Source organism: Joostella sp. CR20 (genome assembly GCF_038433465.1).
Lineage (GTDB): Bacteria > Bacteroidota > Bacteroidia > Flavobacteriales > Flavobacteriaceae > Galbibacter.
Genome location: NZ_JAESVF010000001.1, coordinates 114,878 through 230,220, shown reverse-complemented (window position 1 = coordinate 230,220; position 115,343 = coordinate 114,878). Strand labels below are relative to the sequence as shown.

The following is a 115,343-nucleotide window of genomic DNA, read 5'->3' as shown; positions in this document are numbered from 1 at the left end:
AGAGGGCAGAAAGAACTTCGCGGTCCTTTTCATACTTTTTGTAGTGGCGATACTGTTGCTTTTTTTGAAGAACGCGGTGTTGCCCTAAAAATAGAGGAAGACGGACGAATGTTTCCCGAAAGCAATTCTTCTCAAACTATTATTGATTGTTTTTTAGCTGAAACAGAAAAGTTAGGTGTAAAAGTAAATACCAGTTGTGGGGTTAAATATATCAGAGCTTCAACTGAAAATGAATCTCTTTGGGAAGTAGAAACTTCGCAAGGGATGCTTCATTCAAAAAAGGTAGTGATAACCACGGGGAGTAACCCTAAAATTTGGCAACAATTGGCGCAGTTGGGGCATACTATTATTCCGCTGGTAGCTTCATTGTTTACCTTCAATATAAAAGACTCTAGAATAGATGGTTTGATGGGAGTTTCAACACCCGCTTCGGTAATGTTGTTTGACAATAAAGGAAACCCAATAAAACTGGAAAACGGACAAAAAGCATCGGCGCAAGGTCCGCTTTTAATAACCCATTGGGGAGTAAGTGGTCCTGCCATTTTAAAATTATCAGCGTGGGGCGCACGGGCCTTAGCGACATTAAATTATCAGTTTAAAATTCAAATTAACTGGTTGCCTGCCTACCATCAAGAAGAAGTTTTATCAGAATTAAAAGAGTTAAAAACTTCCGAAGCAAAAAAGGTAGTATTCAATTCAAGGCCTTTCGATATTCCAAAACGATTGTGGTTTAAACTATTGGAAGTTTCAGAAATTTCACAGCAACAACATTGGGCAGAATTGAGCAATACACATTTGCAAAAACTCTCGGAGGCACTTACAAAAGCAACTTTTCAAGTAAACGGAAAAAGTACTTTTAAAGAGGAATTTGTAACTGCTGGCGGTGTTGATTTAAAAGAGATAAACTTTAAAACCTACGAAAGTAAACTTTGCAAAAACCTTTATTTTGCTGGAGAAGTTATGAATATTGACGCTGTAACAGGAGGGTTTAATTTTCAAAATGCATGGACGGGCGGTTACATTGTTGCGCAAGCTATTGCTGAATAAATTCTTGAATAATGTGAGTTTGAGAAAGAATGATAAAATTGACCTATTTTAAAAAGTGTTGAAAATCAAGGAAGCAGTTTTAAAAACACTAACCCCTTTTTCCTAGAACCTTCTTCCTATTCACTAGTACTTAATTCAATTGCCAAATACTAAAATTTAAAATGGTAGCAAAACAAACCCAAAAAAGGTATGGGAACAACAAATAAGCTGCAGTTTTATTAACCACTTTAAACCATTTAATGGTGAGTAAAATGAGTACAAGCAATGTGAGAATTACTAACAGCGCCCAGAAAGGTTTGTGGAATCCGAAGAAGACAATACTCCACATTGCATTAAAAAGTAACTGAAATCCGAAATGATAAAGCGCTGTTTGCACCCATAAATGGTAGAACCCTTTTGCCCAAACAATCCCTGCCGAAACCCCCATCATGATGTATAAAATGGTCCAAACAGGGGCGAAAATCCAATTAGGCGGATTAAAAATAGGTTTGTTAAGTGTGGTGTACCATGTGTCGACAGAGCTTTGCGTTGCAAAACCCGATAAAAAGCCAATAGCCAAACAGGCCACAACGGCAATTATAATTTTGGTTAACTTTTTGTTCATAGCACTTTTAACTAGCACTAAAATAACAATTTATTTTTTTGTGAAAGACTAAAATCTTTCAATTTCGATTTAAATAAAAAGTAGACGTTACTTTAATTTTTCTTTTAAAAAGAATTTTTTGAAATCACGACTTTATCTTTCCGTACAAGATTAGAAAGCGATAAAATTAGACAAGGATGTATCTTTAAGTTATATTTGCCTAAACTTTTTAAAAATGACGGTTAGTAGCTATATTCCTTCTGCATATAAAAACACATTACAATCGGGTAGCGTTACTTGGCAATCGCCTAGTAATATTGCTTTGGTGAAATATTGGGGAAAACTGGAACATCAAATTCCAGCAAATCCATCTTTGAGTTTTACGCTAAATAACTGTCATACAAAAACAACTTTATCGTATTCGGAAAGAGAAGAAAACTCAGTTGATACTTTTAGTTTTGAGGTGTATTTAGATGGCGTTTTAAAACCCGATTTTGCTCCTAAGATTGAAGTTTTTTTTAAGCGAATTTTACCGTATGTACCTTTTTTAACCGATTATCATTTTAAAATTGAAACACAAAATTCGTTTCCACATAGTAGCGGAATTGCTTCTTCAGCTAGTGGAATGAGTGCTTTGGCGTTGTGTTTAATGAGTGTTGAAAAGCAATTTTCTTCGGAAATGACATCGACTTATTTTAACGAAAAAGCCTCTTTTTTGGCGCGTTTAGGTTCGGGAAGTGCTTGTAGAAGTATCGAAGGCCCTTTGGTAAGCTGGGGAAAGCATCAGCAAATAAAAAACAGCAGCGATTTACTTGGTGTAAAATATGAAGCCGAGGTAGCCGATGTTTTTAAAAATTACCAAGACACGATTTTGTTGGTTGATGTTGGAGAGAAAAAAGTGAGTAGCACAGTGGGACATAGTTTAATGAACGGTCACCCCTTTGCGGAACGTCGGTTTCAACAGGCACATGAGAATATTTCTAAACTGATTGAAATATTTAAAACAGGAAATCTCGACGCTTTTATCGAAGTTGTAGAAAGTGAGGCGTTAACGTTGCACGCGATGATGATGACTTCTATTCCGTATTATATCTTGATGAAACCAAATACCTTGGCCGTAATCGATAAAATATGGGAGTTTAGAAAAGCAACAGGCCTACATGTATGTTTCACCCTCGATGCTGGTGCTAACGTACATATTTTATATCCAGAATCAGAAAAGGCTGAGGTTCTGGAGTTTATTAAAACCGAACTCGTTGCATATTGCAAAAATCAGCAGTATATTTGCGATCAAATTGGTTTAGGTGCTCGTGAGATTGATAGTTAAATAAAAGTGTTTAAAACAGCACTTTGTTATGGTATCAGATTTGTTTATCTTTATTGTTAAGTTGAATAGGTAAATTCTCAAATAAAATATATTTTTTCATTATTAAGTAAACTATGAAAGGCCCATTATTTTACTCAAAAATATTACTCTTCGGAGAATATGGAATTATCAAAGATTCCAAAGGTTTATCAATACCCTATAATTTTTATAATGGTGCTCTTAAAGTTGAAGAAAACTTGGTAGACGATGCCAAGAAGTCAAATGAGAGTCTGCAGCGTTTTGCAACACATTTAGCTGAATTAGAAAATGAGCAACCACAATTGGTAACCTTCGATTTAGAAAAGCTAAATACTGATATTGCTAGTGGAATGTATTTTGATAGTAGTATTCCGCAGGGGTATGGCGTAGGGAGTAGTGGTGCTTTAGTTGCAGCTATTTACGATAAATATGCAACCGATAAGATTACTGTTTTAGAGAACTTAACTCGTGAAAAGTTATTAAAACTGAAAGAGATATTTGGAGCGATGGAATCTTTTTTCCACGGAAAATCTTCAGGCTTAGACCCTTTAAATAGTTACTTAAGTTTACCAATTTTAATCAATTCAAAAGACAATATTGAGCCTACAGGAATCCCTTCACAAGCAGTTGATGGGAAAGGTGCTGTGTTTTTATTAGATAGTGGTATTATAGGAGAAACTGCTCCGATGGTACAAATCTTTATGGAAAACATGAAGCAAGAAGGGTTTAGGAACATGCTCAAAAATCAGTTTATCAAACAAACCGATGCGTGTATTGAAGACTTTTTAAAAGGCGATGTAAAGTCGCTTTTTGGGAATTTAAAACACCTTTCTAATACTGTTTTAAATAATTTCAAACCGATGATTCCTGCTCAGTTTCATAAACTTTGGAAACAAGGAATCGATACCAATGATTATTACCTTAAGCTTTGTGGTTCTGGTGGCGGAGGCTATATTTTAGGATTTACCCAAGATATCGAAAAAGCCAAAAAAGCACTTGCAGGACACAAGTTAGAAGTAGTGTATAACTTCTAAAATTGCCATATGTTTAATAGGGGGCAAAAGCTATTGTTGTTAAAGTTGTTAAGCCTCTTTTCGGTGGTGCGTGGTTATAACGTACTCATGATTGCTATTGCGCAATATTTAACTTCCATTTACATTTTAGCACCCAATATTCCTGTTCGGAAAGTTTTATTCGATCCATATTTGTTTGCTATTGTTGTGGCTTCAGCAATTGCTATTGCGGCAGGGTACATTATTAATAGTTTTTATGACGCCGAGAAAGATTTAATAAACCGACCTACCAAATCAATGCTTGACAGATTGGTAAGTCAGCGGTTTAAGCTTTCCACTTATTTTATACTGAATTTTATATCGGTTATTTTTGCGAGTTATGTTTCGTTTAGAGCTGTTGTGTTTTTCTCACTTTACATTTTCGGGATATGGTTGTATTCGCATAAACTGAAAAAGATTCCGTTTGTAGGAAATTTTGTATCGGCTACACTAGCCATTACACCTTTTTTTGCAGTGTTTGTGTATTACAAAAATTTTCAACCCGTCATATTTGTTCATGCCATTTTTCTGTTTCTCATCATTTTAATGCGCGAAATGGTTAAAGATTTAGAAAACATAAAAGGCGATATTGCCCATAATTATCAAACAATACCGGTAGTTTATGGCGAGAAAACTTCAAAAATATTTATAACTGTTTTAGGCGGACTTACCCTTATCCCATCCTATTTTTTGGTGAGTTATTTTAGCGTTGGCTATATGTATATTTTCTTTTACGCCTGTATGTTGTTAATGCTTGTTTTTATATTTTTCTTGTGGAGATCTTCTACCAAAGTTCATTATTTGGTGCTTCACAATATCCTTAAATTTATTATTATCTCTGGAGTTTTAAGTATTCTGCTAATCGATATTGATTTACTTTTAAATAGAATTTTATAGGTTGAATTTCAACTGTTTTTGACGGATTTGTTCTTAATAATTTCAGTAGCAATTATCTTTTACAAACTTTTCGATGGTTTGCTATTGATATCCTATCTTTGCAAAAAAATAATTTATGAGTAGAGAGGACAAATCTAGAAAAGGAAAAAGTTCTAGTAGACAAGGTGGTGGAAGTAAAAAATTCTCCGGACGACAAGGTGGACATGCAAAAGGTAAGAGTTTTGCTAGAGGGAATGCACCTGTAAAAAATACTCCTACGCAAAAGAAAAATCAATTAGCTCCAGACGAAATTCGTCTTAATAAATTTATTGCCAATAGCGGTGTTTGTTCGCGTCGCGATGCTGATATTTATATAGCCTCAGGGAATGTTACCGTAAATGGTGAGATTGTTACTGAAATGGGTTATAAGGTAAAAGTGTCTGACGAGGTAAAATTCGACGGACGCAATATTACTCCAGAAAAAAAGGCGTATGTTTTACTGAACAAACCTAAAGGTTTTGTAAGTGGAAATTCCGAAGAAAGAGGAAAACGCACCGTTATGGATTTGGTTAAAAATGCTACCAAAAGTCGTATTGCTCCTGTAGGAACTCTCGAGCGAAACTCAACAGGATTGTTACTTTTTACTAACGATGTAGAGCTTTCTGCACGTTTAACAAAAGGGCAAGGGTTTAGAAAAATTTACCATGTTACGCTGAATAAAACTTTCCGTCATGAAGACTTACACAAAGTGAGGGAAGGTTTGGTAATTGATGAGAAAGAAATAAAAGTTGAAGAGATTACTTTTATTGAAGGTGGAAATAAAAACGAAATCGGAATCAAAATTTTCAGTAATCGTAAAAAGATTGTGACTCGTATTTTCAAACATTTAGAATATGAGATTTTGAGTATCGATAGGGTAGCTTACGGCGGACTAACAAAAAAGGATATTCCGAGAGGAACTTGGCGCCATCTTACCAATCAAGAAATAATCAATTTAAAGATGCTTTAATAAGCGCTTCTCGAAGAGGAGTTCGTAGGTAAAGCACGCATAAATTATTAAATATTCGAGCGCAACAATCCATAGGTTTTCTTTAAAATCTGGTAGCGCGTAGGCATGGTAACTTAACACAATTGCCATCGACCAAACCACAGGATATTTATAAGTTGTAAACACACACAATAACAGTGGTGTTGCAATGTACCAAGGATGTACAGTAGTGCTCATAAATAGGTAAAAGCTAACAGCCAAAAGCATGGAAATAAACAGTGTTTTTGGCTGATTGTTTTTTCTGAAGAACGCTAAAAATAGCACAAAAACAAATACGCCAATAGCCATTCGCGTCCCTGCAAGTTCGATAATATTATACCCTTTTCTGTAAAACCCGATAGCTCTCACTAGGTAGTAGAAACTTGCATTGAACTCAAATTTTTGAAACCAAAGTCCGATACTTTCGCTGTAATTTGCAATTAATTCTGATGATAAATACGGCAAGAAACTAGCTAAAACACCAATTATAACAAGGCTGTAAAACCCAATAAGCTGGAAGAAGTTTAGTTTTAAATGGGCAGTATCTTTTAAAAACCAGCGTAAAAATAAAGGTAAAAACAACAAGGGGAGTAATTTTGTCGAGACCGAAAACGATAGTAGCAACGCTCCTAAAATCCATTTTTGCTGAAGGATACAATACATAGCCACTATAAAAAAGAAAAGCATCACACTTTCAAAGTGTAAATTTCCTGTGAGTTCGATAATGATAAACGGATTTAAAAAGTACCAAAATATCTGATGCTTTGGTAACTGTAAAAGTCTAAGGATTTTTCTGCCGAAATATAAAATTCCGATATCGGCAAGGATGATAAAACTTCTTAAAACAATAATGTTTCCAAGTATTGTTTTTCCGCCAAGTAAGGCGCTCAAATAAAAAAACAATTGATTAATTGGTGGGTAATTACTGTAATGCGAAGCGTTTAAGTCTCCCATGCCAGCTCTTAATCCTAAGTAATTTTCAGCAGTAAAAAAATCAGCAGACAATAATTGTTCAACAGTATATTGATATGGATTTATTCCGTCGAGGAGTAATTTTCCGTCCCAAATAAACCGATAGAAATCTTGTGATAAATTGGGGATGGAAACAATAAATAGAAGTCTGAATACAATTCCGCAGTAAAAAAGAAATTTAAAATGAGACTTGCTTGTTTGCACTAATTTATAAAAAACAAAAAACAGCGCACCATATAAAAAGGTGAGTTTTATAAAGTCAGTTCGTTGCAAATTGTAAGCAAAGCTAAAATAAAATAATAGCGTTGCGAGTGAAAGAATTAAAGCGAGTTTGTGTTTTTGCCAGTTTGTAAACATTTATACTTTCGACCTAATTGAATGGAAAAATACAAAACCAAACCCAATAACGAGCATGAGGTGGAACGGAAATAAACTAAAATCGTTTAAGGCGAAGGCGCTGTACATCCCGAAGGCAAAATAAATAGCGAGCAAAGCTTCTAAAATTACGTTGCTAGAAATAGAAGTGGCGAGGTATTTATTGCCTTTCCAAGAGTCGGAAATGTTTTTGATATTGAATTTTGGCGTACGAACAAATTCACTTCGTTTCCCTCGATGACCTTCTAATACTGCAAAACTATTATGCAGTGTAAACCCTAATACAACGGTGAAAAATGTAACAAAAGTTTGGGTGTAGCTAACAATGTTTTTCCAACTTTTACCCTGAATATTTTTGTACGTAAACCAATAGCAAACGTATAAAATGAGGGTGCTTACAATGAAAATTCCTGTAACATCAAATAGCCAATTTGGAATAAGTTGGTAGTGTTTTATAAAGAGTACGGGTACACTGAGCACGGCAATTAAAAACGTGCACAAAAACATAGAACTGTTTAGCAGATGAATAAACCCGTGGAATTTCGTTTTGAACGGAATGTTTTTAGCGTTTATTAAATTGCGTACTGTTTTCCTGAAATTTTCAGCACCACCTTTGTTCCATCTAAATTGTTGGGTGCGCGCCGCACTTATAATTACAGGAAGCTCGGCAGGGGTTTCTACTTCTTCTAAATACTTAAATTTCCATTGCTTTATTTGCGCTCTGTAACTAAGGTCTAAATCTTCTGTAAGGGTATCGCCCTCCCAATTTCCTGCATCGATAATACAGGTTTTACGCCATATTCCAGCTGTTCCGTTAAAATTGATAAAATGGCCTTTTGCGTTTCTCCCTACTTGCTCTATGGTAAAATGTGCATCGAGTGCGAAGGCTTGAATTTTTGTAAGTAAAGAGTAATTTCGGTTGAGGTGCCCCCAACGTGTTTGCACGACTCCAATTTCTGGATTTTTAAAATAGGGAACTGTTTTTTGAAGCCAATCGGGGGCTGGAAGAAAATCGGCATCAAAAATAGCAATAAACTCACCAGATGCTTTTGCGAGTCCTTCTTTTAAAGCACCTGCTTTAAACCCTGTTCGGTTTTTTCTGGTAATATGTTTAATATCGATTCCTTGTTGCTGAAGGGTTTTTATGGTTTCCGCAGTTTTTAAAATAGATTCATCGGTAGAATCATCTAAAACCTGAATTTCTAATTTATTAGACGGATACTTGATTTTGGCGATATTTTCTAAAAGTCTGTCCACCACGTAGGCTTCGTTGTAGATAGGAAGTTGTATGGTAACTTCTGGAATTTCATCAGGATTGGAAAGGTCGAACTTTGGTTCGTTTACCAATTGTTTTCGAGCTTTTAAATAGTTTATGAGTAAATTCAGTTGCGTTAAACTATAAAAGAAAATAAGCACTAAAGCGATAATGTAAACTGTAAGAATGAGGTATGATGTTATTTCTAAAATCATTTAAAACTGTATTTAAAAATCCAACCTAATATTTTTACGCCTGCCATGATACTTCCTTTTACAGTTCCAGAAACTTTTGAAACTCCAATTCGGTTTTTGTAACGCACAGGAACTTCGATGTATGTGTAGTTTTTCTTAATTGCTTTGAGTTGCATTTCTACGGTCCATCCATAGGTTTTGTCTTCCATATTCAATGCCAAAAGTTTGTCGTATTTAATAGCTCTAAACGGACCTAAATCTGTAAAATTCGCATTAAAAAATAGTTTCATAAGCGTAGTTGCTAGCCAATTTCCAAAAACTTGTTGAGGTGTCATTGAGTTTTTAGCACGTAATTCCTTTACACGAGTACCAATAACCAAATCGATATTCTGCTCTAAAATTGGAGCGATTACTTTGGTAAGTTCTTCAGGATAATCAGAATAATCGCCATCGAGAAAAACAATAATATCGGGTTTTGTTGTTTGTTTAGCAATGTAATCCATTCCTTTTAAACACGCATATCCGTAGCCCTTTTGCGGTTCGGTAAGTACCGTAGCACCTGCTTTTGTAGCAACGGTAACCGTATTGTCGGTAGAATTATTGTTCACTACAATAACTTCATCTACTAGTGTCGGAATGTCTTTTATGACATGCGCAATTGAGCCTTCTTCGTTATACGCAGGAATTATTACTTTGATGAGCTTCATTTACAGGCAACTAAATTTAGTGTGCAAAAATACTATCTAATCTGGAGTTGAAAAGCGATTAAAGGTATTATTTGTTTTGTTTAATTAAGTCGAGTAAATCTACATCGTTTCCAAGTAAAACAGCATCGCTATTAATACGTCCTTTTGGCGTTTTATTTTCTAGTTTTAGAACGCCTCTTGGGCAAACCGCAGAGCAAATTCCGCAACCCACACACGAAGCTCTTACAATGTTTTCACCTTTTTGAGCGTATGCACGCACATCGATTCCCATTTCGCAATAGGTAGAACAATTTCCGCAGGAAATACATTGTCCGCCATTGGTGGTAATTCTAAATTTTGAAAATAAGCGTTGTTGTAAACCTAAAATTGCGGCCATCGGGCATCCAAATCGGCACCAAACACGGCTTCCTAAAATAGGATAGAACCCTGTTCCGATGACTCCAGAAAAAATAGAGCCGATTAAAAATGAATATGTTTTTCGAAGTGTTTCTGGATTGAAAATAAAAATATTACTTCCGCTGAAATAATGAATCCCGATGAGTCCGATAATCATCGAGATAAAGCCGATAGCACCATAGCGTGCATCTTTTTGTAATTCGTCTTTTTTGAAAATCCAAATCACCGCAAATAATGCACTTAAAAATACAGCAACACTCAGCAGAAAAACATCTTTGTTAAGCCAATATTTACTTGCGTCGTAGTTGAGGTAACTGTGAACTACGGCAACTGTCATCAATACAGAAAACACCAACACAGTGTGTACGAGCCAGCGTTCGATTTTCCATGCTTTTAAACTTTTGTCTGATAATTGTCTGAAGGCATCACCAGAAGTTTCAGCCAATCCGCCACAGCCACATACCCAAGAACAGTACCAACGTTTTCCGTAGAAATATGTTAAAATTGGGGTGATAACAAGGATGGAAGCAATTCCGAATAAAAGTAAAGCAATACCTATGTCGCCAGAACTTATAAAGCCATCAACTCGGTATTGGTCGAAGTTGTAATAGCTTAATGGCCAGATGTTTTTTAAATCGTAATACGGAATATTATATGCTTCGGAATTGTTTAAACGCGCCATCAGTTCTGGAATGATAAAAGCAAATGCCAACTGAAAAAACATTACGCTACAGGTGCGCAATACTTCGTAGCGGTTGTGACGATATTTCCAAAGAAATTTTATTCCGAAAGCCAAAATAGCAATGGTGTAAAGTGTTCCGTACACAAACCATTGACTCGCAGGATTTCCGCTTAAAAGTTCACTTAAAGGGTCGAACAACCCGATAAGACCAACATTTCCACCTTCACTTCTTAAGCCAAGAAATTGCGGGTAAAAGTACAAGACAATGTAAAAACCAGTCAATATAATTCCTAAGAGCCATGCTAAAAATCCTCTAGAGGAAATCGATTTAAACCAAACGGCGTCATTTTTAATACCGCTGTGTTTGTGTTGGTAAGCACCATAAGAAAACAAGGAGACACCAAAAATCATGGAAGTTAGCGAGATGGAAAGCCAAAGTGTTTTGTTGGGGAAGTTGACATTGAAAATGGCAAGTGTTAAAATACCCAATCCGAACATCCCGATTATAACCGATAACTTCTGAATAAAATTAAGCGCTACGGGCGGTTCTCCCGATAAGGACATGTTTCGTTGTACTGTATTCATATGTGTTTTTTAAGCAAGTTGTAATTGATGTTGAAATGCCTTTTTGATGGCTTTGAAATGAGAGCGGAAAAACTCTGGATCGAAATTAGCTTCTTCTAAATTCGAGACTACAAAATCGATATTTTTTTCTTCGGAAATCCATTTGTCAAAGGTTTGATGATCCAACCTAATTCCGAAAGTATTCACGCCTAAAATAGCATTGGTAGTTTTGTGGTATGCAAAAGTGATGCGTTTTTCTCCGTTTGGATGTTCCCACGAAAAATGTGCTTCGTACTCCTTTGGTTTTGCCCAAACCCATCCGTAAGTTTGATATTCAATATCAAAAAACTTAGCCGAATTAAACCAAATCCCTGGGTTGTAGGCAGTTTTATTTCCGCAGATAGTCTGTGCAACAACTTCGCCCATCATGCGCCCTGTGTACCAAACGGCTTCCACAGGTTTGCGGAGTCCAGTAGGTTCCAGTTGTTCGGCACAATCGCCAATGGCATAAATGTTTGGGATGTTGGTTTCGAGGTATTTATTGACTTTTACACCTTTTCCAGTATCAATTTCGCTATTTTTTATAAAATCGATAGCAGGAGAAACCCCAGCGGTAAGTCCAACCATATCGCACAAAATCTCTTCGCCACTCGATGTTATAACCGATTTTACACGTCCGTTTTCATCTCCAATAATTTCTTTTAGTTCGGTTTCCAAGCGTAAATCTACGTGGTGCGATTTTACGTGCCGACTTATCAAATTCGCATCGCCAGTTGGGAGTACACTTCCCCAAAAATCTTTATCGCGTACTAAAAATGTAACTGGAATTTTTCGGGTGTGTAACATTTCTGCTAGTTCGACTCCAATAAGTCCGCCACCAACAATAACTGCTCTTTTACAAACTTTGTTGTTGGGCGCATTCACTTCTAAAAGTTCTAAATCTTGTTTAGAATAGAGTCCTTGAACACCTTCTAAATCTTGTCCTGGCCATCCAAACTTGTTAGGTTTTGAGCCAGTAGCAATTATCAAATCGTCGTATGTAAGGGTAGATTCATCAGCAAAAATAAGTTTCTTTTCAGCAGTATTTATTGTAGTTACAAATCCTTCTTTTAAATCGATGTTGTTTTTCTCCCAAAACCAATTTTCGTAGGGTTGCGTATGTTCAAACTTCATATGCCCCATGTAAACATACATCAAGGCTGTTCTCGAAAAAAAGTATTTACTTTCCGCAGAAATCACGGTAATTTTATAATCACTTAATTTTCTAATATGCCTTGCCGTTGTAATTCCAGCAATACCATTCCCGATAATTGCAATATGTTTCATATATTTTCTTGGTATAAAATCTAGGTCGTATTACAAGATAAGAACTTAATTGCTGAATTTAATTTAGAAAGATTTTAAATTGAATAATGACTATTTTTCAGTAGCCAAAACCTTTAATTCGATATGAGAATTTTACCCTTTTTATTGTTTTTTTTATTGCTGAATAGTTGCAAAGAAGAAACACCAAAACAGCGAAAAATAAATGGAGTTAGCTTCGTTGCCACTCGAGATGCTATTACCCAACGACAAGCTTTGGCAGTAAAGCAAATTAACACAAACAGTGTTGCCTTGATGCCTTTTGGATTTATCAAGGAGCTCGACCACCCTGAAATAATGTTTAATAGTGAAAGGCAATGGTTTGGTGAGCGTAAAGAAGGGATTGCCCAAAATAAAAAGGTGTTCGATTCTTTGGGGATTGAAGTAATGCTGAAGCCTCAACTTTGGGTGAGTCATGGTGTTTTTACGGGTGATATCGCAATGACAACCGAGGAAAACTGGCAAGCTTTTGAAACTTCGTATAAAGCCTTTGTTTTATATTTTGCTGAAGTGGCATCGGAATTAAATATTCCTATATTTTGTTTGGGAACCGAGCTGAACAATTTTGCTGTAAATCGCCCAGATTTTTTTAAAAAATTAATTGCTGAAGTTCGAAAAGTGTATGCTGGGAAATTAACGTATGCTGAAAATTGGGATGTTTATCAAACGATTCCGTTTTGGAAAGATTTAGATTTTATAGGAATTGACGCTTATTTTCCACTTTCAGAAGAAAAAACACCAAGTGCGTCTACTTTAAAAAAGAGTTGGAAACCTTTTAAAGAAGAAATGGAACAACTGTCTGAACAAGTAAATAAACCAATTTTATTTACAGAATACGGCTACCGAAGTATAGACTACGTTGCCAAGGCACCTTGGGAGCATCATCGTACAGATGAGCAGGCAAATTTAAAAGCACAGCAAATTGCATTAACGGCTTTGTACGAAACCTTTTGGGACGAGCCTTGGTTTGCAGGCGGATTTTTGTGGAAATGGTTTCCCAATGAAAATGCAGGAGGCGAAAAAGATAACCGGTTTACTGTTCAAAATAAACCGGCTTTGGATGTTGTAAAAAAGTATTATACTGAATAAGGATTGTTATTTTGTTCCTTTCTCTAAGTATTTATCGATATAACGTTGGTCTAGCGCAGCAGAATCTTTATATTTTATACGTAAGTTTTCGAGTTTTATTTTAAGCTCGGCTACAATATTTTGGTACGCTGGGTCATTGTAAACATTGTTTAATTCTTTTGGATCTTTAATTCTGTCGTAAAGTTCCCATTCATCTATATCGTAATAAAAGTGTATAAGTTTGTAGGCTTGCGTTACAATGCCGTAATGTCTTTTCACCATGTGCACCGATGGGTATTCGTAATAGTGGTAGTAAGCAGCCTCACGCGTCCATTTACTATTTTCACCTTTTAGAAGTGGCAACATACTTTCGCCTTGCATATCTTTTGGAATTTTAATACCAGCAGCATCTAAAAAAGTAGGAGCAAAGTCTAAATTTTGAACCATATTATTGTTTTCAGTTCCTGGTTTAATAACTCCTGGCCAACTTATCATCAGTGGAGTTTTAAACGATTCGTCGTAGATAAACCTTTTGTCAAACCAACCGTGTTCACCCAAATAAAAACCTTGATCGGAAGTGTAAACAATAATTGTATTTTCAGTAAGGTTATTGGCTTCTAAATAATCTAGTAACCGGCCAACATTATCGTCTACAGAAGAGATGGTTCCTAAATAATCTTGCATATAGCGTTGGTACTTCCACTTCATTTTTTCTTCATCTGTCATATTTTGCCAATGCTGTTTGAAATCAGCGTTGATAGCATCAATAGTTGGGTCATATAGTGCTTTTTGTTCGGTATTCATTCGGCTATAAGGATAGGTGAAACCACCAGGTACATTTTCGATTTCGGGCAGTACATTCCCCATTTCGGCTAATGTTTCTGGACGTATTTTACTATCGTGCCCGTAACGTAAATGGTAAAGTAAATTCATTTCTGCAGTTTTTGCTGCTGTCCCTCGATTTTCATAATCGTCAAAAAGTGTTTCAGGTTCAGGGAAAGTTTTTTTAGAAAATTCAGCAAACTTTTCAGGACTTGGCCACCATGGTCTGTGTGGAGCTTTATGTAAATACATCAGCATAAAAGGCTTTTCTTTATCACGTTTTTTATCCAACCAATTTACAGTGTAATCGGTAATAATATCGGTCACATAGCCCGTAATGGTAGTGTCTCCTTTTTTGGTGATGAAATCTGGATTGATATAGCTGCCTTGTCCAGGAAGAATTGCAAAATCGTCCACTCCTTTTGGGTTGTTTCCGAAGTGTAGCTTGCCGAACATGGCAGTTTGATAACCTGCTTTTTGAAATATTTGCGGAAACGTAACATTGGTTGTATCGAAAGGAAAATGATTGTCGACTTTTCCGTTGATATGGCTATGTTTTCCTGTTAAAATAACCGCCCGTGAAGGTGCGCAAATAGAATTGGTAACCGAAGCATTTTTAAACAGCATTCCGTTTTTAGCAATTCGGTCGATATTGGGAGTTTCGATAAGTTTGTTTGAATAAGCGCTAATTGCTTGGTAAGCGTGGTCGTCGGACATTATAAAAATAATATTCGGACGTTTTTGTTGGATTGCTGAAGGATTTTTTGTTGCTTCATTTTTACATGAAAAAAACATTAAAATACACGTACAGCATAGGAGATTTTTTAAAAACATGGTGTTTATTGAATGATTAAAGCAACAAGATATGAAAACTAAAATAATTCGAATACTTGTGAAGTTAAAAGTTATTTTGTGTATTTTTAGAGTGAGTTAAAGTTTTGTATATGACAAAGAAAGATTTACTTACCCTAATTATTGTAATAATAACTTCATTTATGATAGCGTTTTTAATTTTTTCAGATTGGGAGCATTTTAAAAATGGACTTTTTGGTTAGTACATAAGTGTGCATAATTGATCCTTATAAATTTTAAATGTTATGCTCGAGAAGGATTACTTAATTAGATATTTGAATGCTTTATTTGAAGCTTTACAAAAACTTAAAAATAATGTAGAAACTTCTACATCATCAGGTGATGAAGAATTGAAATATGCATATGCGCTTCTTGGAGGAGATTTTGATTTTTTTAAAGAGATGACATTAGAAGATGTTATTAAATTTTTTGAAAGAAAAAATGGAGAGCATCTAGAGTCAATACACACCTTGTCTAGAATTTTGTATTATGACGCTTTGGAACAAAATGAAGAAGATTTAAAATTACAAATCTTATTAAAGTCTAAAGAATTAAATGATTTTTATAGCCAACACACAGATGCTTTTAATTTTGTTGATGTTGGTTTTGGAAATAAAGTTAATGTTGCAATAGCGGAATTCAAAAATACAGAATAAAAAAAGCCGACTTCTGTAAAAGTCGGCTTACGAATAATTTATGTGAAAGGAAATCTATTCTAAAATCCCATCAACAATTCCGTATGTTAAAGATTCTTGGGCATCCATCCAATAATCACGGTTAAAATCTTTCATGATTTTGTCGAAAGGTTGTCCGCAGTTATCAGCCAAAATTTGTGCGCCAATTTCTTTAGTTTTAATAATTTCTTTTGCCTGAATTTCAATATTCGAAGCTTGCCCTCTAGCACCACCACTAGGCTGATGAATCATCACGCGGGCGTAGGGATAAACAAAACGTCTTCCTTTTTCTCCAGCTGAAAGTAAAATAGACCCCATAGAAGCCGCCAAACCAGTACAAATAGTTGAAACCGGACTTTTTAACGATTTCATCGTGTCGTGAATAGCAAAACCAGAAGTAACATAACCTCCAGGGCTGTTAATAATCAGTTTAATTTCTTCATTGCTAATTGCGTCTAAATACAATAATCTATCAATAACATGTTTCGCCGATTTATCATCAACTTGCCCCCAAAGAAACACTTTTCTTTCTTCTAAAAGAGCGGCATCTATTTTATCTTGAATTTTATTACTAGCCATAATTTTATTGTTTATAGTTCAAATATACTTATTTCGATTTACTCACCAAGTGAGATTTATATGTGTTATTTTGTTAATACAGTCTCAGTTCAAATTAAAATGAAGCATCTTAATTGTATAACTGATAGGTGTCAATGATATTAAATATTTTTTCATTTTTGTCTTGACACAAAAACGAAACAAAAAAGTCAAGACTGATTAAAAAAGTATCAGAAAATCTACGGAACCATCCTCCACAGATAAAAAGAACTCACTTCGTTCAAACAGCTTTTTATCTTTTATCCTTTTCTGCTTCCTTGATTTTCAAAACTTTTTCAATAGGTCAGTTTTAGGTTTCATATTAAAAATATCTTTTTCAAGTTAAGATAATTCTTTTTTGTTTTCTGAATTTTCTTTGGAACTCCAAGGGTATAATTCCTGATTTATAAATTTCTTCGGAAAAGTATCTTCATCATCAAACCCTAATTCAATGTCTCTACCGCTGTACGGAATGTAATTGGTTTTAAAAAGATAATCCCATACACTGAGTGTAATTCCGAAGTTAACCCCATATTTGTTTGGCATTTCTTTACTATGATGCCAAATGTGCATTTTAGGATTGTTCAAGATGTATTTAAAAGGACCATAATCCCAACCAATATTAGCATGATTAAGGTGCCCAATGGTAATATTAAAAAAATGAACAATAGCAACTGCTTCAATCTCAAAGCCACCAATAATAGCAATAGGGATGTACAATATCGATTTGTACACAACGGGCTCCATCCAGTGGTAGCGAAAGTGTGCTGCAAACCCCATTTCTTTTACTGAATGATGTGTTTTATGAAAGTTCCAAAGGAATGGCACACGGTGCAATAAAATATGTGTTCCCCACTGAATAAAATCGGCTACAACAAAAAAGATGAATAACCCCACATACCAAGGAAGTTGCGATGCATCAAAAAGTTGAAAGCTTGAAAGTGAAAGTCCAAATACACTTAATAAATCGTTGAAAATTGTTGCTGCTGTATTAGAAAGTGCAATGAGCGCAATTAAATTCAGCAAGAAAAAATTAAAGAATAGATAAAAGGTATCTAGCCAAAAATCTTTTCGAAATATTTTCTGATTTTTTCGCCACGGAAATAAAATTTCAAGTCCCCAAACGGTTAAAGAAATAATAAGTAGCCCATAAAAATAATTCTCCCAATGGAAATTGGTGATTTCGTAGACGAGGTAATTAAAATACCCTGAATACGAATTTTTTATGATGTCTAAATATTTTTCCAATTCTACTTATTTATTTTTCATGCGATTTCTGACTGTTCGACTCCTGTATAGACCTACAAGGTTTCAAAAACCTTGTAGGTCTAAATCCTAGACAACGTAAAATGTCGTAATTTATTCGTTATGTGATTTCTCACTGCGTTCGAAATGACTTTTCGCGTAACAAACTACTTTTTCAAACAGCTTTTGTTTTTTCTGTGATAGTTTATTTATCTTAACAATTAACCACTTCAACAATTAAACAATTCAATAGGATGTGATTTCTCGCTGCGTTCGAAATGACTTTTCGAATAACAAACTACTTTGTATAAACAGCTTTTGTTTTTTCTATGACAGTTTATTTATTTTAACAATTAACCGCTTCAACAATTAAACAATTTAATAGCGTGTGATTTCTCACTTTGTTCGAAATGACTTTCAGTACAACTATAATTCCTTATTTTTTAGCAGCATCCGCCACCGTCGTAATGCCACGTAGATTCAGAAATAAAAATATCACTTCTATTTAAATTTTTCAAGGCATTCGCAGTTTTGTCACATACAGCTAAAGGTTGGTTTTGCAGTAACACATGTCCGTTTTTATCGTCAAAATAATCTTCTTCTCCGAAATAAATAGCAGCTTTTCCTGTAAAAACACAAGGTCCGTCTTTTGGCATTGGGTCTTTTATGGCTGCTACTTCAATCGATTCAATATAAATTAACTCGTTTGTGTTATAATGCACAGGGTCCAAAATTCGGTATGGTTTGCGGGCTCTAATTTCGATAGTTCCAAAACCTGCGTCGGTAAGCATTTTTACATATTCCTTTATCGGAAGGCTTCCACTTAGGCAAAGTGCTCTCAGTTTATCGTCGTTTCGAAGCTCGTCGCTCATTGGTTGTTCACAAGTAGGGTCGCTCATTACAAGGCGACCGTGTGGCTTCAATACGCGATACATTTCAGAAATAGCCTTTTTTAATTCTTCAGTTTTAAAAATATTAAAGAGACAATTTTGCGCAGCTACATCGATGCTGTTATCTTCCACAGGAAGGTGTAATGCGTCGCCTTTTTTTAAATCGACAAAATTGCTTTGGAACCAACTGTTTTGCGTTTCGGCTTCTTTGAAATTTTTACGAGAAGCTTCCAACATTTCATCTACAACATCAACTCCAATAACACCATTTTCTTGACGAGAAAAATAGGCAAATTGCAAAAGTTCCATCCCGCCACCAACACCAACATAAAGTATTTTAGGGTTGTTTACCAAATCTCGAGGATGCACAGTGCTTCCGCAACCGTAGTTCATTTCTTGCATTATTTTCGGGATTTTAAGCCCTGGCAATTCCCAAATAGGATTGGTGGTGCAACACAAACCAACATCTGGGGTGAGCGCTGCATCTTTGTACACGTTTTTGGTAGTTTCTAGGTAACTCATATGGTTTTGATAAGTTCTTTAAATAGCGTAATCATTTTTGGCTCGGCTTCACCAGCAATTCTTATGATTTCTTGGATGTCTACAGGCTCTAAATTATCTGGGTCTCCTTCATCTGTAATTACCGAAATTGCTGCTACAGGTAAATTTAAATGGTTAGCAACGATAACTTCAGGAACGGTACTCATTCCAACAGCATCGGCACCGATAAGTTTTAAGTAACGATATTCTGCTTTTGTTTCGAGTTGAGGTCCAACCACTGAAACATAAACTCCTTTTTGAAGTGGAATATTTTTTTGGTCTGCAACCTCAGTAATCGTTTTTCGCATTTCTAAATCGTACGGCTCGCTCATATCTACAAAACGCTCACCAAATTGACCAACATCTTTAAACGCAAGTGGAGAACCTCCTTGAAGGTTGATATGGTCTTCAATAAGCATTAAGTCACCTTTTTTAAGATCTAAATTGATAGAGCCCGCAGCGTTAGAAATAAGTAATTTTTTTATGCCGAGTTCTCTCATCGCGCGGATAGGGTAGGTAACATCCACTAAATCGTAACCTTCGTATAAATGAAAACGACCTTGCATTACGACTACTTTTTTTCCTTCGATTTCACCATAAATAAGCTTTCCTGAATGAAACTCAACTGTTGCCAGTGGAAAAAAGGGAATATGGTTGTAATGTGCTACAATTGGATTCTTTATTTCGTCTACTAATTTTCCTAATCCAGTACCTAAAACAATACCTACTTCAGGGTTCTCAAATCCCTTACTTTTTAGGTATTCGGCGGTTTCTTGTAATTCTTTTTTAGTCATAATTTTTTATTTTAAAAATTTTTGAAACGCAGGATGTGTTTTAATATCTTCGAATACATCTACATCGTTTAGAGGGGTTAACAAAGCTACGTCAAGGTTTTTTAAATTCTCTAAAGTATCTCTTAAAACCGTATCTGTTCCCCAATTTTTTTGCTGAAAAATTTCGGGATCTACCTTTTTAAGTCCGAGTAAGTAATAGCCTCCATCTTCGGCAGGGCCAATTACTACATCGTGTTTTTCGAGTTTTGAAAAAGCTTTTTCTATATGTTTTTCGGTAAGGTCGTACAAATCGCTCCCGATGATGATAACATTGCATGCTCCCGATGCAAAACTTTCTTCGAAGGCGTGTTGCATCCGTTCGCCTAAGTCGTTCCCTTGCTGTAATTTTTTTTCAAAATGGGCAGGATTCCAATTGTCGTCCGCAGTAATATTTTCAGAATAATATACTACTTTTTTAGCGCTACTTTTTTGAGTGACATTTGCGGTATGCGTCAAAAGAAATTTATAAATCGAGAGTGCTTTTTCATCTCCTATTGTTTTTGCGAGTCTTGTTTTTACCTTACCCAGTTCTGGGTTTCGTGTAAAAATGAGTAAAACATTTGTGTTGTTCATTCATCAAAAATTAAGCAACGGTTCCTTGGCAACTACTTCCTGCACCAGCAGTGCAACCGTAGCAATGTTGTGATACTACAATGTCTCTGTGAGTTAATTCTTGTTCGTTATATTGGCTAATGTGTTTTGCCTTGCTGTTGACTTTTAGATTGAGCATTTGGTTGAAATCACAGTCGTAAAGCCAACCGTCCCAACTTACCGAAATGGTGTTGGTACACATTACATTTGCTACTGCGGAAGGGTTAAAAGCTTCGACCAAACTGTACATATAATCTTCGTAGTTTTCGGATGCAATGAGGTATTCCAAAAAGCGAGAAATTGGAAGATTGGTAATAGCAAATAAATGGTGAAACTGAATGCCAAAATCATTCAACAATGCCTTTTTAAAGTCTTTCTCCATGGCTGCTTGGTCGGATGGAAGGAAAGCCCCCGAAGGATTGTAAACAAGGTCTAGTTTTAAATCGCTATCGGGCATACCGTAGCCCACAGCATTTAACTTTTTAAGGGCTTCGATAGACTTGCTAAAAACACCATCGCCACGTTGTTTATCGGTTTTACCTTGTGTCCAATGTGGCATAGACGACACTACATGAACATTGTGTTTTTTAAAAAATTCGGGTAAATCGTGGTATTTTTTATTTGCTTCAATGATAGTGAGGTTACTACGTACAATAAAATCTTTGATACCAACTTTTGAAGCCTCCTCAACAAACCATCTAAAATTCGGATTCATTTCTGGGGCTCCACCAGTAAGGTCGAGCGTGTGCGCTCCGGTAGTTTTTATAACATCCAAACACTGTTGCATAGTTTCTCGCGTCATAATTTCCTTTCGGTCTGGACCAGCGTCAACATGGCAATGCGAGCATACTTGGTTACACATATAGCCAACATTTATTTGTAAAATTTCAAGGGGTTTGGATTTTAATTGTGGCAATCCGCTTTGCGAAAGTTTACTTTTAAAGGTTGGGAGTTCTCCATTGGCAAAAATCCCGTTGGAGAGTATTTCTAATTGTTTGTTGGTTTGCGCAAGTTCATTTGCACGTTTGTGTAACGACTGTATGGCCATAAATTAATTATTTTCACGCTTATTTTTTCATATTCAAAGCAATAGTGTTTTGTTCGAAAAATTAAGGTTTACTTACATAGAAAGTTTTTCGTACTTGTTCATCATTTGTACGCCGTGTACCAATGTAGCACCACTTTCGATAGCAGCGCCAGCATGTACAGCTTCCATCATTTCTTCTTTTGTAATGCCTCGTTGTAAACCGTCTTTTGTGTAAGCATCTATACAATAAGGGCATTTTAAAACATGTGCTACTGCCAAAGCGATAAGCGATTTTTCTCTGGCGGTGAGCGCTCCTTCTTCGAAAACCTTTCCGTAGTAATCAAAAAATTTAGTACCTAGTTCTTCACTCCATTCCGTAATCTTTGAGAACTTTTTTAAATCTGCTGGGTTGTAATATGTTTTTTCCATTTTTGTTAAAGTTTATACTGTATTATTATGTTTTATGTGATAATTGACGTTTTTGTAGTTATTTCTTACAGAAAAAATTTTTATATCGTAATTTAGTTGCATCGAGCAAATGAGTAGAGCAATTTTAAATGCTCGCTTAATAAGTAAAAGTATAAGAAATAAATAGAACGATTACATGAAAAAAGGATTTTTAATCGATATGGACGGTGTTATCTACGGAAACGACACATTAATTCCTGGAGCAGATAAGTTTATAAAAACCTTGCAAAAAGAAGGAATTCCGTTTTTGTTTATGACCAATAACAGCCAACGTACACCTCTCGATACGGTAAACAAAGTGGCTCGAATGGGTATCAAAATAAAAGAAGAAAATGTGTACACAAGTGCTATGGCAACTGCCTATTTTTTATCTTTTATGAATCCAACTGGAACGGCTTATGTTTTGGGTGAAGGTGGTTTGATTACCAGTTTGCATCAACATGGCTATACTTTGGTAAATCAAAATCCAGATTTTGTAGTTGTAGGAGAAGGAAGAAATTTTACTTTAGAAATGGTAAACAATGCGGTAGATATGATTCTTTCTGGAGCAAAACTTATTGCTACGAACTTAGACCCGTCGCCTATGAAAAAGGGATGGTCTAACTTAGGAATCAAAGCTATTGTTGCCATGATAGAAGAAGCAACTGGAAAGAAAGCTTTTTCAGTAGGAAAGCCGAGCCCTGTAATGATGCGTTCTGCAAGAAAATATTTAGGTTTGGAAGCTAGAGAAACCATTATTATTGGCGATACTATGGATACCGATATTCTTGGTGGCGTGCAATTGGGATACACCACAATTTTAACACTTTCGGGAGTTTCGAAAGAAGCAGACTTGGTTAATTATGCCTTCAAACCAGACATGATTATCAATTCACTAGCCGAATTAGACTTGGAAAAAGCCTTGGCGCTTCAGTAAAAATTCCATTTTTTGCGATTTCAAAGCTGTTAAATTGAGTTTATACATGCTGTAAGTTGTATGTTTTTGCTTACCTTGACGTAATGTTTTCCGAAGAAAATTAAAACGAATGAATGTATTACTTTTTGGTATCACAAGAGAGATTGTTGGGAGCGATACTTTGTATATTGCTACGGATGAAAAAATACAGACGGTAGCGCAGTTGAAAAGTTTTTTAGCTGAAAAATATCCGCAGTTAAACAAGCTTTCTTCTTTGGCAATTGCTGTAAATAGCAAGTATGCAAAACCAGAAGATAAAATTACGATAGACGACGAAATTGCGTTAATTCCGCCTGTGAGTGGAGGTTAACAACTGTTTTTATGCTGATAGACAACCATCATAGAGTTATAAATTATTTGAGATTGGCGGTAACCGACCGTTGCAATTTGCGTTGCAATTATTGTATGCCCGAGGAGGGAATCGATTTTGCAAAGCGCACCGATTTGTTTTCTATGGTAGAGTTATGCCGTTTGAGTAGAATTATGGTTGCGCAAGGAATTTCTAAAATACGATTAACGGGAGGAGAGCCTTTTGTGCGAAAAGATATCATGACGTTAATTCGGCATTTAGCCATATTAGAAGGATTGGAAGATATTTCGGTAACTACAAACGCAACCCTTATCGGGCCGTTTATTCCTGAGTTAAAAGCACTCGGCGTTAAAAATATCAATGTGAGTTTGGATGCAATTCATAAAGATACTTTTGAAAAAATTACAAGACGAAATCAGTATGAAACAGTTTACAATAATCTTATACAATTAATTGCTGAAGGGTTTAATGTTCGGATAAATTGTATTGTGCTTGATGGGCAAAATGTACAAGAAATACTTCCGTTACTCGAGTTTACCAAACATTATGAAGTTTCGGTTCGCTTTTTAGAAGAAATGCCTTTTAATGGCGGAACAAAAAGTTTTCAAACCATTCAATGGAACTACAAAGCCATTTACAATTACATTGCAGAGCATTATCAAAATATTGAAAAATTAAATTCCGAAGCAACTTCGACTTCTATTAACTATAAAATTGAAGGATATAAAGGAACTTTTGGATTGATTCCTTCTTTTTCACGTACGTTTTGTGGAAGTTGTAACCGCTTGCGAATTTCTGCAACGGGCGATGTAATAACCTGTTTGTACGGAAAACCACGAATGAATATCAGAACTTTATTGCGAACAGCACAAACAGAAACAGAAATACAACAACATATTCAAGCAGTTATCGGAACGCGCTCTAAAACTGGTTTTGAAGAGCAAGAAAAATACAAAGGTGTTTTTAATAATTCGATGACTTCTATTGGAGGGTAAGCTTAAGTTAGAAGTACGATTTTAGGATTGAAAGATTTAAAGATTGAATGATTGAAGACTAGAAGTAGATGATGTAATGCTGTCAAACCGAGCGGAGTCGAGGTTTTGCAGAGTCGCTTCGAGCATAGCGAGAAGTCACATTTTTTAGTAAAAGAGATTTAAAGATTAAATAATTGAAAGATTTAAGGATTTAAAACTAGAAGTAGATGATGTAATGCTGTCAAACCGAGCGGAGTCGAGGTTTTGCAGAGTCACTTCGAGCACAGCGAGAAGTCTCATTACTAACTTCTCTATACTAGCTACTTAATAAAAAAACGAATGAGTAAATTATCACATATAGATGAAAACGGAGAAGCTTCCATGGTCGATGTGTCTGCAAAGGCAGTAACCGAGCGTGTGGCAATAGCTTCAGGAGATGTTATTTTTCCGACGGAAGTTTTTTCAGTATTAAAAGAAAGTCAGTTTTCAAATAAAAAAGGAAGTGTCATCCATACGGCAGTAATTGCTGGAATTCAAGCAGTCAAAAAAACAGCCGATTTGATTCCGCTGTGCCATCAATTGGCGCTTTCAAAAATAAGTATCGATATTCAGCCAAAAGAAAACAGTTTACAAATTAAGTGTACGGTAAAATGTACCGAACGAACTGGGGTTGAGATGGAGGCGCTAACAGGAGTTTCGGTAAGCGCTTTAACCATTTACGATATGTGTAAAGCCTTATCGCACGATATAAAAATTAGCAATATTCAGTTAGAAAATAAGTCGGGAGGAAAAAGTGATTTTAGCAGATAAATTATACGGTTTAGTTTTGGCAGGCGGACAAAGTTTGCGAATGGGAATCGATAAGGGTTTGCTAGCATATCATGAGCTTCCACAGCGAGAATATGTGTTTAAAATGTTGTTGGAAATTTGCGATTCGGCATATATTAGTATTCGGGAAAATCAGCAAAAAGAGTTTACTACAACCTCCAGTTTAATTGTTGATGAAGATACTTACAAAGGACCTATAAACGGAATTTTAAGTGCACATCATTACAATAAAAACGTAGCGTGGTTGGTTGTTGCGTGCGATTTACCTTTGTTAAATGTTTCAACGCTTGCATATTTAAAAAGTAAGCGGAATAAAGAAAAAGTAGCAACGGTATTTCTTTCCGAAGAAAAAAATATCGAACCACTTTGTGCTATTTGGGAGCCACATGGTTTGGAAAAAGTGAAGACTTTTATTGCTGAAAACAATACCTATTCGCCAAGTAAATTTCTGCAAAATGAAGATGTAGAAAAAGTTTTGCTGCCAAATTGTGAAGATTTATGGAATGTAAATGAGCAAAGTGAAGTTGTCGTAGCAAGACAGAAAATTAAAGAAAGAGAGTAAATTGAATACAAAAAGATACATACGCCAAACGATATTGAAAAGTTTTGGAGCTGAAGCTCAGCAAAAACTGAAAACAGCAAAGGTGCTTGTGGTTGGTGCAGGTGGTTTGGGTGTGCCCGTTTTGCAATATTTAAATGCCATGGGAGTTGGCGTACTCGGAATTGTAGAGAACGACACCATAGATTTATCCAACTTACAGCGTCAAGTTTTGTACAGCGAAGCTGAGGTTGGCTTACCAAAATTGGAAGTTGCAAGACAGAAGTTAGTCGCTCAAAATTCGGAGACAGTACTGCACACGTATGCAACATTTTTAACACCAGGAAATGCACTAGAAATTATCGAGAAATACGACCTTGTAGTTGATGCAACAGACAATTTCCCGACACGCTATTTAATAAACGATGCTTGTGTGATGCTACAAAAACCTTTTGTTTACGGTGCTTTGCATGAGTTTGAAGGGCAGGTGAGTGTGTTTAATTACAAAGGCGGACCAACGTATAGATGTTTATTTCCCACAATGCCAGGCAAAGGAGAAATGCCCGATTGTAATGAAAATGGAGTATTGGGAGTGATACCTGGAATTATCGGGAATTTACAAGCTTTGGAAGCAGTAAAAGTACTCACAGGAATTGGAAAACCGCTTGCTGGAACCTTGCTTATTTTTGACGGGTTGTCTCAACAATATCAAAAAATAAACTTTGAGGCAGTTAAAGAAAATCTAAAAAGAACAGCTTTAGAAACTAGTTATGAAACTATTTCTTGCGATACAGATTTTAGTATTTCTGCGGATGTATTTTCGAGTTTACTTCAGCAAAAGAACATACAAATTATCGATGTGCGTACGCCTTTAGAATTTTCAGATTTTCATTTTGAAGAAGCAAAAAACATTCCTTTACAAGAACTCACAACCAGAATTTCGGAAATCGATAGTTCGCAACCAGTGTATTTAGTTTGTCAGTCGGGCGTTCGTAGTACAAAGGCGTATCATCAATTAAAAGATACAATAAACACCACTTTTTACGAGTTGGAAGGTGGTATAAATAATTACTTAAAATATGCAGTTAGCCATTGAGTCGCTTGGTGTTTTAGCGCTTAGTTTTTTTATCATCGCATTGTTATATTCGTCGGTAGGTTTTGGTGGCGGAAGTAGCTATTTGGCGTTATTGACCTTGTTTTTTGCAAGCTTTTTTGTCATCCGTTCGGTGGCGTTGGTTTGTAATTTGGTGGTCGTTTCTGGAAGTACGTATTTGTATTATAAAAACGGACATTTCGATGTGAAAAAGTTTATTCCGTTTGTTGCGACAAGTATTCCGTTAGCATTTATTGGAGCGTCTTTTCGGCTTAAAGAATATGTGTTTTTTATCATTTTAGGAGTCGCTTTAATGATTTCTGCTATTCTTTTAGTCACACAAAGTTTAAAAGAACAAAAGCAAAAAACTCGACTCACCCCAAAAAAATATCCTATTTGGGTTACTTATTTGTTAGGCGCAAGTATCGGGTTTTTATCGGGTTTGGTAGGTATTGGAGGAGGTATTTTTCTGGCACCAATTTTAAATCATATGCGATGGGATTCGTCTATTAAAATTGCCGCTTTGGCAAGTTTCTTTATTTTGGTGAATTCGATTTCTGGCGTTACAGGTTTAGTTTCCAATCAAATGTTTGAGTTTCCGTGGAAAGAAGGATTGGTGCTTTTATTGGCTGTTTTTATTGGCGGACAAATAGGAATTCGTATCAGTTTAAATAAATTAAGCGGAAAAAGTATAAAGTTGCTTACCGCTTTACTAGTTTTTATTGTTGGGTTTCGAGTGCTTTTAAAAAACGGACTCGGAATCTCAATATTTTAATTTTAGAAATTGATGAATGTTTAAATGAATACAATGATAGCATTTGAAGAAGCATATAAAAAAGTATTGGAGCATACGCTTTCCTTCGGAAATGAAACCGTGCTTTTTACCAAAAGTTTAGGTCGTGTTTTAGCTGAAGATATTTATGCTGACAGAGATTTTCCGCCTTTCGACAGAGCTACTAAAGACGGAATTGCGATAAATTCGGAAGGGCTGTCGCAAACAAATTCATTTAAAATTGAAGGAATTGTGTCGGCAGGAACTCCGCAAGCAGTTTTACAAGAAAAAAGTAATTGTGTAGAAATCATGACGGGTGCTGTGCTTCCAAAAAATGCAGATACCGTAGTGATGTATGAGGAGATTGTTGTGGAAAATGGCATTGCAAAAATCACGAACACTGCCAAAAAAGGACAAAACATTCATTATAAAGGAAGCGACGTTAAAAAAGGTGCGGTGGTTGTGAAAAAAGACACTTTGATTACGGCTTCTGAAGTTGGGATTTTAGCAGCTGTAGGAAAAGTTGAGGTACTCGTAAAGAAGTTGCCAAAAGTAACTTTGATTTCTACAGGGGACGAATTGGTGGCGCCACACGAAACACCAGCACCACACCAAATTCGAAATTCAAATATGCATTCGTTGCATGCGCTTTTGCTGAATGAACAAATTCATCCGCAACATGTACATTTAAACGATAATTTAGAAGAAATTGAAAGTTCGCTTAAAGATTTGCTCCATACCAACGATGTATTAATTCTTAGTGGTGGCGTTTCTAAAGGGAAGTTTGATTTTATTCCGCAGGCTTTTGAAAATTTGGAAGTAGAAAAAGTGTTTCATCGGGTGAAACAACGTCCTGGAAAACCTTTTTGGTTTGGCGTTCATCACGAAACCAAAACCACTATTTTTTCATTTCCTGGAAATCCAGTTTCAACTTTTGTGAGTTATCATCTGTATTTTAAAAATTGGTTACAACAGTCTTTAAATATTTCAGCAAAAAAAGAACATGTAAAACTGGGAGAAGCATTTTCCAATACCACTTCGTTAACACTATTTGTACGTGTGAAAGTTGAAAATATCGATGGGGAATTAATAGCGTTTCCTGTAAAAGAGAACGGCTCTGGAGATTTAATGAGTTTAGCATTTACAGATGGATTTGTGATAATTGCTCCAACAAAAGAAACATTTCAAAAAGGCGAAACAGTACCATTTATAGCAACAAGATAATGACGCACGAGTTTAAACAAATTGTAGAAAGCCATATAAAAGCAACCCAAAAAGGACAAAAAACTGTTTTGGCTACGGTGGTTGCCCTCGATGGCTCGTCGTACAGAAAACCAGGCGTTCGGATGTTAATTCGAGAAGATGGAAAAATGACGGGCGCCGTAAGTGGTGGATGTGTAGAGAAGGAAGTATTACGGCAAAGTGAAACCGTGTTTAAAACGCAAATTCCAAAAGTGATGACCTACGATGGTCGCTACCGATTGGGTTGCGAAGGAATTTTACATATTTTAATTGAACCACTGCAACTTAGCGCGAATTTTATCAAATCTTTTGAGCAAACAATTGCCGAGAGAGTGGTTTTTTCGATTACTTCTGCGTTTAAAAAAGAGGTTGTGGAAGATGCGTCTTTTGGTTCGCAAGTAGCATTTTTGGATGGCACTAGTTTTTCTTTAGCTGAAAATAAAAAAGTAACAACTTCTACGGAAGTAGAAACCTTTACACAGCAATTAAAACCCTCTTTAAAATTAATTCTAATTGGTGCCGAACACGATGCCGTACAATTATGTGCACTAGCTTCTTTGAATGGTTGGGAGGTTGTGATTGTTGCTCCTGAAGACGATCCAAAAACATTGACGAATTTTCCAGGTGCCAAGCAATTAGAAAATGTTAGTCCGTATACGTTTAACCCAGAACTTATCGATAAAGAAACAGCGGTAGTATTAATGACGCATAGCTTCTCAAAAGACTTACAGTTTTTATTGAAAATAGCACATTTACCATTAAAATATCTTGGAATTTTGGGCCCAGCCCGTCGTCGGGAAAAGTTGTTTCAGCAGTTGTTAGAGTACATGCCAACCTTAGACGATGCTTTTTTTGAACGTGTGTTTGCACCCGCAGGAATTCATATCGGTGCTGAAACTCCACAGGAAATTGCAGTTTCGATTATTGCTGAAATTCTTGCGGTAGAACATGGTGCTGAGGTGATGCATTTAAAAAATAAAGAAGGACGAATACACGCAGATGAATAATATTGCAATTTTAATATTGAGCGCTGGCGCATCTTCAAGAATGGGAACTCCCAAGCAACTTTTACCTTGGGGAGATTTAACCTTGTTGGAGCATGCTATTGCCACGGCAAACGCTTCTACTTCCGTAGAGACTTTTGTAGTTTTAGGAGCGCATGCCGATGAAATTCAGCAACAAATTGCAATAAATGCTACGGTGCTTTTTCATAAAAATTGGAAATTGGGAATTGGGAGTTCTCTTGCTTTTGGAATCTCTCAATTAGCAAACAAAAGTTTTGATGCGGTGTTGATAATGCTTGCCGACCAACCTTTTGTTTCTACTGAATACATAAACGAATTGTTGTTGTGTTTTCAAACTTCAGCAGAAAAAATAATTGCGTCAAAGTTTCATGAAAATATAGGCGTTCCAGCTGTTTTTTCTTCGGAATATTTTAATGATTTAAAAAATTTAAAAGGAGATGTTGGGGCTAAAAAAATAATAAAATCTAACCTTGAAGATGTTAAAACAGTTGATGGAAACGCTGTTGTTATGGACGTAGATACGGTAGAAATGTATAAAAAAGCCTATAAATTGAAGTTTGATGATTACAGATAATTAATATAGGTTGCATTCTTTACAATTAAATTATTATATCTTTGCTTTTGAAATTCTTCCCCTCGAGAAACCTATCTAACTTAAAAAAATAACTTTTTATGAAATCTAGATTTAAATTTGGTTTCATGGTAGCGTTTTTATTAATGGCTACTGTGGTAACGGCGCAAGATCAAACATTATCTCAAGAAGATGAACTTGCAAAGAAACTTCAAAACCCTGTAGCGGATTTAATTAGTTTGCCATTTCAGTTTAATTTTGACTTTGGTGTTGGTCCTGCAGACGGGAGTAAAATGACATTAAACATTCAGCCAGTAATTCCTGTTAGTATCAGCGATGATTGGAATTTAATTACAAGAACGATTATTCCTGTAATATCTCAAAATGACATTGCTGGAAATTCTGGAAGTCAGTTTGGTTTGGGAGATGTTGTGGCTACTGGTTTTTTCTCGCCAAAAGCACCTACCGCTAGTGGAATTATCTGGGGGGTTGGACCTGCAGTTTTAATTCCAACTTCAACACATGAGTTGTTGGGAGTAGGAGAGTTTGGAGCTGGTCCGTCGGCAGTTGCACTTACTCAAAAAGGATCATTAACCGTTGGTGCTTTAGTAAACCATATTTGGGCAGACAACTTCAGTAATACTTTTATAAATCCATTTATATCTCAAAATTTCACAGGTGGATATGCAATTGTATTGAATACTGAAATGAATGTTAATTGGGAGAATGATAACAATCCTTATGGAGGGGTGTTGATGATTCAAGGTTCTAAAGTTTTTAATATAGGAACGCAACCATGCTCATTTGTTGTTGGGCCACGTATTCACTACGGAGGGGCAAGAACAGCCGATTGGGGAATTAAAGCCCAGTTAACATTAATGTTCCCTAAAGGGTAATTGATTTATTACACATGAAGATTTTTAATAAATCTACCAATGCTATAATTTTAGGAGGAATTTTCTTCTTAATTCCGCTGTTGTTATTCATAGTGTTAATTACACATGCAATACAATTGGCAATGCCGTTAGGGCGTAAATTGGTAGAAGTTTTTCATATTCATTCGGTATTTGGGGCCGCAACGGTAACAATTTTTACGATAGCAATTTTAGTTTTTATTTGCTATTTAAGTGGTTATTTGGTTCAAAAAGGATTAGTGAACGATTGGGGACAAAAAGTAGAAGACAAGCTGTTTTTGTTCTTTCCGAGTTTACAAATTTTAAAATATCGTTTGTTGGGCGATAAGCCAGTGCAAGAAAGCGATGATAATTGGAAATCGATTCTTTTAAAAGAAGATAATTTTTACCGAATAGCGTTTATAACAAGCTTCGAAAAAGGTTTTTATAGCATTTTTGTACCCGATGCACCACGTATGGATGCTGGAGAAATTCGTTTTATTGCTGAAACAGAAATAACGTTTATCCCGATTTCAATGAAAGATGCCATGAACTCATTAAACAGTTTTGGTCGCGATGGGGCGCTAGAAAAATACATGGTAAAATAGGGTTTAAGAACTAACATTCATCATAGATGAAATTATAATTAAGAAGGGCAAGTAACGTATGTTTTTGCCTTTCTTTGTGTAAAATAGAAGTATGTTTAATTTGAAAAAAATTTCTTTCTTAAAGTTTTTAATTGGAGCAATAGTATTTGTAATGTTCATAAATACTGGCTATGCTCAAAATTTAACTATCAGAAAAATAGATAAAGCGTATAGAGATAGTTTGATGCGCACAGAGTATCCATACATTTTACCCATTTATGGAGACCGAGTGCAACAAACAGGGCACGATTTACCTTTGCCGTTTGGTGTGATGGTAAATTACATTGGGCAAGATACGAAGCTGAATATCGACAACATTGCTTTGCGTTTAAACAATTCGGACTTTGTTGATATGGATTTTCTAGAATTCGAAACTTTTGAAAATACAGCAAACTTGGTAAATGTGCGTTTAGAGGCTTGGTTGTTTCCGTTTTTAAATGTTTACGGTTTGTATGCACATTCCGAAAGTAACAATGCTATTAAGTTAATTCATCCTTTTGAGCTTGAAATTCCTACCAATCCTTCCGCAGATACCTTCGGACTCGGAACAGTCTTGGCCTACGGAACAGGAAATTATTTTGCGGTATTCAATTTTAACGCCACTTGGTCGGATGTGAGTTCGCTCGATGAAAATGTATTTGGTACGGTAACATCTTTTAGGATTGGTCGAAGTTTTGGTTTTCATAAACGTTTTCATAATATCAATTTTAGTATCGGAGTTCAACATCAATATCTCGCCAGAAATTCATCAGGAGCACTTAAAATAAGCGATATCTTCTCGAAGATGGACAAAGGAAAACTACAAGAAGTGAAAGATGCAATTTCAGATACTGCCAATAATTGGTATGATGGATTAGGGCCAGCTCAGAAAATTATTGTAAACCAATTGGTAAATGAAATTGACAATTGGTTGGAGGGAAGAACTCCTGGAGATAGTGAGCTTGGTTACCGATTTGATAAAGATCCTTTAGGGCATACTTCGTTACAATTAGGGGTACAATATAACCATGGAAAACGTTGGTGGTACCGATTGGAAACGGGTGTAGGAAGAGGAAGAAATCAAATATTACTTTCTGCAAACTATCGCTTCGGAATAAAGAAAAAAGGAATAAACTAAACTATTTAAAATGAAAAAACACATTTACTTAATATTGTTTGTATTAGTGTCGGGAGTAGTTCAGGCGCAAGATATGTATGTTAATTTTTACGGAAGCTACGCCTTTGATGATAGCTTCGACTCGTATTACGATTATGATGCTTATTACGACGGAAAAATAAAAGGAGGATTTCAATGGGGAGCAGGTTTAGAGTATAAGCCAAGTCCGTATATGGGGTTTGAGTTTGTGTACCTGCGTCAAGATACCAATGCGCCAACATGGTATCGAACGTATAATAATGTTCGGGAGCAGTATGCAGATTTTGACTTAGGAATTAATTATTTGCTTTTAGGGGCCAATCGCTATTTTTCAAGACCAGGAAATCAGTTTCAAGGATTTGGAGGTTTAATGGCTGGAATGGTTATAGCCGATTTAGAAAATACAACCGAAGGAAGTAGATGGAGCTCAAATACAACAAAGTTTAGTTGGGGAGCAAAATTGGGAGGTATTTATTGGATGAACGACTATTTTGGTTTAAAGCTTCAAGCGCAATTACTTTCTGTGGTGCAAGGAGCTGGTGGTGGTTTTTACTTTGATGGATACGGTCCGCAAACAAGCGTGTACACCTATTCTACAATTTATCAATTTAGTTTGGGTGGTGGCTTAGTGTTTAGCATCAACTAAAAAAATAAGGAATATTTTGTAAAAGAAGCGCTGAGAATTTCTCAGAGCTTCTTTTTTTTGGTAGTTGTAAAAACCAAAAAACCCGATTTTCAAATAAATGAAATCGGGCTTTTAGTGGTGGTGCCTCCAGGAATCGAACCAGGGACACAAGGATTTTCAGTCCTTTGCTCTACCAACTGAGCTAAGGCACCAGTTGCTTGATTGCGGGTGCAAATATAGATGCAAATTTAATATCTGCAAAATATTTTTCAAAAAAAATGGTTTTGTAACTTTACAACTTTAACCTTTTATGATGAATTTAATTGTAGATGTAGGAAATTCGTTTATCAAAGTTGCTGTATTCAAAGAAGATACCGTTTTGGAAGTTTATAAAGCCGACCAAGAAAATTTTTTAAAAAAAATTTCAAAAATCTTTGAACAGTACCCTTCGATACGTGCTATTATGGTTTCTTCCGTAGGGAAATTATCAGAAAAGCAAATAAAGGCGCTTGCTGTTTTTGCACCAACTTATACGTTGAGTGCGAATTCTAAATTGCCTTTTAAAAACGATTATGCTACGCCAACCACGCTTGGAGTAGATCGAATAGCACTTGTTGCTGCTGCCTATTATAAGTATCCGATGAAAAATTGTTTAGTAATCGATGCAGGAACTTGTATAACTTATGACTTTTTAACTGAAAGCGGAGTTTATAAAGGCGGTGCAATTTCTCCAGGCGTTCGAATGCGTTTTAGAGCGATGCATGAGTTTACCGCAAAACTCCCGATGATTGAAACCTATGAGTTAGATGATTTTATCGGAACCACAACTCAAGAGTGTATGATTGCCGGTGTTTTGTTCGGAATTGTTAACGAAATTGAAGCTACAATCCTACAATATCAAAGAAAATTTAAAGATTTAACAGTAATTTTTACAGGTGGCGACAGTCATTTTTTGTCTAAAAGATTAAAAAGTAGCATATTTGCGCATCCGAATTTCCTCTTGGAGGGAGTTAATTATATTTTAGAACTCAACAAACACTAATGATTAAAAAGATTTTTATTGTAGCTATCTTGTTTATTTGTAGCTACGGTTTAGCGCAGGAAGGAAGTGTATCACCATATTCATTTTTCGGAACGGGAGACCAACGTTTTAAAGGATCGGCAGAAAATAGAATGATGGGGGGAATTAGTGTTTATACAGATAGTATTCACATCAATTTTAATAATCCAGCATCTTTAGGGAAGCTTGGCTTAACAACTTTTGCCGTTGGTGGAGGTTACCATTCTCTACGTCTTGAAACCAATGAAAGCAATGAAAAGGCATCCGACGCTACATTCGATTATATCGGAGTAGGGATTCCGTTGGGAAATAGAATGGGAATTAGTTTTGGGTTAACACCTTTTACTTCTGTTGGATACCGCGTACAGTCGTTGAATGAAGATGTCGATCCTGTTCAGCTAGATAAATATGCAGGAACAGGTGGAATTAATAAAGTTTTTCTTGCCTACGGAATTAACTTTCTGAAAAATTTCAGTCTTGGAGCGAAGGCGAATTTTAATTTTGGAGATGTAGAAAATGAAGCAATACGCTACGTAGAAGGTATTCAATACGGAACAAGAATTACAAATCATTCAGAATATAGTGGATTCGATTTTAATTTTTCCTTAAATTACGAAGCCGATTTAACTGATAAATTGCATTTGCAATCATCGGTATTGTATACGCCAGCAACAAAGATTACATCGAGTAACTCAAGATCAATTTCAACACTTATAACCAATGCGGCAGGTGTAGAAGTTCCACGAGTTACCGAAGAAATAGATTTGGGAGCATTAGGACTTAATTCAACTTATTTGCATTTGCCAGAATCGTATGCAGTAGGTTTAGGAGTTGGTAAAAAATATACTTGGTTTATTGGTGGTGAATACGAAATAACCAAGAGTAGCGAATTTGTAAACGATTTTGTAACTCCAGTAAACGGAGCGTACGAGGACGGAGAAAGATTTTCTGCGGGTGCTTTTTGGACGCCAGATTATGATTCGTTTACAAGTTACTGGAAGCGTGTTACTTACAGGGTTGGATTGAAGAATGAGCGTACTGGATTACTAGTTAATAACGTTCCTGTTCACGACTTTGGCATGTCTTTTGGTTTAGGTTTACCAATAAGTGGTTTTTCAAATGCCAATGTTGGATTTGAATTTGGAAAAAGAGGAAGTACTTATTTAGGTAGAATAGAAGAGAATTATTTTAATGTTTTTATAGGTTTGTCGTTAAACGACAAATGGTTTAGAAAGAATTTAATTAGATAGAAATATACGTTAACCATAAAATTAAATAAATGAAAAAGAAGATTTCTATGATGGTTGGTGTTTTGGGGGTTGCTTTCGTGACATTGGGGCAAGCACAAAACCCAGAGTGTCCACAAAACTTGTCGGTATATGCAGAGCATGCAAAGGTGAAAAATTATGATGCTGCATACGAGCCATGGAAAATGGTGTATGAAAATTGTCCTGGATTGCATTGGGCAAACTTTCATTACGGAGAACTAATCTTAAAAGATAAGATTAAAAAAGATCCAGCAAATAAAGATCAGTATGTAAAGATGCTTACAGATGTATATCAAAAGGGACCTCAGTATTTTCCAGACAGATATACGAAAACAGGGGCGGATATCGATGCTGCTTTGTTGATGAATGATCAAAAATTAGGTTCGGACGAAGAGGTTTTTAATCTTTTAGACAAAGCGTTTAATGAAGACAAAGATGGCTTTAAAAATCCTAAGGCATTATACTTATACTTCTCTACGTTGGTAGATTTACACTCGGCTGGTAAAAAAGACTTACAAGATGTTTTTGATACCTATGATGATGTAACAGAAAAAATTGCTGAAGAAAACCAAGAACTTGGAGAGACAATTGTAAAGTATGTTCCTAAAGAAGATGCAGGAACGCTTACAAGTAAAGAAGAGAAAATCTTAGCTGCAGCAAGACAAAACGGAGAAAACTACGAAAAAATTAGTAGTAGTGTTGATGCTAAGTTAGGTAAGTTAGCAGACTGTGATAACTTGATTCCTCTTTATCAGAAAAACTTTGAAGCTCATAAAACTGATGTTGCTTGGTTGAAAAGTGCAGCAGGAAGAATGGATGCTAAAGATTGTACTGGAGATCCAATGTTTGTGAAGTTGGTTGAGGCATTAGATCAATTAGAGCCATCAGCGAGTTCAAAATACTACTTAGGGTCTTTATATGAAGAGCAAGGAAACAGCTCGAAAGCTAATGATTACTTCAAGCAGTCAATAGACTTAGAGACAGATCCTGTTAGAAAAGCTAATAAGTTAACTAAAATGGCAAGTAAAGCTTCTAAGAGAGGTCAAAAATCTACTGCTAGAACGTATGCGCAACAAGCTTTAGATTTAAACCCAGCAAACGGAACGCCTTACTTAATCATTGCAAATTTATATGCAAACAGTGCTAACGATTGTGGAGGTACAGCCTTTGAAAAAAGAGCAATGTACTGGAAAGCTGCTGATATCGCTAGAAAAGCAGGACAAGTAGATCCTTCTTTAAAAAGTAGAGCGGCGCAAACTGCAGCAAGTTATGCTGGTAGAGCACCAAGTAAACAAGATATTTTTAGTTCTGGAATGGCAGGAAAAACAATTCAATTTAACTGTTGGGTTGGTGGAAGCGTAACAGTTCCAAGCCTATAATATGAAATTCAGTTTAAAATATATTTTTATAAACATTGTCACAGTATTTGCTGTGACAATGTTTTTTTCATGTGAAGGGAATTTAAAAGAAGTTCAGAAAATGAATGCCTTCACTAAAACACCAATTGGAATCGCGGAAAATTTTGTTCTAAAATATACCGATTCCTTGAGGTTAACTGCTGTTGTTAGCGGTCCTGTGTACGAAGATTTCAGCAATCAAACATTTCCGTATAGAGAATTCCCAAAAGGAGTACATGTTGATTTTTATGATAAGGATAATCAAAAAAGTACGGTTTCTGCCAACTACGGAATTATATATTTGAATACAAAACTGATTGATATGCAGGGAAATGTTGTGCTTGAAACGCATGACGGAAAACGATTAAATGCACCTCAATTGTATTGGGATCAAAACAACCAATGGATTTTTACTGAAGGCGACTATACTTTTACGAGTCCAGATTTAAATATGAAAGGTGTAGGTATCGATTTCAATAAAGAATTTACAGTGGTGAGTTCTCACGGAAACTCAGGAACCGCTGTAGTGAAAGACTCCGAAGAAAGCGAGGAATAACCTAACTTCATTTTTTACTCTTCAATCAAAATGGTCTTACAATCCATTAATAATTAGATTATTTTTTTCAGAATTAAATTCTATCAAGCGAGAAAATTTATATCATAAATAAAAAATTCGCTTATTTATAACTTTTCTTTACATTTGATTCATAGAATTTTTACGGTTTCTACATGTTGTGTAGTTGTGAAAGAGCGAAGTAAAATCGTTCTTCCGTAGAAAAATCATAAAAGTAAACACATGAAATACTTTAAAATATTTGAAATTTTATACCTTGTTGTAGCTGTTTTAGCCATTATAGAAACTGTGCGCATGTGGTCTGTAGATAGGTCGAGAGCGTATATCATGTTGGTTTTTGCAGTAGTTTCTATTGGGATGTTTTTCTTTAGAAGATTTTACCGAAAGAAATTTTCAGATAGGCAAAATAATCAGTAAATGACTGGTGTAATTATCATAATTATCTCTTTATTGCTCTCTGCTTTTTTCTCGGGGATGGAAATTGCATACGTTTCTTCCAATAAAATTCATATAGAAATAGAGAAAAAGCAAGAAGGTTTTTTGGCGAAGATTTTAACTAAGCTCACCAAAAAACCATCAAAATTTATCGCCACCATGCTTGTTGGAAACAATATTGCCTTGGTAGTGTATGGTATTTTTATGGGAGATTTAATTATCGATAAAATTTACCCAGCATACGCCAATGTTGACAGTCCGCCTTTTGATGTTATTTTGGTGCAAACCATTATTTCTACATTGGTTATTTTGGTAACGGCCGAGTTTTTGCCGAAAGTATTTTTTCAAATCTATGCCAATACACTTTTAAAGTTTTTTGCCATTCCGGCATATCTTTTTTACGTGTTGTTTTCATTTATATCTTCGTTTATTATTTGGATTTCAGACCTAGTTTTAAAAGTATTTTTTAAGACTGAAGGCGATGAAGTGCAGTTGGCTTTCAGTAAAGTTGAGTTAGGCGATTATATTTCTGAACAAATGGAAGCTGCCGATGAGGAAGACGATTTAGATTCAGAAATACAACTTTTTCAAAATGCTTTAGAGTTTGCTGAAGTCAAAGCTCGTGAAGTGATGATTCCGCGTACCGAAATTACAGCAGTAGAAGTGGATGAACTTCCGAAGGGAATAAGCAAAATATTTACTGATACAGGATACTCAAAAATATTGGTTTACAAAGATACAATCGACGATATTATTGGCTATGTACACTCGTTCGATTTATTTAAAAAACCCGCCAATATCAAGTCGGTTATGATGCCGGTGGAATATGTTCCAGAAACAATGCTTATTAGCGATGTGCTTGAAGTGTTGACTAAAAAAAGGAAGAGTATTGCGGTGGTTTTGGATGAATACGGAGGAACTTCTGGAATTATGACTGTTGAAGATATTGTTGAAGAGTTGTTTGGAGAAATTGAAGACGAGCATGATAGTGTGGCGCTTATTGAAGAGCAAATTAGTGAGTCTGAATATAAATTTTCGGCACGTTTAGAAGTCGATTATATAAATGAAGAATACAAATTAGATTTGCCAGAAGGGGAGAACTACGAAACCCTTGGTGGACTCATTGTGAGTAATATTGGCGAAATTCCTTCTAAAGATGAAATTGTGGTGGTAGGCGACTATCAGTTTACAATTTTAGAAGTGAGTAACACAAAAATAGACCTTGTATATTTAAAGGTTATTGAAGAGGAATAACTGCAAAGCTTCTCTAATTTTCTTTTTATTTTTTCAGAATTATTAAATTTCAATAAAGTATCCGTATAAAAATACCTGAAATTGAAGGCTATTTAATTTTTTAAGAAACATAATTCATAAAATCAACAATAATTGCATCTTCAGGTTTTTATTATTCTAAAAAAGTGGTATTTTCGCCCACATTAATTTAATAAATTGTATTGATAAATGGCAATTCTAGAAAAAATTAGAAGTCGATCGCTAATCTTAATCTTAGTAATAGGTTTGGCTTTATTTGCATTTGTTATTTCTGGTATCTTCACTAAAGATTCTGGTACAGGAAAAACAACCGTAGGAGAAGTAAATGGAGAAAGTATTTCGCGACAAGAGTTTGCGTACAAAGTTGAAAATGCTTCCAGAAGATATGGTGCTAATGCAACCACAGTTCAAGTGGTAAATCAAGTATGGAATCAAGAGGTTAGAAATATTATATTAGAGCAACAATACGATGCGCTAGGAATTAATATTGAAAAAGACCAAATTTTAGAAGTTGTAAAAGCAAACCCTGCTTTTGCTCAAGATCCTACTTTTCAAAATGAAGCTGGTGTTTTTGACGAAGGAAAATTTATCGAGTTTATTGCCGATTTAAAAGCTAATAATCCTGCTGGATACCAACAATGGCAATTGCAAGAAGCGGCTTTAATTAACGCTTCAAAAGAGCAATCGTATTTCAACTTGGTAAAAGCTGGTGTTGGAACAACGCTTAAAGAAGGAGAGTTGGTTTATCATTTAGAAAATGATAAAGTAGATGTAAAGTATGCAAAAGTTCCTTATAGTTCTATTCCAGACAGTACAGTAAGTGTTTCAGATAGTGAAATCGAAGCGTATGTAAAAGAGCATAAAAACGAATTTACGCAAGATGCTTCAAGAGATGTTCGTTATGTTTTCTTCGAAGAAAAAGCATCAGAAGAAGATATTCAAGAAGTGAAAACTTCACTTTCTAAACTTTTAGAAAACTCAGTAGTATATAACGAAACTACTAAAGCAGACGAAACTGTTGCTGGATTTAGAACAACTACAAATCTTCAAGATTTTGTAAACAAAAATTCAGATATCAAATACGATACTACTTACGTTGCTAAAAAAGATTTACCAACGGCTGTTGCAGATACACTTTACAACTTGCCAGTTGGTGGAGTTTACGGTCCGTATCAAGATGGAAACTATTACAAAATCACAAGAATGGTTGCTAAAAAGCAAGGTGGTTCTGTAAAAGCAAGTCATATTTTAATTTCTTACGATGGTTCTCAAGCTCAGCCAACAGAGCCAAGAACTAAAGAAGCTGCAAAAGCAAAAGCTGAAGAGATTTTAGCAAAAGTAAAAGCTAACCCAGATGAGTTTGCTACCTTGGCTAGAGAAAACTCTGAAGATCCAGGTTCTGCAACTCGTGGAGGTACTTATGATAATATTCCAGAAGGGCAAATGGTGCCTCAGTTTAACGATTATATCTTCGGGAACTCAATTGGTTCTATCGGTTTAGTTGAAACAGATTTTGGTTACCACATTATCAAAGTAGACGATAAATATGATGTTGTTCAATTGGCAACTGTTGCAAGAGAAATTGAACCATCAGAAAAAACAATTAGCGATTTATATACTGAAACAACTAAGTTTGAAATGGCTGCTGCAGATGGAGATTTCCAAGAAGTAGCAAAAGCATCAAACTACAGTGTACGTCCAGTAAATAAAATTTTAGCATTAGACGAAAACATCCCTGGAATTGGAAACCAGCGTAGCGTTGTGCAATGGGCTTTTAACGCCGATACGGAAGTAGGAGACGTAAAACGTTTCAACACACCAAACGGATATGCAATTGTTCAGTTAACAGGAAGAAGAAAAGAAGGTTTAGCTACCGCGAAAGATGCTGCTGCAACTGTATTGCCTATTCTTAGAAAAGAGAAAAAGGCAGCTATCATTATGAAGAATAATGAAGGGAAATCTATCGATGATTTTGCAAAAGCTAACAATGTAACGGTAACTGGAGCAACTGGTTTAAACATGAAAACTCCTACAATTGCAGGAGCTGGAAGAGAGCCAAAAGTTGTTGGTGTTGCAATGGCTTTATCGGAAGGTGAAACTTCTAATATGATTGATGGTGAAAACGGTGTGTTTATGGTTTCTGTAACTAAAAAATCTATTGCACCTTCATTAGACAATTATGCAACTTATGCAAACACACAGAAAACGCTTAACAGAGGAAGAGCTTCTTTGAGCGCATACAATGCATTAAAAGATGCTGCAGAAATTGAAGACGAAAGAGCTGAAATTTACTAAGCAGTAATATTATAGATTAAAAAAAAGCTTCCAATTTGGAAGCTTTTTTTATGCAATCATTTCTTGATATGGGATAATTGTTTGGTATCCTTTTTCGATAAAATACGACTTGACATAAGAAGCCTCTCCGGTTGCTAATACAAAGTCGCCTCCCCATGCGCCTAAACTTTTAATACTTCCTTTAAAGTCGCTAAAAAGAGCTTGTTTAACAGTAGGAAGTTTTAGAATTGAGGAAATCGTATTTTCATGTGTATTTAATATAGCTTCAAAGGTTTTTAATGTCGAAGCGTTTAAAATTTCTTTAGTGAGTTGGGTAGTAGCTTCAATAGCGATTTGCTTATCTTTTTCTGAAGTAACTTCTCGATAGCGTTGAATACCTTCCCTGCTGTTTTGTTTTTTATTTAGATGAATAAAAAAGAGGTGTTCTGTAAATGAAGGAGTAAAAGTAACTGTTTCGATTTGCGGATTTTTATTGATTACCCGATACGTAATTGGAGTGCTGTTTTGTGCGCAAGCAATGTCGTAGCCGCTTCCGGAAAAGCTATTCCATAACAATTGAAACGCATCTACTTTTGCCCAAGATGCAATGTTGTTAATCAATGTTGAAGAAGAACCTAAGCCCCAATTTTCTGGAAATTCTAAATGTGTTTTTACTTTTATTCCTCTTGTGTTTTTTAGAAAACTCGGATTTAAAACGTTCGCTTCTTTTAATATTTTCAATAAAGTTTCTGCTACCAAAACGGTGTTGGTTGTGTCAATTTCAAGCTTAAAATTTTCAGCATTAAAATTGAAAGTAGCAGTAAACCAACATTTGTTTTCGTAGTTGTAAGCCTCCCAATAAATTTTATGTTCGTCAATTTCTTCAATAGATAATGACTGTCCGAGTTTGGTTGGAATTGCCAAGCAAGTTGCGCCATCCAACACTGTGTATTCCGAAGTAATTAATAATTTTCCGTGGCTATAAAACTCAGACATTTTTTGCTTTTAACGCATTAAACTGATTGATAACATCGCTGTGCGTAATGGTTTTATTTTTATAATAGTCAATAAAATACGCTTTTTCTTCTGCAGTTGCACCAAGCTGATTTAAGATATTCATAAGGTGCATTTTCATATGTCCTTTTTGAATTCCATCGGTAATTAAAGAGCGAACCGCAGCAAAGTTTTGCGCAAGTCCAGCAACTGCGATAATTTGCATTAATTCTTTTGCCGATGGGCGGTTTAAAATTTCCAACGACAGTTTTACTAAAGGATGCAAGCTTGTGAGTCCGCCAACAGTACCAAGTGCCAACGGGATTTCAATCCAAAATTTAAAGATGCCATCTTCAACCTTGGCGTGTGTTAAACTTTTATAGCTTCCCGATTTTGCTGCATAGGCATGTGCACCAGCTTCAATAGCTCTAAAGTCGTTTCCTGTTGCTAAAACTACCGCATCGATACCGTTCATAATTCCTTTGTTGTGAGTTACCGCACGGTGAGGTTCTGCGTTTGCAATAGCAACAGCTCTCACAAATTTATCGGCAAATTCCTGCGGACTCAAATTTTTATCTTCATTTAAAGCATCAACTGGGCAACTAACTTCTGCTTTTACCACACAATTTGGTACGTAGTTGGACAAAATGCTCATTACAATTTCGATGTCCTTTTCTTCAGCAGAAAGCATATCACACGTTTGTGCTTCACTCTTAAACGTTTTTGCAATGGTCTCTAAACACGAATTGATAAAATTTGCACCCATGGCGTCTAGCGTTTCAAAAGTGCAATGCAATTGAAAGTAATTTGCCAGTTCGTTGCTTTTATCTCTTAATTCTATGTTTGTAATTCCGCCACCACGCTTACGCATATTTGCGGTAATCGATTCGGTTGCTTGGAGTAAAGTTGGTTTTACTTCAGCAAAAAAACGGTTTAAATTTTCGGTATTTCCATAAAACATAAAATGTACTTGCCCAATTTTTTCGGTCCCTAAAATTTCAGCCTTAAATCCACCACGCTGTTGCCAATATTTGGCTGCTTTTCCTGCGGCCGCTACCACCGAACTTTCTTCGATAACCATCGGGATGGTGTGGTATTTGTCGTTGATAAGGAAGTTGGGCGCAATACCAAGTGGAAGGTAAAAGTTAGAAATGGTGTTCTCGATAAATTCATCGTGCAACGATTGTAGCTTCGCATCGCTGTTTACATATTGCTGTAAAATATCGATGCCTTCTTCTTGATTTATAAAATGATTTTTAGCTAACCAAGCTATTTTTTCTTGCTTAGTAAGTTTCGAAAATCCGTTTACGGGTATTGCCATTTTGTGTAAATTATAAGTGGCAAAGATAAACATTCTCTTTGTAGTTGGACGTTGGTTTGCAAACTACCGAAGCGGTTTGTATAGCGATGTTCGGTTAATTGTGTGAAAAATTGTAAGAAAGGCTTTTTCTAAGGAATGTTTAACGTGAAAAGTTACGGTATATGTGAAATTTTTAGTAAACTTGACGGTTTTTTAATCAATACCTAACAATTAATGAAGAAATATTCTTTGATGTTCCTACTTTTTGTAGGACTGGTTTCCCTCGCAACCGCTCAAAATCAAAAAATCACTTTAGAAGAAATATGGGGTGGCGCTTTCCGAACTGAAGGAATGGACGTGCTTCACTCTATGAAGAACGGACAACAATATACCGTTTTAAACTTCGATAGAAATACCAGAACGACTTCGGTAGATAAGTACAATTACGAGACTTTAGAGAAAGTTGAAACCATTGTTTCCTCTCAAAACCTTAGTGAAATTGCCAATTTTTCGTCTTATACTTTTAGTGCAGACGAGTCAAAATTAATTTTGGCAACCAATGTAGAAGCTGTTTTTAGACGTTCGCGTTTAGGGACATACTATGTGTACGATATCGCTTCAAAGAAATTAGATTTAATTGCTGATGACAAAATTCAAGAGCCAACTTTTTCTCCAGACGGTTCGAAAGTGGCGTATGTTTTAAACAACAACATTTTTATTAAAAACTTAGCTTCAGGAGAAACTATCCAAGTAACTACCGATGGAGAGAAGAATAAAATTATCAACGGGGTTACCGATTGGGTGTACGAAGAAGAGTTTGCTTTTGTACGTGCTTTCGATTGGAATAGTACAGGTGAATATCTTGCTTATATTCGTTTTGACGAAAGTGAAGTTCCAGAATTTTCTATGGATGTTTATGGTGAAACACTTTATCCAACACAGCAGGTTTTTAAATATCCAAAGGCTGGTGAGAACAACTCGAATGTAAGTTTACACACTTTTGAAGTTGCATCAAAAACCACGAAGAATGTAGATTTGGAAGATGCGTATTACATCCCTAGAATTCAATGGACAAATGATGCAGATGTATTAAGTGTACAGGTGATGAATCGTCATCAAAATGATATGAAATTGTATTTTTACAATGTAAATAAAGGTGCCGAAGTTGTGCTTCACGAAACTGATAAAGCATATATTGATGTAACCGATAATTTAACTTTTTTAGCAGACAATAGTTTTATTTGGACCAGTGAAAAAGATGGATACAATCACATTTATCATTATTCAAAAAGCGGAAAGTTACTAAACCAAATTACAAAAGGAGCTTGGGAAGTAACAAGTTATTATGGATATGACGATAAGACCGACCGTATTTTTTACCAATCGGTAGAAAATGGTTCAATCAACCGAGATGTTTATGCTATTAAACTAAACGGAAAAGACAAAAAAAGACTTTCAAGTGAAGAAGGTACCAACAGCGCAACTTTTAGTGCCGATTTTAGCTACTACATCAATTCTTTTTCGAGTGCTTCTATGCCAACTCGCTACACGCTAAACGACAGTAAAACTGGTAAAGAATTAAAAGAGATTGTGAATAACAATCAGCTTTTAAAGAAAATGTCTTCTTATGAAATTTCACCTAAAGAATTTTCAACGATAAACGTTAACGGAAACGATTTAAATATGTGGATGATAAAGCCTAAAAACTTCGATCCAAATAAAAAGTATCCGTTGTTTATGTATCAATATTCTGGTCCAGGTTCGCAACAAGTAGCCAACAGATGGATGGCGTCTAACGATTATTGGTACGAAATGCTCGCAGAAAAAGGTTATATTGTTGCCTGTGTTGATGGCCGTGGAACTGGTTTTAAAGGAGCCGAATTTAAAAAGGTAACCTATAAAGAATTAGGGAAATACGAAGTAGAAGACCAAATTGCAGCAGCTAAAAAATTAGGTGAGCTACCTTATATCGATCAAGATCGAATTGGAATTTGGGGATGGAGCTACGGCGGATTTATGAGTACTAATTGTATTTTAAAAGGGAATGATGTGTTTAGTATGGCTATTGCTGTAGCGCCTGTTACAAGCTGGCGTTTTTACGATTCAATTTATACAGAAAGATACATGCAAACGCCACAAGAAAATGCAAGTGGTTACGATGAGAATTCTCCGTTGAGTTACCCAGAATTATTACAAGGAGATTATTTACTGATTCACGGAACTGGCGATGATAATGTACACGTGCAAAACACTATGCGTATGGCAGAAGCGCTTATCCAGGCTAATAAGCAATTTGATTGGGCAATTTATCCTGATAAAAACCACGGGATTTACGGTGGAAACACACGTTTGCAATTATATATAAAAATGACAAACTTTATCGATGCGCATCTTGGTGATGCTTCAGGAGAAATAAACGTATCAAAAAAGATAAATAATTAAATAGTAATTAAAACACACTTAAATGGAGTTTAAATTTGGAGGTTCAGAAGTAAATCAAAGAACCGTATTAGGGCATCCTTCGGGACTTTTTGTACTATTTTTTACAGAAATGTGGGAGCGCTTTTCGTATTACGGAATGCGTGCCTTATTAGTTTTATTTTTAACCGCTTCACTTTTAGAAGAAGGTTGGGGTTGGGAAAGAAGTGATGCGCTTTTATTATATGGTTGGTATACAAGTTTGGTATATGTTACCCCAATAATAGGTGGTTTTATTGCTGATAAGTTTTTAGGATATAGAAATGCTGTAGTTCTAGGTGCACTTATTATGACTCTTGGTCACGCCTCAATGGCGTTGGAAGGGTTCTCTAATTATTTCTTTTATATTGGATTGTTAGGTCTAATTTTAGGAAATGGGTTGTTTAAACCGAATATTTCTTCAATGGTAGGGCAGCTGTATAAAAACCAAGGGAAAGAAAAAGATGCTGGATATACCATTTTTTACATGGGGATTAATGCGGGGTCTTTCTTAGGAATTTTACTTTGTGGTTATATTGGAGAAAAAGTTGGATGGCATTACGGATTTGGACTTGCAGGAATTTTTATGTTCTTAGGGATGTTACAATTCTATTTTGCTCAAAAGATTTTTGGAAATATTGGATTGTCTTCGGAACAAGTTGAAGAAGCTAAAGATAGTTTAATAGCAAATATTGATAAAACTGACGAAGCTAAAGTAGAGGAAGAGTCTCCTAAAGTAGTTAGAGATAGAATTATTGTAATTTCTATTTTTGCACTATTTACGGTTTTCTTTTGGTGGGCTTTCGAGCAAGCAGGAGGTTCTATGACTATCTTCGCTGCCGATTATACCGACAGAGCTTTAGTTGGAAGTGCAGCGACTACTTTTAAGATCATTAACAGTATTATTGTTGTAGTCCCAATGTTAGTTGTTACATGGGTTTTGTTACAATTATTTAAACAGACTTTTAGTAAATTCCCTTTATCAAATGTCTGGTTAGGCTTGAGTTTCGCTATTATCTGGGCGATCGTTTTATGGATGTTGAATAAGGAATTTTCTGATAATGCAACTGAAGTGCCTGCTTCTTGGTTCTCGGTATTAAATTCACTGTTTATTATTTTGTTTGCGCCATTGTTTTCTAAAATTTGGGAAAGTAAACTAAATCCATCTGGGCCTGTTAAATTTGCAATAGGTTTAATTTTATTGGGAGTAGGTTTTGCAGTATTATCGTACGGGGCTTCTGGAATTCCAGAGGGTGCTAAAACTGCTTCGGTAAGTTTGATGTTTTTAGTGTTTGCTTATTTCTTCCATACTTTAGGAGAGCTTTGTGTGTCGCCTGTAGGATTGTCATATGTTAGTAAATTGTCTCCTGTTAAGTTAGTCGGGATGATGTTCGGGATATGGTTTGGAGCTAACTCAATAGCTAATCTTTTAGGTGGGGTTACAGGGAGTTATATCGATACAATTTCAGAAGAATATGGATTGTCTACTTTCTTCTTAATTTTTACAATCATTCCGATTACTGCAGCTTTAATTTTATTATTGTTAAACCCAATGATGAAACGAAAAATGCACGGAATCAATTAATAAAATATTAATTAGTTAATACAAAAGCTCCCTTTTCGCCTGTGTAGTGAAAAGGGATTTTTTGTTGCGTACAACTCCGTTTCCAAAGTTGCACTAGCGATTTGTAATTACTTCCGTCAGCAATAACTTTGGTGGGTTTTAATTCTAATAAAACCTTTTCTAGATTTATTTTTGGTGAATTTATTAGGAGTAAAATAGATAGCGAGTCTTCCTTTTTATAGGCTAAAGTTGAATCGATAAACACTATTTTTTGTTGCTGAAAATTAATTGGATTTGAAAACTTAATACGCTCCAATTGATTAATGTTTGCTCCAGTTTTATAATTTTTTAAAATGTAATTTTCTTCTGATGCAGTATCGTTCACTTGTAGTAATCTGCCTTTTTGTATTCCGATAAGTGTTTTTCTATTCTGATGAAAAACTATAAAACGCTGTTTGTTTTCCGTTTTTTTATACTGAAAGAAAATCGTTCCGAAGCAAAATAAAATAATTCCGAAGAAAATATAACTGATGTTTTTACTGCGTTTTTTCAGCAGAAGAATTGTTAAAACAATTAAAATTGAAGTCGATATAAAATTCAATGCAGTAAAATGAATTGTTGTAAATATGAAAGCTTCCTTTTGAGCAATCCACGCGGTAAAAACATTCATGTAATGGATGCATGTTAAATATACTTCAGCATATATTGTTGGAAGTATATTGAAGAATGCAAGGATGATGAGGATAAATCCAGCACCGAGTAAAATTCCAATAAAGGGAATCAAGACTAAATTTGACACAAAAAACAGTCCTGGGAATTGATGGAAATAATATAAAGTGATGGGTAAAACACTCAACTGCGCCGCCAAACTAACAGTGAATAAGCTCCATAAATAGCTTGTTATTTTATAGTTGGGAGTCCACAAAGCAACAAGTGTAGGTTGTATCCATAAAATTCCGAAGACGGCTGCGTAACTCAATTGAAAGCCAACATCAAACAAAAAGTTGGGTTCGAACAAGAGTAACACCAACATCGAACTGATGAGCGCGTAATAACTGTTTCTTTGCCGATTTAAGGTTTTCGCATATGCCAAAAAACTAAACATAGTTACTGCTCTAACTACCGAGGCGCTTAAGCCTGCAATTGTAGCGAAAGCCCAAAGTGTGATTACAATGAGTAATAGTTTAATCTTTTTGCCGTGTTTGATACGTTCTATAGGTTTTAAAAGTAGGTGTAAAAACAAAAATAAAATCCCGATATGTAAGCCCGAAATTGCCAATAAATGAATTGCACCAGCCATTGCGTAAGCGTTGTAAGTTTCTTTTGATACATCTTGCCGTTGTCCGAGTAGTAAGGCGTTTACGACTGCTATTTCTTCTTTGTTTGGGTATGTTGACAGACTTTCATTAATGCGTTCTCTGAATAAGGAGGCAAACCCAAAAATCGATTTTACTTCCGTAGAAATTAATTGAACATCAGTTTTTTTTAATTGTAGCTGATGGTAAATTTCACGATGCGATAAATAACGGCTATAATCAAATTCGTACGGATTTAAGGGCTTGTTTATTGGTTTCTGTAGGTTTTGTGTAGTGTATACGTAGTCTATTTTTGGAGTTTGGAGGCTATCTTTGTTAAACACTACGAGTATTTTTCCGTTAACCGATTTGGAGTTTGTTTTTAAAACTTCGGCTTCATATAGATATTGATGGGTGTTTTGTTTTAATTCTTTTGAAATTTTAAATGTAATAGTGTCTTTTGCTTGATAGCTATATTGGTAATGTTTCGGGTTCCTTTCAGAATGTATTGCGATATTCAATGCGCCGATAACTACAAAAGTGAGGTACGTACAAATTCCAAAAGCTAAAGTGTTCGATTTACGTACTTTAAAATAGAACAGTAAAGCGATGCAAAGGATTGTTGCGGAAACTAAATAGACGGTTTTAAATTGAAAAAAATAACCAAAAAGTATCCCTGCAATAAAGCATATTAGAAGTTTTAATATGGGATAATTTAGTAATTTCACATAGAAAATATACTAAATTTATTTGAGAGTAGCTATAAAATTCTGCGCGCGTGATGGAAGGCGTAATTCCAATATCCTTCGCTTAACGAAGAAACAAGTACACCTCTTGAAGTTGTTGAATGGATAAATTTAATATCATCTTCTTTGATATCTACTACGAGCCCAACATGGTTAATTTTTTTCTTACTTCTGCCTGTTGTAAAAAATAACAAATCGCCTTTTTCAACTTCTTTAAGTTTAATTTCTTTGCCTTGTGTAGCCATCATGTAAGAAGCACGTTGGAGGTCTATTTCATGTTCTTTAAACGAAACATAAATGAGTCCGGAGCAATCCATACCATGTTTGGTAGTGCCACCATATTTGTATGGAGTACCGCTGTAATTAAGTGCGGTTTTAATAATGGCATTGGCTTCATTGCTGGCAGTGCTAGTTGTTGTTCTGTTGTTTTTTCTTGAAGAATTTTCGTTTGCCTTTACGGTAACTTTGTATGGATTCTCGGTTACTGATTCGTTTCTTTCAACAGCAGCTTCAGTTGTGGTGGAAATAGCTTTTTTTTTGCTTCCGCAGGAAAACATAAAAAGAGAAATAATGGTAAGCGTATAAATGTTTTTTACGGGTAGCTTGTACGTCATTAGTTTGATAGTTTTTTGAAAATAAGTTCCGCAGCTTTTTTGCTAGCGCCTTTTCCTCCTAATTTTTTTTCTAACTCAAAATAATCTAAAAAAATACGTTCCCTTACTTCTGGATTCAGAATTTTTTGGAGTTCGGCTTTTAGATTTTTTGTGTTTAATTCGTTTTGGATAAGTTCTTTTACAACTTCCTTATCCATTATTAAATTTACTAATGAGATGTACTTTAGGGTGATAATTCGTTTGGCAATTTGGTAACTTATCCAATTTCCTTTGTAGCAAACTACTTCTGGAACTTTAAAAAGTGCAGTTTCTAACGTGGCGGTACCGCTGGTTACCAGTGCAGCTGTAGAAACGCTTAATAAATCGTAGGTTTTTCCAGTTACAAAATGAACGTTTGCTTTGCCAATAAATTGTTCGTAAAAGCTGTATTCTTGACTCGGTGCTCCAGCAATTACAAATTGGTAGGTTTTAAAATCGTCTACAATGCTAAGCATGATAGAGAGCATATTGGTAATTTCTTGCTTTCTACTTCCAGGAAGAAGTGCAATAATTTCGCGCTCGTCTAATTGGTGTTGCTTTCTAAACTCGTTTGGTGTTATTTGATTGCGATTGGCAATGGCATCTAATAATGGGTGCCCCACAAAATTAACAGGATAGTTATGTTTGTTTTCGTAGAAATCTTTTTCAAACGGAAGTATCACAAACATTTCATCTATATCTCTTTTGATAACTTCGATTCTGCCTTCTCTCGAAGCCCAAATTTGTGGAGAAACATAATAGAAAGTTCGATAATTTAACGCTTTTGCCCATTTGGCAATACGAAGGTTGAAACCTGAATAATCGATAAAAATAAGTACGTCGGGATTGAATTTTTCAATGTCTTCTTTGCAGAATGAAATATTGGAGAAGATTTTTCGCAAGTTAGTAACCACCTCAAAAAAACCCATAAACGATTGTTCTTTGTAGTGTTTTACCAATTCCACTCCAGCAGCTTGCATTAAATCGCCTCCCCATCCTCTAAAAGATGCGTTTGTGTCAATTTTTGCAAGTTCTTTTACGAGATTCGAAGCGTGTAAATCGCCCGATGCTTCTCCAGAAATAATGTAATACTTCACCCGTTACGCTTTATTCTTAAAAAATTTTCAGTAGCAAGATAATAAAAGCGGTTAGAAAAGTAGCAATAAGTACACCTCTAGCGCGTAAGTCTCTTTTCAGTTTTATAAAACCAAAAAAAGCGGCTAAATTGAGCAGTGCACCTAAGGCGATTAAACTTCCTAAATGGCCTTGTTCTCTTGCAATGATAATACTTTCTGAGATACTTAAATCAGAAAATATTAAAATATATAAAAGGGTTCCTAGAATGTTTGCTATAATTCCAACGGCAAAACCTATAAGAATTTCTTTTTTATTCATTTAAATTCCAAGTATTTAAATCTTGAATGGCGTGGTGAGCTGTGAGGTCAAACTGCACAGGTACAAGCGAAACGTAACCGTTTGCAAGTGCCCATTCATCGGTATCTTCGCCTTTATCTTGGTTTACAAATTTCCCGGTAAGCCAATAATATTCTCTTCCCATTGGATTGGTGCGTTTGTCAAATTCTTCCACCCAACGCGCATTGGCTTGTCGGCAAACTTTTATCCCTTTTATTTCGTTTTCTTTTAGCTTCGGGAAATTAACATTTAAGACAACTCCTTTCGGCATTCCGTTTTTTAGGACACCTTCGGTAATTGTTTTTACATATTTTTTTACTGAATCAAAATCGGCTTCCCAAGAATAGTCGCATAATGAAAACCCAATAGCAGGAATTCCTTCGACGCCAGCTTCAACGGCCGCGCTCATCGTGCCGGAGTAAATTACATTTATAGACGAGTTAGAACCGTGATTAATTCCGCTCACGCAGATGTCTGGTTTTTTGTTTAGAATTTCGTTTACGGCCAATTTTACACAATCGGCAGGCGTACCACTACAGCTATATTCTAGTTGTACATCATCATGATTTATGGTAATCGGACTACAATATAATGTTGAGTTTACGGTAATTGCATGTCCCATGCCACTTTGCGGACTGTCGGGAGCAACAACAATTACATCTCCAATTTCATTCATTACCGATATTAAGGCGCGAATACCTGGGGCGGTAATTCCGTCGTCATTCGTAACTAATATTAAGGGTTTTTTCTTCATTATTACAACTGATTATTTTTCAGGAAACTATCGAAATAAATGTGTGTTTCGATACGTTAGTGATACAAATTTCATTGCTAAAATAAGCAAATTATAATTTTGATATTGCTTTAAAGAACGAAGTTAATGATACTTTAACGCTTTCAAAGAAGTTGCTTTTTTGCTTATTTCTTAAAATAGTATCAAAATATTTCAGTTTAACAAAATATTAGAGTAGATGTAGTGTTGTGGCATGATTTTTTCCTTACTTTAGTCAATCCGTTACAGATTTTCTGTTGTGGGAAAAAGTTTAATAAAATGATTTTTTTATGTATCTTAATACTTTTTAGCAGTGGTACATTTCTGCTGAATTGATAAAGAGCCTCATAAAAGTAAAAATATTTAAAATCTAGAATAAAGAAGTTATAAATGAAAAGGAAATTAGTGTATCTGTTGGCTGTGCTTTTAGTATCGGCGGCATCGTGTAGTTTTACCAATAAAACATTTGATAATCCAGACAAAGACAAGATGCTCCTTGACTTGATTTCATATGTGTTGGAAAACGCCCATTTTGATCCAAAAGACGTAGATGATAATTTTTCTGAGCATGTGTTTGATAATTACATAGATGCTTTAGATCCATTAAAACGTTATTTTTTACAAAGCGATATAGATGAGTTTAAGAAGTATCGTTCTGCTATTGATGATCAAATAAAGACTTCTGATTTAACATTTTTCAATTTGACATACGACCGATTAATGCAACGTATGGATGAAGCGTCTGTAATGTATAAAGACGTTTTAGAAAAGCCGTTTAATTACAATGAAGATGAAGTGATTAATGTAGATTATGAGGCGATTCCGTATGCAAAAAATAAAGAAGAACTTTGGGCGCGTTGGAGAAACCAAATGAAGTTTTCTACTATTGAGCGCTATGTAAGTGCGATGGAAGCCAAAAATGACACCATAGCAGATGCTGAAAATGCACTAGATGATGAATATTCTGATGATCCTGTTGAGTTGGAAAAACAAACTCGTGAGGCTACAATTAAAACACTAGAAGAATATTTTGAGTTTATGGAAGATTTGCAGCGCAAAGATTGGTTTGCGGTGTACTTGAACTCAATTGTTGAAGAATTTGATCCGCATACATTTTATTTTGCACCAGACGATAAAGATCGTTTTGATGTGAGTATGTCTGGAAAATTTGAAGGAATTGGAGCTAGGTTACAAAAAAAGAGCGACCATATAAAAATTATAGAAATCATCTCGGGAGGACCAGCATGGCGTGCTAACACTTTGGAAGTTGGCGACGTGATTATGAAAGTTGGTCAAGAAAACGAAACACCAGTTAGTGTAGTTGGAATGCGTTTGGAAGATGCCGTTAAATTGATAAAAGGTCCAAAAGGGTCGAAAGTAATTTTAACCGTAAAACGTGTTGACGGGACTGTTGATGATGTTGCGCTAGAACGTGATGTGGTTGAGTTGGAAGAATCGTATGCAAAATCATCTATTGTAAAGAAAGACAACAGGACTTTTGGTGTTATAAACCTTCCTAAATTCTATATTGATTTTGATGATTATAATAATAGAAATGCAGCTACAGATGTTGCAAAAGAAATAGAAGAACTTAAGAAAGCAGGGGCAGAAGGTCTAATTGTAGATTTAAGAAGTAACGGAGGAGGGTCTTTAAAAACAGTAGTTGATATTGCTGGATTATTCATTAAAGATGGTCCTGTAGTGCAAGTAAAAACTACTGGAAGAAAAAAAGAAGTTTTAGAAGATACCGATGAGCGTATTCAATGGGATGGTCCATTGGTTATTCTTGTAAATGAATTGTCGGCTTCAGCTTCAGAAATTTTAGCAGCAGCAATGCAGGATTACAAAAGAGCTATTATCTTAGGAAGTAAGCAAACTTATGGAAAAGGAACAGTTCAGAATGTAATCGACTTAAACCAATTTATTCGTGGGAATAACGATTATGGAGATGTTGGAGCAATTAAAGTTACCACACAAAAGTTTTACCGTATTAATGGTGGCTCAACACAATTAGAAGGCGTGAAGAGCGATGTTGTAGTTCCAGATAAGTATAGCTACAGAGATATGGGAGAAAAGGATCAAGAAAATCCGTTGCCTTGGGATAAAATTGAAGCTGTACAGTATAAAGATTGGGCTGGATATATTGATTATGACGAAACTATTGAAAGAAGCAAAGAGCGCATGGCAAACAACGAGCAATTAAAGTTAATTGACGAAAATGCCAAATGGGTAAAAGAGCAACAAGAAGATAAAGAGTATCCGTTAAATATTGATAAGTATAAAGCTGAAATCGAAAAGGATGAAGAGATACTGAAACGTTTCAAAAAAATTGCCGATTATAAAACAAATCTTACTTTCGAGTCGTTACCATACGAAATGAAAAAAATGGAGGCTGACACCATTTTAAAAGAAAAGCGAGTACGTTGGCATGAGAGTCTTTCTAAAGATGTTTATATTGAAGAAGCTATTAACGTGTTAGAAGATTTAAAAATAAATACAATTAAGAAGAATAAGGTAGTCGATGTAAAAGGCTAGTTTGTTTTAAAAACTAATATCAAAGAAAAGGTCATCAATTTGATGGCCTTTTTTCTGTCAGCAAAAAAATAAAAAAAACCTCTAAAATCAAAAGATTCCAGAGGTTTTAAGTACTCGAGGTGGGAATCGAACCCACACTCCCGAAAGAACTGGATTTTGAATCCAGCGCGTCTACCAATTCCGCCACTCGAGCGTGTAGCCATTAAAATTAATACAAATGATTAATTTCGGAATGCAAAACTATAAAATATTTTTAATCTTCAAACTAAAAATAGTAACAAAATGCTTTTAGTGTTAGAATAAATTTCTAAATTTGCACCTCATTTTGCACAACACAACGATAATTAACTATTAAACAAGATATTACAATGCCTTATTCGGTGCCAGATCCAAAGATTTTTTCTTGTACTCAGAGTCAAGATTTAGCAGAAAGAATTGCAAAAGCATTTGGAACAGATCTGGGGAGTGTGTCTTTTACAAGGTATAGTGATGGTGAGTTTCAACCGTCATTTGAAGAATCTATCCGCGGAATGCGTGTTTTTATTATAGGTTCTACAAACCCGAGTTCAGAAAATTTAATGGAAATGCTACTTATGTTAGATGCTGCTAAAAGAGCATCAGCAAGACATATTACAGCAGTAATGCCATACTTTGGATGGGCTAGACAAGACAGAAAAGACAAGCCAAGAGTGCCGATAGGAGCAAAGTTAGTAGCTAAATTATTAGAGTCTGCAGGAGCAACCAGAATTATTACTATGGATCTCCATGCCGACCAAATTCAAGGATTTTTCGAGAAGCCAGTAGATCATTTATTTGCATCTACGATCTTCTTACCGTATTTAAAAAGTCTTGAATTGGATAATTTAACCATCGCCTCTCCAGATATGGGAGGTTCTAAAAGAGCGTATGCCTACTCTAAGTTTTTAGGTTCGGACGTGGTAATTTGTTACAAACAGCGTAAAAAAGCCAATGTAATAGACCACATGGAGCTTATTGGAGATGTAACAGGTAAGAACGTTGTTTTGGTTGATGATATGGTTGATACCGCTGGTACACTTACAAAAGCAGCCGATTTGATGATGGAGCGTGGCGCTAAAAGTGTAAGAGCAATATGTACACATGCATTACTTTCGGGCAATGCATACGAAAGAATTGAAAACTCTCAGCTTACAGAATTAATCGTTACCGATTCAATTCCGCCAAAGCAAAAGAGTGATAAAGTGAGAGTGTTAAGCTGTGCCGATCTTTTTGCAGATGTAATGCATCGCGTACACCACAACACTTCCATCAGTTCTAAATTTTTAATGTAAATTATTTTAATTTTTTTATAATGAAGTCAATTACAATTAAAGGATCTCAAAGAGAAAGCGTGGGTAAGTCGTCGACTAAAGCCTTACGTAATGCTGGACAGGTACCTTGCGTAGTATACGGAGGGGAAAATCCATTACACTTTTCAGCTGATGAAAAAGCGTTTAAAGATTTGGTTTACACTCCAAATGCGCACACAGTAGTTATTTCATTAGATAACGGAAAGACGTATAATGCAATTTTACAGGACATTCAATTTCACCCTGTAACAGATGCTATTTTACACATCGATTTCTATCAGTTATTTGATGATAAAGAAGTAACTATGGAAATCCCTGTACGTAAAGTAGGAAACTCTCCAGGGGTTATTGCCGGTGGGGTTTTACGTATCAATCAGCGTAAATTAAAGGTAAAAGCAATTCCTGCTAACTTACCAGATTATATCGATGCTGATGTTTCTAAATTAGAAATTGGTAACAAATTATACGTTACTGCTTTAGCAAATGATGATTACAAGATTATGCACCCAGACAACACGGTTGTATGTCAAGTTAGAATCTCTCGTGCTGCGATGAAAGCTGCTCAAGAGGCTGCTAAAGAAGAAAAAGCTGCAGCAAAAGGTAAATAATTGAAGTAAATTATTCAATTTTATCATACAGAAGCACCTCCTTTCGAGGTGCTTTTTTATTTTTGCAACAAGTTGAATACACAAGCTATGTTGCAATTAATAAAGCATTTTTTTGTTAAAATCCCCACTCAAGATACACAGTCTATGAAGAAGTTTTTAATAGTAGGATTAGGAAATATTGGTCAAGAATACGACGAAACACGACACAATATTGGATTTAAAATTCTCGATTTTTTTGCTTCGGAAGAAGATGTAACTTTTGAAAGTAATAAGCTCGGAGCAACAGCAACCTACAAATTTAAAGGACGTACTTTTATTTTTTTAAAGCCTAGTACGTATATGAATTTAAGCGGTAAAGCAGTAAAATATTGGATGACTAAAGAAAAGATTTCAGTAGAAAATATTTTAATTATTACTGATGATATCAACTTGCCGTTCGGGAAAATAAGAGTAAAAGCTAAAGGAAGCGATGGCGGACATAACGGCTTAAAAGATATTCAGCAACAATTAGGAACCACAAATTACCCAAGATTTAGATTTGGAGTAGGAGCAGAATTTTCAAAAGGTCGCCAAGTAGATTACGTACTTGGGAAATGGAACGACGAAGAAAATGCGCAAATGAAAGATCGCTTGCTACGCTCAAAAGAATTGATAAAATCTTTTGGAACAGCTGGTCTAAACAATACTATGAATACCTTTAATAATACTTAATCTTCGATACTCTTAGTTTTAATCAATCAAATCAGTTTACTCTACCTTAAATTGCGAAACTTGTGAGTTAGAAACATTTCCTTCCGCATCTGTAGTTTTTACAAACCAAAAATAAGTGCCAGCTCCTGGAGTTGCGTAAGTGTAATTGGTGTTGATAATGCTGTTTGCAATACTTGTACTTGGAGGGTTAGAATCACCTAGAAACAATTCATAACTCGAAATGTCATTATCAATATCCGAAGCACTCCATGTAAAGGTAATATTGGCATTTGTGGTGTAAACCGTACTTCCTGAAATCGGCTCATTTAAGTCGGCAGGAAAAGGCGGATACGTAGTTCTACCTTCACCAGCGTTGTAAAACTTCCAAACGGCACTTTGAGTTTCAGCTAAAGTTTCAGCATTGATAGAAGTGATATACCAAGAATAGGGAACACCTCTGTTTAAAGTGGCATCTCTAAAAGTAGTTTCGCTAGTCAAAGTTTCAGTCGCATTGGTGTTCAGGTTTCTTATGGTAAGTCGGTATGTGTCTGTATTTTCCGACGGTTGCCATTCAAAAGTAATTGTACTAGTACTGTTATTTGCGTCTGTGATAACGCCTTCTGTACACTCCGAATTTTCTAACGGAAATACAAGCTGAGCTACAGTTGGAGGTAATGGCGTAGGAGGCGGACTGTCATCTCCACCGCCACCGCATCGTATAAAAAGGAGCGCACATAAAATATATAAAATAGAATGCTTTGTGTACATGCTTTATTTTTTTAACAGTTTAAAAGTTTTGGTGGTGTTTTCATTTTGAATATTCATCATATACAAACCGCTGGTTAAGCTCGAAAGGTAAAGTTTTATGTGTCCGTTTTCATCGCTTATTTGCGTTTGCGAGTTTACCATTTCACCTGTAATATTAAAAATACTGATGCTGTTTTTTATACTTGGCGTATCCGTATAAATTGTAAGTTCATCTATAAAAGGATTTGGAAAAATAGCCATTTCGCCACTGCTAATAATGAGCTCCTGATAAATACCCTGACAATCTTTTTCAGTATAAACTTTTAAAGCGTTTATTCCTTTTTTAAGGTTGAGTTCTACAAAATCGCGATTGGTTTTTTGGAGAATTCCATTTAGTTCGATAAGGTAAACATCGCTCCCAGATAAGTTTAAAGAAACTGAATTTTTATTGCTTTTATTAGCGATTACATTTAGTGGTTCAGGTTCGTTTATTTGAACATCAAAACACTGCTGATACGTGCTACTCGCATCGGTGGTGAAGCAGAGTTGGTAACTGCCAGCACTCAAGTTGGTAAACTCTGTGGAGGCTTTGAAGTCTTGCGTTGTGAAAGTGCCGTTTCCTGTAAGGGTAGCTGTATAGTTGTAGTTTTCTGAAGCGTCAATCGTTATGCTTCCGTTATTACTGCTGATACAACTTTCGTCTGTTAATTTAATTCTGTAATTGTTGGTTGGCAAACTGAAAATTTCACATCCGTAGATATCAACTTTAGCGCCAATTGGCGTATTCGGACAAAGGTCGTCTTCGTCTAAAACTCCGTCTTTGTCGGTGTCGGTGCTCAAATCGCCATTCACACAAAGATTTATTCTAAATGAATTAATGCTTCCGCCATCGTCATTATTTGCATCATCGACTTTTAATTTCCAAGTACCTTTTATCGGTTCCCCGCTCAAAATACTCAGTGTTTGCTGTGGTTTAATAATTCCAGAAAGTGTAGGGGTTGTGGTAGCGCATGAGATGTTGTTTCCGTCGTCACTAAAAGTCGCAACAATATTATCTCTATCACCACATTGTTCAGCAATTAAAGGAACAACCGTACCTGAAGGAGAAATTAAACTAATTGATAAATCTTCAAGCCAAGAATGGGTAATATCAACACCAACGGTAATGCTACTTAAAGAACCGTTGTCGGTAATTGTAAGGTTGGATGTGGTTGTTGAAGTGCCCACACTCGAGATGTATAAAGTTGCGTTGCTTACATAACTTTCACAAGAAATATTAATTGTAGTGAACGAAGATGTGCTTGTGAAATTTCCTTCACCACAAGTGTTTATGGGTTTTATACGCCAATAATAAGTTGTGGTTTCTTCTAAATTGGTGGGTTGGTATTGCGTGAGCGTTGTAGTTTCGTCAACAATAATATTACTAAAGTTAGACGATTTTGAAATTTGAATAGCGTAACTATTTGCATTGGTGTACTCGTCCCAAGTAAGAATGGTTTGCAATGGTTGCTCGGTGGCTCCATTGGTTGGCGAAGTTATATTTATCGCCTCAAAAGTGTTCGAGAAAATCGATAATTCAATAGGGTATTCTTTTATTTGTCCACCTTCGGAAGTCGCTACAATGGTAAAGTCGTTGATACCAACGGTTAAATTTTCGGTATTGTCGATAGTTACATTTACAGCAGTGTCGTTGGAAGTAACGGTAGTTTCACTAAAGTTTACAACCAATCCAGGTGGAATGTTTGTTGCTGAAAAAGTTACGGGTTCAGAAAAAGTACCATAACTATGATATGTAAACGGAATGGTAAGCGTGTTTGGTTGACAAATATTGTATTCTAAGGTATCAAAAAGTAAAGCGTAATCGGATGCTTCGATACTTAAAGTTGCTTGGTTTAAAGCAAAGAAAATATTATCGGAAGCTTTTACCATAATTCGTGCATTCGAAGTGGTAATATCTCCAGGAATAACAACCTGTTTTGAACCGTCATTTTTAGTTTTTTCTGAAAGAATAATCGGGTTTTCAAAGTCGTTATTTAGTATCAAACATACATCAACAAAACTTGTGCTAATCGGAATTTTATTGGTTTCCCCCACATCCCAAGTTACTTTGTAAACCGAGCCTCCTTGTAGCGTTTCATTCGCTGTTTGCGACGTTACTGCAAAAGGAGTATTAGTTTTTACCGTGGTTACCGATAAGTCGCCTCGTGCAATTTGTCCGCCTTCAGCATTATTATCTCTTACCAATAATGAGAAATTCAGTGTTCTTGAAACTGTTGGAATAACTTCCCATGTTGGCGCTAAGTTGTTGTTTAAAATATCACTTTCCCTTGGGAAAAATCTCTTTGAAGATAAAGACGGAGGGTAAGACCTAAAAGATGGTCCGTTAGTGGCATTTGCAACAGGCGGTTGCACCGAAACTTCATTGTTTTGTTGCTCCCAAGTATACGTAAGCGTATCATCGTTACTGTCGGTTACAGTTGCATTTAACACAAATGGAGTTCCTGCAGGAATGGTATAATCTGTAAGTTCGGTAATTACAGGAGCCGTATTATTAATTGCAGATGTGGTGCCACAGGTGCTACTTCCTTCGGTAATATTATCCCAAATTTGAGAAATACTAATGGCGTGAAAATAAGCATCGCTATTTCCTTGAACGTTACTCGGACAAATCCCAGCGTACGCCATAATAGTTGACCCGCTTCCTGGTTCTACAGAGGTAGCGCCACTTCGGTTTGAGCTACACGAATTGTTAAACGTGTGCGTAGCTCCAAATTGGTGACCAATTTCGTGGGCTACAAAATCAATATCATACACATCGCCAATTGGGTTGATGTAGCCTGTTACCCCGCGTGCTTTGTTGGATGTACAAACAGATGCAAGTTGCGCAATTCCATCACCACCGCTTGTGCTTGTGCTAAACACATGTCCGATGTCGTAGTTAGAAAAACCTACAGCAGCATCAATTACATCTTGAATTTCATTAATTAAGGTTTGTCCGTTTCCATTGGTAAGTCCGTCGGTATCGGCATCCAAAAATATCAAATCGTCGTTATTGGCAATAAGTTGTAAACTAATAGCAAGGTCGTTTTCGTACACGCTATTTATTCGAGTAATCGAAGTGTTCATGGCGGCAAGAACCGCTGCCTTTTTTTGTTGTTCAGTACCGTCAGAAACTTCTGCGCGGTCGGTGTGGTATTTTGCATATTCGGCAGTACAAGCCAACGCCATACGGTATGTTCTCAGCATTCCGTCGTCAACAGGGCGTAGCGCATAGCTATTTTTTGAAATTGTTTCTTTGCTAGCTTCTTCTACTTTACATTCAAATTCAGTAGTAGTAAAAGCAGATTTTTCAGCTAGGTAATAAGTGTTTTTTTCTTCGGAAGGATTAATGTAATGGGTGTTTTTGGAAGTTCGGATGAGTCCGTGAAATCCGCTCGGGTCTACCGAAAAATAAATCTTCTCGCTTGGGTTTTCAGTAGAAACACCCATATACGATTTTATCGAAGGATATTTTTTTGCCAAATCTGGAGCGAATACATTGGTTTCGGTAATCTTGAAATTGGTAATTGTATTTTCTTCCGTAGGAAAACCAATGGTTACAGCAGAACTTTTAGATGAAAAGTTTCCTCTTTTTGGAGTGTTTTTTAACTGATTTTGTAAATGTTCGAAATCTAGAGTATAGGTCGAAATGCTTTTTTCTTTTTGTAATGAAATAGGTTTGTTGGTTTGAGACGCAACAGTCCACACTGCTTCGCTTTGCGAAAAAACTGAAACAGAGAAAAATAGGAGGAGGAAAAGTGGGATTAGCTTAATGCTCGTTCTCATTGATTGGTAATGTATTGCCATAAAAATAGACAATTTTACGGTTGTTTTTTAAAAAAATTAAGAAATACGATATTTAATTTAATGAATTATTCGCTTTTTAATTCGTTATTTTGTGGTGAATGATGTTTAATTTAAATGCTTTTAAGTGATTTTAAAGCGTAATCTTTTTGATAAAGAAGAAAGTTACTATACGGTAGTAACTGTAGGAACTTTTGATGGTGTGCATGTAGGACACAAAAAAATTATCGATAAAATTGTTGCCAATGCAAAAGCAAACGATTTGAAATCGACAATTTTGACGTTTTTCCCGCATCCTCGAATGGTACTTCAGCAAGCATCAGACTTAAAATTATTAAATACCCTCGACGAGAAAATATCTATTCTAGAAAAAACTGGTTTAGACCAATTAATTATCCATCCGTTTACCAAAGAATTTTCAAGACTTACTGCGGAAGAATATGTAAAAGATGTGTTGGTAGACAGCATAAAAGCGAAAAAAGTAATTATTGGATACGATCATCGTTTTGGAAGAAACCGTACCGCAACGATTGATAATTTAATTGCCTTTGGCGAAAAGTATGATTTTGAAGTTGAACAAATTTCAGTAGAAGAAATAAACGAAGTTTCGGTAAGTTCAACAAAAATTAGAAAAGCCCTAGAAGCGGGCGATATTCATACGGCAAATACTTTTTTAGGATACAATTATATGCTTACAGGAACTATTGCAACTGGTAAAGGTTTAGGGAAGCAAATAGATTTTCCAACTGCAAATATTAGAATTGAAGAGAGCTATAAATTGGTTCCAAAAATTGGAGTGTACGTTGTGAAAAGTGTTTACAACGGAAAAGAGATTTATGGTATGATGAATATTGGATTTAATCCTACCGTAAACGGAAGTAAGAAATCAATCGAAGTGCATTTCCTTGATTTTTCTGAAGATGTTTACGGAAAAGAAATCCGAGTGGAATTGTTACATCGATTACGAGACGAAAAACGTTTTGACTCTATCGAAGATTTGCAGAAGCAACTTGTAAAAGATAAAGAAGCAACACAAGCTTTGATTGCAACGTATGATGCTGAATAAATTTCTTTTTACTCGAATTGATAACGCCGGACTTGTAGTTTTTAGAGCGATTTTTGGGTTTTTAATTGCTGCAGAAGCCTTTGGAGCAATCGCCACAGGTTGGGTAAGGCGTGCACTTGTTGAACCTAAGTTTACGTTTAATTTTATCGGTCTCGATTTTTTACAGCCACTACCTGGAAATGGTATGTATTTTTACTTTGCCATTATGGGTGTTTTTGGTTTGTTGGTTATGCTTGGCTACAAATATAAGTGGAGCATGGCAGGTTTTACAATACTGTGGGCAGGGGTATATTTTATGCAAAAAAGCTCTTACAACAATCATTATTACTTATTGCTTTTGTTGTGCTTGTTAATGTTGGTGTTGCCTGCAAACAGGTATTTTTCACTCGATGCCAAATGCAATCCTTCATTTAAAAAAATATACATGCCACAATGGTGTAAGTGGTTAATAATTCTTCAAGTTTGGATAGTTTACACCTATGCTTCAATTGCTAAGTTGTATCCAGATTGGCTCGACTTAACCGTTGTGAAAAATTTAATGCAACCACGTGCAAACTATTTTTTAATTGGTGGTTTGCTTCAAAAAGAATGGGTTCATTTCTTTATTGCCTATTCTGGGATAGCGTTTGATTTGTTAATTGTTCCGCTATTACTTTGGAAACGCACCCGAAAGTGGGCATTTTTCGCATCTATATTTTTTCATTTATTCAACTCGGTAGTGTTTCAAATTGGGATTTTTCCGTATATGTCGTTGGCTTTTAGTTTGTTCTTTTTTCAGCCAAAAACTATCAGAAATATCTTTTTGAAAAAGAAACCTTTATATACTGAAGATGAAGTTGAAATGCCTTCGTATAGAAATGCACTTTTGTGGGTAGGAGGAATTTATTTTTTAATTCAGATAGCTTTGCCACTTCGCCATTGGGTGATAAAAGACAATGTACTTTGGACAGAAGAAGGACACCGTTTAAGTTGGCGAATGATGCTAAGAGGAAAGTCGGGAATAATTACTTTTAAAGTTGTAAACCACACTACAGGAAAGCAACATTTTGTAAAACTCAGTAATTATTTAACGTCAAAACAACAGCGAATTGTAGCCACCAAACCCGATGTGATTTGGCAATTTGCACAGCGCTTAAAAAAGGAATATCAAGAAAAAGGCGAACAAATAAGTGTGTATGCAATGTCGAGTAAAGTGCGTGTAAATGGAGGCGAATACAAAGCTTTTATCAAACCAGAAGTAGACCTTGCAAACGAGCCTTGGCATTATTTTTCGCATGAAGAATGGATTTATCCTTATGAAGAAAAAACAGCGTTAAATTCAACTTCGAGAAATAAGTCGTAAACAAAGAAATAACGCTAAATAAAATAGCGAAATACATTTCTAAATCATCCGTAAACGTTTAAATTTGTCATTCGATTTTGCAGAAGCAATATCAATTTATAATCATTTTTTAATTTAATTCGAAGAATCATGCTTCAAGTACAGTTTATTAGAGACCACAAGGAAGAAGTAATTAAGCGCCTACAGATAAGAAATGTAGAAGCTTCAGTTATTGAAGAAGTACTTTCCTTGGATGAAGAGCGAAGAGCGCTTCAGGCACAATTAGATAACACATTGGCCGAGTCAAATAAATTGTCCAAAGAAATAGGAGGCTATTATAAAAGTGGAGAAGTAGATAAGGCTAACGAGTTAAAAGCAAAAACAGGTGAGTTAAAAGAAGAGTCTAAAACACTTTCTGAGCAATTAAACGCCAAGTCTGATGCCTTAACAAGTTTGTTGTATAGCATTCCGAATATTCCAAATGCAATCGTTCCAGCTGGTAATTCAGAAGACGATAACGAAGAAGTTTTTAAAGAAGGAGAAGTGCCACAATTAGCTGGTGATGCTTTACCGCATTGGGAACTCGCTAAGAAATACGATATTATCGATTTCGATTTAGGAGCTAAAATTACAGGCGCTGGATTTCCAGTGTACAAAGGTAAAGGAGCTCGTTTACAACGCGCTTTGATAGCTTACTTTTTAGATAAAAATACAGATGCTGGTTATACCGAATACCAAGTGCCGCATTTGGTGAACGAAGCTTCTGGTTACGGTACAGGGCAATTGCCAGATAAAGAGGGGCAAATGTACCATGTTACTGCAGACGATTTGTATTTAATTCCAACTGCTGAAGTACCAGTTACCAACATTTTTAGAGATGAAATTGTTTCTGAAAACGATTTGCCAATTAAAATTACAGGATACACGCCTTGTTTTAGACGCGAAGCTGGAAGTTATGGTGCTCATGTAAGAGGATTAAACCGTTTGCATCAGTTTGATAAAGTTGAACTTGTGCGTGTTGAGCATCCAGAGAAATCGTATGAGGCTTTGGATAGTATGGTGGCACATATAAAAGAAATTTTACGCGAACTAAAATTACCATATCGAATTTTAAGATTGTGTGGTGGCGATTTAGGATTTACTTCTGCGCTTACCTACGATTTTGAAGTGTATTCAACAGCGCAAGAACGTTGGTTGGAGATTAGTTCGGTTTCTAATTTTGAAACCTACCAAGCAAATCGTTTAAAGCTACGTTTTAAAGACGAAAACGGGAAAAGCGTTTTGGCGCACACATTGAACGGAAGTTCATTAGCGCTACCAAGAGTATTGGCAGGAATTTTGGAAAATTACCAAACGCCAGACGGAATTAAAATTCCAGATGTATTAGTGCCATACACTGGTTTTGATATGATTTCATAAGTAAAACACTATATTTTTTTATATAAAGAGGCTGTCTTAAAAGTTTAATTTTTCGTCAAACTGAGCTTGACTCAGTTTCTCATCTAGCTAAAACTAATTTGATGAGATTCTGAAATAAATTCAGAATGACGTTTTTAAAATACTTTTTAGACAGCCTCTTTGTTTTTTTTACAACTTTCATAAATGCGGTCATTCCGAACGAGGTACGAGGAGGAATCTCACCTTCTTGATAAAATACTTATTTCTCGCATTTTCATTTAATTCGAGTATCTTTATGCTGAAGTGTATAAAGTAGCATTAAAACAACAATCAATTTTCGTGAGAGTTTTTCTTCTGATAATATTTTTTCTAATAGGAATTTTTAAAATTTCAGCTCAAGATGAAGCCATTGCGCAACAGTATTTTGAAAAGGGAGATTTTGAAAAGGCAGTAGTTTATTATCAGAAATTATATAATAAAAATCCTAACAACCGTACGTTTGTTTTGGCGGTGGTTAATTGTTATCAGCAGTTAAATCAGCTTGAAAAATCAGAAGCGATATTGCTTAAAAAGGCTTTAGAAAAAAATGCAAATCCAACGTATGTTATCGAGGCAGGATACAATTATCAGTTGAAAAATGAAGCTGATAAAGCTACTTTGTATTACGATAAGGCACTCGAAATGTTGAACGAAAATCCGAATTACGTATATGTAATTGGAGGAACTTTTCGGCAAAAAACAATTTTAGATTACGCCATGAAAGCCTATAAAACGGCAATGGAATTAGAGCCTAAATTTAATTTTAATTACGAGTTGGCTTTAATTTATGGCGAACAAGGCGATATTGAAAACATGTACCAAATGTATTTGGATTTAATGTTGGAGCGCGAAACATTAAAAGGGCAAATAAAAAGGAATTTAAGCGGATTTATTTCTGAAGATGGCAGTGCTGAAAACAATGTGCTTTTTAAGAAAATAGTTTTAAAGCGTTCGCAAACCAATCCCAACGTTTTGTGGAACGAACTTTTGAGTTGGCTTTTTATTCAGCAACACGATTACAAAAGTGCATTTACGCAGGAAAAAGCGATTTATAAGCGCTCGGAAGTTACTTCTTTAAACACTATTATTGAGTTGGGAGTTATTGCGTACGACAATGAAGATGCGGAAACCGCACGTCAAATATTCCAATTTGTTGTAGAACAAACTCAAGACCAAGAGTTGTTGATGTATGCAAAGCTTCAGTTAATTACGATTGATTTACATTCAGAAAAAAATATCGATAAAATTGAAAAGGAGTATCAAGCGTTGTTAAACGAATACGGCATTACTCCGCAAACCATAGAAGTTCAAGTGGCTTACGCTAAATTTTTGGCCTTTGTAAAAAATGATTCGGCAACAGCTTTATCGGTTTTAAAAGAAGCGATTGCATTACCCTTAAATAAATTTTCTGAAGCACAAGTACGAATGGCAACTGCCGATGTTTTGGTGTTCGACGAACAATTTAACCAAGCGCTAATTTATTATTCGCAAGTACAAAAGGCTTTAAAAAATGATGTTTTAGGGCAAGAAGCTCGGTTTAAAGTAGCGCAAACAAGTTTTTATAAAGGCGATTTTGATTGGGCAGAAACACAGCTAAAAGTTTTAAAGTCGTCTACTTCGCAACTTATCGCCAACGATGCTTTGCAGTTGAAACTTTTAATTTCTGATAATAAGTTAGCCGATTCAACGCAAACAGCATTGAAACTTTATGCCAAAGCCGATTTACTTGCGTTTCAGGAGAACGAAGCACAAGCAATAAACTTACTCGATATTATTCTGAAAGACCACAAGGGCGAACCTATTGAAGACGAGGCGTTGTTGTTACAAGCGAGTTTGTTGGAGAAAAATAATAGCTACGAAAAGGCAGTAACAAACTATCAAAAAATTATAGAGTTTTTCCCAGAAGATATTTTAATGGACGACGCTTTGTATAACTTGGCACAGCTTTATATTAAAAAACTATCCAAACCCGAACTTGCAAAAAAGCTTTTAGAGCGTATAATTTTTGAGCATCAAGACAGCATTTATTTTATCGATGCTCGAAAAGAATACCGAACCCTACGTGGCGACGCCATTAATTAAAAGCACTTAAAAAAGGGAAATTCCTCTTAAGATGCTTAATTTTGAACATTCAACACGGAACACATGTATATTTATAACGTAACTACAAATATTGAAGAAACAGCCGAGGCGAATTGGTTGCTTTGGATGAAGGAGGAGCACATTCCAGAAATGCTTGCCACAGGAAAATTTTCCAATGCTATAATGACTAAAGTGTTGGTAGAAGAAGAAATGGGAGGAACCACGTATTCGGTGCAATATTTTACCAAAGATAAAGATACTCTAAAGCGTTATTACGCTGAAGATGCAGATGCATTAAGAAGTAAAGCTCTTAAAAAATTTGCTAATAAAATGGTATCTTTTAGAACAGAATTAGAAATTGTAAGCGAGCATTAAAGCTTTCTTAGCATTTAAAGTGCTATGAGTAAAAAGAAAAAAAAGTTTGATTACAAACCTTATAAAAAGGCAGTAAGTCAGCAAGATTCTCCTGTAAAGGCAAAAAAGCATTTAGGGCAACATTTTTTAACCGATGAAAGTGTAGCCGAACGTATTGGTGATACACTTACCTTGAATAATTACAGCAAGGTTTTGGAAATTGGTCCTGGAACAGGGGTGCTAACCAAATATTTATTGCAAAAAGATATTGATTTAGTTGCGATGGATTTGGATAGTGAATCGATTGTGTATTTGCGTCAGAATTTTTTGCTGGAGCATCCAAGGCCTGCTACAATTAAAAGAGATTTTGAGGTTGTTGAAGCTGACTTTTTAAAGTACAACACCCAATTGCTTTTTGGGGAAGAGCCTTTTGCAATTACAGGAAATTTTCCGTACAATATATCTTCGCAAATTGTGTTTAAGATGTTGGATTTACGAGCGCAAATTCCAGAATTTACTGGGATGTTTCAGAAGGAAGTAGCCCAACGTATTTGCGAGAAAGAGGGAAATAAAACCTATGGAATTTTATCGGTTTTGGTGCAAGCGTTTTACGATGCTGAGTATTTATTTACCGTACCACCAACAGTTTTTAATCCGCCACCAAAGGTTGATTCTGGTGTGTTGCGACTTATTCGTAAAGCCGATTTTTCGCTTCCGTGCGACGAGCGTTTGTTTTTTAAAGTGGTAAAAGCAGCCTTTGGAATGCGAAGAAAAACATTGCGAAATAGCTTAAAAGTTTTTGAGTTGAGCGATAACTTAAAAGAAGATGCTATATTTGATAGAAGACCTGAACAGATGAGTGTGGACGATTTTATACATCTAACCACTCGAATTGAAAAAGATATTGTGTAAGCTGCACAAAGGATAGGAGCGGGATCCCCAAACAAAACGAAGTGCGTTTGGGATATAGCGGATAGCCTGGCGACCATTGAAAAATGGGCGTGTGCCCAAAAAATAATAGAAATATGACTCCATTTAAACTTAGCGAAGCGCTTATTGAGGAAATAGAAAACCTTATTGAAAGTAGGGGCGATGCGACCTTGCTTGATATGATGGAAGATTTCCATTATGCCGATGTTGCTGAAATTATACACGAGCTGAACCTCGAAGAGGCGACTTATATTATTAAGTTGTTGGATAGTGAGAAGACTTCGGATGTGCTTACCGAGCTTGATGAAGATATTAGGGAGCAGATTTTAGGGAATTTATCGGCGAAGGAAATTGCGGAGGAAATTAGCGAACTTGATACGGATGATGCTGCCGATATTATTGCGGAGCTTCCAGATGAACGTGTGAATGAAATTATTGCGCAGATTGACGATAAGGAGCACGCTCGTGATATTGTGGAGTTATTGCGGTACGATGAAAATTCGGCTGGGGGTTTGATGGCGAAAGAGCTGGTAAAGGTTAATGAAAATTGGAATGTACTTGCATCGGTTAAAGAAATGCGTAGGCAGGCGGAAAATGTAACGCGTGTACACTCGATTTATGTTGTTGATAACGATGATAAATTAAAAGGACGTTTGTCGTTAAAAGACCTGTTGACGACTTCGACAAAAGCAGAAATAAAAGATATTTATATCCCAAAAGTGGATTATGTAACGGTGCACGACAAAGGCGAAGATGTAGCAAGATTGATGTCGAAATACGATTTGGAAGCCGTTCCTGTAATTGATGAATTGGGAAGATTGGTTGGCCGTATTACCATTGATGATATTGTGGATGTAATTCGCGAGGAAGCCGAAAAAGATTATCAGTTAGCGGCGGGTATTACACAAGATGTAGAAGCCGATGATAGTATTTGGGAACTTACGCGCGCGCGATTACCTTGGTTGCTTATTGGAATGTTTGGTGGTTTGGGAGCTGCTAGTATTATTGGAAGTTTTCAAGGTGCTTTAAAAGAACCAATCCTGCTTAGTTTTGTGCCATTAATACAAGCTACGGCTGGGAATATGGGCGTACAGTCATCTGCAATTGTAGTGCAAGGTCTTGCCAACGACACCATAAAAGGAGAGATGTTGAAACGTCTCGGGAAAGAGTTTTTATTAGGACTTACCAACGGAAGTGCTATTGCTTTTGTAGTATTAATAATTAGTCACTTTTTATTTCATACTTCGTATTTAGTATCGGCTACTATTGGAGCTGCGCTTATTACAGTAATTATTATTGCTGCAATTATCGGGACTTTTATTCCAATTTTTCTAGACAAAAAAGGAATCGACCCTGCGGTTGCTACAGGACCCTTTATTACCACAAGTAACGATGTTTTTGGGATTTTGATATATTTCTCAATTGCCAAGTTTATTTTGGGCTTTTAGTGGTAATTCATATAGAAAATTTTGTTTTTTAACGAAAAAGAATGTTAAATAGCTATATAAATTTTCTCACATAAGTATACTTATATTAATTTTACTAAATTATAATCCCTAAGCTTCACCAACCTTAGGGAATTTTTTTATGAAAGAATTCAAGCGATATAGTAAATCAACCAAACGTTCACTTATAAAATTGTACGTCCTTAATTGTAAATTAAAGGAAACATACAATGAGTGTCAATATTACATATCGCCAAGTGAACTTAAAATTTTTTACGAAGAGAGTTTCTTCAATAAAAGCAATTTTTGTTCAACAATGAATGATGCTTTTATGAACGAGCATAAACTTCAACTTTTTAAGTCGCAAATTGAGGTGTCGTTCTACATAACAATGCTTACTTTTAAGTTGTATTTACAGGGCGATAAAAGTGCATACCTGTTTAAAAAGGCTTTAAAGTTGGAAGAAAAAAGCACTTTTGTGGTAGCTTCCTTGATTAAAGAAGATGTTTCTCCTACGTTGCACAAAGAATTGACTCACCATTTTCATATGCAGGAGAAACGGATAATAGCACTAAAAAACATCATAAAAAACCATTACGACGCACTTCCGCAGGAGTCGTAACGAAGTGTTATAATCTGCTTTATTTTTCCGTTTCCTGTTTTTATAAATTACCTTTGTAGTAAGAAATACACTGCTGTTTTACAAGTTGTAAACTTGAAAATATGCATTAAAAATAATAAGAATGAAGATACTTCATTTAGATACAAATCACCCGCTCATGATTGAGCAATTGGCCGAATTAGGTTTTCAAAACGATACAGATTATACTTCGAGTTACGAAACTGTTGTTGCAAAAATTAAAGATTACGACGGAATTATCATCCGCAGTAGAATAAAAATAGATGCTCATTTTTTAAGGAGTGCTACGCAATTGAAATTTATAGGACGCGTAGGTGCAGGATTAGAAAATATCGACACAGAAGTTGCAAAAGAGTTGAGAATACAGCTTTTTAATGCTCCAGAAGGAAATAGAAATGCCGTTGGAGAGCAAGCTTTAGGAATGTTACTTTCATTGTTTAATAAACTTTTAATTGCTGATAAAGAAGTTCGAAACGGACTTTGGAGAAGGGAAGAAAATAGAGGTTTAGAACTTGATGGTAAAACCGTAGGAATTATAGGTTACGGAAATATGGGAAAAGCATTTGCAAAAAAACTGAAAGGTTTTGATGTGGATGTACTTTGCTACGATATTGTTGGAGGAGTAGGCGATGAAAATGCACGTCAAGTTGGAATTTTAGAATTCACCAAGAAAGTAGATGTGGTGAGTTTACACACGCCACAAACGCCACAAACTTTGGGAATGATTAATGAAGAATTTATCAATTCGTTTCATAAGTCGTTTTGGTTTATAAACACTGCTCGTGGTAAAAGTGTAGTAACTGCAGACTTAGTATCAGCACTAAAATCGGGGAAAGTATTAGGAGCAGGGTTAGATGTCTTGGAATACGAAAAAGCATCTTTCGAGAATTTATTTTCTGAAGAAATGCCTGATGCACTTCAGTATTTAATACAATCGGATAAAGTGTTGTTAACACCTCATATTGCAGGTTGGACGGTAGAAAGCAAAGTGAAGCTTGCACAAACCATTGTCGACAAAATAAAGGCGACTTTTATAGAAAAGAATTAAGTTTTGAGCGAGGAAATACATACCGTAACTGAATATTTGACTGCTGTTCCAAACGAGCGGAGAGAAGTTTTTATGTCGCTTCGCAACGTTATTTTAAAGAACTTGCCCGAGGGTTTTGAAGAAACTTTAAATTACGGAATGATTGGTTATGTAGTTCCTCATAGTTTATACCCAGCGGGCTATCACTGCAACCCCGATTTGCCACTTCCTTTTATCAATATTGCTTCGCAGAAAAATTATATTGCGTTGTATCATATGGGGTTGTATGCCGATGAGGTTTTGAATAATTGGTTTGTTTCAGAATATCCAAAACATTCAAAATTAAAATTAGACATGGGTAAAAGTTGTATTCGGTTTAAAAAAATTGATACTATTCCACTTGATTTAATAGGCGGGTTGGTTTCGAAAATGAGTGTGGAAAATTGGATTGCACTTTACCAAGCGAATATTAAGAAAAAGTAAAGTATCGAAAAAATGCCGTAATTCTACGATTACGGTAGTTATTTCTGATGTTTATTTGTTAATTTAGCTTACTAACTAATTTTAAAAAAATGAGCAACGAAAAAGAATTTGAGGAAAAGGCAAAAGAATTTGCCCATGAAGCAAAAGAATCAGCACAAGAATTTGCAGATAACGCACAAGAGGCATTAAACAGTCAGGATAATAAGAAGATTGTAGCTGGACTTTTAGCGATCCTTTTGGGAACGTTTGGAATTCATAAATTTATTTTAGGATACCAAAAAGAAGGTATTATTATGCTTTTGTGTTCTGTGTTATCATGCGGAATCTTAGCACCAATCATTTATATTATTGGTATTATTGAAGGTATTATTTACCTTACAAAATCTGACGCTGAGTTTTATAATACGTACCAAGTTGGTAGAAAACCTTGGTTCTAATATAGAGTTAAAGACGGTCTGAAATGTGTAAAGCAAAGATTTAGTTTTTCTTTTCAGACCTTCTTTTTTTATTTCCCCCATTTCTTTTTCAGCATAAATAAAATATTATGGGGTTTACAAAAATGTTAGCGCATACATTAGAGCAGAACGAACTCTCAAAGACATTTAAAGCTTTGGGGCATCCTGCTAGAATTGCAATTCTTCAATACATAAGCAATAATCCAGAGTGTATCTGTAACGATATGGTGAAAGATATAGATTTGGCTCAAGCTACTATTTCTCAGCATTTAGTAGAACTTAAAAAAGTAGATTTAATTATTGGGAAACACGTAGGTAAAAAAACGTGTTACAGTATTAATATTGATAAGTTATATGAAGTAAAGCAGTCTGTTGGTTCCTTTTTCAACGAAACGCAACAGGGCGCACAATAAAGTAAAAAGGCTGTTTTAAATTTTTTAAACAGCCTTTTTTATTTCGAATAATGGGGAAAACTATTGTTCTCCGTCTTCCATTAGTTTTCTTTCTAATTCTGCTTGGAATTCTTCCATTACAGGTTTTACAGTACTTTCGGGTAAGTCTGCAATTTTAATGTACATAAGTCCGTCTACCGAATTATTAAAAAGCGGATCGACATTAAAGGCAACTACTTTTGCATTTTGTTTGATGTACTTTTTGATTAATACAGGAAGTCTTAAATTTCCTGGTTCTACTTCATCAATTAAACGATCAAATTTGTTTAGATCGGCTTCTGTTTCATCAAAAACAAACTCTTTGTCGGCATCTTTAAGTTTTACTTTAAACTCTTTCTTCGGACTAATATATTGTGCTACGTACGGATCCCAATAATGCGATTTCATAAACTCAATCATCAGTGATTTTGAGAAGTTTGAAAACTGATTACTGATGCTCACACCACCAATTAAATATTTATGCTCGGGGTGTCGAAGTGTTGTATGCACAATTCCTTTCCACAGTAAAAAGAGTGGCATAGGTTTTTGCTGATAATCGCTCACAATAAATGCGCGTCCCATTTCGATGGATTCGCTCATCATTTTGTATAATTCGGGTTCAAATTTAAAAAGATCTTGAAGGTAAAATCCATCAATTCCTTTAGCTTTAAAAATTTCAGAACCCATTCCCATTCTGTAGGCACCAACAATAGCGCGCGCTTCATTATCCCATAAAAAGAGATGGTGGTAGTATTCGTCAAACTCATCGGTGTCGATGGCTTGGTTTGTGCCTTCGCCAACTTCTCTAAAAGTAATTTCTCTAAGACGACCAATTTCTCTTAAGATATAAGGCATTTGGTTTGCCTTCGCTAAAAAGACTTCGTAGTTTTTGCTTTGCAGTAAGCGTAGGTCTTTTTCTTTTAAATCGTTAACCTCTTTCTCCATTAAATCTTTGCTTACTGGGGTAATGATTTCTTTTGGAGAACGCGGAAATTTAAAACTTGTTGGCACTTTATCAAATAAGCGACCTTCCTCAAATGCGTTGGCTAGCATGTATGTTTTCTTTCGGAGGAAATCGGTAAATTCTTCAAGAGTTTCGTGTTCTTGTTGTGCATCTACACTTATGGGACGCCCAATTCTCACGCGAATTACACGGTTGCGTTGCGTTAATACTTCCGAAGGAAGTTTTGCCGTGCGCAGGGTGTCATTCAGTTTAGAAAGACGGTAAAATAATTTGCTATTTTTGGCATGAAAGTAAATAGGAACCACAGGAACTTCTGCACGTTTTACAAGTTTCATAGCGGCTTCTTCCCAAGGGCGGTCTACAATAAGTTTACCATCTCGATAGGTTGAAACTTCTCCAGCAGGAAAAACTCCAAGCGGATGTCCCTCTCTTAAATGCATTAACGATTGCTTAAACCCAGCAACGCTACTTTTGGCGTCTTTATGACTCTCAAACGGATTTACAGGCATAATGTAAGGCGCCATTGGTTTGATACGGTGTAGCAAAAAGTTGGCAATAATTTTAAAGTCAGCTCTTTGTTCCAAGAGTAATTTCAGCAATAAAATTCCGTCTATTCCTCCCAGCGGGTGGTTTGAAATAGTTATAAAAGCACCATCTTTTGGAAGTCGTTTTAAGTCTTCCTCTGGAATTTCAAAATTAATTTCAAATTCGTCTAAGATGGCATTCAGAAAGTCTAATCCAGTTTTTTCTTTATGCTTGTCGTATACTTTATTAATCGTAGATATGTTCAATATTTTCATCAGTGTCCAACCACTTAATGTCCCAAAAATACCGTACTTATCTGCGTTAATTACTTGCGCTACTTCTTTTGCGGTAACTAATCCCATTTAAAGTTATATTGAGGTCTAATCAATACAAATATAGAAAAAGAAACTGAGCTCTTGCTTTATTTTACAACCAACTGAACGGTTTCTTGCGTGCGCTGCTCTAGTAAAACTTCGTGTCCGTTTTGTAAAGAAGCGATGGCTTTTTCGTTAAAATGTCTTATGGTATAGAGTGATACGTCTTCGTAGTGCGTAACTTTAAATTTCGATTTAAGTATTTTTAGAAGATCGTCTAACCTATTAAATTTATTTTCAACACACACTGAAAAACTAATAGCAGAGTTTTGAATTAAATCTACTTTCATTCTATGTGTACTGAAAATTTTAAAAATTTCGCTGATGTTTTCTTCAACAATGAATGAAAAATCTAGGGATGAAAGTTTTAATAAAGTTTGATTTTTCTTCACGATAAAACAAGGCACATTTGGCGTAATTCCTTTGCCTTTCATTACCACCGTTCCATCTTCTTTTGGATTGATAAACGATTTTACGTGAAGCGGAATTTCTTTTCTTTGAAGCGGTTGTAAAGTTTTTGGGTGAATTACAGAAGCTCCGTAGAATGCAAGCTCGATGGCTTCGCGGTATGAAATTCTGTTTAAAAGCTCGGCGTTTTCAAAATAACGAGGATCGGCATTAAGAACACCTGGAACGTCTTTCCAAATTGTTACAGAATCGGCATTGAGGCAGTACGCAAAAATTGCAGCAGTATAATCAGACCCCTCTCTACCTAAAGTTGTTGTAAAATTATTGTCGTCGCTACCAAGAAAACCTTGTGTGATGTTCAAGCAGGTTTGATCGATATGTTGCGAAATATTCTTTTGAGTTTCTTCCCAATTTACAATACCTTCTCTGTAACTATCATCAGTTTTAATATAATCTCTAACATCTAGCCATTTGTTTTTAATGCCTACTTCAGCAAAATAAGCACTCAAAATAGTGGTAGAAATAAGCTCTCCGTAGCCTACAACTTGGTCGTAAACAAACGCGTATTTAGGCGATTTGTTCCACGCTAAAAAACCTTGAACTTGCTCGATTAAGCCTTTTACTTTAGCAAAAATTGGGTGTTTTTCATTCTGAAATAAATCGGTTAGAATAGCGTGATGATAGCTAATAATTTCATCAAAAGAAGCATTTAACTCGCTTTTATTTTCAAAATAATTTTTCACAACCACTTCCATCGCATTGGTTGTTTTTCCCATAGCCGAAACCACCAACAAGGTGTTTTCGTGACCTACTGTTTGTAATACATTTACAACATTTTTTATCCCATCGGCATCTTTAACAGAGGCTCCTCCAAATTTAAAAATTCTCATTAATTTGTATTTGCTATAAAATTCTTAATTCCTTGTTCGTCTAATTGTACGGTATCCCAATCTCTTAAAATTAAGGCACCATTTTTTTCGTAAAACTTAACAGCTGGGGTGTTCCAATCGAGTACCACCCATTCTATACGTTTTACGCCAAGCTTGTGTCCGTATTTAATTACTTCAGCAAAAAGTGCACTTCCAATTCCGGTACCTCTTTTATCTTGTCGAACTACCAAATCTTCTAGGTGTATGGTTTTGCCTTTCCAAGTAGAATAGCGGTTGTAAAACAATGCCATTCCTTCAATTTTGTTATTTAATTCGGCTACCAAACATTTAAATAAAGGCTGTGCTCCAAAGCCATCTCTCTTTAAATCTTCGATAGTAACTTCAACGGCATCAGGTTCTTTCTCAAAATCAGCAAGTTCTTGAATGAGTTCAAGTACTTGTGCCATGTCTTTTTCTTCTGCTTGTCTAATTGTAAACTCCATATCTGTTACAAATATAACTTATAGTTATAATTACATAAAAATGAAATTTCACGAAAACGATGTAGTTTCACAAAAATGTCGATATTTGTGAGCGTAAAAACACAAAAACCGTTATGACCAAGAAAAACAAAACACTAGGCGAGTTTATTATTGAAAATCAGCGCGCTTTTCCGTATTCTACAGGAGAATTATCAAAACTAATTAACGCCATCCGACTGGCAGCAAAAGTTGTAAACCATGAGGTGAACAAAGCCGGATTGGTAGATGTTTTAGGTTCGAGTGGCGATATAAATGCGCAAGGCGAAGACCAACAAAAGTTGGATGTTTTGGCAAATGAAAAGTTTATACAATCGTTGACGAACAGAGAAATTGTATGCGGAATTGCTTCAGAAGAAGAAGATAATTTTGTGGCAATTAACAGCTACGACAACAATAATCAAAATAAATATGTAGTGTTGTTTGACCCGCTAGATGGCTCGAGTAATATCGATGTAAATGTATCTGTGGGAACAATTTTTTCGGTATACCGACGTATAACACCTATCGGAACGCCTGTTACCATTGAAGATTTTTTACAACCAGGGCGCGATCAAGTTGCTGCAGGTTACATAGTTTACGGTACATCTACAATGTTGGTGTATACTACTGGGCATGGTGTAAATGGTTTTACTTTAAACCCTGCAATCGGAACATTTTATTTATCGCACCCAAATATGCAGTATCCAGAAGACGGTTCGATTTATTCTGTAAACGAAGGAAATTATGTGCACTTTCCAGAAGGAGTTAAAAAGTATATAAAATATTGCCAGATGGAAGAAGATGATCGTCCGTATACTTCGCGATATATAGGTTCGTTGGTGTCTGACTTTCACCGAAACATGATTAAAGGTGGTATCTTTTTGTACCCAGAAAGTAGTAAAGCCGTGAACGGAAAATTACGTTTGTTGTATGAATGCAACCCAATGGCCTTTTTGGCAGAACAAGCAGGAGGAAAGGCTAGTGATGGTTCGCAGGCAATTTTAGATATTAAGCCAACAGAATTACACCAAAGGGTGCCTTTTTACTGCGGAAGTAAAAATATGGTGACCAAAGCAGAATCGTTTATAGCAGATTATAAAACCAACTAAAATTTCGAATATACTTGAAAACAAAAAAGCTGTTCCATGGAACAGCTTTTTTTATGATAGGTTAGAATCGGATTAACGATTCATGTGTTTTATTTCTTCAATAAAAGTATCTAGATCAACACCTATATCTACCAAATACAACGCTTTTTTCATAATGAATTCAACGTTTGCAGGGTTAAAACCAAGTCCAACTCCCAAACGAATCATAATTTTAAATTCGTCTTCATCAGTAATATGGTCGGCGTGAATCATACGTGCAATATCATACAAACGCTCCAATCTTGTGTTGTATAAAGTTGGAGGGTTGATTGGGAAAGCAGAAGGGTTTTCTAAAATCTCTTCATATAATTCCTCCGAAATATCTAAGTTTTTTGCCAATCGGTCTAAAAATGCTTTTTCCTCTGGGTTAATGGCTCCGTCAGAAAGTGCAACTCTTACAATAGCTGCAAAATGATCGCGGTTTCTTTCACTAAATCCGCTAGAATATAAATCTGAAATAGACATCAATGTAATTTTTTAATGTGCGCACAAAGATAAATAAACCCTTATATTAAAATGAGGAAATTTTTCTATTTTTTTCAGAACTACTTATTTATACACATTTAAACTTTTATTTTGTTTTCAGACTTCTAAAAAACATTAACAAATACATACGTATTCAACGACTTTGTTGTATTTCTTTTAAGATTATTGGTTAAAAATTGTTTAAAGTGTAATTGTAATTTGCTGTCGTACAAGATGTTTAGTAGCTTGATAATGATTTTATTAACCAAATAAAAAATAGAGTTATGAGTTATACAGAAGAAATTTCAGGAAAAATTAATGAACTTTTAGAAAAGAATTACGATGCGCAAAAAGGGTTTTTAAATTCGAGTGAAAACGTTAAGAACACCAATTTAAAAACATACTTTAAAACTAAAGCATTGGAGCGTGAAAAATTTTCAGATGAATTAAAACGAGAAATTATTTCGTTTGGAGAAAAACCAACCGATTCGGGTAGTATTACGGGTAATGTGCATCGTGCTTGGATGGATATTAAATCGGTCGTAGCTAGCAACGATGAAGAGGCTATTTTGGAGGAAGTACAACGTGGTGAAGAAGCAAGTTTAGAAGATTATAATGAGGTTTTAAACCAAACTTCCTTGCCACAATCAACACGTGCAATGCTTACTCGTCAACGAAATGCCGTTCAAAATTCGGTAAACAATGCCAAGCGCTACGAGCAAATAGTTTCTTAGAATTAGCGCAATAAAATTTTACAAACCGTCTAAAAAAACATCATTTTTTAGACGGTTTTTTCTTTTTATAAAAGTTGATAACTCTTCTTCAAATCTACTTTTTTCTCTAAAAAATATCCGTAATTTTAAGGATTCAGTTTGAAAACGACTAATCACTTCATTCTTAAAGAAATATAGTTTTATGTACCTGATTTTTGACACAGAAACCACTGGTTTACCGAAGCGATGGGATGCTCCCATAACCGATGTAGACAATTGGCCTCGCGCAATTCAAATTGCATGGCAGTTGCACGATGCCATGGGAAATTTAATCGAACATCAGGATTATTTAATTAAGCCAGAAGGATTTAATATCCCTTTTGATGCTGAAAAAATACATGGTATTTCTACCGAATTGGCAGCTCAAGAAGGACTTCCGCTAAATGAAGTACTCGAAAAATTTAATCAGGCACTACAAAAAACAACCTACGTAGTTGGGCAAAATGTTGGCTTTGATGTTAATATTATGGGTGCCGAGCTGTATCGAGCTGGTGTTGAAACCAATTTAACCGAACTTCCCGTTTTGGATACTTGTACCGAAACTACAGCGGCTTTGTGTAAAATTCCAGGAGGGCGTGGAGGTAAATTTAAATTGCCAACACTTACCGAATTACACGAATATCTGTTTAACGAACCTTTTGCTGAAGCGCATAATGCAACTGCCGATGTGGAAGCAACTACACGTTGTTTTTTAGAACTTATTCGGAAAGAAGTTTTTACTGCGGAAGAATTAGATGTTGCGCCGTCGTATTTTAGAGAGTTTTCAGAAGAGCATCCACAGCCAATTCAACTCATCGGGCTAAAGCATATCAATTTAAAAAAAGCTTCCGATGAAATTAGAGAACAACTTGCAAAAGAGGCGCCTTCAGAAGAAATTTCAACAGAAGAATTAAAACAGAATATTAAAGATTTAAAAGATGCGAGTTTTGCACATCTTCATAATTATTCTCAGTTTTCAATTCTTCAGGCAACATCAAGCATTCCAGATCTTGTTGCTGCCACAGCAAAAGCCAAAATGCCTGCGGTTGCATTAACCGACATGGCAAACATGATGGGAGCTTTTCATTTTGTAAAAGAAGTTGGTAACCACAACAAATCGGTAAAAGCCAAAAATGAAGAGGCTATTGCCAATGGCGAAGAGCCTACCGAAATCCCTATAAAACCAATTGTTGGTTGTACGTTGAATGTGTGTGAAAACCATTTGGATAAATCAATAAAAGATAATGGTTACCAAATTGTGATGCTCGCCAAAAACAAAAATGGTTATCACAATCTGGCAAAAATGTCGTCTATTGCTTATACTGAAGGGTTTTATTACGTACCTAGAATTGATAAAAAAGTAGTAGAACAATACAAGGAAGACATCATTGTACTCACTGGGAACTTGTATGGTGAAGTGCCTAGTAAGCTTTTAAATATTGGAGAAGTTCAAGCGGAAGAAGCGTTGCTTTGGTGGAAAAATCAGTTTGGAGACGATTTGTATGTGGAGGTAATGCGCCACAACCAAGAAGATGAAAATAGAGTAAATAGCGAGTTGGTGAATTTGGCAAATAAACATCAAGTAAAGTTGATTGCTACCAACAACTGCTATTATATAAATAAAGAAAATGCCAATGCACACGATATTTTGTTGTGTGTAAAAGACGGAGAGAAAAAAGACACGCCTATCGGTCGAGGTCGAGGCTACCGCTATGGTTTGCCAAACCAAGAATATTATTTTAAAAGTGGCGATGAGATGAAGGAAATCTTTAAAGACCTTCCAGACGCTATTTTTAATATTCAAGAAGTTGTAGACAAGGTAGAGCCTTATGAGTTGGCACGAGATGTACTTTTACCTGCTTTCGATATTCCAGAGGAATTTCAGGTGGAAGAAGACAAACTTGATAATGGAAAACGCGGTGAAAATAAATACTTAAAACACCTTACCTATGAAGGGGCTAAAAAGCGTTATCCAGAAATTACAGATGAAATAAAAGAGCGTTTAGATTTTGAGCTGAGCGTTATTGAAAATACTGGGTATCCAGGGTATTTCTTAATTGTGCAAGATTTTATTGCAGCCGCTAGAGATATGGATGTTTCCGTTGGCCCAGGTCGTGGTTCGGCAGCAGGTTCGGCAGTTGCCTACTGTTTAGGAATTACCAATATCGACCCAATTCATTACGATTTACTTTTTGAGCGGTTTTTAAATCCAGACAGGGTATCGCTGCCAGATATCGATATCGATTTTGACGATGAAGGTCGAAGTCGCGTAATGGATTATGTAATCGAAAAATACGGTGCCAATCAAGTAGCGCAAATTATTACCTACGGAACTATGGCGGCAAAGTCGTCTATTCGAGATACTGCGCGTGTTTTGGATTTGCCTTTACACGATGCTGATAGAATAGCGAAACTGATTCCGAATATGAAACTCGGAAAGATTTTTAGTTTGGACGACGCCAAATTGAAAAGCAGTTTGAGAGCCGAAGAAATCGATAAGGTAAACGAACTCAAAAATATTGCTGATGGCGAAGATTTAGAAGCGCTTACTGTAAATCAAGCACGTGTGTTAGAAGGTTCGGTAAGGAACACAGGAATTCATGCCTGCGGAGTGATTATCACCCCAGATGATATTACCAAATTCGTTCCTGTATCTACTGCTAAAGATTCCGATTTATACGTAACACAATTTGATAACTCGGTGGTAGAAAGTGCTGGGTTGTTAAAAATGGATTTCTTGGGGCTGAAAACATTAACGCTTATCAAGGATACCGTAAAACTTGTAAAATATAAACACGGTATTGATTTAAATCCAGATGATTTTCCTTTAGATGATGAAAAAACGTACGAGCTTTTTCAACGTGGTGAAACGGTAGGGATATTTCAGTATGAATCTGCTGGAATGCAAAAACACATGAAGGATTTAAAACCGACAGTTTTTGCCGATTTGATTGCGATGAATGCGCTGTATCGACCTGGTCCGCTAGAATACATTCCGAGTTTTATCCGAAGAAAACATGGCGATGAAGAGATTAAATACGATCTCGATGCTATGGAGGAATATTTAAAAGAAACTTACGGAATTACAGTCTACCAAGAGCAGGTGATGTTGCTTTCTCAGAAGTTGGCAGGTTTTACAAAAGGGGAAGCCGATGTACTTCGTAAAGCAATGGGGAAAAAGATTTTTGCCCTGCTAGAGCAACTAAAACCTAAGTTTTTGGACGGAGGAGAAGCAAAAGGCCATTCCAGAGAAATTCTTGAGAAAGTTTGGAAAGATTGGGAAGCCTTTGCGAGTTACGCCTTCAATAAATCGCACTCTACTTGTTATGCGTGGATTGGTTATCAAACGGCGTATTTAAAAGCAAATTACCCTGCAGAATATATGGCAGCGGTATTATCGAACAACATGAACGATATCAAGCAAGTAACTTTCTTTTTAGAGGAATGTAAACGTATGGGGATTGAAGTGTTGGGGCCAGATGTCAACGAATCGTATTATAAATTTACCGTAAATAAAGATGGTGCTATTCGCTTCGGAATGGGAGCCATCAAAGGTGTTGGGCGTGGTGCAGTAGACACTATTGTAAACGGACGTGAAGAAGGAAAGTACAAGTCGGTTTTCGATTTAGCAAAACGAATCGACTTACGAGCGGCCAATAAAAAAGCTTTCGAGAACTTGGCGTTGGCTGGTGGTTTGGATTCTTTTGGAGATACACACAGAGCGCAATATTTTCATTCTGAAGGAGACGGAATTACCTTTTTAGAAAAGGCAATTAAATACGGTGCGAAATTTCAAGAAAATGAAAATTCGGCACAAGTAAGTTTGTTTGGAGAAGCAAGTGATGTGCAAATTCCAGAGCCTCAAATTCCGCCTTGCGATACTTGGGGAACCATGGAAAAGTTAAAAAGAGAAAAAGAAGTTGTAGGGATTTATATTTCTGGGCATCCGTTAGATGATTTTAAAACCGAAATTGAAGTTTTCTGTAACGGAACTGTTGGACATTTTAATAATTTACAAGCTATCGTAGGTAATGAAATTGCTTTTGCAGGTGTGATTTCCGATGTGCAACATCGCGTTTCAAAAAACGGAAAAGGTTGGGCTTCTTTTATTGTTGAAGATTACACAGATTCGTATGAATTTAGAATGTTTGGCGAAGAGTATTTAAAGTTTCGTCACTTCTTAATGATAAACTCTTTTATATATATCAAAGCGTATGTGAGAGAAGGTTGGACGAATAGGGAGACAGGAAAACGTGGAGACCCAAGATTGCAATTTAACTCGATGGAGCAATTGCAAGATGTGATGGAACGCTATGCCAAAAAGCTTACCATAAAAATGAAACTCGACGAAATTAAAGATGAACGTATTGATACTTTAAAAGATATTTTACGCAACCATGCTGGCGAGCATATTTTGAATTTTATTGTATATGAAATGGACGATGAAATTAAGTTGACAATGCCAAGCAGAAAGCAAAAAGTAAATATCTCTAATGAGCTTTTGCAAGAGCTAAAAAAGCAAGAAGTAATTTATAAATTGAATTAACAAAAAAGGCTTTTGAAATGTATATTTCAAAAGCCTTTTTTGATTTTAAATGGAACGATTAATACTATTTAATCAGACTTAGATTGATTGAATTACGCTTTTTTGTTTTGTAATATATCGATAAGAATTTCCATTTCTGTTAGAAGTTTTCCGTTTCCTTCGTATCCTACCGCTTTATAGTTTAATTTTCCGTCTGGGCCGATAATTATTTTTGTTGGTATTCCTGTAATACCATAACTATCTGCAACAACAAATTTTCTAGAATCTTTAATTGGGTCGTCATAAATTACATGGAAATCGTATTTATTTTCAGCAATAAAACCAGTAACGTCTTTTTCTCTTTTTGGAGTATTCTCAAAGGTGTTTACAAATAATATGGCAACTTTGTCATCGTCTTCATACTTCTCAACCAATTGTTGCATTTCTGGGAACGAAGCTTTACAAGGACCGCACCATGTAGCCCAAAAATCTAGAATTACAACTTTACCTTTTAAAGAAGCTAAACTTACTTCATTACCTTGGGTATCTTTTAATGTAAACAAAGGAGCTTCCTCGTCAAGAAGATTTTCTTCGATTTCTCCTTTTAAATGTACGTAAACTGCATCTTTTAGTTCGTTTATTTTAGTGTCGAGTCCTACTTCACCTTTTGTTGCCTTATAAGCTTCCGCGTAATAATCTAACATTTCTGGGGAAGATTTTCCTTTTTTGATGAATACTTCTCCTTCAGTTAAAACAGTTTCGTACTGCTTGTCTGCTAATAAAAATTCCAAATACCTTTTGTTTGTTGTGATGGTATTTCCTTCTCCCACTGCAATTTTCTGGGAAGCGATAGCGTCTTTAATTTTTCCTTGTTCAAACAATACAAGTCCGTAGGTGTCGGCGTACATTTTGTAAACACTTTCGAGACGATTTTTGTATTGCTTTTCAGAATAAAAAACTGGTTTATTATCAGGTTCGTTTTCTAAACTTTTGATTAAATCAAGCGATTTTTTTGAGATATTTTCAGCAAAATCTAAATCTTTTTTGGCTTCAGCATTTGTCCATGCAATATTGTTGTAGGCAGATGCTGTGGTCATTTTATCTTCAATTAAATTCGCGTATTCATTAAACTTTTCGGTATTACCTTCTTTGTAGTAAGCTGTTGCGAGTGATTGAAGCACAATGTCATTCATACGCCCTGAAGACGTTGGGAATTCAGTTTTAAAATTTTTGTAGGCTTCTTCTTTTTCAGCTAAATCTTTTGTGCGATATACTTTAATTAACTTATCCTGCTCTGCAATTTCTCCTTTTGGGAAAGCAACTATAGCAGCTTCTTTAATCGAATCGGCTTTTTCACGGTTGTTACTCAAAAGATATAATCTATTTAAAGTGTTGTAATTTTCTTCGGATAAATTTTCTTTTGAAGCTAACGAATCAATATATGACGAAACAAGTTTTTTTCCTTCCGTGGCACGCTCTGTGTACATTAAGCTTAGATAAGGAATGTTCCATGTTTCTCGAATTTCTGGATGTAAATTAACGTCTGTGTTAATGGCATTCAGAATAGAATCTTTTTCGACATTCAATTCATTTCTCTCTCCATAAACTAGTTTATGATAAGCGCTGGCTGCAAGACTTCCAGGAAGTGCAGATTGGTCTTCTTTGTAAAGAGGGAAAACATAACCTTGTTTGTTGTTTGTGTCGAGTTGGTCATTCTTTTTAAAATTAAAAGAAATAGCAGTGGCCGAATCTGGAATTTGAAGGCTAGCTGTTAGCGCATCAGAATTCTTTTTAAAATCGATGTCGTATGGATAAGCAGCGGTATTAACTACATAAAAAACAACAGCTTCAAGACTGTCTGGATTCGATTCGTTATACGAGATTTCTAAAGTTTCCCCAGGAGATGGCTTTGCATTGAGAAGCGTTAATTTTCCAGTAGTTAAACTTTCATTTTTAGAGGATTCTGTTTGACAAGCACTCAATAGAAGTATTAATGCTAAAGAATAAATGAGGGTTTTCATATTATCTATTTTTGATTAATGGGTTTTAAAAGTAGTGTTTTTGTTTTAATTTAAGGGGAAGTGTTGGGCAAACCGTACCAAATTTTTAAGTGTTTTACGCCAAACTTCCTTGCTTTTTGGAGCTCGATTCCCATGTAGATGTCAATTTTTTTATGGAACCGTGCATTCATTTTATCTTTTACAAAGTAAATCCCGTCAAAACCTTCAATTTTAATAGGGGTGTTTTGTGTAATTCCAAGTTTTAATAAATCTCTAGAAATAGCAATTGCCTTCATGCCTGGCTGTAAAGAGTCGCCCCAGGCACCAATAGACGGGTTTCCTACAGTTTGATTTTCTAATGAATTGTATGCCGAAGCTTTAACTTGTAACGGAGTCCAAATAAAATCATCGTCGTTTATGTTACCTTCTTGAGCATTTAGAAGCGTGTTAAAGGCTATCGATATTAGTATGAAAAAATAAAGTTTCATTGAATGTTTTATTCAGATGGACAGTGTCGATTAAAATAAATAGTTCTGTAAGTTATAGAAAAAATACTAAATTTAAAGCTCGTAATCAATTATTTAAATGAATCTATAGTTAAAACAAATACATCAACTGTAAGGATTCGAGAAATAATTGACTAAATTTGCAGAATTAAGTTGAACTCATTAAAAATAAATAAAATGGCTTTAGAGATAACAGATGCTACTTTCGACGAAGTAGTTTTAAAAAGTGATAAACCTGTATTAGTAGATTTTTGGGCAGCTTGGTGTGGTCCATGTAGAATGGTAGCTCCAATTATTGACCAATTGAGCGAGGAGTATGAAGGTAAAGCTGTTATTGGAAAGGTAGATGTAGATGCAAATCAAGAGTTTGCAGCGAAATACGGCGTGAGAAATATCCCAACAGTTTTAGTTTTCCAAAACGGAGAAGTTGTAGGACGCCAAGTAGGTGTTGCTCCTAAAACTGCTTACAATGAAGCAATTGACACATTGTTATAATGTAACAATGTTAAGTATAAAAAAGGTTTGGCTGTTGGTCAAACCTTTTTTATTTTTATAGTTTATTAACGCGTTTTACGATTCCCCACTATGGCATCTATTTTTACAAAAATTATCAATGGAGAAATTCCAAGTTATAAAATTGCTGAAGATGAAAATTTTTATGCTTTTTTAGACATCAATCCAAATGCTAAGGGGCATACACTTTGTATTCCTAAAAAGGAGGTTGACAAGATTTTTGAGTTAGATGAAGAAACTTATATGGGGCTTATGGCATTTTCAAGAAAAGTTGCTGTAGCTTTAAAAAAAGTAATCGACTGTAAACGTGTTGGGATTGCTGTTGTTGGGCTAGAAGTTCCACATGCACATGTACATTTAATTCCGTTAAACCACATGGGAGAAATGACATTTCAGCAAAAAATAAAACTTAGCGATGACGAATTTAAAAGCATTGCAGAAAAAGTAAGTGCACTTCTTTAAAATTACTTCAAAAATATAGTGAGCAATATTGCAACGGCAATAATTGCAACCAAACAAACAATCGAAAACCGAGTTAATTTGAAATAGGTTTTTGGCGATTGAATACTTTTAAAATAAAAATCTCTTACCCGCTCAATATCTTCTGTCCATCGTACAGGGTAAATGGTAGTTTTACAATTGCTACACACAATTTTATCGGTTATTTCTTTGGTAGCGGTATGGTACCAAGTATTTTCCGCATGTTTTTGAAAGAATGTAAGAGTTAAACCTTCATTCGAGAAACATTCAGGACAATTGTTAGTTAGCGTAGCTTCTTTAATTTCTTCGTATGATATTTTCACTGTAGGTTGTTTTTGTTGATTTATGCATCTTCAATTTTGAGGGAAACTTGAATGGTGGTTCCTTTATCGATTACAGAATTTAGAACTTTAACTTTTCCGTTGTGATAATCTTCAATAATTCTTCGAACAAGCGATAGTCCCAATCCCCATCCTCTTTTTTTGGTGGTATATCCAGGTTCGAAAATTTTGTAAAAATCACTTTTTAAAATCCCTTTTCCTGTATCTATAACGTTTATTTTTACGGTTTTCTTGTCTTCAACAACTTCAATCGTTAAATCTCCTTTACCTTTCATGGCGTCAATGGAGTTTACAATAAGGTTTTCGATGGTCCAACTATAAAGTTGTGGATTCACCATGCATAAAATAGTATTTTCGGGCGCTTCAAATTTAAAATTTACAAGCTTCGAACTTCTAGCTTTTATATAGTCAAAAGTATTTTTTGTTTCTGAAATGATATCGAGTTTTTCAAGTTTTGGAACCGATCCAATTTTAGAGAAACGTTCTGTTATGGTTGAAAGCCGATCGATGTCTTTTTCAATTTCTTCTGTAATTGTAGGCGGTACATTTTCCGATTTCAAAAGTTCGGTCCATCCTAATAATGACGAAAGAGGCGTTCCAATTTGGTGAGCTGTTTCTTTTGCCATTCCTGCCCAAAGTTTGTTTTGCTCGGCAACTTTAGATATCTGATAAAAGAAATAAACACTTCCTCCGAAAAAAGAAATAATTAAAATAAGCGCAATTGGGTAATACTTCAAATTGTTTAAAACGTCTGAGTTACCGTAGTAGAGCGTTCCGTAGCGTTCGTTTCTAAACGTAACTTCAATCGGCGCATTTTCAGCAACAAATTGTTTTACTTTATTTTTAATGTAAATAGAGTCGTTGGCTTTGTCTTCGGGGAGGTTATTCGATCTAATTTCTCCATTTTCTCCCATGTAAATAATAGGTGTACTGGTGTTGTTTTTGATAACGGCAAGTGTAAGCATTCCGAGGTCGCGATCTAGGTCTTCGTCTTGTAAAAACTCCCCTAAAGCCTCTGCCCAAATCTTCATTTTATTGCGTTCTTCTTCTTTAAATTTCTGAAAGAAAACGTAGGTGTTCCATAAAATCGAAACAACAATTACTAATGAAGATAATATTAAAATCCAACGTGTAGCTTTTTTCATGAGTCTGTAAGGATGGCTTTGTGCTACCAGTCCATAAATATAAAGTAAAACCTTAAAATAAAGGCGGTGCTTTTAGTTTTTATACTTCTTTTAAAAAGAAAATTAGACTTAGTGTAAACGTTTTTATACCATTTTTATTTCCTTATTTTTGTTGAAAACAACGGTATGTTATCTATAGATCCTAAAGAAATTTCCACAGCACAATTACATGGGTATTTGCTCGGTGCAGTAAGTCCGAGACCTATTGCTTTTGCAAGTACAATAGACGCCTCTGGAGCTGTAAATTTATCGCCTTTTAGTTTTTTTAATGTGTATAGTTCGAATCCTCCAATAATGATTTTTTCTGCCAATAGAAGGGTTCGAGATAATACAACAAAACACACGTTACAAAATGTTTTGGAAACTAAAGAAGTAGTGGTAAATGTTGTGAATTATAACATTGTACAGCAAACTTCGTTGAGTAGCACAGAATATGAAAAAGGTGTAAATGAGTTTGAAAAAGCAGGTTTAACAATGCTGAAGTCGGATGTTGTGAAGCCTTTTAGAGTCGCTGAATCTCCTGTTCAGTTTGAATGTAAGGTGAATGAAGTTATTTCGTTGGGAGAACAAGGTGGTGCCGGAAATTTAATTGTTTGTGAAGTTGTAAAGCTTCACGTTAACGAAGCTGTTCTGGATGAAAACGGACAAATAGATCAATATAAAATTGACTTGGTGAGTCGTATGGGAGGAAACTGGTACAGTCGTGCCAATGCAGGAATGTTTGAGGTGCCAAAACCGCTTTCAAGTATTGGGATTGGAGTAGATGCTATTCCTGAAAACATCCGATACAGTAAAGTGTTAACTGGAAATGATCTTGGTATTTTAGGAAATGTAGAAAGTTTGCCTACTGCTACTGCGGTAACAGATTTTCAAAATACTGCTTCCGAAGAAATAAAAGCCATTATCAAGTCGGCAAACGAAGAAGCTAAACATAAAAAGGCACAACAACTTATTGCACAAAATGATGTAACAACTGCTTGGTTGCTTTTAATGACTCGTTAAAAACTTAGCAGATTTTAAACTCCAACAAGGAGTAAATTGAATATATTTTTAATATTTTTGAAGCATGGAAATACAAGGAAAAATAAAGTTGATAGACGAAACTAAAACCTTCGGTAGCAACGGTTTTAGAAAAAGAGAATTGGTTATTACAACAGAAGAACAATACCCACAACATATTCTTGTGGAGTTTATTCAAGATAAATGCGATCTTTTAAATGCATATCAAGTTGGGCAACCAGTTAAGGTGAGTATCAACCTTAGAGGTAGAGAGTGGGTAAATCCACAGGGAGAAACAAAGTATTTCAACTCTATTCAAGGTTGGCGAATTGAAAACCTTCAATCGGCGCCAAGTGGAGCTCCAGAAATGCCTCCTATGCCACCTGAAGATGCGTTTGAACCTGCAAACGATTTTAAAGAAGACGATCACGACGATTTACCTTTCTAAAAAACAAAAAGGAGCTTTAAAAAAAGCTCCTTTTTTTGATTTAATGTAATGCTTGGGGGAGTAAAAACCCCCAACCAATATGGTAAGGGGGTATATTGTGGTTTTAGGTACGTCATTGTATTAAACTCAAAAAGCAATGATGAAAATAATTAAGTACAATGACATGCGCCAAATTTGTGATAATTAATTAATAAATACAAGTTAAATTTACTTTTTTTATCACTTTTTTTGAGTTTTATAACAAAAAAACTATAAATAAATGGTTTTTCTTACAGAAGATATAAAATTCCCTCCGGTAGAATCTGCTTCGGTTGATGGTGTTGTTGCCATGGGTGGCGATTTGTCTTCTGCGCGTTTAATTGAAGCATACAAACAAGGAATTTTTCCGTGGTTTGATCAAGGCGATTTGATATTGTGGTGGAGTCCAGATCCTCGAATGGTGTTAGTCCCTTCCGAAGTAAAAATATCAAAGAGCATGAAGTCGGTTTTAAAGAAACAACTTTTTAAAGTCACCTTTAATACTGCTTTTGAAGAAGTAATTAAAAACTGCTCCAAGATTACTCGTAAAGGTCAAGACGGGACGTGGATTGACCAAAGTATGATTGAGGCTTATGTGAAGCTTCATGAAATGGGTTATGCAAAATCTGTTGAGGTTTGGCATCAAGAAAAACTCGTTGGCGGACTCTACGGTGTTGATATGGGACATGTATTTTGTGGGGAAAGTATGTTTTCTAAAATGAGTAATGCTTCCAAAACCGCATTTATATATTTGGCGCAAAAGCTAGAAAAAGAAAACTACCAACTCATCGATTGTCAATTGTACACCGACCATTTATATTCGTTGGGTGCAAGGGAGATTCTAAGAGAAGAATTTATTGAGATTTTAAAAGCTTAAGCTAATTTTTTCACTTCACTATACCTAAAGCAATTTTCTTCGTGGTCGTTTACCATTCCTGTAGCTTGCATGTGCGCATAAACCACGGTTGAACCTACAAATTTAAATCCTCGTTTTTTTAAATCTTTACTCAAAGCGTCCGAAATTTCAGTGTTTGCAGGAGCTTCTTTATAGTTTTTTAGTTGATTTTGAATAGGTTTTCCGTCAACAAAACTCCAAATATAATTGCTGAAGCTTCCGAATTCTTCTTGAATTTTCATGAAGTTTTGCGCGTTGGTAATGGTCGCTTTTATTTTTAATTTATTCCTGATGATTCCTTCATTCTGAAGTAAAGCTTCGTATTTTTTTTCATCATAAGAAGCTATTTTTTTATAATCGAAATTGTCTAATGCCTCTCGGAAGTTTTCTCGCTTTCGTAAAATAGTAATCCAACTAAGTCCAGCTTGAAAAGTCTCCAAAATGAGAAATTCAAAAATAGTAGCATCGTCGTAAACAGGAACTCCCCATTCTGTATCGTGATATGCTTCATAAAGGGCATCGCCTTCGCACCAACCGCAACGTTTCATCCGTATGATATTTATCAGTATTGTAACTGTAAGTTTTACTTAAATTTGAGTCTAAAGTATAAAAGTAAGAAATAGTATTTAATCGATATTTATAATATGGAAGAAATAGTTAGAGTGCTTATCAAAGAAGGGTTAAAAAAGAGTTATACGTACGCCGATTATAGAGCGTTGGTGGAGCAGTTGGTACTTGAAAATAAATCGACTGGAGTGGAACAAACTGAAGCTTTGTCTAATTATAGCATGCTTAACCACAAACGTATGAAGCGCTTGGATAAAACGGTAAAGTTGCTAGAATCTGTTCAAGAGAAATTAAAATCATTCAACCGAAAAGTAACTTGGTTAGTGCCCACAGAAAGTTGGTGTGGCGATGCCGCTCAAACGCTTCCTATAATAAATGCAATTGCTGAAGCTTCAGAAAATATTACTTTGAAAGTAGTTTTAAGAGATGAAAATGAGCAATTAATGGATCATTTTTTAACGCGTGGAAGTCGTTCAATTCCGAAGTTAATTATGGTAGATGATGCCGTGAATGAAGTGATTGATTGTTGGGGTCCGCGTCCGTCAATAGCAACAAATATGGTAAAAGCGTATAAGGAAGCACACGGAAAATTAACACCAGAATTTAAGCAAGATTTACAAGTTTGGTACAATAAAGATAAAGGGCAAAATACTATCGAGGATTTACTTGAATTACTCTCCTTGAAATAAATAAGTAATAGTTCCTATCTGCTCAGAACTGTTGGTGGAAGGGCTAAATTTTGCTTTTAACGCATAGTTGGTGGCGTTTTCAACCAAACAGCCGTTGGAAGTTGTCGAGCTACTTTTGTTAAACGATGCATCGATAACATTTCCTTGTGTATCAACTTTGATGTTTACAACCACTTTTCCAAAACTTTCGCAGGTGTACACTGGGTTTGGCAAACTTACATGCGTACGATGCAATAAAGAATACGTTATGGTTGTTCGCCTTTTTATATTGACTTTTGGGGCGTTTCCTTTTCTTTTAAGCGCTTCAATTTTTCGGCGTTGTTCTTGAAGTTTTTCAGCATAATCGCTAGCGTATCCGTTGTTGGAAGCTTCGTTACTTACGGCATCAGTGCTGTTGTCTGGAGTTTCGCTAGTAGCTTTTTGTGCTTCTTGTTGTAATTCTTCTAACGATTTAAAATTGTCAACCTCGTCGGCAAATTGTTGTTTTTCGGCTTCGTTGTATGCTTTGTGTGTTTCTAACTCGGTAAGGGTGAGTTCTTCTTCCTGCGGAATTTCTTCTTCTAAAAGCTTTTCATCAAAACTCAATTCGTATAAAAACTCTTCTTCTTTTTGACCTGCTAGTTGAATATTGAGAAGCGTCAGTAAAAAAATCCCCATCAAACAACTCGAAATAATCAAGGCTAATTGCCGGTTGTTTAACTGGTTTATTTTACTAACAAGTTTGTCGCTAGCACGGTTAAATTGATGTGTTATTTTTTTATAATCCATAGGTAAAGTAACCTAGATGCTAAAGATAAAAATATTATGGTTTTTGCCTAAACTACAAGCAATATATTCGTTTGATGCAATGATTTTTATTCTAATTCTTCGGCAAAAGCATCTGGGGTTATTGCATTACTTACGTTGAAATCGCCTATTTTGGTTCTTCTTAAAGCCGATAAATACGCACCCGATTGTAGGGCTTTTCCAAAATCGTGGGCTAAAGACCTAATGTAAGTACCTTTGCTACATACCACTCTAAACTCAACTTCGGGCATGTTTATAGCCGTGATTTCAAAAGTTTCGATGGTTATTTTTCTAGATTTTATTTCGACTTCAACGCCTTCACGAGCAAATTCGTACAGTCTTTTTCCGTCTTTTTTTAATGCTGAAAATACTGGCGGATACTGGTCGATTTCTCCTAAGAAAGTTTTAGTAGCGTTCTGGATTTTTTCTTCTGAAATATGTTCCGTAGGAAATACAGCATCAATTTCGGTTTCCATATCGTACGATGGTCGTGAAGCGCCAAGTGTAATGGTGCCTGTGTATTCTTTAATTTGACCTTGTAGTTCGGGTATTTTTTTGGTGAATTTCCCTGTGCAAATAATAAGGAGTCCTGTAGCAAGAGGGTCGAGCGTTCCAGCGTGACCAACCTTTATTTTTTTAAGACCAAACTTCTTCTTGATGGCCCATTTAATTTTGTTTACCGCCTGAAAAGAAGACCAGGTAAGCGGTTTGTCAATTAATAATATCTGTCCGCTTTTTATAGAATCTTCCGTGTACATTATTTATATTTTTTATAAGAAGTAACCCAATACAATTGCAATCAACCCAACAATAAAACAGTATACTGCAAAGTAAATAAGTTTGCTATTTTTTACAAGTTGAATCATCCAAGTACATGCTATAATTCCCGATACAAATGCAGCGATGAAACCAATGGCAAGGGTAGGAGTGTTGTGTCCTTCGAATGATAATTCGCCACTTAAAACATCTTTGGCAATTTTCCCGAAAATTAACGGAACGACCATCAAAAATGAAAATCGTGCTGCTTTACTTTTGTCGTTTCCTAATAAAACAGAAGTTGAAATTGTTGCTCCAGACCTTGAAATTCCAGGTAGCATTGCAATAGCTTGCGACACCCCAATTACAAACGCATTGGTGTAACTTACTGGTTTTCCTGTGTGTTTAGCTTTGTCGGCCAAATACAATAACAAGGCAGTAACGATAAGCATAAAACCAACCAGTAAAACATTGCCGTTAAAAAGTAGTCCCAATTGCTCTTCAAAGAAATAACCAATAAGCGCAGCGGGAATCATGGAAATAATAATTTTTAGGGTAAACTTTGTTTCTTCATTCCAAGAAAATTTAAAAACACCTTTTACAATTTCCAAAATGTCTTTTCTGAAAACAACCATGGTGCTCAAAGCTGTTGCAAAATGAAGTACTACGGTAAAAAGTAAACTTTCTTGCGGTAAAGAATTGTCGCCTAAAATAGCTTTTCCAAGCTCTAAATGCCCACTTGAAGAAACAGGTAAAAACTCTGTAAGTCCTTGGATAATTCCAAGAATAATAGCGTCTATAACTTCCATGCTTTTCTGTTGAAGTAATTAAGAGTTTGTTTTCTTTTTAGTAGGATTTAAAAGAATGGCGTATACTTCAATTCCAAACCCGATAAGTACAAGTGTTGGTGCTAAACGGATTCTTCTGAAGCTAAATATCTCTGGATTGAACACATTTGGGTCGTTGCTTCCTCCGCCACTCATCAAAATAAAACCTATAATAATGAAAGCCAACCCTATAAACATAAAAAGGTAGTTTTTCTTCTGAAATATAAAACCGTTATCGGGTGTATGTTGAGATTCTTTTTTCACGAGATTGTTTTTAATAATATAAATCGTCTGTTCTTAAATTTAAGAAACGTTGGGTTGCAATATACGTACTAATCCAAGTAATTATAATTCCCATCACAAAAATTCCTGCAAATAATGCTGCTAGAATAAGTGGTTCGGAAAGTAAATTTAATTGTGGCATTTTTACATCAACATAATATAAAAGTCCGGCCATAGCGATAATTGCTACGATGGCACCCACCATTCCCAGTTTAACGCTTGTCCAAATAAACGGTCTGCGAATAAAACGTTTGGTGGCTCCAACCATTTGCATTGTTTTAATAATAAAACGTTTTGAGTAAACCGAAAGACGGATGGAACTGTTTATGAGTAATACGGCTATGAGTGTAAAAACTGCGCTTGCAATTAAAATCCAGAAACTCATTCGTTTTACATTTTCGTTGAGTAACGAAATTAAAGGTTTGTCGTACGAAACTTCGGCAACATATTCTTTTTTACTTAAATCGTCTGCAATTTTTTGGATGCTATCGGTGGCTACATACTGCGCGTTTAGATGCACATCGATAGAGTTTTGAAGCGGATTGTAACCTAAAAACTCTAAAAAGTTTTCGCCAATTTCTTTACTATGCGCTTCTGCAGCTTCTTCTTTCGAAACAAAAGTTGCAGTTTTAGTGTACTCGGTCATTGCCAAACTTTTTTGAAGCTGATTGATTTCAACCTCCTTGGCGTTGTCTTTTAAAAATACCGTAATAGCCACTTGTTCTTTAAAATGATTTGCTAGTTTTTTGGTGTTGATGACCAAAAGCCCTAATACTCCCAATAAAAATAAAACAAGTGCAATACTTAGAATTACAGAAAAGTATGAAGATATTAATTTGCGTTTTTGGTAGCGCTCAAAAGACTTGCTCATATAATAAATATAATTGGATGTGTAAAAGTAATAAAGTAAATTTAATCGCTATAATTTAAAACGTGTAAGATTGCGATTAAATTATAAATTGAATATAGCCTTTTGAAAAATTGTACAGATGAAATTACAAACCGAAGTAAACAACTTAAAATTAGCTGGAAATTTAGACTTGTTAGCAAACCAAGTGGTGGAAGGCTTTATTAGCGGAATGCATAAGAGTCCGTTTCATGGGTTTTCTTCGGAATTTGCCGAGCATAAAATTTACAACCAAGGTGAAAGTACACGTAATATCGATTGGAAACTATTTGGTAGAACCGATAAGTTGTACACCAAAAAGTATGATGAAGAAACCAATTTACGGTGTCATATTATTGTCGATAATTCTGCTTCGATGCATTATCCTGCGTTAAAAAATCAGTCGGTACAACAATTAAATAAAATTGGATTTTCGGCTTTGGCATCGGCTTCATTGATGAAGATTTTCAAAAAGCAACGCGATGCTGTAGGTTTAAGTGTTTATGCTGATAGTTATGAGTTTTATGCTCCCGAGAAAGGAAGCGAGCGTCATCAACATTTGTTGCTTCATGCGTTAGAATCGATGTTAACTTCAGAAAAAAAAGAAATTTCAGCAACAAAAACGTATACATATTTACATCAAATTTCCAATAAAATTCATCGTAGAAGTCTTATTTTCTTGTTTACTGATTTATTTCAGACGGAAACCAATCAAGAAGAATTGTTTAAAGCACTTCAGCATTTAAAATACAATAAGCACGAGGTTGTTTTTTTTCATGTGATGGATAAAGAAAAGGAGTTTGATTTTTCGTTTGATAATACTCCAAAGCGTTTTGTTGATGTTGAAACTGGGGCTTCCATCGATTTGTATGCCGATAATGTAAAAGAAGCTTATGAAGATTTGATGCAAAAGTTTCAGCAAACAATAAAAATACAATGTGCAAAGTATCAAATTAAGTATGTGGCTGTAGATGTGAACAAGAATTTCAATAAAATTTTACAAACATATTTAGTTGAACGTCAAAAATTTAAATAGTATTGAGCTTTAATTTATTTAATTTTTGTAAAAAAATACTTGTGGAATTAAAAAAGCGATGTATATTTGCACTCGCAATAGCAAAAGGTCTGGTAGTTCAGCTGGTTAGAATACATGCCTGTCACGCATGGGGTCGCGGGTTCGAATCCCGTCCAGACCGCTAAAAGCAAAAAGCTTCAATGAGAATTGAGGCTTTTTTAGCATTAAAATAGTTGTGTTGTTCAGTGGTAGAAATACTGCTGAAGGTTTAGTAGTTAAACCAATGAAAGGCTTTCCTCTCGACCATGTCGAGTTGTTGAAGGCTTTTTTTATACATAATTATTAAATAAGGTTTGCATAATAAAGAATAGCGTGTATATTTGCACTCGCAAAATAAAGGTCTGGTAGTTCAGCTGGTTAGAATACATGCCTGTCACGCATGGGGTCGCGGGTTCGAATCCCGTCCAGACCGCAAAAAGCTTCAACAATTGTTGAGGCTTTTTTTGTTTTTAGACTGTTTTTGTTTTGTTTCGAAGCGACTTATAAATTTCCCTTTTGTTTTAATTTAGAAAGCATTAACTTTATTTTGAAGTCAAAATAAGCTTTTGTAAGCAGATATTATTAAATTTGTAAGGAATTAAAATACAAAGTATAAGAATATGCGTGTAGCAATATTGGATGATCATAAAATGATTACCGACATGGTTGTAGGAATACTGGAAAATGTTCCAGAAGTAAGAAGTAAGCAATCTTTTACTTCGCATCCAGAGTTTATAGCGTATATTAAAAGTAATGATGTAAACCTTATTATTATTGATGTTTTTATGCCTGAAAAAAATGGGTTAGAAATTATCAAAGAGATTCGAGAATTTAGCAAGGTTAAAGATTTAAAAATAATTGTACTTTCTTCGTCTGTATCTACAAAAATAATGAAGGATGCAATATCGTTTGGAGCGAATGCATATGTAACTAAGCAAGATGCAATCTCCGAACTTATCGAAGCGATAGTTCATTTTAAACAGAATAACGAAAAACCATATTTTAGTCAAAATGCTACATTGGCAATGGTTGACAACTTCAACAAAAAAGAAGTAAAACTTTCTCCACGCGAATTACAGTTACTTAACTTAATGTGTGATGGAATGACTGCAAAAGAAATTGCATACGAATTAGATTTAAGTGTAAATACAATTCATTTTTACAGCAAGCGCTTAATGGCTAAAATGGATGTAAATAGAACTGTAGATTTAATTTTAAAAGCAATTGAAGAGGGTTACGTACTCTCTAAATAACACTTCTGATAAATATACAAAACATAATATATTGATTTTCAGTAAAATAAAATATATACATTAAAATTAATGTATATGTTTATAGAATTTCACTGTACCCATTTTTTTATTTTATTCGCATACGTGCTATACTTTTGTCTACGAGTTAGAGCTCAATAAACATTTAGTTTATGAGGTTGACTTTAGGTTGGTTTATTGATTAAGGCTTAAGGTTAGAGAGTAATAGTAGGTAGAAATTAGTAGGTTTTTTTATTTGGTTTGATATAGATTATTCTGTATCGCTATTCTTTCCTTAAGCCTTTTTATTTGAAAAATAATTTTTTCGCAAGAAACTTCTCTATTCATTGTAAGAATTCCCCTTTTTTATAATGATTTTTTACAAACCCAATAGTTAGTGTAATTGTTAATTAGCTTGATCTATGAAGATATTAGTACATGATTCGCAAAGCGCATTCTCAAAACTATTGCAGAAAAGCGCGTTAGTAGCAGAGGCTTTTGAGGTTTGTGAAACTTTTGAAGCAATCAATTTAAAAGCGGAAGATTACGTAGCCGTTATTTTCTTTGCTTATACTCCAGAAGAACTGTTGGATTTGCTTGAAGTGTACAAACAAAATATCCCAATAATATTATGCTCGTCGGATAAAGACGTGTATGAGAAAGCTAAAAATATCTACGGACTTATAGCTGTAGATATGTCTACACACAAAAACGAAATTGTAAACTATTTCAATTCATTATTGGTAATGGCTGCATAAGCCCAAAACACTTTTGATATGACACACTTTTTAATAGCAAAATCTAGTTTTTTTGCCACCATCGCAGGTTCAGGATATGAAGTATTATTAATACTCCTTTTCATATTATTCATTTTTAGAAAAAAACTTATTTGAGTTAGCACTAGTTTAAGTTAAAATTTCATCCTTGTTACTTTTTGAAGCAAGGATTTTTTTTGTGCCTTTTTTTCTTATTCATTTTACCACCTTAAATAGTACTTTTGTAAAATGGTAGATTATATTATAGTAGGAGTCGGATTGGGAGGAATAGCCTTTTGCGAAACTTTAGAGGAACAGCAAAAATCATTTGTGGTATTTGATGACGATTCTCAGCAGTCGTCAAATGTGGCAGGTGGAATGTACAATCCAGTAACTTTGAAGCGTTTTACAGCTGTGTGGAAATCTCAAGAGCAGTTAGAATTACTTACGCCATATTATAAAAAATTAGAAGATAAGCTTTCGATTAAAATAGATCACAAGCTTCAAGTGCTTCGTAAGTTTGCTTCTATTGAAGAGCAAAATACTTGGTTTGAAGCTTCCGATAAACCAAACTTACAACCCTTTCTTTCTACTTCATTACTTAAAAATACAAATCAAAAAATAAATGCGCCACTTGGTTTTGGAGAAGTGTTGCATACGGGGCGTGTTGATGTAAATAAATTACAACTGCATTATATTTCTTATTTAAAATCGCAGGCTAAGTTTTTTGCTGAACGTATTGATTATCAGCAATTACAAATTGAAGATGATTGTGTTATGTACAAAAATATCACAGCCAAGAAAATTGTTTTCTGTGAAGGTTTTGGTTTGCAATACAATCCGTTTTTTAATTATTTACCGTTAACAGGAACTAAAGGTGAACTTCTCGATATTGAAATTGAAGATTTCGACTTAGACTTTATTTTAAAATCGGGTGCTTTTATAATTCCCTTAGGTGGAAACAAATACAAAGTTGGAGCAACAAATAATTGGGCAGATAAAACAAATGAAATTACAACAGAGGCTCGCCACGAACTCGAAGAAAAATTACAAGGATTTTTAAAAAGCGACTATAAAGTTACCAACCAATTGGTGGGTATTCGTCCAACAGTTATTGATAGAAAACCGCTATTAGGGAATCATCCAAATCATAAAAATATCTTTATTTTAAACGGATTAGGAAGTCGCGGGGTAATGATATCTCCTTATGTTGCTCAGAAGCTATTTGATTATATCGAGAATGAAATTTCTTTAGAAAAAGAAATTGATATTAAAAGGTTTGAAAATAAATATTTCAAAGCCATGTAAACATGAATGTGTTATACTATTTAGTTACTGATTAACATTAGGTTTTGCGCTATTTTTCTTCACGGCATTAGCATCGTATTTAATAAAAATGTTAATCCAGATATTTCGAGACCATCGCATAATTACAGGCATAAAAACAATCATTGTTGCGATAATAGCATAGAAAGAAGTTTTTAAGCTCGTCCCAATAAACAAATAGGAAATTATAAACGCAGCAACAGCAAAAGCCACTCCAACAGCATAACTCACATACATAGCACCATAGAAAAATGAAGGCTCAATTTTGTATTTTGTACCACAACTAGAACAATGCTCATTCATGTGCAAAGTTTCGCTGGGGTTGTACATATTTTTACTTGCGTACATACTTTCTTCTTGGCATTTTGGGCAAGTTCCTGTTAAAATACTGTATAGTTTGCTTCCTTTTTTTAACATTTGCAAAAATTTTAAACAAAAGTACTATATTCTAGTGTCTTTTTAATTGATAATTACCACTAAAATGTTGAATGTTCACAACCTTTCTGTCTCTTTTGGAGGCGAATATTTATTTGAAGAAATAGCTTTTAGGCTGAGTCCTGGAGACCGTGTTGGTCTGATTGGGAAAAATGGAGCAGGAAAGTCGACCATGTTGAAGCTACTTTCAAAAGAAATGGAGCCAGATAGTGGTGTTATTTCTACGGATAAAGAAGTTCGAATAGGATTTTTAAAGCAAGATATCGACTTTGTTTTAGGAAATACGGTGCTTGAAGAGGCGTATCAAGCTTTTGAAGAAATTAAAGCCTTAGAGCTCCAATTGGATGAAATTAACAGACAATTGGCAGAGCGTACCGATTATGAAAGTGAATCATACAACCAGTTAATTATCGATTTAAGCGATTTAACGCATCGATATGAAATTCTTGGTGGTTATAACTACCAAGGGAAAACCGAGCGTGTACTTTTAGGGCTTGGTTTTAAAAGAGACGATTTTGATAAACTTACAGATACTTTCTCTGGTGGGTGGCGTATGCGTATCGAACTTGCTAAACTTTTACTTCAAGATAATGATGTGCTATTGCTCGATGAGCCTACCAACCACCTCGATATCGAGTCTATTATTTGGTTGGAGCAGTTTTTGAAAGTGTATGCAGGAGTGGTGGTAATTGTTTCGCATGATAAAATGTTTTTAGATAATGTTACCAACCGAACCATAGAAATTTCGCTTGGAAAAGCATACGATTATAATAAACCTTATTCTGAATATTTAACCTTGCGTGCCGAAATGCGCGAGCTTCAAATGAACGCCCAAAAGAATCAGGAGAAGCAAATTCAGCAGACAGAAAAATTAATCGAGAAGTTTAGAGCAAAAGCATCTAAGGCTTCCATGGCGCAATCGCTTATCAAAAAGTTAGATAAAGTAGAGCGTATTGAGGTTGATGAAGAAGACAACGCAGTAATGAATATTCGTTTTCCTGTTTCGGTACAACCAGGAAGAGTGGTGGTAGAGGCAGAAGGTGTTGGTAAAAATTATGGTGATAAAGTTGTGTTAAACAACGTCAACATGATGATTGAGCGTAATACAAAAACGGCTTTTGTTGGGCAAAACGGACAAGGGAAAACAACTTTAGCAAAAATTATTGTTGGAGAAATTAAGAATACTGGAGAACTCAAACTGGGTCACAATGTGCAAATAGGATATTTTGCACAAAACCAGGCGGAATATCTAGATGGTGAAAAAACTATTTTGGATACCATGCTCGATGAAGCGCGCGACAGTAACAGGTCGAAAGTTAGAGATATGTTGGGAGCTTTTTTGTTTAGAGGAGACGATGTAGATAAAAAGGTGAAAGTACTTTCTGGAGGGGAGCGAAACAGACTTGCGCTGTGTAAAATGTTACTGCATCCGTTTAATGTTTTGGTAATGGATGAGCCTACCAATCACCTCGATATTAAATCGAAAAATGTACTTAAAGAAGCACTTAAAAATTTCGAAGGGACCTTGTTATTAGTTTCTCACGACAGGGATTTTTTACAAGGCTTGACCGACAGTGTTTATGAGTTTAGAGACCATCAAATAAAACAATATCTAGGGGATATTAATTTTTATTTAGAAGAAAGAAAAATGGACGACTTTAGAGCAGTTGAGAAAAAAACGGAAGTTGCAAAAACTACTCCAAAAGAAGAAACTGCTCAGAAGTTATCATTTGAAGACCAAAAAAAGCTAAAGGCTTTAAAAAATAAAATCAGTAAGGCCGAAACTACGGTAGCCGATTTGGAAAGAGAAATTGCTTCTATTGATGCTGAACTTGCTGAAAATCATGATGAATTAATTGCAAAGCCAGACTTTTTTAAGAACTATAATAAGAAAAAAGAGCTCTTAGAAAAAGAAACTGAAGCGTGGTATTTACTGACAGAAGAATTGAATAACTTACAATAATTGTGTATTTCATCGAAAAAATATGCATTTTACGGAATTATAAGCTAACTTGTAAGTATATTAGTGGTGTAGTACAATCAACCATTTTATAATTTACGCGTCACTAGGGTTAAAGAAACTTGATCCATATTTTAGTTAGTTTGTTTGATTGATTTACGGAGTGTTGGTTTTTCCAACACTCTTTTTTTTGTGTAAGGTTTTTGTTGTCTTGATAACTAATGTAAATTCAACATTAGAAAGATGAATATGTGTTTTAAATCAGTCTTGACTTTTTTGTTTCGTTTTTGTGTCAAGACAAAAATGAAAACACTAATAAAAAACTGGAATACATATAATTAATATTTATATCGAACTCAAATTAACAAAGTAGCTATGTTTGAACATTTTTTTCAGTGTCCGTATTGTTGGGAAGAAGTCTCTATGTTGTTAGATACTTCTGTAAGTCAGATGTATATTGAAGATTGTGAGGTTTGCTGTAATCCAATTCAAGTGCACGTGGAGTTTGTTAATGGCGAATTGGAATCTTTTTCTGCTGAAAATATTGAGCAATAATTAAGCTGTATAAACTACACTATCTACTAGCCCTGATTGAGCCAAATACCGTGTATAGGCGAAAGCCTGTCTACCGATAGGCAGGCAGGTAACAGCCTTTGCTGGGAAGCGCATGCTAAAGTGCTTCTAATAAAATTAATTATTATTTTTTATCTGATTGATTTCGTTTTTCAAGGCTACAAGTGTTTGCTGTATTTGCGACAAAGCAATATTGCCGGCACTTTCGTCGAGTTCGGAACTTATTTTACTTTGTACTTCCCACAACTCCTGGATTTGATGAGTTTGGATGGTTATTGGTGGATAGTCTGGATTGATGGAAATGAGCGATAAATGCTCGTTGCTGTCGTGTTTTTGGATTTTTTTTACCAATACGGTATCGTGCATAACCACGATACAAATAGTATGATTTTTTAAAGAATTTACACTTTCTACAGCTTTTCCGAGTACCCATTCTTTAGGGTGAAGCATAGGTAACATACTGTCTCCTTCCACCTGAAAACCGCGGTAGGTGGCGTTTCGATATTCTGGCAGCGGAATGGTAAATGCAGGCAACTCTTCGTACCAGTCGAGATCTTGGATATTGTGCGGGTAACCCGCTGCAGCTTTTACATTTACCAAGACTATACCTTCATTGTTTTCGGGCGTTACGGTAAGTACTTTTGGTGAAGTATCTATAGTGGTGTTGAGTTTTTGTTGCGTGCTTTTGCCGTAAAGCCAAAGCGGATTTATTTGAAAATGCTCGATTAAAGCTATCAAAATACTCCCTGAAATTTTCGATTTCCCACGTTCGATATCGGCAGTCGAATTTTTCACACCAAGCACTTCTGCAAAGCTTTGTTGCGTGTGGTTGAGCTTTTCTCTTATTTCTTTAAACCTAATAACTTCTATTGGGAGTGCTGTTTTCATATACTAACCGAATACTTTTGACAATGTAAATATATAAAATTTTCGGAAAAATTCCTTTTTATTGGAAAATTTCCATACATTTGAAATGTGATTTTAAACTTTTAAGCTAATTTACTTAAAGATATGAAGCTATCGACATTTAATATTGGAAATTTTCCAAAATTTATAAAAATGCTAAAAAGTCGGTTTTTTCGTATCGATACAAAACAAGATACTATGAAAACAATTTTAATTTACGACGGAAGTTTTACAGGTTTTTTAACTGCAGTGTATAGAGTTTTTGAAGCAAATTTAAAAGAGGTGTCTATTGTGAAGCCAAAACATTACACTCCAGATATGTTTGCAACTTCGGAGGAGATAATTTCTTCGGAAGTGAAAGCGAAACGTGTATGGAATTCTTTGGAAATTAAGGCGACAAAGTACAGTGCAAATCAAGTTTACAAAGCGTTTTTGAGTGAAATTAAAGGTACTGAAGATGTGTTACTGCGATATATAAAATATGTGTACGTTTCTGAGTCTTTTAATTGTGTTGATATGTCTAATGTAAATGCGTTACGTGTGCATCAAGTGGCAAGAATGGTTACTAGAGAGATGCATCATGTACAAGATTATTTAGATTTTAAAACGACTGAAGCTGGAGTTGACTTGGCAGTTGTAAATTCAAAATTTAATTTGTTGCCACTTATCGGAAGTTATTTTAAAAGAAAATATCCAACTAAGAAATGGTTTATTTATGATGCTCGTAGAGATTATGGATTGCTTTACGATTTAACTTCGGTTAAGCAAACAACTTTAGATGCAGTAAATGAAACTGAAATTTTAAGTCGCATAGGATTGCATAAAGGACTTTTGTTTGTAGATAAAGGAACTCAAGTTGCCATGAAGCAGTCAAAAAATACGTTGGTAGCGGTTTAAATTTCTGAAATTATTTAGTTAACGTGAGTTCTACATAAGAATGATGAATATGTAATAAATTTGACCTATTTAAAAAGCCTTGAAAATCAAGGAAGCGGCGTGGGCTGATAGATAAAAAGCTGTTTGAGCGTAGCGAGTTCTTTTTATCTGTGGAGGATGTTTCCGTAGATTTCCTTATGCTTTTTAAATCAGTCTTGACTTTTTTGTTTCGTTTTTGTGTCAAGACAAAAATGAAAGTGCGATTAAATAATTGAGATACAAATAGTTGATTTTTATTTATATTGACATTTATATCTAACTGAGGTAAGTTAATAAATAACTGTACCTTTTACAGAGCGGTCATACATAACAATACTGCCTGCAACTGCTACATTTAAACTGAATGTCGATTGAAATTTTATAAGCTTGTGAGATTTTTCAATTGCTTCGTTGCTTAGTCCGTGGTCTTCTGCGCCTAATAAATATACAGCACGTCTCGGATGTTGGAAATCCGATAAGAGTTCGGCTTCATCTGTTAATTCTACACCAATTAATAAAGCACTTTTTGGAAGGTGTTTGTAGAAATCTTCAAAAGTATCGTAATGGAAATATGGCATCGCGCCAACAGCTTTGTGGGTATCGCACGCTTGTTTGTGGTATCGATTTCCGATAGTAAAAATAAAACTAGCACCTAAGTTTTGAGCAGAACGCCATAACACACCTAAATTCTCAGGAGTTTTTCCGTTTTGAATTCCAATTCCAAAATATCCTTGTTCTAGATTGTCTATTTGCATGCAATGGAGTTTTTGCAAAGATGTGTAAAATTGATCCATAAAAAAAGCCTTTCGATTGAAAGGCTTTTTCTTCGTAGCGGGAACAGGACTCGAACCTGTGACCTTCGGGTTATGAGCCCGACGAGCTACCTACTGCTCTATCCCGCGATGTTTGCGAGTGCAAATATACAACGTTTTTATACATCTGCAAGGATAAAGTAGAAATAATTTTATTTTTTTTTCTTTTTCCCTTTTTTCTTTCGCCACTGCAAGGATTTAGTTACTTTAGTTTTTATGAATAAAATTAACGATGCTATAAGCGCACTCATTCCGTATGCCGAATGGGCAATGCTCTTCTTTGTTGTTGGAGGAGGACTGTTTTTATTGATCTATTCAAAGCTAAAACCTTACCGTATGTTTAAACATGCTATTGAGGTGGTGAGTGGTAAGCACGACGATCCAAACGATCCAGGGGAGATTAGTCACTTACAAGCTTTGTCATCGGCTGTTGCGGCAACTGTGGGATTGGGAAATATTTCTGGAGTTGCAATTGCTATTTATCAAGGCGGACCAGGCGTTGTTTTTTGGATGTGGCTCACAGCAATTATCGGAATGGTTATTAAATTTTATTCGTGTAGCTTGGCTGTAATGTTTCGTACGATTGATGAAACTGGAAAAATCGAATCCGGACCGATGCACTATATTACAAAAGGAATTGGACCTAAAGGAAAACCGCTAGCTATTTTCTTTTCGATTGCTGGTTTGGTAGGATTTTTAGGCGTGTTTACAGTAAACCAGTTTACACAAACTTTTATGACTGTTGTAAATCCAGATGTAAATATCGCCGCTTTAGGAGATTTTAATTGGAAATTAATCATAGGATTTACACTTTCAATAGTAACGTCGTTGGTTATTTTCGGCGGACTCAAAAAAATTGCTAAAGTGGCAACCGCTATTGTTCCTTTTATGGTGGCATTGTATTTTATAGCTGTTTTGGTTATCATGTTTACCAATTTAAGTGGTATTATCCCATCATTTAAACTTATTTTTGAAGAAGCTTTTAATTTCGAAACTGCAATTAAAGGAGGCTTTTGGGGCTTGGTTATTTTGGGTGTGAGAAGGGCAGTGTTTTCAAACGAATCTGGTTTGGGAAGTGCTCCAATGTATCATGGAGAGTCTAAAACCAACGAGCCCGTTCAAGAAGGTTTGGTCGCCATGTTAGGACCATTTATCGATACTATTATTGTTTGTACGCTTACAGCGCTTACCATAATTATTAGCGGAGCATATTTGGAGGCCGAAAGTAATGGTATTGCAATGACTTTGTTGGCTTTCGATAAATCGTTGTTTGGTTATGGAGATGTTCTGCTTATGCTTATCGTAGCAGCTTTTGCCATGTCAACCTTATTTACATACTCGTATTACGGTACAAAATGCTTAACCTTCCTTACCAATGTTAAAATCGGGAAGCTTTTTAATGTTTATTACGTAGCAACCATTACCTTTGCAGCAATTACTTCTGTTGGAGTTGTTATTAACTTAATAGATTTGGCTTACGCGCTTATGTGTATTCCAAATATGATAGCCGTTATTTACTTGGCGCCAAAAGTTAACAAATCAATGAAGTTGTATGTAAAAAAGATAAAAGATGGAGCAGCATAAGGCAGGATTTGTAAATATAATAGGAAATCCAAACGTTGGAAAATCTACATTGATGAATGCTTTTATTGGTGAGAAATTATCAATTATCACCTCAAAAGCACAAACTACTCGTCATCGTATTTTCGGAATTTTTAATGGTGATGATTTTCAGATTGTATTTTCTGATACTCCCGGAATTATCAAACCTGCATACGAGCTTCAGGCTTCCATGATGGATTTTGTGAAATCGGCTTTTGAAGATGCCGATGTCCTTATTTATATGGTTGAAATTGGTGAGAAGGAACTTAAAGACGAAGCTTTCTTCAATAAAATAACCAATTCAAAGCTACCTGTTTTATTACTGCTGAATAAAATTGATATCTCTTCGCAGGAAGTTTTGGAAGACCAAGTGCAATGGTGGAGTGAGAAAGTGCCAAACGCCGAAATATATCCAATTTCAGCATTGACAAATTTTAATATCGATACTGTTTTTAACCGAATTTTAGAGTTGCTTCCTGTATCTCCTCCTTTTTATCCGAAAGACCAAATTACCGATAAACCCGAACGTTTCTTTGTAAATGAAACAGTTCGAGAAAAAATATTAATCAACTACAAAAAAGAAATTCCGTATGCTGTAGAGGTAGAAACTGAAGAATTTCTTGAAGATGAAGATATTATTCGTATTCGCTCAGTTATTATGGTAGAGCGAGACACCCAAAAGGGAATTATTATCGGGCATAAAGGAGCCGCTTTGAAAAAAGTTGGAATTCAAGCTCGAAAAGATTTAGAGCAGTTTTTTGGGAAACAAGTACATATCGAAATTTATGTAAAGGTTAATAAAAACTGGCGCTCAAACCAAAACCAGTTAAAACGTTTTGGATATAACCAGAAATAAGTACTGCCGTAAATCGAGTAACAATAACTTTACGTTGCAACGAATAAGTAACATAAGTTTCCAAATCCAGTAACACTAACTTAAAGCAGCTTTAGTTTCTTTGGAGTCAACAAAAATCTAACCAATGAAACTAAGATTAATCCCTGCTATTGCAATGTTGGCAATAGTGCTAACTGCATGTCAAAGTGACGACGATGGTTCTGTAGTAGAAATTCCAGGTACTACAGAAGTTAATTTTCAACACTTATCTGTTATCAACGCTGGAGGAACTACCGAAATCTCTGCATTCGATGCAAACACCAAAAAATTATTTACTGTAAATCCAGATATGGATGCCGTAATGGTGTTCGATTTGTCGGATCTTTCCTCTCCAACGCAATTAGATATAATCGATGTAAGTGCTATCGGGACACCAAATAGTGTGTCGGTTTATGGAGATATGTTGGCAATTGCCGTAGAGGCAAGTAATAAGCAGGCTAACGGGAGCGTTCTTGTTTACAATACCGATACGCAAGCATTACAAAACACTTATACAGTTGGAGCTTTGCCAGATATGGTTTTATTTTCTCCTGACGGAAAATACTTAGTAACTGCCGATGAAGGAGAGCCAAGTTCTGATTATTTGGTAGACCCAAAAGGGAGCATCAGTATTATTGAAGTTGCATCAGGAAATGTGTCAACACTTACGTTCGACGCCTTTGAGAGTCAGCAAGCGACTTTATCGAGTAACGGATTTAGAGTTTTTGGTCCAGGGGCAAGTTTAGCTCAAGACATCGAACCAGAATATGTAGCAATCTCGGACGATTCTAAAACTGCGTGGGTTACACTTCAAGAAAATAATGGAATTGCCAAAGTAAATTTACAATCAAAGCAAATCGAAGCTATTTATCCGTTAGGGTTTAAAGACCATTCACTAGCAGAAAATGCACTAGATGCAAGTAATAAAGATGATGTTACCGAACTAAAAAACTGGCCAGTAAAAGGAGTTTTTATGCCAGATGCTATTAAACATGTAGCTATCGATGGTGCTTCTTATGTAATTACTGCCAACGAAGGAGATGCTAGAGATTACGATGCTTTTTCAGAAGAAGAAAGAATAAAAGATATTACACTAGATCCACTTGCGTTTCCAGATTTTGAAATGTTTCAAGAGGATGAAAACCTAGGAAGATTAAAAATTACTACAACATTAGGAGACACCGATGGTGATGGCGATTTTGACGAATTGTATGCCTACGGAGCACGTTCTTTTACGATTTGGTCTGAAAATGGAACCTTAGTGCACGATAGTGGAAGCGATATTGCTGCAAAAGTATTGGAGTTCACTCCAGAAAGTTTTAATGCAGATGAAGGAGAAGTGGACGGAAGAAGTGACGATAAAGGAGCCGAGCCAGAATCTGTAGAAGTGTTGCAAATGGGAGAACGCACTATCTTATTTGTAGGATTAGAAAGAAACAGCCAGGTAATGGTGTACGACATAAGTATTCCTACAGCACCAGAATTTATACAGATTTTAAGTAGATCTGGAGACGATGCCCCAGAGGGTGTACTTGCTATAAGCGCGGAAGACAGTCCGTCGGAAAAAGCTTTGCTTGTGGTAACCAATGAGGCTAGCGGAACAATCAGTATCTATCAGAATAATTAAGATTTTTAAATTAGTTTTAATTCCGTAGAAGAGGTTGTCTAAATATTTTAGGCAGCCTTTTCTTATTTTAAAAATGTAGATTTTTTAGCAGATTAATATTCTAAACTTTATTAGTGCTTGTGCATTGTTAAAACTAAAAAAATAGAATTACCTTTGCGCCATAAAAATTTAAGTATGAGTGCCATTGTAGCCATAGTAGGAAGACCAAATGTAGGAAAGTCGACACTTTTTAATCGAATGATAAAAAGAAGAGATGCTATTGTAGATGAAATAAGTGGTGTTACTCGCGATCGTCATTACGGAAAATCGGATTGGAACGGAAGAGAATTTTCGTTAATCGATACTGGAGGATATGTTGTTGGAAGTGACGATATTTTTGAAAAAGAAATAGATAAACAAGTAGAACTTGCCATCGATGAAGCCGATGTAATTATTTTTGTGGTTGATGTAGCTACAGGAGTTACAGGAATGGATGAGGAGGTAGCGCAGTTATTACGTCAAGTAAATAAACCTACTTTTTTAGCGGTAAATAAAGTTGATAGCGCGCTTAGAGAAGCCGATGCTGTAGAGTTTTACGCTTTAGGTTTAGGAGAATATTACACCATATCTAGTATCAACGGAAGTGGAACGGGAGAATTATTGGATGCTGTTGTTGAAAGTTTACCGGAAGATACTGGAGTGGTAGAAGAAGAGTTGCCAAGATTTGCCGTTGTTGGACGTCCAAATGCTGGGAAATCGTCTTTTATAAATGCACTTTTAGGTGAAGATAGATACATTGTAACCGATATTGCGGGTACAACTCGCGATAGTGTTGATACGAAATACAACCGTTTTGGTTTTGAATTTAATTTGGTTGATACCGCCGGAATTAGAAGAAAAGCTAAAGTAAAAGAAGATTTAGAATTTTATACCGTAATGCGTTCGGTGCGTGCTATCGAACATTCCGATGTTTGTTTGTTGGTACTCGATGCTACTCGTGGTTTTGAAGGTCAAGATTTAAATATTTTTTGGTTAGCCGAAAGAAACCGAAAAGGGATTGTAATTTTGGTCAATAAATGGGATTTAGTAGATAAAGATACACATACAGTTAAAAAGTTTGAAGCCTACATTCGTAAGCAAATCGAACCTTTTACCGATGTGCCAATTGTGTTTATTTCAGCCTTGTCAAAACAACGTATTTTTAAAGCAATTGAAACGGCTGTTGAGGTTTACAATAACAAAACAAAACGTATCACAACTTCAAAGTTGAATGATACTATGTTGCCAATTATCGAGAACACTCCACCACCTTCTCATAAAGGAAAGTATGTAAAAGTGAAATTCTGTACACAATTGCCAACACCAACACCTCAGTTTGCATTTTTTGCCAATTTACCGCAATATGTAAAAGAACCATATAGACGTTTTATTGAAAACAAACTTCGAGAAAACTTCGATTTTAACGGTGTTCCTGTACAGGTTTATTTCAGAAAAAAATAAAGACTGTTTTAAATTAAATAATCTAGTTTCCTTCAAACTGACCTATTTAAAAAGTGTTGAAAATCAAGGAAGCAGTGTTGGGTGAAAGATAAAAAGCTGTTTGAGCGTAGCGAGTTCTTTTTATCTGTGGAGGTAGTTTCCGTAGATTTTCTTATACTTTTTTAATCAGTCTTGACTTTTTTGTTTCGTTTTTGTGTCAAGACAAAAATGAAAGTCAATTATTGAAAAAAATCAATTGTTACTTTTTTGTAATTGAATTTATATAAAGTTGAGTTTCATACTAAGTAATTATACATTTCGAAACAAGGAAACCTTCAAATTCTAGTTAAAATATTATTAAAAAGTAAAAAATACGTTTATTGGTATTGATTTTATTCTATTTTCGAAGAAACTATACCAATACGTTATGATGCTATTTTTTAAAGCTATTTCTAGTTGCAGGACTGCAATAGAAATGTTTATGATCCAAAATTCCTCAAAAATTTTGATGCTTGTTAAACCTTCAGCACAAATAAAAGTCTTAGGAGTATGACAAGCTTAAAAAACAACCGAATGAAAGGAAAATTAGGATGCTTATTATTTCTAATTATTGGTTTTTACTCGTATGCTCAAGAGTATGAAATTACCGGAAGGGTAATCGACCAAAACACCAACGAGCCCTTAGAGGCTTCTACAATTTATGCCGAACGTGTTCAAGATAGTACGATGTTGTCGTACACAATTTCAGAACCAGACGGAATTTTTCACCTCGACTTAAATACTTCAGAAAAAAAGGTCAATTTATTTATTACTTACAACGGATATACGCCCGTAAAGAAAAGTATTACAATTGACAAGCGCATTATTTCTTTAGGCGATATTAAGCTTACCATACAAGCGGAACAACTTGAAGGAGTGAGCGTTGTGGGAGAGCGTGTTCCTATAAAAATTTCGAGAGATACCTTGGAGTTTAATGCGGGGTCTTTTAAAACGCGTCCCGATGCGAATGTGGAAGATGTGCTTAAAAAGCTTCCTGGAGTTGAGGTAGATACCGAAGGAAAAATTACCGTAAACGGAAAAGAAGTAAATAAGGTTTTGGTAAACGGACAAGTGTTTTTTAGCGATGATCCGAAGGTGGCAACTAAAAGCTTACCAAAAGAAATTATCGATAAAATCCAAATTTCCGATACCAAGTCTAAAACGCAAGAATTTACAGGAGACGATGGCGATGGCGAAACAAAAACCATCAATATCACCATTAAAAAAGATAAGAACAAGGGGTATATGGGGCGTGCTTCGTTGGGCTACGGTACCGATGAGCGTTATCAAGTAAACGGGCTCCTTAATTATTTTAAAGACAAAGAGCGTATCAGTTTTATTGCGAGTTCGAATAATATAAATAACGCTGGGTTTTCTTTTGATGAAATTTATGACATGGTAGGGAATACTCGTGGCGGTTATTCTACTTTAAATGATAATGGATTGGTTAATAACTACGGAAGAGGAATTACAACTTCTTCAACCATTGGAGCTAGTTATGCCAATGCTGAAAAAGATGCTTACGAGTTGAGTGCAAATTACTTTTTTGCATATAGCGACTCTTATAACAATCAGAAAACATCAAGAGAAAATTTATTGCCAGAAGGGAGTTTCTTTACCGATAGCGAATCTCGTTTTGAAGGTTCGACCAATTCCAACAAAGGTTCGGCAAATTTAGAGTTTGACATCGATGAGACTTTACGAATTTCGTTGGAACCTTCATTAAATGTAACGCGTACCAATTCTTTCGATACAAGTGCTACGAGCTCTACAAATGTAGATGGAGAATTATCAAATAGTAATGATGTACAAACAGTTGATGACGGTTTACAAAGGAATTTTTCGAATAATTTAAATGTGCTTAAAAAGTTGGATTCCATTGGGAAGTTTATCCGATTTACTTTTTCGAATGCAAATAATAAAAATGAAAACGAATCGAATTTTCAATCTACGCGAGAAGTTTTTGGAGACAATGCAAGTTTGGAAAATGTAAATCAGTTTACAACTACCGACAACAGAACCGATAATTACAATGTAGAATTGTCGTACAGACAACCGCTAGGGAATCAATATTTCTTAGATTTTGGTTATGGGTATAGCACTAAGAAGCAACGTAATGAAAACGATGTTTTTGATTTTGATGCTTCTTCTGACGGCTACACAGATTTTAATGATGATTTGAGTACCAATTTTGAGTTTACAAACAATCAGCAAACACCATCTTTTGGCATCCGTAGAGATGGTGAAAAATGGCGTTGGAGAATTGGAGCAGATTATGCTTTAACCGACATCAGCAATAAAGATTTTTTACACGAAGGTACTTTTAAAAGGAATTACGAAAATTTCTTGCTTAACGCTTCGTCGACTTACAGATTTAGTCAGAATATGCGTTTTCGAGTAAATTACCGTACCAGTATCGATGTGCCATCGGTTGGGCAATTACAGCCAGTTGTAAATATCAATAACCCGCTAAATATTAGACAAGGAAATCCAGATTTGGATG

The 115,343-nt window shown here is 35.4% G+C and carries 106 protein-coding genes, 5 tRNA genes and 1 pseudogene (2 of these 112 running past the window's edge); 69 read left to right on the top strand and 43 right to left on the bottom strand.

All coding sequences use genetic code 11. From position 1 onward, the window contains the following. Positions 1-1,047, top strand: partial view of an NAD(P)/FAD-dependent oxidoreductase gene (locus JMA43_RS01100; RefSeq protein WP_342154070.1) — the 3' portion only. 204 nt of this gene lie to the left of the window's left edge; only the last 1,047 of its 1,251 coding nucleotides appear in the window; its start codon lies off the left edge, out of view; it ends in the stop codon at positions 1,045-1,047. A gap of 130 nt (positions 1,048-1,177) precedes the next feature. On the opposite strand, the gene JMA43_RS01095 is transcribed toward JMA43_RS01100, so the two are convergent. After that, positions 1,178-1,651 carry a TspO/MBR family protein gene (locus JMA43_RS01095; RefSeq protein ID WP_342154068.1) on the bottom strand — a complete coding sequence of 158 codons (474 nt, stop codon included), beginning with the start codon at positions 1,649-1,651 and terminating at the stop codon, positions 1,178-1,180. Between the two features lie 214 nt (positions 1,652-1,865). Between JMA43_RS01095 and JMA43_RS01090 the strand changes: the two genes are divergently transcribed. From JMA43_RS01090 to JMA43_RS01075, 4 genes are all read left to right on the top strand, one after another. Further along, the gene (locus JMA43_RS01090; protein WP_342154066.1) at positions 1,866-2,957 is read left to right on the top strand and encodes a diphosphomevalonate/mevalonate 3,5-bisphosphate decarboxylase family protein; all 1,092 of its coding nucleotides are present in this window, start codon (positions 1,866-1,868) and stop codon (positions 2,955-2,957) included. Between the two features lie 113 nt (positions 2,958-3,070). Then, positions 3,071-4,009: a mevalonate kinase family protein gene (locus JMA43_RS01085; protein WP_342154064.1), complete on the top strand. Its 939-nt coding sequence runs from the start codon at positions 3,071-3,073 to the stop codon at positions 4,007-4,009. Positions 4,010-4,018: 9 nt separating this feature from the next. Continuing rightward, entirely contained in the window at positions 4,019-4,924 is a 906-nt protein-coding gene (locus JMA43_RS01080) for a geranylgeranylglycerol-phosphate geranylgeranyltransferase (RefSeq protein ID WP_342154062.1), read from the top strand. 115 nt (positions 4,925-5,039) lie between these two features. Beyond that, entirely contained in the window at positions 5,040-5,912 is an 873-nt protein-coding gene (locus tag JMA43_RS01075) for a pseudouridine synthase (RefSeq protein WP_342154060.1), read from the top strand. Here the strand turns inward: JMA43_RS01075 and JMA43_RS01070 are convergent. From JMA43_RS01070 to JMA43_RS01050, 5 genes are all read right to left on the bottom strand, one after another. Further along, positions 5,898-7,106: a mannosyltransferase gene (locus tag JMA43_RS01070; protein WP_342154059.1), complete on the bottom strand. Its 1,209-nt coding sequence runs from the start codon at positions 7,104-7,106 to the stop codon at positions 5,898-5,900. The genes JMA43_RS01075 and JMA43_RS01070 overlap by 15 nt on opposite strands. Before the next feature lie 153 nt (positions 7,107-7,259). Further along, a complete protein-coding gene (locus JMA43_RS01065) occupies positions 7,260-8,747 on the bottom strand; it encodes a cellulose synthase family protein (protein ID WP_342154057.1) in 1,488 nt (495 codons plus the stop codon). Continuing rightward, a complete protein-coding gene (locus tag JMA43_RS01060; protein WP_342154055.1) occupies positions 8,744-9,433 on the bottom strand; it encodes a glycosyltransferase family 2 protein in 690 nt (229 codons plus the stop codon). Before JMA43_RS01060 ends, JMA43_RS01065 begins: the two co-directional genes overlap by 4 nt. 67 nt (positions 9,434-9,500) lie before the next feature. Continuing rightward, positions 9,501-11,096: a 4Fe-4S binding protein gene (locus tag JMA43_RS01055; RefSeq protein ID WP_342154053.1), complete on the bottom strand. Its 1,596-nt coding sequence runs from the start codon at positions 11,094-11,096 to the stop codon at positions 9,501-9,503. Positions 11,097-11,105: 9 nt separating this feature from the next. Beyond that, positions 11,106-12,401: an NAD(P)/FAD-dependent oxidoreductase gene (locus JMA43_RS01050; RefSeq protein WP_342154051.1), complete on the bottom strand. Its 1,296-nt coding sequence runs from the start codon at positions 12,399-12,401 to the stop codon at positions 11,106-11,108. A gap of 123 nt (positions 12,402-12,524) precedes the next feature. On the opposite strand from JMA43_RS01050, the gene JMA43_RS01045 reads away from it, so the two are divergent. Then, positions 12,525-13,526, top strand: a complete 1,002-nt coding sequence (locus JMA43_RS01045; protein ID WP_342154049.1) for a glycoside hydrolase family 113 — start codon at positions 12,525-12,527, stop codon at positions 13,524-13,526. Positions 13,527-13,532: 6 nt separating this feature from the next. Here JMA43_RS01045 and JMA43_RS01040 read toward each other — a convergent pair whose 3' ends face one another. Further along, complete coding sequence (locus JMA43_RS01040; protein ID WP_342154047.1) at positions 13,533-15,161, bottom strand: sulfatase family protein; 1,629 nt, start codon at positions 15,159-15,161, stop codon at positions 13,533-13,535. Between the two features lie 263 nt (positions 15,162-15,424). On the opposite strand from JMA43_RS01040, the gene JMA43_RS01035 reads away from it, so the two are divergent. Next, a complete protein-coding gene (locus JMA43_RS01035) occupies positions 15,425-15,835 on the top strand; it encodes a hypothetical protein (protein WP_342154045.1) in 411 nt (136 codons plus the stop codon). 54 nt (positions 15,836-15,889) lie between these two features. On the opposite strand, the gene JMA43_RS01030 is transcribed toward JMA43_RS01035, so the two are convergent. From JMA43_RS01030 to JMA43_RS01000, 7 genes are all read right to left on the bottom strand, one after another. Then, positions 15,890-16,432: a ClpP family protease gene (locus JMA43_RS01030; protein WP_342154043.1), complete on the bottom strand. Its 543-nt coding sequence runs from the start codon at positions 16,430-16,432 to the stop codon at positions 15,890-15,892. Between the two features lie 360 nt (positions 16,433-16,792). Then, entirely contained in the window at positions 16,793-17,698 is a 906-nt protein-coding gene (locus JMA43_RS01025; protein WP_342154041.1) for a sterol desaturase family protein, read from the bottom strand. 440 nt (positions 17,699-18,138) lie between these two features. Continuing rightward, positions 18,139-19,107 (bottom strand): arsenosugar biosynthesis arsenite methyltransferase ArsM, encoded by a 969-nt coding sequence (gene arsM / locus JMA43_RS01020; RefSeq protein ID WP_342154039.1) that lies wholly within the window; start codon positions 19,105-19,107, stop codon positions 18,139-18,141. Beyond that, positions 19,104-19,919, bottom strand: coding sequence for a purine-nucleoside phosphorylase (locus JMA43_RS01015; protein ID WP_342154037.1), 816 nt, complete (start codon positions 19,917-19,919; stop codon positions 19,104-19,106). The genes arsM and JMA43_RS01015 overlap by 4 nt, the downstream gene beginning before the upstream one ends. 6 nt (positions 19,920-19,925) lie before the next feature. After that, positions 19,926-20,531, bottom strand: a complete 606-nt coding sequence (locus JMA43_RS01010) for a TIGR04282 family arsenosugar biosynthesis glycosyltransferase (protein WP_342154035.1) — start codon at positions 20,529-20,531, stop codon at positions 19,926-19,928. A gap of 10 nt (positions 20,532-20,541) precedes the next feature. Continuing rightward, positions 20,542-21,597, bottom strand: coding sequence for an arsenosugar biosynthesis radical SAM (seleno)protein ArsS (gene arsS / locus JMA43_RS01005; protein ID WP_342154033.1), 1,056 nt, complete (start codon positions 21,595-21,597; stop codon positions 20,542-20,544). A gap of 72 nt (positions 21,598-21,669) precedes the next feature. Continuing rightward, positions 21,670-22,005, bottom strand: a complete 336-nt coding sequence (locus tag JMA43_RS01000; RefSeq protein ID WP_342154031.1) for an arsenosugar biosynthesis-associated peroxidase-like protein — start codon at positions 22,003-22,005, stop codon at positions 21,670-21,672. A 175-nt stretch (positions 22,006-22,180) separates the two neighbouring features. On the opposite strand from JMA43_RS01000, the gene JMA43_RS00995 reads away from it, so the two are divergent. From JMA43_RS00995 to JMA43_RS00930, 14 genes are all read left to right on the top strand, one after another. Further along, the gene (locus JMA43_RS00995) at positions 22,181-22,960 is read left to right on the top strand and encodes an HAD-IIA family hydrolase (RefSeq protein ID WP_342154030.1); all 780 of its coding nucleotides are present in this window, start codon (positions 22,181-22,183) and stop codon (positions 22,958-22,960) included. A 109-nt stretch (positions 22,961-23,069) separates the two neighbouring features. Then, positions 23,070-23,309 carry a molybdopterin converting factor subunit 1 gene (gene moaD, locus JMA43_RS00990; protein WP_342154028.1) on the top strand — a complete coding sequence of 80 codons (240 nt, stop codon included), beginning with the start codon at positions 23,070-23,072 and terminating at the stop codon, positions 23,307-23,309. An 11-nt stretch (positions 23,310-23,320) separates the two neighbouring features. After that, positions 23,321-24,304 carry a GTP 3',8-cyclase MoaA gene (moaA, locus tag JMA43_RS00985; RefSeq protein ID WP_342154026.1) on the top strand — a complete coding sequence of 328 codons (984 nt, stop codon included), beginning with the start codon at positions 23,321-23,323 and terminating at the stop codon, positions 24,302-24,304. A 318-nt stretch (positions 24,305-24,622) separates the two neighbouring features. Next, entirely contained in the window at positions 24,623-25,093 is a 471-nt protein-coding gene (moaC, locus tag JMA43_RS00980; protein ID WP_342154024.1) for a cyclic pyranopterin monophosphate synthase MoaC, read from the top strand. Next, positions 25,077-25,673, top strand: coding sequence for an NTP transferase domain-containing protein (locus tag JMA43_RS00975; protein ID WP_342154022.1), 597 nt, complete (start codon positions 25,077-25,079; stop codon positions 25,671-25,673). Before moaC ends, JMA43_RS00975 begins: the two co-directional genes overlap by 17 nt. 1 nt (position 25,674) lies before the next feature. Beyond that, on the top strand, positions 25,675-26,745 hold the full coding sequence (locus JMA43_RS00970; protein ID WP_342154020.1) for a HesA/MoeB/ThiF family protein: 1,071 nt from the start codon (positions 25,675-25,677) through the stop codon (positions 26,743-26,745). Continuing rightward, positions 26,729-27,517, top strand: coding sequence for a sulfite exporter TauE/SafE family protein (locus tag JMA43_RS00965; RefSeq protein WP_342154018.1), 789 nt, complete (start codon positions 26,729-26,731; stop codon positions 27,515-27,517). The genes JMA43_RS00970 and JMA43_RS00965 overlap by 17 nt, the downstream gene beginning before the upstream one ends. A 33-nt stretch (positions 27,518-27,550) precedes the next feature. Then, positions 27,551-28,738 carry a molybdopterin molybdotransferase MoeA gene (locus JMA43_RS00960; RefSeq protein ID WP_342154016.1) on the top strand — a complete coding sequence of 396 codons (1,188 nt, stop codon included), beginning with the start codon at positions 27,551-27,553 and terminating at the stop codon, positions 28,736-28,738. Beyond that, entirely contained in the window at positions 28,738-29,763 is a 1,026-nt protein-coding gene (locus tag JMA43_RS00955; RefSeq protein WP_342154014.1) for an XdhC family protein, read from the top strand. Before JMA43_RS00960 ends, JMA43_RS00955 begins: the two co-directional genes overlap by 1 nt. Beyond that, positions 29,756-30,355, top strand: coding sequence for a nucleotidyltransferase family protein (locus JMA43_RS00950; protein WP_342154012.1), 600 nt, complete (start codon positions 29,756-29,758; stop codon positions 30,353-30,355). Before JMA43_RS00955 ends, JMA43_RS00950 begins: the two co-directional genes overlap by 8 nt. Positions 30,356-30,453: 98 nt before the next feature. Then, the gene (locus JMA43_RS00945; protein ID WP_342154010.1) at positions 30,454-31,248 is read left to right on the top strand and encodes a hypothetical protein; all 795 of its coding nucleotides are present in this window, start codon (positions 30,454-30,456) and stop codon (positions 31,246-31,248) included. A 14-nt stretch (positions 31,249-31,262) separates the two neighbouring features. Continuing rightward, positions 31,263-31,853, top strand: coding sequence for a hypothetical protein (locus JMA43_RS00940; protein WP_342154008.1), 591 nt, complete (start codon positions 31,263-31,265; stop codon positions 31,851-31,853). Between the two features lie 91 nt (positions 31,854-31,944). Then, positions 31,945-33,009 carry a hypothetical protein gene (locus JMA43_RS00935; RefSeq protein ID WP_342154006.1) on the top strand — a complete coding sequence of 355 codons (1,065 nt, stop codon included), beginning with the start codon at positions 31,945-31,947 and terminating at the stop codon, positions 33,007-33,009. Positions 33,010-33,019: 10 nt separating this feature from the next. Continuing rightward, the gene (locus tag JMA43_RS00930; protein ID WP_342154005.1) at positions 33,020-33,673 is read left to right on the top strand and encodes a hypothetical protein; all 654 of its coding nucleotides are present in this window, start codon (positions 33,020-33,022) and stop codon (positions 33,671-33,673) included. Between the two features lie 115 nt (positions 33,674-33,788). Here JMA43_RS00930 and JMA43_RS00925 read toward each other — a convergent pair. Beyond that, a tRNA-Phe gene (locus JMA43_RS00925) sits at positions 33,789-33,864 on the bottom strand. 98 nt (positions 33,865-33,962) lie between these two features. Here JMA43_RS00925 and JMA43_RS00920 point away from each other — a divergent pair. The 7 genes and pseudogenes from JMA43_RS00920 (at position 33,963) to JMA43_RS00890 (ending at position 41,953) form a co-directional block, all read left to right on the top strand. After that, positions 33,963-34,694 (top strand): type III pantothenate kinase, encoded by a 732-nt coding sequence (locus tag JMA43_RS00920; RefSeq protein ID WP_342154003.1) that lies wholly within the window; start codon positions 33,963-33,965, stop codon positions 34,692-34,694. Beyond that, positions 34,694-35,962, top strand: a complete 1,269-nt coding sequence (locus JMA43_RS00915; protein WP_342154001.1) for a hypothetical protein — start codon at positions 34,694-34,696, stop codon at positions 35,960-35,962. Before JMA43_RS00920 ends, JMA43_RS00915 begins: the two co-directional genes overlap by 1 nt. Before the next feature lie 29 nt (positions 35,963-35,991). Continuing rightward, the gene (locus JMA43_RS00910; protein WP_342153999.1) at positions 35,992-37,359 is read left to right on the top strand and encodes a tetratricopeptide repeat protein; all 1,368 of its coding nucleotides are present in this window, start codon (positions 35,992-35,994) and stop codon (positions 37,357-37,359) included. Between the two features lies 1 nt (position 37,360). Beyond that, entirely contained in the window at positions 37,361-37,933 is a 573-nt protein-coding gene (lptC, locus tag JMA43_RS00905; protein ID WP_342153997.1) for an LPS export ABC transporter periplasmic protein LptC, read from the top strand. A 231-nt stretch (positions 37,934-38,164) separates the two neighbouring features. After that, positions 38,165-38,368: pseudogene (locus JMA43_RS00900) on the top strand (hypothetical protein); the annotation flags it as partial. Next, positions 38,369-39,640: a hemolysin family protein gene (locus JMA43_RS00895; RefSeq protein WP_342153995.1), complete on the top strand. Its 1,272-nt coding sequence runs from the start codon at positions 38,369-38,371 to the stop codon at positions 39,638-39,640. 207 nt (positions 39,641-39,847) lie between these two features. After that, positions 39,848-41,953 carry a peptidylprolyl isomerase gene (locus JMA43_RS00890; RefSeq protein ID WP_342153993.1) on the top strand — a complete coding sequence of 702 codons (2,106 nt, stop codon included), beginning with the start codon at positions 39,848-39,850 and terminating at the stop codon, positions 41,951-41,953. Positions 41,954-42,001: 48 nt separating this feature from the next. Here the strand turns inward: JMA43_RS00890 and JMA43_RS00885 are convergent, their stop codons facing one another. Together JMA43_RS00885 and JMA43_RS00880 are read right to left on the bottom strand one after the other, a co-directional pair. Continuing rightward, on the bottom strand, positions 42,002-42,928 hold the full coding sequence (locus tag JMA43_RS00885; protein ID WP_342153991.1) for a GYDIA family GHMP kinase: 927 nt from the start codon (positions 42,926-42,928) through the stop codon (positions 42,002-42,004). Next, the gene (locus JMA43_RS00880) at positions 42,921-44,246 is read right to left on the bottom strand and encodes a hydroxymethylglutaryl-CoA reductase, degradative (RefSeq protein WP_342153989.1); all 1,326 of its coding nucleotides are present in this window, start codon (positions 44,244-44,246) and stop codon (positions 42,921-42,923) included. Before JMA43_RS00880 ends, JMA43_RS00885 begins: the two co-directional genes overlap by 8 nt. A gap of 213 nt (positions 44,247-44,459) precedes the next feature. Between JMA43_RS00880 and JMA43_RS00875 the strand changes: the two genes are divergently transcribed. Together JMA43_RS00875 and JMA43_RS00870 are read left to right on the top strand one after the other, a co-directional pair. Next, the gene (locus JMA43_RS00875; protein WP_342153987.1) at positions 44,460-46,667 is read left to right on the top strand and encodes a S9 family peptidase; all 2,208 of its coding nucleotides are present in this window, start codon (positions 44,460-44,462) and stop codon (positions 46,665-46,667) included. Positions 46,668-46,689: 22 nt separating this feature from the next. After that, entirely contained in the window at positions 46,690-48,267 is a 1,578-nt protein-coding gene (locus JMA43_RS00870; protein WP_342153985.1) for a peptide MFS transporter, read from the top strand. 7 nt (positions 48,268-48,274) lie between these two features. Here JMA43_RS00870 and JMA43_RS00865 read toward each other — a convergent pair whose 3' ends face one another. From JMA43_RS00865 to surE, 5 genes are read right to left on the bottom strand one after another with little or no spacing between them, the layout of a single operon-like run. Beyond that, a complete protein-coding gene (locus JMA43_RS00865; protein WP_342153983.1) occupies positions 48,275-50,269 on the bottom strand; it encodes a ComEC/Rec2 family competence protein in 1,995 nt (664 codons plus the stop codon). 32 nt (positions 50,270-50,301) lie between these two features. Continuing rightward, positions 50,302-50,901: a C40 family peptidase gene (locus JMA43_RS00860; RefSeq protein WP_342153981.1), complete on the bottom strand. Its 600-nt coding sequence runs from the start codon at positions 50,899-50,901 to the stop codon at positions 50,302-50,304. Next, complete coding sequence (lpxB, locus tag JMA43_RS00855) at positions 50,901-52,016, bottom strand: lipid-A-disaccharide synthase (RefSeq protein WP_342153979.1); 1,116 nt, start codon at positions 52,014-52,016, stop codon at positions 50,901-50,903. Before lpxB ends, JMA43_RS00860 begins: the two co-directional genes overlap by 1 nt. Positions 52,017-52,032: 16 nt before the next feature. Further along, positions 52,033-52,314: a hypothetical protein gene (locus tag JMA43_RS00850; RefSeq protein ID WP_342153977.1), complete on the bottom strand. Its 282-nt coding sequence runs from the start codon at positions 52,312-52,314 to the stop codon at positions 52,033-52,035. Beyond that, positions 52,307-53,086, bottom strand: coding sequence for a 5'/3'-nucleotidase SurE (surE, locus tag JMA43_RS00845; RefSeq protein ID WP_342153975.1), 780 nt, complete (start codon positions 53,084-53,086; stop codon positions 52,307-52,309). Before surE ends, JMA43_RS00850 begins: the two co-directional genes overlap by 8 nt. 408 nt (positions 53,087-53,494) lie before the next feature. Here surE and JMA43_RS00840 point away from each other — a divergent pair, with 408 nt between their 5' ends. Then, complete coding sequence (locus tag JMA43_RS00840) at positions 53,495-55,639, top strand: carboxy terminal-processing peptidase (protein ID WP_342153973.1); 2,145 nt, start codon at positions 53,495-53,497, stop codon at positions 55,637-55,639. 111 nt (positions 55,640-55,750) lie between these two features. On the opposite strand, the gene JMA43_RS00835 is transcribed toward JMA43_RS00840, so the two are convergent. Continuing rightward, positions 55,751-55,832 (bottom strand) — tRNA-Leu (locus JMA43_RS00835). 175 nt (positions 55,833-56,007) lie between these two features. Between JMA43_RS00835 and JMA43_RS00830 the strand changes: the two genes are divergently transcribed. The 3 genes from JMA43_RS00830 to pth all read left to right on the top strand — a co-directional run bounded on the left by JMA43_RS00830 (position 56,008) and on the right by pth (position 58,286). After that, positions 56,008-56,949, top strand: coding sequence for a ribose-phosphate pyrophosphokinase (locus JMA43_RS00830; RefSeq protein ID WP_342153971.1), 942 nt, complete (start codon positions 56,008-56,010; stop codon positions 56,947-56,949). A gap of 20 nt (positions 56,950-56,969) precedes the next feature. After that, the gene (locus JMA43_RS00825; protein WP_342153969.1) at positions 56,970-57,575 is read left to right on the top strand and encodes a 50S ribosomal protein L25/general stress protein Ctc; all 606 of its coding nucleotides are present in this window, start codon (positions 56,970-56,972) and stop codon (positions 57,573-57,575) included. 144 nt (positions 57,576-57,719) lie between these two features. Then, positions 57,720-58,286: an aminoacyl-tRNA hydrolase gene (gene pth, locus JMA43_RS00820; RefSeq protein ID WP_342153967.1), complete on the top strand. Its 567-nt coding sequence runs from the start codon at positions 57,720-57,722 to the stop codon at positions 58,284-58,286. Between the two features lie 36 nt (positions 58,287-58,322). On the opposite strand, the gene JMA43_RS00815 is transcribed toward pth, so the two are convergent. Beyond that, positions 58,323-59,033, bottom strand: a complete 711-nt coding sequence (locus JMA43_RS00815; RefSeq protein WP_342153966.1) for a hypothetical protein — start codon at positions 59,031-59,033, stop codon at positions 58,323-58,325. A 3-nt stretch (positions 59,034-59,036) separates the two neighbouring features. Further along, entirely contained in the window at positions 59,037-62,858 is a 3,822-nt protein-coding gene (locus JMA43_RS00810; protein WP_342153964.1) for a reprolysin-like metallopeptidase, read from the bottom strand. A gap of 124 nt (positions 62,859-62,982) precedes the next feature. Here JMA43_RS00810 and JMA43_RS00805 point away from each other — a divergent pair, with 124 nt between their 5' ends. The 12 genes from JMA43_RS00805 (at position 62,983) to JMA43_RS00750 (ending at position 74,508) form a co-directional block, all read left to right on the top strand. Next, entirely contained in the window at positions 62,983-63,921 is a 939-nt protein-coding gene (locus JMA43_RS00805) for a bifunctional riboflavin kinase/FAD synthetase (protein ID WP_342153962.1), read from the top strand. Then, on the top strand, positions 63,911-65,263 hold the full coding sequence (locus JMA43_RS00800) for an HTTM domain-containing protein (protein ID WP_342155093.1): 1,353 nt from the start codon (positions 63,911-63,913) through the stop codon (positions 65,261-65,263). The genes JMA43_RS00805 and JMA43_RS00800 overlap by 11 nt, the downstream gene beginning before the upstream one ends. Positions 65,264-65,392: 129 nt before the next feature. Then, the gene (serS, locus tag JMA43_RS00795) at positions 65,393-66,661 is read left to right on the top strand and encodes a serine--tRNA ligase (RefSeq protein ID WP_342153960.1); all 1,269 of its coding nucleotides are present in this window, start codon (positions 65,393-65,395) and stop codon (positions 66,659-66,661) included. A gap of 318 nt (positions 66,662-66,979) precedes the next feature. Further along, on the top strand, positions 66,980-68,761 hold the full coding sequence (locus tag JMA43_RS00790; protein WP_342153958.1) for a tetratricopeptide repeat protein: 1,782 nt from the start codon (positions 66,980-66,982) through the stop codon (positions 68,759-68,761). Positions 68,762-68,824: 63 nt separating this feature from the next. Next, the gene (locus JMA43_RS00785; RefSeq protein ID WP_342153956.1) at positions 68,825-69,136 is read left to right on the top strand and encodes a DUF4286 family protein; all 312 of its coding nucleotides are present in this window, start codon (positions 68,825-68,827) and stop codon (positions 69,134-69,136) included. Positions 69,137-69,160: 24 nt separating this feature from the next. Next, positions 69,161-70,027, top strand: coding sequence for a 16S rRNA (adenine(1518)-N(6)/adenine(1519)-N(6))-dimethyltransferase RsmA (rsmA, locus tag JMA43_RS00780; protein WP_342153954.1), 867 nt, complete (start codon positions 69,161-69,163; stop codon positions 70,025-70,027). A gap of 113 nt (positions 70,028-70,140) precedes the next feature. Beyond that, positions 70,141-71,493 (top strand): magnesium transporter, encoded by a 1,353-nt coding sequence (gene mgtE, locus JMA43_RS00775; RefSeq protein ID WP_342153952.1) that lies wholly within the window; start codon positions 70,141-70,143, stop codon positions 71,491-71,493. A 328-nt stretch (positions 71,494-71,821) separates the two neighbouring features. Then, positions 71,822-72,112: a hypothetical protein gene (locus JMA43_RS00770; protein ID WP_342153950.1), complete on the top strand. Its 291-nt coding sequence runs from the start codon at positions 71,822-71,824 to the stop codon at positions 72,110-72,112. 121 nt (positions 72,113-72,233) lie between these two features. Then, positions 72,234-73,178, top strand: coding sequence for a 2-hydroxyacid dehydrogenase (locus JMA43_RS00765; protein WP_342153948.1), 945 nt, complete (start codon positions 72,234-72,236; stop codon positions 73,176-73,178). A gap of 3 nt (positions 73,179-73,181) precedes the next feature. Next, positions 73,182-73,640 carry a DUF1801 domain-containing protein gene (locus JMA43_RS00760; protein WP_342153946.1) on the top strand — a complete coding sequence of 153 codons (459 nt, stop codon included), beginning with the start codon at positions 73,182-73,184 and terminating at the stop codon, positions 73,638-73,640. A gap of 89 nt (positions 73,641-73,729) precedes the next feature. Continuing rightward, positions 73,730-74,077 (top strand): TM2 domain-containing protein, encoded by a 348-nt coding sequence (locus tag JMA43_RS00755; RefSeq protein WP_342153944.1) that lies wholly within the window; start codon positions 73,730-73,732, stop codon positions 74,075-74,077. A 107-nt stretch (positions 74,078-74,184) separates the two neighbouring features. Then, positions 74,185-74,508 (top strand): ArsR/SmtB family transcription factor, encoded by a 324-nt coding sequence (locus JMA43_RS00750; RefSeq protein WP_342153942.1) that lies wholly within the window; start codon positions 74,185-74,187, stop codon positions 74,506-74,508. A gap of 60 nt (positions 74,509-74,568) precedes the next feature. Here the strand turns inward: JMA43_RS00750 and JMA43_RS00745 are convergent, their stop codons facing one another. From JMA43_RS00745 to JMA43_RS00735, 3 genes are read right to left on the bottom strand one after another with little or no spacing between them, the layout of a single operon-like run. Next, entirely contained in the window at positions 74,569-76,377 is a 1,809-nt protein-coding gene (locus tag JMA43_RS00745) for a lysophospholipid acyltransferase family protein (RefSeq protein WP_342153940.1), read from the bottom strand. A gap of 59 nt (positions 76,378-76,436) precedes the next feature. After that, positions 76,437-77,687 carry an aspartate kinase gene (locus tag JMA43_RS00740; protein ID WP_342153938.1) on the bottom strand — a complete coding sequence of 417 codons (1,251 nt, stop codon included), beginning with the start codon at positions 77,685-77,687 and terminating at the stop codon, positions 76,437-76,439. After that, the gene (locus JMA43_RS00735) at positions 77,687-78,169 is read right to left on the bottom strand and encodes a GNAT family N-acetyltransferase (protein WP_342153936.1); all 483 of its coding nucleotides are present in this window, start codon (positions 78,167-78,169) and stop codon (positions 77,687-77,689) included. The genes JMA43_RS00740 and JMA43_RS00735 overlap by 1 nt, the downstream gene beginning before the upstream one ends. Positions 78,170-78,282: 113 nt before the next feature. Between JMA43_RS00735 and fbp the strand changes: the two genes are divergently transcribed. Next, on the top strand, positions 78,283-79,296 hold the full coding sequence (gene fbp / locus JMA43_RS00730; protein WP_342153934.1) for a class 1 fructose-bisphosphatase: 1,014 nt from the start codon (positions 78,283-78,285) through the stop codon (positions 79,294-79,296). Between the two features lie 72 nt (positions 79,297-79,368). Here the strand turns inward: fbp and JMA43_RS00725 are convergent, their stop codons facing one another. Then, a complete protein-coding gene (locus JMA43_RS00725) occupies positions 79,369-79,800 on the bottom strand; it encodes a TerB family tellurite resistance protein (protein ID WP_342153932.1) in 432 nt (143 codons plus the stop codon). 284 nt (positions 79,801-80,084) lie between these two features. Here JMA43_RS00725 and JMA43_RS00720 point away from each other — a divergent pair, with 284 nt between their 5' ends. Together JMA43_RS00720 and dnaE are read left to right on the top strand one after the other, a co-directional pair. After that, complete coding sequence (locus tag JMA43_RS00720; RefSeq protein WP_342153929.1) at positions 80,085-80,534, top strand: ferritin-like domain-containing protein; 450 nt, start codon at positions 80,085-80,087, stop codon at positions 80,532-80,534. Positions 80,535-80,715: 181 nt separating this feature from the next. After that, the gene (gene dnaE / locus JMA43_RS00715; protein WP_342153928.1) at positions 80,716-85,098 is read left to right on the top strand and encodes a DNA polymerase III subunit alpha; all 4,383 of its coding nucleotides are present in this window, start codon (positions 80,716-80,718) and stop codon (positions 85,096-85,098) included. A 92-nt stretch (positions 85,099-85,190) separates the two neighbouring features. On the opposite strand, the gene JMA43_RS00710 is transcribed toward dnaE, so the two are convergent. Then, the gene (locus tag JMA43_RS00710) at positions 85,191-87,098 is read right to left on the bottom strand and encodes a TlpA family protein disulfide reductase (RefSeq protein ID WP_342153926.1); all 1,908 of its coding nucleotides are present in this window, start codon (positions 87,096-87,098) and stop codon (positions 85,191-85,193) included. A gap of 50 nt (positions 87,099-87,148) precedes the next feature. Then, positions 87,149-87,565, bottom strand: coding sequence for a 3D domain-containing protein (locus JMA43_RS00705; RefSeq protein ID WP_342153924.1), 417 nt, complete (start codon positions 87,563-87,565; stop codon positions 87,149-87,151). Between the two features lie 195 nt (positions 87,566-87,760). Between JMA43_RS00705 and trxA the strand changes: the two genes are divergently transcribed. Together trxA and JMA43_RS00695 are read left to right on the top strand one after the other, a co-directional pair. Further along, complete coding sequence (gene trxA, locus JMA43_RS00700; RefSeq protein ID WP_342153921.1) at positions 87,761-88,078, top strand: thioredoxin; 318 nt, start codon at positions 87,761-87,763, stop codon at positions 88,076-88,078. A gap of 90 nt (positions 88,079-88,168) precedes the next feature. After that, positions 88,169-88,558: an HIT family protein gene (locus JMA43_RS00695; RefSeq protein ID WP_342153919.1), complete on the top strand. Its 390-nt coding sequence runs from the start codon at positions 88,169-88,171 to the stop codon at positions 88,556-88,558. 2 nt (positions 88,559-88,560) lie between these two features. Here the strand turns inward: JMA43_RS00695 and JMA43_RS00690 are convergent, their stop codons facing one another. Further along, the gene (locus tag JMA43_RS00690; RefSeq protein ID WP_342153917.1) at positions 88,561-88,899 is read right to left on the bottom strand and encodes a hypothetical protein; all 339 of its coding nucleotides are present in this window, start codon (positions 88,897-88,899) and stop codon (positions 88,561-88,563) included. 20 nt (positions 88,900-88,919) lie between these two features. After that, complete coding sequence (locus tag JMA43_RS00685) at positions 88,920-90,062, bottom strand: sensor histidine kinase (protein ID WP_342153915.1); 1,143 nt, start codon at positions 90,060-90,062, stop codon at positions 88,920-88,922. 165 nt (positions 90,063-90,227) lie between these two features. On the opposite strand from JMA43_RS00685, the gene JMA43_RS00680 reads away from it, so the two are divergent. From JMA43_RS00680 to aat, 3 genes are all read left to right on the top strand, one after another. Next, positions 90,228-91,103, top strand: a complete 876-nt coding sequence (locus JMA43_RS00680; RefSeq protein WP_342153913.1) for a flavin reductase family protein — start codon at positions 90,228-90,230, stop codon at positions 91,101-91,103. Positions 91,104-91,167: 64 nt separating this feature from the next. Next, positions 91,168-91,548 carry a DUF3127 domain-containing protein gene (locus JMA43_RS00675; protein ID WP_342153911.1) on the top strand — a complete coding sequence of 127 codons (381 nt, stop codon included), beginning with the start codon at positions 91,168-91,170 and terminating at the stop codon, positions 91,546-91,548. Positions 91,549-91,807: 259 nt separating this feature from the next. Continuing rightward, positions 91,808-92,443 (top strand): leucyl/phenylalanyl-tRNA--protein transferase, encoded by a 636-nt coding sequence (gene aat / locus JMA43_RS00670; protein ID WP_342153909.1) that lies wholly within the window; start codon positions 91,808-91,810, stop codon positions 92,441-92,443. On the opposite strand, the gene JMA43_RS00665 is transcribed toward aat, so the two are convergent. Continuing rightward, the gene (locus JMA43_RS00665) at positions 92,440-93,009 is read right to left on the bottom strand and encodes a DNA-3-methyladenine glycosylase I (RefSeq protein WP_342153907.1); all 570 of its coding nucleotides are present in this window, start codon (positions 93,007-93,009) and stop codon (positions 92,440-92,442) included. The two genes, aat and JMA43_RS00665, sit on opposite strands and share 4 nt — an antisense overlap. A 96-nt stretch (positions 93,010-93,105) precedes the next feature. Here JMA43_RS00665 and JMA43_RS00660 point away from each other — a divergent pair, with 96 nt between their 5' ends. Further along, entirely contained in the window at positions 93,106-93,717 is a 612-nt protein-coding gene (locus JMA43_RS00660; RefSeq protein WP_342153905.1) for a thioredoxin family protein, read from the top strand. On the opposite strand, the gene JMA43_RS00655 is transcribed toward JMA43_RS00660, so the two are convergent. The 5 genes from JMA43_RS00655 to JMA43_RS00635 all read right to left on the bottom strand — a co-directional run bounded on the left by JMA43_RS00655 (position 93,700) and on the right by JMA43_RS00635 (position 97,239). Beyond that, the gene (locus JMA43_RS00655; RefSeq protein ID WP_342153903.1) at positions 93,700-94,485 is read right to left on the bottom strand and encodes a hypothetical protein; all 786 of its coding nucleotides are present in this window, start codon (positions 94,483-94,485) and stop codon (positions 93,700-93,702) included. The genes JMA43_RS00660 and JMA43_RS00655 overlap by 18 nt on opposite strands. 86 nt (positions 94,486-94,571) lie before the next feature. Then, positions 94,572-95,261: a tRNA pseudouridine(55) synthase TruB gene (truB, locus tag JMA43_RS00650; RefSeq protein ID WP_342153901.1), complete on the bottom strand. Its 690-nt coding sequence runs from the start codon at positions 95,259-95,261 to the stop codon at positions 94,572-94,574. A 12-nt stretch (positions 95,262-95,273) separates the two neighbouring features. Next, on the bottom strand, positions 95,274-96,068 hold the full coding sequence (locus JMA43_RS00645) for an undecaprenyl-diphosphate phosphatase (RefSeq protein WP_342153899.1): 795 nt from the start codon (positions 96,066-96,068) through the stop codon (positions 95,274-95,276). Positions 96,069-96,086: 18 nt separating this feature from the next. Beyond that, a complete protein-coding gene (locus JMA43_RS00640) occupies positions 96,087-96,350 on the bottom strand; it encodes a DUF3098 domain-containing protein (protein WP_342153897.1) in 264 nt (87 codons plus the stop codon). Positions 96,351-96,360: 10 nt separating this feature from the next. Then, positions 96,361-97,239, bottom strand: coding sequence for a cell division protein FtsX (locus JMA43_RS00635; RefSeq protein WP_342153895.1), 879 nt, complete (start codon positions 97,237-97,239; stop codon positions 96,361-96,363). A 118-nt stretch (positions 97,240-97,357) separates the two neighbouring features. On the opposite strand from JMA43_RS00635, the gene JMA43_RS00630 reads away from it, so the two are divergent. The 6 genes from JMA43_RS00630 to JMA43_RS00605 all read left to right on the top strand — a co-directional run bounded on the left by JMA43_RS00630 (position 97,358) and on the right by JMA43_RS00605 (position 101,621). Further along, positions 97,358-98,290: a DUF58 domain-containing protein gene (locus JMA43_RS00630; protein WP_342153893.1), complete on the top strand. Its 933-nt coding sequence runs from the start codon at positions 97,358-97,360 to the stop codon at positions 98,288-98,290. An 86-nt stretch (positions 98,291-98,376) separates the two neighbouring features. Then, positions 98,377-98,450: transfer RNA gene (locus tag JMA43_RS00625), tRNA-Asp, on the top strand. Positions 98,451-98,667: 217 nt separating this feature from the next. Next, positions 98,668-98,741 (top strand) — tRNA-Asp (locus JMA43_RS00620). Between the two features lie 187 nt (positions 98,742-98,928). Then, complete coding sequence (locus JMA43_RS00615) at positions 98,929-99,561, top strand: response regulator transcription factor (protein ID WP_342153891.1); 633 nt, start codon at positions 98,929-98,931, stop codon at positions 99,559-99,561. A 419-nt stretch (positions 99,562-99,980) separates the two neighbouring features. After that, complete coding sequence (locus tag JMA43_RS00610; protein ID WP_342153888.1) at positions 99,981-100,316, top strand: hypothetical protein; 336 nt, start codon at positions 99,981-99,983, stop codon at positions 100,314-100,316. 246 nt (positions 100,317-100,562) lie between these two features. After that, entirely contained in the window at positions 100,563-101,621 is a 1,059-nt protein-coding gene (locus tag JMA43_RS00605; protein WP_342153886.1) for an NAD(P)/FAD-dependent oxidoreductase, read from the top strand. Positions 101,622-101,645: 24 nt separating this feature from the next. Here the strand turns inward: JMA43_RS00605 and JMA43_RS00600 are convergent, their stop codons facing one another. Then, complete coding sequence (locus JMA43_RS00600) at positions 101,646-102,056, bottom strand: DUF983 domain-containing protein (RefSeq protein WP_342153884.1); 411 nt, start codon at positions 102,054-102,056, stop codon at positions 101,646-101,648. Positions 102,057-102,120: 64 nt separating this feature from the next. Between JMA43_RS00600 and JMA43_RS00595 the strand changes: the two genes are divergently transcribed. Both JMA43_RS00595 and JMA43_RS00590 read left to right on the top strand, forming a co-directional pair. Further along, entirely contained in the window at positions 102,121-104,037 is a 1,917-nt protein-coding gene (locus tag JMA43_RS00595) for an ABC-F family ATP-binding cassette domain-containing protein (RefSeq protein ID WP_342153882.1), read from the top strand. A gap of 372 nt (positions 104,038-104,409) precedes the next feature. After that, positions 104,410-104,589 carry a CPXCG motif-containing cysteine-rich protein gene (locus tag JMA43_RS00590; RefSeq protein WP_342153880.1) on the top strand — a complete coding sequence of 60 codons (180 nt, stop codon included), beginning with the start codon at positions 104,410-104,412 and terminating at the stop codon, positions 104,587-104,589. Positions 104,590-104,724: 135 nt separating this feature from the next. On the opposite strand, the gene JMA43_RS00585 is transcribed toward JMA43_RS00590, so the two are convergent. Next, positions 104,725-105,495, bottom strand: coding sequence for a LexA family transcriptional regulator (locus JMA43_RS00585; RefSeq protein WP_342153878.1), 771 nt, complete (start codon positions 105,493-105,495; stop codon positions 104,725-104,727). A gap of 216 nt (positions 105,496-105,711) precedes the next feature. Here JMA43_RS00585 and JMA43_RS00580 point away from each other — a divergent pair, with 216 nt between their 5' ends. After that, positions 105,712-106,410 (top strand): TIGR03915 family putative DNA repair protein, encoded by a 699-nt coding sequence (locus JMA43_RS00580; protein ID WP_342153877.1) that lies wholly within the window; start codon positions 105,712-105,714, stop codon positions 106,408-106,410. 308 nt (positions 106,411-106,718) lie between these two features. Here JMA43_RS00580 and JMA43_RS00575 read toward each other — a convergent pair whose 3' ends face one another. Together JMA43_RS00575 and JMA43_RS00570 are read right to left on the bottom strand one after the other, a co-directional pair. After that, positions 106,719-107,183: an RNA methyltransferase gene (locus tag JMA43_RS00575; RefSeq protein ID WP_342153875.1), complete on the bottom strand. Its 465-nt coding sequence runs from the start codon at positions 107,181-107,183 to the stop codon at positions 106,719-106,721. A 74-nt stretch (positions 107,184-107,257) separates the two neighbouring features. Then, positions 107,258-107,330, bottom strand: a tRNA-Met gene (locus tag JMA43_RS00570). A gap of 126 nt (positions 107,331-107,456) precedes the next feature. Between JMA43_RS00570 and JMA43_RS00565 the strand changes: the two genes are divergently transcribed. The 5 genes from JMA43_RS00565 to JMA43_RS00545 all read left to right on the top strand — a co-directional run. Then, positions 107,457-108,824, top strand: a complete 1,368-nt coding sequence (locus JMA43_RS00565) for an alanine/glycine:cation symporter family protein (protein WP_342153873.1) — start codon at positions 107,457-107,459, stop codon at positions 108,822-108,824. Then, positions 108,811-109,698: a GTPase Era gene (era, locus tag JMA43_RS00560; RefSeq protein ID WP_342153871.1), complete on the top strand. Its 888-nt coding sequence runs from the start codon at positions 108,811-108,813 to the stop codon at positions 109,696-109,698. Before JMA43_RS00565 ends, era begins: the two co-directional genes overlap by 14 nt. 124 nt (positions 109,699-109,822) lie before the next feature. Further along, entirely contained in the window at positions 109,823-111,343 is a 1,521-nt protein-coding gene (locus JMA43_RS00555) for a choice-of-anchor I family protein (RefSeq protein ID WP_342153869.1), read from the top strand. A gap of 174 nt (positions 111,344-111,517) precedes the next feature. After that, a complete protein-coding gene (der, locus tag JMA43_RS00550) occupies positions 111,518-112,822 on the top strand; it encodes a ribosome biogenesis GTPase Der (RefSeq protein ID WP_342153867.1) in 1,305 nt (434 codons plus the stop codon). A 552-nt stretch (positions 112,823-113,374) separates the two neighbouring features. Continuing rightward, positions 113,375-115,343: the 5' portion of an outer membrane beta-barrel protein gene (locus tag JMA43_RS00545; RefSeq protein ID WP_342153865.1), read on the top strand. Its footprint extends 812 nt past the window's final position; 1,969 of the gene's 2,781 nt are visible here — the first part of the coding sequence; it begins with the start codon at positions 113,375-113,377; the stop codon falls past the right edge of the window.

Excerpts from the sequence above, each read along its gene's own strand:
- JMA43_RS01095 (WP_342154068.1), bottom strand. The coding sequence starts at position 1,651 with ATGAACAAAAAGTTAACCAAAATTATAATTGCCGTTGTGGCCTGTTTG.
- JMA43_RS01090 (WP_342154066.1), top strand. The coding sequence starts at position 1,866 with ATGACGGTTAGTAGCTATATTCCTTCTGCATATAAAAACACATTACAA.
- JMA43_RS01085 (WP_342154064.1), top strand. The coding sequence starts at position 3,071 with ATGAAAGGCCCATTATTTTACTCAAAAATATTACTCTTCGGAGAATAT.
- JMA43_RS01080 (WP_342154062.1), top strand. The coding sequence starts at position 4,019 with ATGTTTAATAGGGGGCAAAAGCTATTGTTGTTAAAGTTGTTAAGCCTC.
- JMA43_RS01075 (WP_342154060.1), top strand. The coding sequence starts at position 5,040 with ATGAGTAGAGAGGACAAATCTAGAAAAGGAAAAAGTTCTAGTAGACAA.
- JMA43_RS01065 (WP_342154057.1), bottom strand. The coding sequence starts at position 8,747 with ATGATTTTAGAAATAACATCATACCTCATTCTTACAGTTTACATTATC.
- JMA43_RS01060 (WP_342154055.1), bottom strand. The coding sequence starts at position 9,433 with ATGAAGCTCATCAAAGTAATAATTCCTGCGTATAACGAAGAAGGCTCA.
- JMA43_RS01055 (WP_342154053.1), bottom strand. The coding sequence starts at position 11,096 with ATGAATACAGTACAACGAAACATGTCCTTATCGGGAGAACCGCCCGTA.
- JMA43_RS01050 (WP_342154051.1), bottom strand. The coding sequence starts at position 12,401 with ATGAAACATATTGCAATTATCGGGAATGGTATTGCTGGAATTACAACG.
- JMA43_RS01045 (WP_342154049.1), top strand. The coding sequence starts at position 12,525 with ATGAGAATTTTACCCTTTTTATTGTTTTTTTTATTGCTGAATAGTTGC.
- JMA43_RS01040 (WP_342154047.1), bottom strand. The coding sequence starts at position 15,161 with ATGTTTTTAAAAAATCTCCTATGCTGTACGTGTATTTTAATGTTTTTT.
- JMA43_RS01035 (WP_342154045.1), top strand. The coding sequence starts at position 15,425 with ATGCTCGAGAAGGATTACTTAATTAGATATTTGAATGCTTTATTTGAA.
- JMA43_RS01030 (WP_342154043.1), bottom strand. The coding sequence starts at position 16,432 with ATGGCTAGTAATAAAATTCAAGATAAAATAGATGCCGCTCTTTTAGAA.
- arsM (WP_342154039.1), bottom strand. The coding sequence starts at position 19,107 with ATGAGTTACCTAGAAACTACCAAAAACGTGTACAAAGATGCAGCGCTC.
- JMA43_RS01015 (WP_342154037.1), bottom strand. The coding sequence starts at position 19,919 with ATGACTAAAAAAGAATTACAAGAAACCGCCGAATACCTAAAAAGTAAG.
- JMA43_RS01010 (WP_342154035.1), bottom strand. The coding sequence starts at position 20,531 with ATGAACAACACAAATGTTTTACTCATTTTTACACGAAACCCAGAACTG.
- arsS (WP_342154033.1), bottom strand. The coding sequence starts at position 21,597 with ATGGCCATACAGTCGTTACACAAACGTGCAAATGAACTTGCGCAAACC.
- JMA43_RS01000 (WP_342154031.1), bottom strand. The coding sequence starts at position 22,005 with ATGGAAAAAACATATTACAACCCAGCAGATTTAAAAAAGTTCTCAAAG.
- JMA43_RS00995 (WP_342154030.1), top strand. The coding sequence starts at position 22,181 with ATGAAAAAAGGATTTTTAATCGATATGGACGGTGTTATCTACGGAAAC.
- moaD (WP_342154028.1), top strand. The coding sequence starts at position 23,070 with ATGAATGTATTACTTTTTGGTATCACAAGAGAGATTGTTGGGAGCGAT.
- moaA (WP_342154026.1), top strand. The coding sequence starts at position 23,321 with ATGCTGATAGACAACCATCATAGAGTTATAAATTATTTGAGATTGGCG.
- moaC (WP_342154024.1), top strand. The coding sequence starts at position 24,623 with ATGAGTAAATTATCACATATAGATGAAAACGGAGAAGCTTCCATGGTC.
- JMA43_RS00965 (WP_342154018.1), top strand. The coding sequence starts at position 26,729 with ATGCAGTTAGCCATTGAGTCGCTTGGTGTTTTAGCGCTTAGTTTTTTT.
- JMA43_RS00960 (WP_342154016.1), top strand. The coding sequence starts at position 27,551 with ATGATAGCATTTGAAGAAGCATATAAAAAAGTATTGGAGCATACGCTT.
- JMA43_RS00955 (WP_342154014.1), top strand. The coding sequence starts at position 28,738 with ATGACGCACGAGTTTAAACAAATTGTAGAAAGCCATATAAAAGCAACC.
- JMA43_RS00950 (WP_342154012.1), top strand. The coding sequence starts at position 29,756 with ATGAATAATATTGCAATTTTAATATTGAGCGCTGGCGCATCTTCAAGA.
- JMA43_RS00945 (WP_342154010.1), top strand. The coding sequence starts at position 30,454 with ATGAAATCTAGATTTAAATTTGGTTTCATGGTAGCGTTTTTATTAATG.
- JMA43_RS00940 (WP_342154008.1), top strand. The coding sequence starts at position 31,263 with ATGAAGATTTTTAATAAATCTACCAATGCTATAATTTTAGGAGGAATT.
- JMA43_RS00935 (WP_342154006.1), top strand. The coding sequence starts at position 31,945 with ATGTTTAATTTGAAAAAAATTTCTTTCTTAAAGTTTTTAATTGGAGCA.
- JMA43_RS00930 (WP_342154005.1), top strand. The coding sequence starts at position 33,020 with ATGAAAAAACACATTTACTTAATATTGTTTGTATTAGTGTCGGGAGTA.
- JMA43_RS00920 (WP_342154003.1), top strand. The coding sequence starts at position 33,963 with ATGATGAATTTAATTGTAGATGTAGGAAATTCGTTTATCAAAGTTGCT.
- JMA43_RS00915 (WP_342154001.1), top strand. The coding sequence starts at position 34,694 with ATGATTAAAAAGATTTTTATTGTAGCTATCTTGTTTATTTGTAGCTAC.
- JMA43_RS00910 (WP_342153999.1), top strand. The coding sequence starts at position 35,992 with ATGAAAAAGAAGATTTCTATGATGGTTGGTGTTTTGGGGGTTGCTTTC.
- lptC (WP_342153997.1), top strand. The coding sequence starts at position 37,361 with ATGAAATTCAGTTTAAAATATATTTTTATAAACATTGTCACAGTATTT.
- JMA43_RS00895 (WP_342153995.1), top strand. The coding sequence starts at position 38,369 with ATGACTGGTGTAATTATCATAATTATCTCTTTATTGCTCTCTGCTTTT.
- JMA43_RS00890 (WP_342153993.1), top strand. The coding sequence starts at position 39,848 with ATGGCAATTCTAGAAAAAATTAGAAGTCGATCGCTAATCTTAATCTTA.
- JMA43_RS00885 (WP_342153991.1), bottom strand. The coding sequence starts at position 42,928 with ATGTCTGAGTTTTATAGCCACGGAAAATTATTAATTACTTCGGAATAC.
- JMA43_RS00880 (WP_342153989.1), bottom strand. The coding sequence starts at position 44,246 with ATGGCAATACCCGTAAACGGATTTTCGAAACTTACTAAGCAAGAAAAA.
- JMA43_RS00875 (WP_342153987.1), top strand. The coding sequence starts at position 44,460 with ATGAAGAAATATTCTTTGATGTTCCTACTTTTTGTAGGACTGGTTTCC.
- JMA43_RS00870 (WP_342153985.1), top strand. The coding sequence starts at position 46,690 with ATGGAGTTTAAATTTGGAGGTTCAGAAGTAAATCAAAGAACCGTATTA.
- JMA43_RS00860 (WP_342153981.1), bottom strand. The coding sequence starts at position 50,901 with ATGACGTACAAGCTACCCGTAAAAAACATTTATACGCTTACCATTATT.
- JMA43_RS00850 (WP_342153977.1), bottom strand. The coding sequence starts at position 52,314 with ATGAATAAAAAAGAAATTCTTATAGGTTTTGCCGTTGGAATTATAGCA.
- surE (WP_342153975.1), bottom strand. The coding sequence starts at position 53,086 with ATGAAGAAAAAACCCTTAATATTAGTTACGAATGACGACGGAATTACC.
- JMA43_RS00840 (WP_342153973.1), top strand. The coding sequence starts at position 53,495 with ATGAAAAGGAAATTAGTGTATCTGTTGGCTGTGCTTTTAGTATCGGCG.
- JMA43_RS00830 (WP_342153971.1), top strand. The coding sequence starts at position 56,008 with ATGCCTTATTCGGTGCCAGATCCAAAGATTTTTTCTTGTACTCAGAGT.
- JMA43_RS00825 (WP_342153969.1), top strand. The coding sequence starts at position 56,970 with ATGAAGTCAATTACAATTAAAGGATCTCAAAGAGAAAGCGTGGGTAAG.
- pth (WP_342153967.1), top strand. The coding sequence starts at position 57,720 with ATGAAGAAGTTTTTAATAGTAGGATTAGGAAATATTGGTCAAGAATAC.
- JMA43_RS00815 (WP_342153966.1), bottom strand. The coding sequence starts at position 59,033 with ATGTACACAAAGCATTCTATTTTATATATTTTATGTGCGCTCCTTTTT.
- JMA43_RS00810 (WP_342153964.1), bottom strand. The coding sequence starts at position 62,858 with ATGGCAATACATTACCAATCAATGAGAACGAGCATTAAGCTAATCCCA.
- JMA43_RS00800 (WP_342155093.1), top strand. The coding sequence starts at position 63,911 with ATGCTGAATAAATTTCTTTTTACTCGAATTGATAACGCCGGACTTGTA.
- serS (WP_342153960.1), top strand. The coding sequence starts at position 65,393 with ATGCTTCAAGTACAGTTTATTAGAGACCACAAGGAAGAAGTAATTAAG.
- JMA43_RS00785 (WP_342153956.1), top strand. The coding sequence starts at position 68,825 with ATGTATATTTATAACGTAACTACAAATATTGAAGAAACAGCCGAGGCG.
- rsmA (WP_342153954.1), top strand. The coding sequence starts at position 69,161 with ATGAGTAAAAAGAAAAAAAAGTTTGATTACAAACCTTATAAAAAGGCA.
- mgtE (WP_342153952.1), top strand. The coding sequence starts at position 70,141 with ATGACTCCATTTAAACTTAGCGAAGCGCTTATTGAGGAAATAGAAAAC.
- JMA43_RS00770 (WP_342153950.1), top strand. The coding sequence starts at position 71,822 with ATGAACGAGCATAAACTTCAACTTTTTAAGTCGCAAATTGAGGTGTCG.
- JMA43_RS00765 (WP_342153948.1), top strand. The coding sequence starts at position 72,234 with ATGAAGATACTTCATTTAGATACAAATCACCCGCTCATGATTGAGCAA.
- JMA43_RS00755 (WP_342153944.1), top strand. The coding sequence starts at position 73,730 with ATGAGCAACGAAAAAGAATTTGAGGAAAAGGCAAAAGAATTTGCCCAT.
- JMA43_RS00750 (WP_342153942.1), top strand. The coding sequence starts at position 74,185 with ATGGGGTTTACAAAAATGTTAGCGCATACATTAGAGCAGAACGAACTC.
- JMA43_RS00745 (WP_342153940.1), bottom strand. The coding sequence starts at position 76,377 with ATGGGATTAGTTACCGCAAAAGAAGTAGCGCAAGTAATTAACGCAGAT.
- JMA43_RS00740 (WP_342153938.1), bottom strand. The coding sequence starts at position 77,687 with ATGAGAATTTTTAAATTTGGAGGAGCCTCTGTTAAAGATGCCGATGGG.
- JMA43_RS00735 (WP_342153936.1), bottom strand. The coding sequence starts at position 78,169 with ATGGAGTTTACAATTAGACAAGCAGAAGAAAAAGACATGGCACAAGTA.
- fbp (WP_342153934.1), top strand. The coding sequence starts at position 78,283 with ATGACCAAGAAAAACAAAACACTAGGCGAGTTTATTATTGAAAATCAG.
- JMA43_RS00725 (WP_342153932.1), bottom strand. The coding sequence starts at position 79,800 with ATGTCTATTTCAGATTTATATTCTAGCGGATTTAGTGAAAGAAACCGC.
- JMA43_RS00720 (WP_342153929.1), top strand. The coding sequence starts at position 80,085 with ATGAGTTATACAGAAGAAATTTCAGGAAAAATTAATGAACTTTTAGAA.
- dnaE (WP_342153928.1), top strand. The coding sequence starts at position 80,716 with ATGTACCTGATTTTTGACACAGAAACCACTGGTTTACCGAAGCGATGG.
- JMA43_RS00710 (WP_342153926.1), bottom strand. The coding sequence starts at position 87,098 with ATGAAAACCCTCATTTATTCTTTAGCATTAATACTTCTATTGAGTGCT.
- JMA43_RS00705 (WP_342153924.1), bottom strand. The coding sequence starts at position 87,565 with ATGAAACTTTATTTTTTCATACTAATATCGATAGCCTTTAACACGCTT.
- trxA (WP_342153921.1), top strand. The coding sequence starts at position 87,761 with ATGGCTTTAGAGATAACAGATGCTACTTTCGACGAAGTAGTTTTAAAA.
- JMA43_RS00695 (WP_342153919.1), top strand. The coding sequence starts at position 88,169 with ATGGCATCTATTTTTACAAAAATTATCAATGGAGAAATTCCAAGTTAT.
- JMA43_RS00685 (WP_342153915.1), bottom strand. The coding sequence starts at position 90,062 with ATGAAAAAAGCTACACGTTGGATTTTAATATTATCTTCATTAGTAATT.
- JMA43_RS00680 (WP_342153913.1), top strand. The coding sequence starts at position 90,228 with ATGTTATCTATAGATCCTAAAGAAATTTCCACAGCACAATTACATGGG.
- JMA43_RS00675 (WP_342153911.1), top strand. The coding sequence starts at position 91,168 with ATGGAAATACAAGGAAAAATAAAGTTGATAGACGAAACTAAAACCTTC.
- aat (WP_342153909.1), top strand. The coding sequence starts at position 91,808 with ATGGTTTTTCTTACAGAAGATATAAAATTCCCTCCGGTAGAATCTGCT.
- JMA43_RS00665 (WP_342153907.1), bottom strand. The coding sequence starts at position 93,009 with ATGAAACGTTGCGGTTGGTGCGAAGGCGATGCCCTTTATGAAGCATAT.
- JMA43_RS00660 (WP_342153905.1), top strand. The coding sequence starts at position 93,106 with ATGGAAGAAATAGTTAGAGTGCTTATCAAAGAAGGGTTAAAAAAGAGT.
- JMA43_RS00655 (WP_342153903.1), bottom strand. The coding sequence starts at position 94,485 with ATGGATTATAAAAAAATAACACATCAATTTAACCGTGCTAGCGACAAA.
- truB (WP_342153901.1), bottom strand. The coding sequence starts at position 95,261 with ATGTACACGGAAGATTCTATAAAAAGCGGACAGATATTATTAATTGAC.
- JMA43_RS00645 (WP_342153899.1), bottom strand. The coding sequence starts at position 96,068 with ATGGAAGTTATAGACGCTATTATTCTTGGAATTATCCAAGGACTTACA.
- JMA43_RS00635 (WP_342153895.1), bottom strand. The coding sequence starts at position 97,239 with ATGAGCAAGTCTTTTGAGCGCTACCAAAAACGCAAATTAATATCTTCA.
- JMA43_RS00630 (WP_342153893.1), top strand. The coding sequence starts at position 97,358 with ATGAAATTACAAACCGAAGTAAACAACTTAAAATTAGCTGGAAATTTA.
- JMA43_RS00615 (WP_342153891.1), top strand. The coding sequence starts at position 98,929 with ATGCGTGTAGCAATATTGGATGATCATAAAATGATTACCGACATGGTT.
- JMA43_RS00610 (WP_342153888.1), top strand. The coding sequence starts at position 99,981 with ATGAAGATATTAGTACATGATTCGCAAAGCGCATTCTCAAAACTATTG.
- JMA43_RS00605 (WP_342153886.1), top strand. The coding sequence starts at position 100,563 with ATGGTAGATTATATTATAGTAGGAGTCGGATTGGGAGGAATAGCCTTT.
- JMA43_RS00600 (WP_342153884.1), bottom strand. The coding sequence starts at position 102,056 with ATGTTAAAAAAAGGAAGCAAACTATACAGTATTTTAACAGGAACTTGC.
- JMA43_RS00595 (WP_342153882.1), top strand. The coding sequence starts at position 102,121 with ATGTTGAATGTTCACAACCTTTCTGTCTCTTTTGGAGGCGAATATTTA.
- JMA43_RS00590 (WP_342153880.1), top strand. The coding sequence starts at position 104,410 with ATGTTTGAACATTTTTTTCAGTGTCCGTATTGTTGGGAAGAAGTCTCT.
- JMA43_RS00585 (WP_342153878.1), bottom strand. The coding sequence starts at position 105,495 with ATGAAAACAGCACTCCCAATAGAAGTTATTAGGTTTAAAGAAATAAGA.
- JMA43_RS00580 (WP_342153877.1), top strand. The coding sequence starts at position 105,712 with ATGAAAACAATTTTAATTTACGACGGAAGTTTTACAGGTTTTTTAACT.
- JMA43_RS00575 (WP_342153875.1), bottom strand. The coding sequence starts at position 107,183 with ATGCAAATAGACAATCTAGAACAAGGATATTTTGGAATTGGAATTCAA.
- JMA43_RS00565 (WP_342153873.1), top strand. The coding sequence starts at position 107,457 with ATGAATAAAATTAACGATGCTATAAGCGCACTCATTCCGTATGCCGAA.
- era (WP_342153871.1), top strand. The coding sequence starts at position 108,811 with ATGGAGCAGCATAAGGCAGGATTTGTAAATATAATAGGAAATCCAAAC.
- JMA43_RS00555 (WP_342153869.1), top strand. The coding sequence starts at position 109,823 with ATGAAACTAAGATTAATCCCTGCTATTGCAATGTTGGCAATAGTGCTA.
- der (WP_342153867.1), top strand. The coding sequence starts at position 111,518 with ATGAGTGCCATTGTAGCCATAGTAGGAAGACCAAATGTAGGAAAGTCG.